Genomic DNA, 115,343 nt, shown 5'->3' on the forward strand with positions numbered 1-115,343 from the left:
TGACATGACCCCTAGCGTTCCTCCAGCTGGGATTAGAGTCGATCGGGTTTGTTGCGCATGGGTGCGGTTGAAGCAATGAGCTGCGTGGCGGAGCCCGTCGGGCGTAGCGACGCAGCTCATTGCTTATTCAGTTTGGCGACGAACGCCGCCGGGGTTGCGTAGCCAAGCGCTGAGTGTGGTCTCTCACGGTTGTAACCCTCGATTCAGGCCGCGATCTCGCGCCGGACATGAGCAAGGGTGAGGAAGAGCGTCTCATTCAGCAGTTCATCGCGCATGCGGCCATTGAAGTTCTCGCAGAAGCCGTTCTGCACAGACTTCCCTCGCGCGATGTAATGCCATTCCACGCTGATCTTCCGCACCATGCCAGCACCGCGTTGCTGGTCAGCTCGATACCGTTATCGCTGACGATCATCCCAGGCTTGCCGCGCCCGGCGATCAGATCCGCCAGCTCGCGCACGACGCTGCGATTAGAGACCCTATGTATCCGGCACCGCTCGCAGGCACTTTCTAGGCATATCATCGGCGATACTGGGCACGCGGAACCGGCGCCCAGACGCCATCTGATCATGCACAAAGTCCAGGTTCCAGCGCCGGTTCGGCAGAGCCAGGATCGGAGCCGGCGCTTTGGTCCCGACAGCGCGTTTGCGACTGCGTCGCCAGCCCTTCCTCCTGATGATGCACTGGGTCTTCTTGCGGTTGACCATCACGCCCTCCCGGCGCAGCAGGATGTGCAGACGGCGATAGCCGAACCGACAACGCTGGTTGACCAGTTCGCGCAGCTTCTCACGAAGCGCGGCGTCATTCTCCGGCGTGGAACGGTAGCACATGCTCTTGCAATCAGCGCCAATGATCCGGCACGCCCGCCGCTCGCTCATCTCATGGCGGTCCTGAAGATGAACCATAGTTTCCCGCTTCCCGCCGAGCACTAGAATTGCTTTGCCACCAAGTCCTTTGAGGCAAACCAATCGAGCATCGCATCCGCCAACAACCGCTTCAGCTTCGCGTTCTCGCTCTCAAGCGCTCACACACGTCGACACTCGGTAACCTCTAGCCCGCCATACTTCGACTTCCAAATGTAGATAGTCACTTCCGACATCCCGTGTCGATGAGCCAGGTCAGCTCGCTCCCAATCGCAGGAAAATCAAAGGGACACGTCAGAAGCGATGCACAGTTGGCAAGAAGGCACCGCGCGTGTTGCCGGAATTGGGCCACTGCAGTGGCTGCATTCAAGCCTAAAGACGCAGTCAAGCTTTAGGTAACGCCGCGGCCTTTTCTCGTACATCCTGCTACTGACGTTTCCTTTACCAGCCAGATAGCGCCGAGAGCTAGCAAAGCCATCATAAATGGGGTGTGTGCTGGATAATCAGTCATACTTGCAATGAAAATGAGAGTAATGATGATTGATCCTGCTGCGGATAGCAATCTACCAGTTTTTGCTTCGGTGAGCAACGTCCAAGCTTGAAAGCTTCGCAGACAAAGCCAGACTACCGTGGCACCGGAAAAACCGATACCGAGAAGTCCGGCCTCGAGGAATATCTGGAGCCAATCATTATGCGCCATATTTATATATTTTGGATTCAAAATGCCATCGGGTTCGCTTATGCGGAAGGCCGCGTCGAAAGTCCCTAATCCTGTCCCAACTGGGGAGTAGCTTAACGCCATCGTCCGTACGACGGGCCAAATCTGCCAACGTAGATCTGCCTCGTGGGCCGCTGCTGTTACCCGATCAATTGAGAAAGCACGGTCGAGGCCCACGCTCAACCAAATGGTGCCAATCAAAACCGCGATTCCGAGGGTAAAGATCGCTCCAGCAAACCCGCGCGGAATGACCATGGATCGTGGCGATACGTACTTCCGGAGCATAAAAAAAGTTAATGCAATCGCCAAAAGTCCCAATATTAAACCACTGCGCGATCCTGTCGCAAGAATCAATAATATAAAGATCAAAATGACGGCAAACGCCACTGCGGCCTTCCAAGGTCGTGTCTCCTCGCAAAAAGCCCATGCAAGCGCAAGAACGCAGCCGATTGCCAATGACAAGGCGAAGTGGTTGCGGTTCGCTAGATTGCCAGCCACCGCGCTGGGCACTGTGTTGATCAGCGCGTTATCGAAATGTATGCCCGAGAACTGCAGCACACCGAGCACAGCGCCAGCAGCCACCAATCCGAGAATAAAGATCGCAATGCGCCAGTGCTGCTCACGCGTCAGGTTGGCTGCTAGCATCAGGACCACCGCTGGAACGATCAGGGAGCCCAATGCATTGGTCGTACCGCTCGGCGAAATCGAAATTGGTCGCCAAGGTTGTTCATTTCCTGTCAGAATTCCCGCTTCGGTAAAGATCGCGCGACCGGGCAGCTGGCTCCAGATCGTCGGCGGCAGCGGAACGAGTTGCAGGGCTACGAGCAGCGCGGCGGCGCCCAGAATGATCGCCGGCTCTTTGACCGCTCGCCAGTCAACCCTTGGCAGCGCGAGGATCGCCACCATGATAATGGACCAGGCGGAAAAACGGATGAACGGCTGGCCGAGAACATCGGCGCGAGAAGCGCCGCCAGCTGCCCATAGGATCGCAAGAAAGGCAATTAGCAACCAAAAGGACAGATTCGATGGACGATCGGGGACGGCAGAATGACGAGACATGCGCAGCCGAATAGCCAATTCCCATCTCCGAGCAAACCGAATAGCTCAAGCCGACAGCGTTATTCGAGGTCTGCGAGGTCGGGGCCATCAGCGCGAACGCATCTCGGGTCCAGCGCGGTAGTCGTTCGCACTCCAACGAAATTCTCGCGCATCGCGATCAGATCATCGCATTTCATTTCATTTGCTCGAGCAGTCTGCGGACGCGGTCCGGCGAGTAATTACCGTAGGTAGGGCCGGGCCCATCCGACTTCGCGGACAGACACATCGACTCGTTGCTTGGCGAAAACCATCCGTGCCCCCGCGTTTGGCGACCATATCGAGAACTTGCGCTAGCCTATGGCCGACATCTGCGGACAACGGAGAGATGGCCTGATACGCTTTGGGGTTCACCAAAGCCAACGTCATTTGATCTCAGTTATCTGGACGCAACCAAATGACTCATTACGATCGCAACTTCCTCTTCCAAACCGGTGCGAAAGATCGCTTGGAAATTGGCCACCATGACCCTGCCTCTGGAGGCTCTTTGACCCTCGACCCTCGCAATCTTATCCCAGCGGCGAGGCGCCGCGCCGGGCAGCGCACATTGGGAGGATCGACGGTATGGAGCGAAAGAGTTAGTGCCCCGCTATTACAGTTGGTTGCGCGTAAGCGACCGCAGAAAGGTGCCGAGCGCCTTTTCCAATCAGATAAGGCTGCCTACGCATAGTTTGAAGCCCTACACCCGTGAGCCATGTGCAAGACGCCCGATCGGCCCTTTACTGAACGCTATGTGTACCAGTAAGGGGTAGAAATACGACATAACCGCCTCCTACGTGACAGCTTTCAGCAAATAATGGATTAACGGGGCGAGTAAAATTAAAAGGCCAGACCTATACTATTCATCAACGACCCAATAAATTTACATTATATCTATCATGTCTCCGGCGAGACCGTGATTTTCGTTATAACGAGTAACGATGATCCTTCGCGTTATCCACTTTCGTCAGCGAATTCTCAGCTATCACAGCGGTTCGACCGCTTCGCCCTCGGCGCTGGTGAAAGGGAAGGAGTCGACGCCTATCTTCTTCAGTTCGTTGACCATTTCCCGAGCCTCGGCGGCGCTGTCGTAGGGGCCGGACAGCAGGCGGTTGGCTTCGACCCACGGGGTCACGAAGGGTCCGGTGCCGTCGAGCTTGCCCTCGGCGCTGCGGGTTATGCGGCGCCAGTCGAACTTGAGTGCGGCGCGGTCCTTGCCGGTGGCCACCTGAACCCAGTGGCGCGCGGGATGCGCGGGGGGCGGTGGCGGCTTGGGCCTGACCTTTTCGCGCGGGATGGCGATGCGCGTGATGTCGACCGCGCCGGTGGCAGACGGAGGCGGAGCCGGCGGCGCGAGCGTGAAGCCGTCGAAGGCATCCTCGAGCGATCTGCCCGCCGCTGCGCCCGCGCTGGCGGTGCCCGAAGCCGGTGACGCTGAGGCGGTTGCCGTGTCCACCGGCTGCGCGGATGCCGACGGATCGACGCGCGCGATGACAGTGGGCTCGGGCCGGTCGGATCGTGCGGGTACGGGGTCGTCCGGCACGGCAGCGACTATCCGGGGGCCTGCTGGCGGGTCGGCCGGCTCCGGCGCGGCCGCCTCCCGTGCGGGAGGCGCTGCGAGCGACGGCGCGGGCGTCCCTGGGGCCGGAACAGGGTTCGATGTCGGGGCCGGGGTCGCGGCGGACGCTTCTGCAGGAGCGGCGACGTCCGTGTCCTGCGGCAGCCGATCGGCCGGCTCGGGAGGCATACTGCCCGCACCCGGTCGCGCCGGTTGACCGCGTGCCGGAGCCGGAGTTTCGGCCCCTGCACTTGCAGGAGTACCCGGTGCCTGCGGCGCAGCCGCCGTCGCCGCCTGGGCCAGCTGCGCCGGGCGGGGTGCATAGGCGGCGATCGCCGCTTCGTCGGTGCCGATGCTGGAGGTGCGCGGAAACACGCCGAGATTGCCCGCGGCGGCCTGCTGCGCGCGGGTCAGGCGGGGCATGTAATCGAGATAGGCAGCCATCCGCGCGCCAAGCCCTGCAGGCAGCACGGTGTTGGCAATATCCTTCGCCTCTTCCGCATTGCCGAGCACCGCAAGGCCGAAAGCGCGCGTGCGGAACGCGGGGACATCGCCGTCGCGAAGCAGCGGCAAAAGCGTGGCTTCGAACGCTTCACGGTCGCCCGAGATCGCCTGGCTGAGCGCCAGCCGCCGCACTGTTTCCGCGCCCGCACCATTGTCCAGTGCCAGACGGTAAAGCTGCTGCGCGCTGGCCGCATCGCCGACGAGATCGAAGGCCAGGCCGCGATCCTGCGCCATCCGCGTATCGGGCACCCCTGCCCGCTCGGCCTCGGCAAACAGGCGCAGCGCTTCGATCGGGCGGTGCGAGCGCGTATAGGCGCGCGCCAGACCGACGCTGGTGCGCGGATTGCCGGGCGACAATTCGTTCGCACGGCCGAAAAAGCCGATCGCCGCATCGATGTCGTCGAGTTCAAGCGCGGCTTCGCCAGCGTCGAGCAGCGCGGTCACGTCCTGCGAGTTGCGCGCCAGCCGCGACAGCGCATCGCTCAGCTTTTGCTCCCCCGCACCCGGCAGGGGCTGCACGATCTCGCGCTGGGCCGACGCAGGTGCGCCCTGCACCGCCATGGCAAGCAGTACAGTGGCAGCAGCAAGACGCCGGGTCGAAATCATGTCCTATCCTTTGCAGCGCGGGCGTTAACCCGCGCTGAAACGGCCGCTTACTGGTTGTTCTGGCGTCCGAGGAAACGCGGGATGTTCAACCCGCCGCCATTGCCGCTGTCGGCATCGTCGTCCTCGTCTTCCTCTTCGCTGGTGCTGGCACCGCGCGAGAGATTGGCCATGCGCTCGAACAGCGTGTTCCCGGGCAGCGATCCCGACCCTGCGCTCGCGCCGCTGGCGGGAGCACTCGGCGCGGCCGGTGCCGGGCTGTCACCCGGCACGATCGGCTGGCGGCGGACCGGCTTGCTCGCCAGCGGGCTGGCGCCCTGATCGTCGCCCAGTTCGAATTCGTCCTGCGACGCAGACGGCTCGCGCATGTCGCCCGACAGGTCGAGCGGAGCGCGGCCAGCGGACTCACCCGCCTGGCCCTGCTCAGCGTCCGAACCATGTCCGCCTGCAGCGGGCGCGCCGGTGTCATCGTCGCTGTCGAAACGTTCGGTCTGTTCGTTGCGCAGCCCGGCCAGCGGGTCGACGATATCGTCGACGTCGTCATAGCCATCTTCGTCGCGCTCCGCCGAGGAACCAGACGTCGCGGGCGACAGCCCGAACGGGCGCGGCGCGTCGTCCTCTTCGGCTTCGTCGGTCAGGTCGAGCGCATCGGCATCGTCCGCATCGGCATGCGGAGACGCCTGCGACGGTGCCGGCGACTGCGATTGCGAGGCCCGGTCGAAACCGCGCGGTGCCTCCGGTTCGGGATCGGCGGAAAGACCTTCGTTGAGTTCGAACGGCTCGTCTTCGGCTTCGCTTTCGCTTGGCAGGTCGAGCACCGGACGCCGCGGCGCGCTGCTTTCGCGCGGCGCGAAGCTGCTCATGGGGGCAGCGGCAACCGAACCGTCGGGCTCGATGCCGGTGGCGACGACCGACACACGGATCTTGCCCTCGAGATCGGGATTGAACGCCGAACCCCAGATGATGTTGGCGTCTTCGTCGACCAGTTCGCGAATATGGTTGGCCGCCTCGTCGACTTCGAGCAGCTTCATGTCCTCGCCGCCGATGATCGAGATGATGACGCCCTTGGCCCCGGCCATGCTCACGCCGTCGAGCAGCGGGTTGGCGATCGCGTGCTCGGCGGCTTCGAGCGCGCGGTTGTCGCCCTCGCCTTCGCCGGTGCCCATCATCGCCTTGCCCATCTCGCTCATCACCGAACGCACGTCGGCGAAGTCGAGATTGATCAGGCCTGGCATGACCATCAGGTCGGTGATCGAGCGCACGCCCTGCTGCAGCACTTCGTCGGCGAGCTGGAACGCTTCTTTGAAGGTGGTTTCCGCCTTGGCGACCAGGAACAGGTTTTGGTTGGGAATGACGATCAGCGTGTCGACATGCTTCTGCAGCTCGTCGATGCCCGCTTCGGCCGCGCGCATGCGGCGCGTTCCTTCGAACAGGAACGGCTTGGTCACCACGCCCACCGTGAGCACGCCGCGCTTGCGCGCGGCCTCGGCGATGACCGGGGCCGCACCGGTGCCGGTGCCGCCGCCCATGCCCGCCGCGATGAACACCATGTTCACCCCGTCGAGCGCGTCCTCAATATCCTGCACGGTTTCCTCGGCCGCGGCCTTGCCCACTTCGGGGCGGGCGCCTGCGCCGAGCCCGCCGGTGATATCCGGACCGAGCTGGATGCGCTTTTCGGAAGGGGAAGTGCTGAGCGCCTGCGCATCGGTGTTGGCGACGATGAAATCGACGCCTTCGATCTTCGCTTCCATCATGTTGGCGATGGCGTTGCCGCCCGCACCGCCGACGCCGACGACCATGATCTTGGGACGAAGATCGTCGTCCGATGCCGGTCCGATATTGATACTCATCAAGAGTCCCCTGGGTATTCGAAAGTCACGTGCTGGCTTTATGTCACAACACTGGCACAAAGCGAATCGCAGATCGAAGCCGCGCCAGCCTTATCCACAAGGCCTAAAGGCGGAATCCGGCTCCGCATCAAGCCTCAGAAGTACTCACGCACCGCTTGAAAAACACGGTTGACCAGACCCATGCCCCGATAACGCTTGGTCGGCTGGTAGCGCGGCCCGACCGAACGGATATCGACGGGATCGTCGGCGGCGTAGAGGCACAGCCCCGCGAGCGTGGCAAAACCCGGCGTCGCGTGCGCTTCGGGGAGGCCCTGCAGGACGGGCGGCTTGCCGATCCGCACCGGCCGGCCAAGCGCGCCCTGCATGAATTCGGCGACCCCGTGCAGTTCGGCCCCGCCGCCGGTCAGCACGACCTGCCCGCCCTGCGCGCCGGTGAAGCCCATGCTCTTGAGCGCCTTGCCGATCTCGGCGGTGGCGATGCCCAGCCGGTCGGTGACGATCGCCACCAGTTCGGCGCGCGCGATGCGATTGTGTTCGTCCGCCCCGCGCGCCAGCGGTCCGCCCGGTTCTTCGCCCGGGCCATTGACCGGGATCATCTCGCGGTGGTCGGTCGGTGTGGCGATCGCCGAGCCCGAAACGCATTTGAGCCGTTCGGCCTGGCTGCGGCGAATGCCGAGCGAGGACGCGATGGCATCGGTGATGTCGTTCGACCCGATGGGGATCGACTTGAGCCCCAGCAGCATGCCCGCCGCATGCACCGAGACATTGGTGACCTGCGCGCCGATTTCGACCAGCGCGACGCCGAGGTCGCGTTCTTCGCCGGTCAGGCACGCATGCGCGGCGGCCAGCGGACTTGCGACGACGCCTTCGACATCGAGATGCGCGGTCTGCACCGCCTCGATCAGATTGCGCACCGGCGCGCCTTCGGCCAGCGTCACATGGACGTCGACGCCCAGCGCCTCGGCGTGCAGCCCCTTGGGATTGGCGACGCCGTGCGCACCGTCGAGCGTGTAATGCGCCGGCTGCGCATGCAGCACCATCCGCCCGTCGGGGTGCAGATGATCGCGCGCGGCGTAGAGGAGGTGTTCGATATCGTCCTCTTCGATCCGGCGTCCGCCGATGGCGATCTCGACGCTGGAAATCCTGCTCGACAGCCCGGCGCCCGCGCAGCCGATCCACACGCTCTGGATCGAGGTGTTGGCGTTGGCCTCGGCCTTTTCCACCGCGGTGCGGATGGCGTGGCTCGCCGTGCGCATGTCGGTGACATAGCCGCGCTTGATCCCGTCGCTCGCCCGGTGGCTCGAACCCAGCACGATCATGGCTCCGTCTTCGGCCTGCCCCATGATCATCGCGGAAACGCGGAAGGACCCGATATTCACCGCGCCGAAGACGCGGGTGATGCGGGGCTGCTGGGTCGCCATCAGTCGCTCCTGCCGTTAAGCGACATCTGCTTCGGGCACGGCCCGTCGTCGCAGCGCAGATAGGCGCGGTCGGGCACGCGCATGTCGATGGCAATGGGCTTGCCGCCGATCAGCCGGTGCATCCCGTCGAGCTGGGCGAACTTGACCAGTGCGGGGGCGCCGAGGTCACCTTCGGGCAGCGCCAGGAGCTGGCCCGAATTGAAGGTCAGGTTCCAGCGGCGATTGCCGACCCATTCGGCCGAGGCGATCTGCGGCTTTAGCGCGGGCGCCGCATCGAGCAGGCGGCCCAACTCCTGGACCTGGCGTGCGGCTCCGGGCCCTTCGATCAGCAGCTTGCCTTCGGCCTCCTTCGCGCTCACCGGTTCAAGCTCGTGCCCCTGCGGGTCGATCAGCATCAGCCGATCGGGCTTGCGCAGCACAGCGTGCGGGACGCGCTCGACGATATTGATCTTGAGCGTATCGGGTAGCTGGCGCGAGACGCGCGCATCGGCGACCCACGGCAGTTCGAGCAGCCGTTCGCGTACCTGGGCGAGGTCGACCAGCGGCATCGGGCGGTCCTGCTCCGCCAGCACGCGTTCGTAGACGAGTTGCTCGTTCATCCGCTCGACGCCCGATACCTGCACGCGGCTGACCTCGAAGCCCGACCGCGAAGCCGATTTCGCCAGTTCGGTCCGCGCCAGTTCGGGAACGCCCGCGAAGCTGGCAATGGTCCAGGCGATGCCCAGCCCCGCCGCCACGATGACGGTCAGGAAAAACCTGTGCCACTGCTCTTCGGAAAAGGGCAGCGCCGCCATCACCCGGTCGAGCAGGCCGCTGGTGTGCTTGCGCGCGGCATGCGCCTTCTGGCTGCGATTGCGCGCCGCGGCGGACCGTCGCACGCCGGTGGGCTTGCGCCTGACCTTAGCCATCGCCGCCGCCCGCCGTACCGGCATGGTCGCGCAGCGCGGCGGCCACGATCAGTTCGCACAATTCGCCATATTCGATGCCCGCGAAGCGCGCCTGTTCGGGCACCAGGCTGAGCGGGGTCATCCCCGGCTGGGTGTTGGTTTCGAGGATGAACAGCCCGTCCTCGCCCTGTTCCTCGTCCCAGCGGAAATCGGTCCGGCTGGTGCCCTTGCAGCCCAGCACCCGGTGCGCCTTCAGCGCGTATTCGAGGCACAGGTCGGTGATCGCCTGCGGGATATCGGCGGGGCACATGTGATCGGTCCGCCCGTCGGTGTATTTGGCGTCGAAATCGTAGAACCCGCTCTTGGGTTTCAGCTCGGTCACTGCGAGCGCGCGCGGACCATCGGCGAAATCGACGACCGCACTGGTCATCTCGCGGCCCTTGATGAAGGGCTCGGCAAGCAGCTGCGGAAAGTCCTGCCACGGCCCCTTGGCGGTGCGCGCGATGGGATTGCCGTAATCGCCATCATCGGTGACGATCGCCACCCCGACCGAGCTGCCTTCGTTGACGGGCTTCAGCACATAGGGCCGCGGCAGCGGATCGCGCTCGTGCAGATCGGCGCTCCTGACGATCCGCCCGCCGGGCATCGGGATCCCCTGCGGCACCAGCGCCTGCTTGGTCAGCTGCTTGTCGATCGCGATCACCGACGTGGCGAGGCCCGAATGCGTATAGGGTACGCCCATCAGGTCGAGCATGCCCTGCACCGTGCCGTCTTCGCCGGGCACGCCGTGCAATGCGTTGAACACGACATCGGGCGCGGCCTCGGCGATGCGTGCCGCGACCTGCCGGTCCATGTCGATGCGCGTGACCCGGTGGCCGCGCTCCTCGAGCGCCTTGGCGATGCCCTCGCCCGACATCAGGCTGACGGAGCGTTCATTGGCCCAGCCGCCCATCAGCACGGCGATATGGAGCTTGGGTAGTTCGGTCATGACCTGTCCTGCTGCCGCCCGACGCGCTGGATCTCCCATTCGAGTTCGACCCCCGAATGCGCGTGGACACGGCGCTTCACTTCTTCACCCAGCGCTTCGATATCGGCGCTGGTCGCATCATCGACATTGATGAGGAAATTGGTGTGCTTTTCGCTGACCTGCGCGCCGCCCAGGCGCAAGCCGCGGCAGCCGGCGGCATCGACCAGTTCCCACGCCTTCTGGTCGGGAGGGTTCTTGAAGGTCGAGCCCCCCGTCCTGGTGCGCAGCGGCTGCGAATTCTCGCGCGCATCGCCGATTGCGTCCATCTTCGCGCCGATTTCGGCCGGGTCGCCCGGCTGCCCCTGGAAACGTGCGCCGACCACCACGGCGTCTTCGGGCAGCTGCGAATGGCGATAGCTGTAACGCAGGTCAGCCGCAGCCAGGGTGACCAGCGCGCCATCGGGCATCACGACATCGCAATCGATCAGCACATCGGCAACCTCGCGGCCGTAGGCGCCGCCGTTCATCCGCACGAAGCCGCCCACCGTCCCGGGAATGCCGCGCATGAATTCGACCCCGGCAATGCCCGCATCGCGGGCAGTCGATGCCACCAATATGCCATGCGCGCCCGCACCGCAGGAAAGCACGTGCCCGTCCTCGACGTCGATCCCGGCGAAGGGCTTGCCCAGCTTGATCACCACGCCTGCGACCCCGCCATCGCGCACGATGAGATTGGACCCCAGCCCGAGCGGCATCAGCGGCAGGCGCCCGCCCAGCCGCTGGAGGAACAGCTCGAGATCCGCGCGATCGGCCGGCTCGAACAGCCAGTCGGCCGCGCCGCCGGCCTTGAACCACACCAGTTTCGCCAGCGGCGCATCGGGAGTCAGCTTGCCGCGCAGGCCCTGCGTGTCGATCGGGGCAGCCCCTGCGCTCATGCCGAACTGGCCTTGGCAATCCCGTTGGCGAGCCCCGCCGCCCAATAGGTGATATCGCCCGCGCCCAGGCAGACGACGAAATCGCCCGCCGCGAGATCGTCCGCCAGCTTCGCGGCCAGATCGTCCTCATCCTCAACGCTCTGCACCGCGCGGTGGCCGCGCGCCTTGAGCCCGGCGACCAGCGCCTCGGCGTCGGCGCCCTCGATCGGATCCTCGCCCGCCGCATAGACCGGGGTCACATAGACCTGGTCGGCCTCGTTGAAGCAGCTCTGGAATTCATCCATTAGGTCGCGCAGGCGGGTGTAGCGATGCGGCTGGACGACGGCGATGACGCGCCCCGTCCCGGCGCTTTCGCGCGCCGCCCCCAGCACCGCGCGGATTTCGACCGGGTGATGGCCGTAATCGTCGATGATCGTCGCCACGCCCGCACCGCTGGGCACTTCGCCAACCTTGGTGAAGCGGCGCCGGACACCGCCAAAGGCCGAAAAGCCGTTGCAGATGACCTCGTCGGGGCAGCCCATCTCGATCGCCACCGCAATCGCGGCGAGCGCGTTCTGGACATTGTGGCGTCCCGGCATCGGCAGGCGCACGCCTTCGATCCGGCGATCCTCCTGCCCGCGGCGGCGCACGATCACGTCGAACACATTGCCGCCCGCATCGGGGCGGATGTTCACCCCGCAGATATCCGCCTGCAGGTTGAAGCCGTAGGTCACGACATTGCGGTCGCGCACCTTGCCGATCACGGCCTGTACTTCGGGGTGATCGATGCACAGGATCGCCGCGCCATAGAACGGGACGTTATGGATGAACTCGACGAATGCGTCCTTCACCCCGTCGAAATCGCCGTAGTGGTCGAGGTGCTCGGGATCGATATTGGTGACCACCGCGATGGTCCCGTCGAGCCGCAGGAAGCTGCCGTCGCTCTCGTCGGCCTCCACCACCATCCATTCGCTGTCGCCCAGCCGTGCGTTCGAACCATATTGTTCGATGATCCCGCCATTGATCACGGTGGGATCGATCTTGCCGGCATCGAGCAGCGCGGCGATCATGCTGGTGGTGGTGGTCTTGCCGTGCGTCCCGGCGACCGCGACAGTGGATTTCAGCCGCATCAGTTCGGCCAGCATCTCCGCGCGGCGGACCACGGGAATGCGGTTTTCCAGCGCATAGGCGACTTCGGGATTGGTCCGCTTGACCGCGGTCGAGGTCACGACGACCGCCGCGCTTGCGACGTTTTCGGGGGCGTGGCCGATCACCACTTCGATCCCGCGCTGGCGCAACCGTTCCACGGTCGCGCTTTCCTTCATGTCGGAACCCTGCACGGTGTAGCCGAGATTGTTCATCACCTCGGCAATCCCGGACATGCCGATGCCGCCGATGCCGACGAAATGAACGGTCCCGATATCGGTTGGAACGCCCCTCATTCCGCACTCTCCCGCACTGCACCCTGTCCGGCCGGCAGGCCCTGCGAAGCGCCCCGGGCGTTGTTGCCGCCGACGCGAATTACATCCATCATATCTGCTCCGCCGAAGCTTTCGACGAGATCGGCGAGATCCTCGACCGCGCGCGGACGGCCGCAATTCCAGGCGGCATGCGCCGCGCGGCCGAGCCCTTGCGGGTTGTCCGCCAGCGCCTTGATCTGCTTGGCCAGTTCCTTGGCATTGAAGCGTTCCTGGCGGATCACGCGCGCGCCGCCGGCTTTCGCCAGTTCGCGGGCGTTGGCGGCCTGGTGATCATCGGTCGCGATCGGCAACGGAATGAGGATCGCCGGCCGCCCGACGGCAGTAAGTTCGGCAATGGTCGATGCCCCGGCGCGGCCGATGAACAAATGCGCATCGGCCAGCCGCGCCGACATGTCCTCGAAATAGGTCGCCAGTTCGGCGGGTATGGCATGGTTGCGATACCGCTCGCGCACGGCGTCGAGATCTTCGGGGCGACATTGCTGGGTGACCTGCAACCGCTGGCGCAGCGCGGGGGGAAGCATCGACAGCCCGTCGGGCACCACTTCGGACAAGACGCGGGCGCCCTGGCTGCCGCCGGTCACCAGCACCCGCAGCAGGCCTTCCTCGCCCAGCGGCGGGAAGGGTTCGTCGCGCAGCGACAATACGCCCGCGCGTACCGGATTGCCGACCAGATGCACTTTCCGGGAATGTTTGGGATCGAGCCGTTCGACTTCGGGATAGGCAGTGGCGATCGCATCGACGTGCCGCGCGAACAACCGGTTCACCCGGCCCAGCACCGCGTTCTGTTCATGCACCACGGTGGGCACGCCCGCGCTCTTCGCCGCCAGCACGGTCGGCAGCGACGGGTAACCGCCGAACCCGACCACCGCGCTGGGCTGGAAACTGTCGAACAGGCGCAGCGCCATGCGCCGGCCCTGCAGCACCGCGCGGATGCCCTTGATCCAGCTCAGCGGGTTCTTGCCGAACCGGCCCGCGGGAATGACATGGGCAGGCAGAAAATCGGGTTTGCCCGGGATTTGCGCGCCGCGCGTGTCGGTGATCAGCGCGACGTGATGGCCGCGCCGTTCGAGTTCGGTGGCCAGCGCGAAGGCGGGCAACAGATGTCCGCCCGTCCCCCCGGCGGCAAGGACATAATGGCGGCTGGCACCGGTCATGGGTGGATCTCGCGGTGCGGGGAAGGCGCGGTGTCTTTCATCGGGGCCGTCTGCCCGAAGCCGAGCCTGTCGCCAAGCCCAATGGTCCGGCTTTTCAGGAACGGATTGCGCCGCGTTATCGCCAGCAGCAGACCGACATTGAGGCAGATCGCAATGGTCGACGATCCGCCATAGCTGACCAGCGGCAAGGTCATCCCCTTCGACGGGAAAAGCTGCAGGTTGACCAGGATATTGATGAACGCCTGTCCGCCGAGCAGCGCGATCAGGCCGGCCCCGGCCAGCAGCGCGAACAGGTCTTCTTCGTCGAGCAGGCGCATCAGCACGCGCCCGACAATGGCGAGATAGACCAGCACGATCAGCGCGCAGGCAATCAGGCCGAATTCCTCGCCGATGACGCTGAAAATGTAGTCGGTATGCGCTTCGGGCAGGCTCATCTTGCGGATGCCGAGGCCGTAACCCGCGCCCGTCCAGCCGCCCGCCGTCAGCGTGCGTGCCCCCAGATCCACCTGGTCGTAGGCGGTCCCCCCGCCGATGAAGCTGTCGATGCGGTGGCGGGCGTTGTCATAGAGGAAATAGGTCGCGGTCAGCGCAACGATCACGCCGCCGATCACTGCCCCCATCCGCTTCATGTCGATGCCCGACAGGATCATCGCGACGAACCACACGCCCGCAAACAGGATCGTGCCGCCGAAATCGGGCTGCATCATCATCAGCGCGGCGATCAGCGCGACATAGGCGGTGGCGATGCCCGCCACCGGCATGTTGGGATCGCGCATCCGCCACGACAGGATCCAGGCCGTGGCGATGGCGAAGCCGGGCTTGAGGAATTCCGACGGCTGGAACTGCATCCCCAGATTGATCCACCGCCGTGCGCCGTTGATTTCCGCGCCCACCAGCGGGACGAGGAACAGCAGCCCGGTCATGCCCGCGGCCAGCAGCAGCCCGAACCGCCGCGCGCTGTCGCGGGTCAGCATCGACACGCCGAACAGCGTGCCCAGCGCAAGCATCTGCCAGGCAAGGTGGCGGTAAAAGAAATACAGCGGATCGAGCGTCTGGCTGGAAGTGGAGAGACGATCGGCGCTGGCCGGGCTGGCGGCAGCCACCGCGATCGTGCCGAAGCTCATCAGCAGCAGCACGAGCAGCAGCAGCACGCGGTCGATCTCGCGCCACCAGATCTTGAGCTCGGACCAGCGCGACAGCTTGCCCTTGGGCATATGCGCGGGCTGGCGCTTGCCGGGAACGTAGGGCTGCATCGTGTTCACGCCAGCCGCTCCACCAGCGCGCGGAAATGGTCGCCGCGCTTCTCGAAGTCGGCATATTGGTCGAAGCTGGCGCAGGCGGGGCTGAGCAGGACCGTATCGCCCGCCGCGGCCTTCGCAGCGGCACTGGCCACCGCGCGGTCGAGCGTTTCGCACTGCTCGACCGGGACGCGGCCTTCGAGCAGTGCGGCGAAGTCGGGTCCGGCCCTGCCAATGGTATAGGCCGCCTTGACGCGGCCGAGCTCGGCTTCGCACTCGCCCAGCCCCGGCTCCTTGCCGAGCCCGCCGACGATCCAGTGAATGTTCTCGAACGCGGCCAGCGCGGGCGCCGAAGCGGCGGTGTTGGTGCCCTTGCTGTCATTGACATAGGCAACGCCGGAGATTTTCGCGACGCGCTCCATGCGGTGCGGCAGGCCGGGATAGCTCTTGAGCGCAGCGCGGATCTGCGCGGTCGGGATGCCCAGGATATCGCAGGCTTCGATGGCCGCTGCGGCATTTTCGCGGTTGTGCGGACCTTGCAGCGACGGCCACTCGGCCTGCTCGCCCGGCGCGATGCCCCGGTTCTGCAGGACATCCTCGAGAATGCTTGCGATCGAACCTTCGGCGAACTGCCCCAGCACCCGCGCATCGGTGAACCGGGCGATCGCATTCTGGCCGCGCGTCTGCATTGCCAGGAGGCGCGACTTGCTGGCAGCGTATTTGGCGAAATCGCCGTCATAGCGGTCGAGATGGTCGGGGGTAATGTTGAGCAGCACCGCCACGTCGCAAGCGAGCGAATGGGTCAGGTCGATCTGGTAACTCGACAGTTCGAGCACATAGACCCCGCCTTCGGGCAGCGGCTCCTGCTCGAGGATCGGCAGGCCGATATTGCCGCCCATGGTGGCCGGCACGCCCGCCTCTTTAAGCATGTGATGGACCAGTGCGGTGGTGGTCGACTTGCCATTGGTGCCGGTGATGCCGACGACCTTGTGCCGCGGCAGCGCGGCGCGTGCCTGCGCGAAGAGTTCGATATCGCCGATCACCGGCACGCCGGAACTGTCGGCATGCGGCTTGATCGGATGGGTGTTGAGCGGAACGCCGGGACTGACCACCATTCCCGCATAGCCGGCAAGGTCCGCTTCCAGCGGGTCGGCGACCGTGCAGCGCCCGGCGAAGGCCGCGCGCGCTTCGGCGCGGTCGTCCCACACCAGCACGTCGGCACCCGCCGCCAGCAGCGCTTCGGCCGTGGCCCGGCCGGACCGCGCCAGTCCGAGAACGGCGTATTTCTTGTCCTTCCAGGCGGGCGAAGTGATCATCGTAGCTTGAGCGTCGCGAGCCCCATGAGTGCGAGCACGATGGCGACGATCCAGAAGCGGATCACGACCTTGCTCTCCGACCAGCCAAGCTGTTCGAAATGGTGGTGGATGGGGGCCATGCGGAAGACCCTTTTCCCCGTACGCTTGAACCAGAACACCTGAATGATGACCGACAACGCCTCGAAGACGAACAATCCCCCCACTATTGCCAGTACGACCTCGTGGTGCGTGGCGACGGCGATCGCGCCCAGCGCGCCGCCGAGCGCGAGCGAGCCGGTGTCGCCCATGAACACCGCAGCGGGCGGTGCGTTGAACCACAGGAAGGCGAGCCCCGCGCCCATGATCGCGGCGCAGAAGATCGCCAGTTCCCCCGCGCCCGCCACGTGCGGGATGCCGAGATATTCGGAATAGTCCACGCGGCCGACCAGATAGGCGATCAGCGCAAAGGTGCCTGCCGCGATGATCACCGGCATGGTCGCAAGCCCGTCGAGCCCATCGGTCAGATTGACTGCATTGCCCGCCCCAACGATCACGAAAGCCGCGAAGACGAAGTAGAAATAGCCCAGCTCGATCCCGAAATCGTTGACGAAGGGGACGTAGAGGAAAGTGTTGATCTGGCCGACGATCAGATAGCTGGCGACGCCCGCGATCGCGAATTCCAGCAGCAACCGGACCTTGCCCGAAACGCCCTTGTGGCTGGCCTTGGAAACCTTGTCGTAATCGTCGAGAAACCCGATCAGCCCGAAGCCCAGCGTGACCGCCAGGCAGGCCCAGATGAACGGATTGCTCAGATCCATCCAGATCAGCACCGCCAGGCTGAGGCTGATCAGGATCATCAGCCCGCCCATGGTCGGCGTGCCGCGCTTGGCGAGGTGGCTCTGCGGGCCATCCTCGCGGATCGGCTGCCCCTTGCCCTGCCGCACACGCAGCATGTCGATGAACCGCGGACCGATGACGAGACCGATGAACAGCGCGGTCATCAGCGTCGCGCCGGCGCGGAATGTCTGGTACCGCACGAGGTTGAAGACGCCTTCGAAATTCAACCATTCGGCGAGCAAATAAAGCAATCGAGCCTCTCGTCGCGCCTAGCTGGCGCGGGTGAAATGATCCACGAGCCGGCCAAGTCCGACCGAGTTGGAGCCCTTGACCAGCACGGCGTCGCCCGCGACTACGCCGAAGTCCTCGAGCAACCCGATCGCCTCGTCGGCGGTCTGGCAATGCGCCCAGGCGAACGGCTTGCCAAGAACGGGGCTTTGCGGTTTCCCCAGTTCCTGCGCCAGCGCGGCCATCTCGTCGCCGACGAGCAAGGCGTAGTCGACATCGGCCGCCAGTACGGGCTCGGCCAGCGCGGCATGGAACTGCGGACCGAAATCGCCCAGTTCCTTCATCGACCCGAGCACGGCGATCCGGCGTCCGGAGGGCGTCTGCCCTAGTTGGGCGAGCGTCGCGCGCATGCTGGCGGGATTGGCGTTGTAGCTTTCGTCGATCAGCAGCGCCTTGCCGCCGGGCACCGCGATGCCGTGCCGGGCGCCGCGGCCCTTGAGCCCACCCATTTCCGCCAGCGCCAGTCCGGCAGCGGCCATGTCGCCGCCCGCGGCCCGGACTGCAGCCATCACCGCGAGCGAGTTGATCACCCAGTGATCGCCGGGTTCGGCCACGGTGTAGCACAGGCGGCCTTCGGGAAATTCGCAGGTTACCAGGCTGCCGCCATTGGCGCTGGGGATCGCGTCCAGCAGGCGGACATCGGCAGAGCGGGCACGGCCGAAGCTGACCACGCGCGCGCCGACATCCCTGGCGGCGCGTTCGAGCGCCGCGCTATGTTCGCTGTCGGCGGGGATGACTGCCGTTCCGCCCGGCTCGAGCCCGGCGAAGATTTCCGCCTTGGCCGCAGCAATGGCATCCATGCTGCCGAGGTTCTCGATATGCGCGGGTGCGATCGTCGTGATGACAGCGACATGCGGTCGGACCTGCGTGGTGAGACCCGCGATTTCGCCTGCGTGGTTCATGCCCATTTCGAAAATGGCGAACCGGCTGCGCGCGGGCATGCGCGCCAGGCTGAGCGGAACCCCGACATGGTTGTTGTAGCTACGCGTCGACCGATGCGCCGCGCCGCGGCTGGCACGTTCGAGGCTCGCGAAGATCGCTTCCTTGACCCCGGTTTTGCCGACCGAACCGGTCACCCCGATAATCGTCGCCTCGACGCGGCTGCGCGCGGCACGCGCCAGCGCTTCGAGCGCGGCAGTGGTATCCTCGACGAGAATGTGCGGCCAATCGACAGCGCGATCGACGATCGCTCCCGCTGCGCCATTGGCGAAGGCCTTGTCGAGGAAACGGTGGCCGTCCATCGCCTCCCCCTTCAGGGCAATGAATAGATCGCCATTGATGACATCGCGGCTGTCCATCTCGACGCCCGCGACCTGGAAATCATGGCTGGCGATGCCGCCCACCGCTTCGGCGATGCTGCGCGCATCCCACAGGGTCAGCGGCAGCCGGTCACGCGGGTCGGCGGGCCATTCGATATAGGCCGGATGGCGCAGGATGGCGGCGCTCATGCGGCACCCCTGGCAATTTCCGCGACGCATTCGCGCGCGACATCGACATCGTCGAAGGGCAGCACTCGCATGTTATCTCCCGATCCGATGATCTGACCCGTTTCATGTCCTTTGCCGGCGACGAGGACGATGTCCTCCGCGCCCGCTTCGGCGATGGCTGCGAGAATGGCTTCGCGACGCCCGCCTATCTCGCGCGCTTGCGGCGCACCCTCAAGCACCTGCCTGCGGATATCCGCAGGATCTTCGCCGCGCGGATTGTCATCGGTGACGATGACGACATCGCTCGCCTTGGCCGCAGCAGCACCCATCGGTGCACGCTTGCCGTGATCGCGGTCGCCGCCCGCACCGAAAACGGTAATCAGCCTGCCCGACACATGTGGGCGCAGCGCGGCAACCGCCGCCGCGATCGCATCGGGCGTATGCGCGTAATCGACATAGATCGGTGCGCCCGAAGGCGCGATGGCTGCACGCTCGAGCCGTCCGCGAACCGGCTGGAGCCGCGCGACCGCATCCCAGACCCGGCTGGCTTCGGTCCCGGTGGCAAGCGCAAGGCCCGCCGCCGTCAGCGCATTGGACACCTGATAGGCACCGATCAGCGGCAGATCGATTGTCCGCTCCTGCCCGGCATGTTCGACGGTCAGCGACTGCCCGAGCTGGGTCGGCTCGCGATTGACGAGGCGGATCGCTTCGCCCTGTTCGCCGACGGTCATCACGGCGAGCCCGCGGGTGCCCGCATGCTCGACCACGCGGGCATTCCAGCCACTGTCGCCCGACCCCATCCAGATCACTGCCGCTGCACCATCGGTTACGACTTCATCGAACAGCCGCATCTTGGCCGCGAAATAGTCTTCCATGTCGGCATGGTAATCGAGGTGATCGCGGCTGAAGTTCGTGAAGCCGGCGGCCATCACGGGCACGCCTTCATTGCGGAATTGCGCCAGTCCGTGGCTCGACGCTTCATAGGCGACATGCGTAACGCCCTCGCGCGCCAGGCCGCTGAGGTTGGACAGGAAGGTCACGATATCGGGCGTGGTCAGTCCGGTCGAAACGCTTTCGTCGGGCGTGGTGACGCCGAGCGTGCCGATGCTTGCCGCGCGTTCGCCCGCCATGCGCCAGATCTGACGGGTCATCTCGACGGTGGAGGTCTTGCCGTTGGTGCCGGTCACCGCGACGATATGGTCGGGCACGGGGGTGAAGAACTGCGCTGCGAGGGCCGCGAAAGCGCGGCGTGGCTCCGGATCGGCGATATGGACCGCGCCTTCGACTGTCGCTTCGGGCCGCGCCACCACCGCGATGGCTCCGCTTTCGATCGCCGCGGGAATGAAGTCCTCGCCGTTTACCTGCGTACCCTGGAACGCACCGAAGACGGTGCCGGGTGCGACCTTGCGATTGTCGATTGCGAAGCCGGTCACGTTGGCATCGCCATCGCAGGCAAATCCCGCCGCGGCGCAGAGTTTGGCAAGCTTCACTTGTTCGCCTCCGGGATGAGCGGCTTGAGATCGGAAATATCGACATCGCGCGTATCGTCGGGGCGCACGCCGATCAGCGGGCCGATGCGCGGCACCAGGCGCTTGACGATCGGGGCGGCATTCCACGCGGCAGTACGCTGGTAGGAGCTGGCCAGCGTGCCGCGGGGTTCGTCCAGCATGGCAATCACGACATAGCGGGGACGGTCCATCGGGAAGGCGGCGGCGAAGGTCGAAACCAGCGCGGTCTTGCGATAGCCGGCACTGCCGCCGGGCTTTTCGGCCGAGCCAGTCTTGCCGCCCACGCGGTAACCCGGCGCATCGGCGTTCTTGCCCGTGCCGTATACGGCGATCGCGCGCAGCAGCTGGCGCATCCGGCTGGAAGTCGACGCCTTGAACACGCGGCGACCCTTGGGCGCCTCGCCCGGCCCCAGCTTCCTGAGCGTCGCGGGGCGCCAGATGCCGCCATTGACCATTGCCGCATAGGCGCTTGCGAGATGCAGCGGGGTAACGGCGATACCGTGGCCATAGCCGACCGTCATCGAACGCAGGCGCGGCCACTTCTTGCCCGGCCAGATCGGGAAGCCCTTGGCGGGCAGTTCGATATAGGGCCGCTCGTTCATGCCGAGATCGATCATCGTGCGGCGCATGCGTTCGGGGCCAAGCTCGTCCGCCAGCCGCGCGGTCACGGTGTTCGACGAATGGATCAGCGCCTCGACCACGTTGAGATCGGGCCCCATCGGGTGGCTGTCCTTGATCGCGAAGCGGCCGACCTTGACCGGGCTCGCATCCCACCGGCGGCCGAGATTGCGTACCACACCGGCATCGATCGCGGCCGCGACCGACAGCGGCTTGAAGGTCGAACCGAGTTCGTAGACCTGGTTGGTCACGCGGTTGAACATCAGTTTCTGGCCGCGCGCATCGATCTTGTTGGGATCGAATTCGGGCAGGGAAGCCAGCGCCAGCACTTCGCCCGTGTCGACATCGAGCACGATGCCCGCACCGCCCTGCGCCTGCACCAGTTTCATCCCGCGGCGCAGCTCATCTTCGAGCGCGCCCTGGACACGGGAATCGATCGACAGGGCGATCGGGGTGCCGCGCGTCGCCGGATCGGACAGATGCGCGTCGAGCACCTGCTCCATCCCCACGCGGCCCGTTCCATCCGCCGCGACATAGCCGAGCACATGCGCCGCCATCGAGCCTTGCGGATAGTGGCGGTCGTTCTCCATCGGCATCTCGAGTGCGAGTTCGCCGATGTCCTGCACCCGGTTGGCATCCTCGGGCAGCACCCGCCGTCGGATATAGCCCTGCTTGCCCGCTGCCAGTTGCGCGGTGACCGCGGCTTGATCGAGATCCGGGAAAATATCCTTCAGCTTGCCCGCGACCACCGCCGGATCACGGACCAAAGGCGCACCGTCTTCACCCAGCGCAGTGGGATTGAACCACAGCGCATAGGCGGGGAAGGCCCGCGCCAGCGGCACGCCGTTGCGATCGGATATCTCGCCGCGAGGCGGCAGCAACGCTTCTTCAAGCGAAGTGCCGCGCGCGCCATTGTCCGACGCCCCGAGATAGCCGATGCGCACCAGCGCAAGCAGCGTCACGAAGACGAAGCCGAGCGCGACCCACAACAGGCGCCAGCGTGCCAGCGAGAGCGATTCCTGCCGGATGGTAACCAGCTGCACGCGGCCCGAGGCCACGGCCATGCTCACCGCACCATATCCGCTTCTGCCCGCGGCGATTGCAGGGCCGAAGCCGGAAAAGGCGTTCATTGGCCCGCCTCGGCGACGCTGGCCATTCCGGCCACGGGGCTCGCCAGCCGTTCGGCAAGCCCGCCGGCGGCGATCAGGTCATGCCGTTCGGAGCGCTCCGCCCGTTCGGGCGCGGCATCGCCTTCTTCACCCGTGATCCATTCGGCCAGCAGGCCGTCGCTTTCGGGAGCGGGCCGGTTGAGCGCCACCCGCACCGGCTCTGGCGCATCGATCCCGCGCGGCGAACCCAGCGCGGCAAGCTGGCGCTCGCTTTCGAGATACTGATCCGCGCGCGGCGCGGCATAGCCGAACTCAACCGCATTCCAGTCGGACAATTGCTGCTGGCTGGCGCGGGTTTCGAACTCGGTTTCGAGCATCAGCTTGGCGCGCTGCGCCGCGATGATCTGCCTCTCGGCAAGCCGCACGTCGCTCTTCACCGCGTTGACCTTGAAGGTCAGCGCGAGCAGCAGCGCGAAACACACGGCCAGCACCAGCGCCCAGCCGATCTGGCGAATGCGCGAACCGCCGACCATCACGCGGCCTCCCGCGCGGGCAAGGCGGTGCGCGTGGCGTGGCGCAGCACCGATGAACGGGCGCGGGGATTGCGCTCGATCTCGGCCTCGCCCGGCTTGATTGCCTTGCTGACCTGCAAAAAGACCGGATCGTCCTGCGCCGCCAATGGGACGTGCCGCGAGGCGCTCGGGGTTGAGGATGCCTCGCGCAGGAAGCGCTTGACGATCCGGTCTTCGAGGCTGTGGAAGCTGACCACCGCAAGGCGGCCTCCTTCACACAACAAGCGTTCGGCGGCCGACAGTCCGTGCGACAGTTCGTCGAGCTCGCCGTTGATGTGAATGCGCACCGCCTGGAAGGTCCGGGTGGCCGGATCCTTCTTGTCGTGCGGCTTGTACCCCAGCGCTTTGCGCACGATGCGCGCGAGTTCGCCGGTCGTCTCCAGCGGACGCGCGGCCACTATGGCGCGGGCCACGCGGCGCGACTGGCGCTCTTCGCCGTAGAGGTAGAGCACATCGGCAATGGACTTTTCGTCGGCCGTGTTGAGGAAATCGGCCGCGCTCTCGCCATCCTGGCTCATCCGCATGTCGAGCGGGCCGTCGGATGAAAAGGCAAAGCCGCGATGCGCCTGGTCGAGCTGCATGGACGAGACACCGATATCCATGACGATCCCGTCGACCCGAGCGACGCCGGCAGCCGTCATGACTTCCGCCATTTCCGAAAAGCGGTGCGGGTGCAGCACCAGCCGCGGCGGATCGACCTTCGTCTCGGGCCATGCCTCGCCCGCCGCGATCGCATCGGGATCGCGGTCGAAAGCATGAACCGTCGCGCCGCGTTCGAGCAGCGCACGCGTATAACCGCCGGCGCCGAAGGTGGCGTCGATCACGACATCGCCGGGCTGCGGATCGAGCGCGGCGATCACTTCGTCCAGCAGGACGGGAATGTGCGGGGCACCGGTCATTTGCCCTTGGCCTTCGCATCGGCAAGGAAGCTGGCGCAGGCAGCCTTCGCGCCCGCCCAATCGTCGCCCATCTGGGCCAGTTCCACGGGGTTCCACAGCGTGAAGAACCGTCCGCCGCCCTGGAAATAGAGCCCGTCTTCGATCTTGCCGAGGATGCGCAGGTGATCGGGCATGACGAAGCGGCCGCTGTCGTCGAAGGGCAGCTCCTGGAAACCGAACAGCTGGCTCGAGCGGGTATCGCGATCGAATTCACGGCCCAGGCGGACGGCAAGCTCTTCCTCGCGGTCGAGCTGCGCTTCCAGTTCGGGTTTGCGCGAAAGGCCGAAGCCGACGAGGCAATTCCAGCTGGCATGCTTGGAGAGGCACAGGACGCGACCGTCGCTGCTGTCCTTCACGGCCTTGCGGAAAAGGGGAGGAAGCACAAAGCGGCCCTTGTCGCCCGCGGGCGAATAAGCCTGACCGCTATACCCTCCGAATGACACTTTCCCCGAACCTCGATTGCGGTTTCGCTTACCTCCTCATCGGACAAAACTTTCCCGGCCCGCCCGAACGCATGGGCGAGACGCATCGCCTGCCGGCGAAACGCGCAGTGACAGTGGTGTCCGATGTGATTGCGGTTTATCGCGGGTGCAGCGGGGATGGAAGGGAAATTTGCGGGATTTTACGGGATAAGACGATAAGCACCTGTTTTATCGTGCTATTTTCGCCGACCCGAAGGCTCGAATTCGTTACCAAATCGCTAACGAACACGCTATAAGCGCACGCATTTCCGGCGAGAATGAGCATCATCCCCGTCTTTCCCCGCAGTTTTCCCGTGAAATCCCGCTCAATCGCGCGGCAGCGATTCCCGCGCGCCGAACCCGCCGAGCAGCGCCTGCAGCGCGTCCTTCCGCCGATCGGGAACGGGTGCGCTGCCGTCCCAGTCGAGCAGCGCCGCATCGGCCAGCACCAATGCCGTGCCCTGCCCCACGGCGCAGCGCGCGACCAAGCCCTCGTCATGCGTGGTGCATGTGCGCTCTTCCGCGCCGCTATCGTTGCGCACGAAGCGGCCATGCAGCCGCACGGGTACGGGCAGGCCAGCGACTGGCAGCACCCGCTCCTCGCCCGGTTGCGTTTCGTCGAAAGTCAGCTCCAGCCCCCAATGGTCGAACAGCGGCGAGAGCAGCACCACGTCCTGCGGCCGGCGGCGATCGCCGATGGGGTATTCCGAATGGCGGGTCAGCATGGGATCGGCGAATATGAGCGCCTCCCCGCCAGCGGTCAGCCACTGGTCGAACGAGACGTTCTCCGACGGCGCCAGAGCGCGCGGCTGCGCCAGGATCACCCGGTCTATCCCTGCCAGTGCGTCGGGTTCGAGCGTGTCGAGCGGCACCAGATCGTAGCGCGATTCCAGTTCGACTCGCACCCAGTCCGGCTCCGCCCCGGAATCGATGAGCGCGGCGACATCGCCTTCGCCCCAATAGATCGGCAGTGTCGAGAACAGGCCGAGGCGCGGCTTGGCCGGGGCCGTCTCCTCCGCCGGCCCCGCCGAGCAGGCGGCAACCAGCAGCGCCAGCGCTGCCGACAGGCTAGTTCGCCGGCGGAAGCGCATCGCTGGGCATCGGGGGGTCGAGTGTCGGTGATGCGCTGGGCGTCGCCGAGGGCTGGGCGGGCAGGTCCGGCACGACACCGGCTTCGACCAGCGGGTCGTTGCGGGCCGGGGCGGAGGTCGGTTCGGTCGTCGACGCGGCCGCGGGTACGGTCGTCGCGTCGGTTTCGGCCGCGCGGTTCTGGATGACGCTGGCGAGGCCCACCAGCAGGATCATCATGACGATACCGGTCGTGCCGATCTGCAGGCGCTGCATCGACCGTTCACGCCGGGCATCCTTGCCCGGAACGTCGGGCAACTCGCCCATTGGCGGCTTGCGGCTCATATCGAAGAATTGGTGCACGCCCCGAACCTAGGCACGCCCGGGCAACAGTCAATCGCCGCTTTGCAACCAATCGAACACCGGCAGGCCCTTCGCGGCCAGCCATTCGGCGCTATAAAGCGTCGAGAGATAGCGGAAGCCGGTGTCGCACAGGATGGTGGCAACGCGCGGATTCTGGCGCCCTTCGGCCACCAAATGCTTGCCCAACGCAATCGCCCCGGCGACATTGATGCCCGAGGACAGGCCAAGGCACAGACCTTCTTCGCGCAGCAGGCGGGCCACCCATGTCAGGCCTTCCTCGTCCGAAATGCGGAACTGCGTATCGATCGGCGCGCCTTCAAGATTGCCGGTGATGCGCCCCTGCCCGATGCCTTCGGCAACCGAAGACCCTTCGGCCTTCAGCTCGCCACTGGCGAAGTAGTTGTACAGCGCCGCGCCATGCGGGTCGGTCAGCGCGATGGTGACGGTTTCGTCCAGTTCCTTCAGCCCCATTCCGACACCCGCGATCGTGCCGCCGGTGCCCGCCGCGCAGGTAAAGCCGTCGATCCGGCCCTCGAGCTGGTCCCACAGTTCCCTGGCGGTGGTTTCGATATGGGCCTTGCGATTGGCGGTGTTGTCGAACTGGCCGGCCCAGACCGCGCCGTCGAGTTCTTCCGCCATGCGGCGCGAGACGTGCTGGAAATGGTTGGAGTCGGCATACTTGGTCGGCGGAACGGTGACCAGTTCCGCACCCAGCGCGCGGAGCGTGTCCATCTTTTCCTTCGACTGGTTGTCGGGCATCACGATAATCGTGCGATAGCCCAACGCATTGGCCACCAGCGCGATGCCGATTCCGGTATTCCCTGCAGTCCCTTCGACCACCGTACCGCCGGGCTTGAGTTCGCCGCGCTCTTCCGCATCGCGTATGATGTAGAGCGCCGCGCGGTCCTTCACGCTGGCGCCCGGATTGGCAAACTCACACTTGCCGAAGATGTCGCAGCCGGCTTCGGCGCTCGGTCCCTCGAGGCGGACCAGCGGCGTGTTGCCGATAAGATCGAGCGTATGCTCGCGTACGGGGATTGCAGTCATGAGACCCGAATTAGGCTTGCCGACCCGACGCTGCAAACAACATCAGTCTTCAGGCGCGATAGTAACCTTCAGCCCATCGAGTTCGGCGGTGAAGGGAATCTGGCACGACAGGCGCGAGGTCGGCTGGCGGTGATCGGTGGATTCGAGCAGATCGTCCTCGTCCTCGCTCATTTCGGGGAGCTTGTCGGTGAACGCCCGATCGATATGCACATGGCAGGTCGCGCAGGAACAGCACCCGCCGCACAGCGCCAGCAGCTCGTCGAAGCCATTGTCGCGGATCGCTTCCATCACGGTCAGGCCGTCGGCGACGTCGATCTCGCTGGTTTCGCCTTCGCGGGTGGTCACGGTCAGTTTCGGCATTGCGTGTTTCCTCGGTTGCAAAGGGCCACTGGTCGACCCTATGCGTCGCGCTGCTATTCAATCGCGACGGGGAAGGCAAGCGCACTCGCCATGGGGCTGACCAACGCACAATTGCGCGCTGACCTCGATCGGGTGGCGGCGGCCGACCCCGTGGTTGCCGGCGCGTTGGAGCGTTGCGGTTATCCCGAGGAACGCATGCGCCCCACCGGTTACCGCACGCTGCTGCGGACGATCGTCGGCCAGCAGGTCAGCGTCGCATCGGCGGATGCGGTGTGGGCCAAGCTCGAAGCAGAACTGGGCGAAGCCATGCCCGCGCACGAATTGCTGGCGCGCGATTTCGATACGCTGCGGGCCTGCGGCCTGTCGCGGCAGAAACAGGGCTATGCGCGTAGCCTGTGCGAACTGGTGGCCAGCGGCGAACTGGACCTTGCCGACCTTCCGCGCGACGACGAGGAAGCCATCGCCGAACTCACCCGGATCAAGGGGATCGGGCGCTGGTCGGCGGAAATCTACCTGCTTTTCGCCGAGGGGCGCGGCGACATCTGGCCGGCCGGCGACCTGGCGGTCCAGGAAGCGGTCGGACGCATGCTCGAACTGGCAGAGCGGCCGAGCGAAAAGGAAACCCGTACCATCGGCGAAGCTTGGCGGCCGCATCGCGGCGCAATGGCCATCTTCACCTGGCACGCATACACCAATGCCGCGCTCTAGCGCGCACCGAGGGAGACAGAGCATGGGCGATCGCAAGGCGATCTTCATTACCGGGGGCGGTTCGGGCATCGGACGCGCGGTCGCATTGCATTTCGCCGAACGCGGGTGGTTCGTCGGGCTCGGTGATATCGACAAGTCCGGCCTGCACGAGACGGCCGAATTGATCGGCAACGGCTTCGTCTATTCGCATGTCTTCGACGTGCGCGACCGTGCTGCCTGGGACGAGGCGCTCGAGGCCTTCTCGGTGGCGAGCGGCGGACGGATCGACGTGGTGTTCAACAATGCCGGCATCCCGCTGGGCGGATCGCTGATCGAGAACAGCGCCGAGGAAATCGAACGCTGTCTCGACATCAATCTGAAAGGCGTTCTGTTCGGCGCTCAGGCGGCCCATCCCCATCTGAAGGAAACCGCCCCGGGATCCTGCCTGCTCAACACCGCAAGCGCTGCCGGGATCTACGGCACGCCGGGCGCAAGCGTGTATTCGGCAACGAAATTCGGGGTGCGGGCGGTCACCGAAAGCCTCGACGGTGAATGGTCGGCCGATGGGATCAAGGTGGCTTCGCTGATGCCCAGCTTTATCGAAACGCCGCTGCTCGACCATACCCCGCACGCCGGCGCGAACGAGGGTATTCGTCAGCGCGTCACCGATGCCGGGCTCGAGATAACCCCCGTGGCGGACGTGGCCGCGGCGGCCTGGGAGGCCGTGCACGGCGACCGGCTGCACACGACGGTCGGAAAGACGGCGAAAACCATGGCCTTTGCCGCACGCTGGCTTCCCGGCAGGGTGCGCAAGCAGACGCGCTCATCGATCCGGCCGATGGGCAAATAATCCGCCGGGCGCAGATATCTGCGCCCGTGCCCGGAATGTCAGGCAGACAGCGCGTCGATCTTGCGCGCCATCTTAACGTCGCGCAGCGACAGACCGCCGGCGTCATGCGTGGTCAGGGTGATTTCCACCCGGTTGTAGACATTGAACCATTCGGGATGGTGATCGCGCTTTTCCGCAATCAGCGCGACGCGCGTCATGAAGGCGAAGGCCGCGGAGAAATCGCCGAATTCGAACGTGCGCTCGATCGCGTTCCCGTCGCGGCACAGCGACCACTCGGGCAAGGCGCTGAGCCAGGTCTTGCGCTCTTCTTCGCTTAGCTGCTCGACGGTCATGGCGTGCGAATCTCCTCCGGCTTGTCGCTGGCGCGGCTTTTGCCTATCGCCCTCGCCCATGCAAGCTCGCCTCGTCGCAAAGGATATCGCCTGCCGTCGCGGCGAGCGGTTGCTGTTCCGGCGCCTCTCCTTCGCATGCGAAGCCGGGGAAGCAATCCACGTGGTGGGCGCCAACGGTGTGGGAAAATCGAGCCTGATCCGTATCCTGGCAGGCCTGCTGCGTCCCTTCGCAGGAGCGGTCGAACGGACCGGCGCTGCGGGTCTGGTCGACGAACGCCTGGCACTCGACACCAATCTCGCGCTGGGCCAGGCACTCGCATTCTGGGAACGGATCGACGGATGCCGCGATCCTGGCCGCGCGCTCGAACTGTTGCAGCTCGAACCGCTGATGGATGTCCCGGTGCGCTATCTTTCGACCGGCCAGAAGAAACGTGCGGCGCTGGCACGGCTGCTCAATCGTGATTGCCCGATCTGGTTGCTCGACGAACCCCTCAACGGGCTCGACAGTCAGGCGCAGACGGCCTTCGAAACGCTTATCGCCCGGCATTGCGCGGCTGGCGGCGTAGCTATTGCCGCGTCGCACCAGCCGATTGCGCTGCCTGCGCCCGCGATCATCGATCTCGCCGAGTATGCGGCATGATAGCGGCGCTGCTCAGACGCGACCTCGGATTGCTGGTGCCGGGCGGCCGCGACGGCGGGGGCATCCTGCCGCTGCTGTTCTTCCTCGCCGTGGCGATGCTTTATCCCTTCGCGGTCGGCCCCGACGCCCAGCTGCTTGCACGGACCGGCGGCGGTGTCATCTGGGTCGCGGCGCTGCTGGCCGCGATCCTCCCGCTCGAAAAGCTGGTGGCGGGCGATCTCGAAGCGGGGGTGTTCGACCAATTGCACTTGCGCGGGATCAGCGAGGAATGGGCTATGGCCTCGCGCCTGCTGGCGCACTGGCTGGCCTTCGCCCCGCTGCTGCTGCTGGCGACATTGCCCGCCGCCGCATTGCTCGGCTTGGACGCGGACACCACCCGGACCGTCCTGCTAGGCCTGCTCGCTGGTACGCCAGGGCTCGCCGCCGTGGGCCTCGCGGTGGCGGCGCTCACCGCCAGCCTGCGCGGCGGCGCGGCGCTTGCCGGGCTGATGGTGATCCCACTGGCAGTGCCGATCCTGATTTTCGGGGCCGGCGCGCTCGGCCGTCCCGACCCTGCGGCGCTGTTGCTCACCGCGGCGATCAGCCTCGGCCTGTGCGCGGTTACGCCCTTCATCGCTGGCGCCGCGCTGCGCGCAGCGCGCGAGGCCTAATACGGCGGCTTGTGCAGGCCCTTGGGGCTCTCGGTGAAGATTTCGACCCCGTCTTCGGTGATCCCGATCGAGTGTTCGAACTGCGCCGAAAGCGACTTGTCGCGCGTGACCGCCGTCCAGCCATCGCGCAGGATCTTGGCATGCGGGCGGCCGCCATTGATCATCGGTTCGATGGTGAAGAACATGCCCGGCTTCATTTCCGGACCGGTTCCGGCACGCGCCGCGTGGATCACCTCGGGCGCGTCGTGGAACAGCCGGCCCAGGCCGTGTCCGCAGAATTCCTGCACCACGCCGTAGCGATACTGGCGGGCATGCGCCTCGATCGCCGCGCCGATATCGCCCAGCCGCGCGCCGGGCCGTCCTGCCGCTTCGATGCCGAGCATCAGGCATTCATAGGTCACATCGACCAGCCGCCGCGCCTTGATCGACGGTTCACCGGCAAAGAACATGCGGCTGGTATCGCCGTGCCAGCCGTCGAGCAGCGGGGTCACGTCGATATTGACGATGTCGCCTTCCTTCAGCGCCTTGTCCGAGGGAATGCCGTGGCAGATGACATGGTTGATCGAGGTGCAGCAGCTGTGCGTATAGCCGCGATAGCCCATGGTTGCCGGGACTGCGCCCGCATCGAGCATCATGGTGCGCGCCTTGTCGTCGATCGCACCGGTGGTAACACCCGGCTGGACGAAGTCGGTCAGCTCGTCGAGGATTTCCGCGGCCAGCCGCCCGGCCTTGCGCATACCTTCGAAGCCGGCTTCGCCGTGCAGCTTGATCGTGCCGTCGCGATAGACGGTCTCATCCGCCTCGATTACCTGATATTCGGTCATGCGGCCCACATAGGCGGTTGTGGCCGGAATTGCGAGAGGACTAGCGCTTTACGCTGAAGGCGTCGGCGTAATGCGGCTTGACCGCGTCGAGCACCGAGGCGGTGACGGGGAAATCGAGCTCGTAATCGCCTTCGGCATAGGGGCCCGCGACATAGGGACCGAAATAGACACTCAACCGGTCGAACGTCTTGCCGTTGGACGATCCCAACAACACGCTGGCTTCGTCCAGCCCCGGGCAATCGTCGAACGTGTCGCCGCTGCCGGGTTCGACAGGGCTGCCGCGGCGCTTCGCCCGCTCGGCGTTGAGCGTATCGCACATTCGCTGGCCGAGACCCTGCTCCAGCGCAACGGGCGAATTGAACAGCACAATGCCTTTCATCGCCTGCTTCGCTTCGCGGTCCCACACCAGCGAACGCATGCCGTACATGCCATGGGCGCCGCCCGAATAGGTGGCCAGATGGCCCGACAGGCTGAGATAGCGCGGCAGGTCGGCGACCACTTTCCACTCCTCGGACAGGCTGTGCTGGCGCGGCGTCCAGTCGCCCTCGCCTGCCGCCTCCCAATCCTCGTCGGCGCGCGCGGCGACTTCGGCCTTCATGCCCTGTGCCCTGTCCCCGAGCACCTCGACCAGTCCTGCCTCGGCAGCAACCGCGGCCGGCCAGGAATACTCGAAAACATAACGCTCGGTTTCCTCTTCCTCCGCGTAATCCTCGGCTGGCACTGCAGCGCCGCCCGCACCCTCGGCGGCAGCCCCGCTTTCGTCCTGGCTCGCCGCGCTCTGTCCGGAATCGTCGGCGGTCCCGGAACAGGCCGCACTCGACAGCGCGAACGAAATCAGGAACAGGGGCGCACGCATCGCGGTTTCCTTATGCGAAGAACGAATTGATCTGGGGCACCAACAATATGGCCGACAAGCAACCGCTAATCCAGCCCGACCGGGGCCAGGACGCTATTTCCGTCCACCTCGTCAATCGCGATGGTTTCCCCGAATGGAAGAAGTCCCTGTCCGCCAGCCAGCGCGCGGCGCTGGATGCGCAGAAATTCGACGGTGGCGGCTATCAGGTCGGCATCGTCCCCGACGGCGATGGCTGGTTCGCAGTCGGCGGCGTTGCCAATCCGGACGAGTTGTCGAGCTGGTGCATGGCGAAACTGGCCGAAAGCCTTCCCGAAGGAACCTATCGCCGTGCCGGGGGCGAACCCGGCCCAGCGCTGCATGGCTGGCAGACCGGCCAATATGTGTTCGATCGCTACAAGAAACCCGAACGCCCCGTCGGTCCGCGGGTGCTGCTTACCAAGGACGTCAAGGCCATCGACGGCGCGCTGGCCGAGGCGCAGGCGGTGTGCCTGATCCGCGATCTGGTCAACACGCCCGCCGAGGACATGGGCCCGGCCGCGCTCGAAGAGCAATGCGAAGCGCTGGCCAAGACCCATGCGGCTAGGCTGGAGGTAACCAGGGGCGATACGCTGGAACAGGAATATCCCATGGTGCATGCGGTGGGCCGCGCCGCCGCGCGCCACCATGCGCCGCGGATCATGCACCTGACCTGGGGCAAGGAAAGCGACCCCGTTCTCGCGATCGTCGGCAAGGGTGTATGCTTCGACAGCGGGGGGCTCGATGTCAAAAGCAGCAGCGGCATGCTGTTGATGAAGAAGGACATGGGCGGCGCCGCACATGCGATCGCGCTGGCCGGACTGGTGATGGCCGCACATCTGCCCGTGCGTCTGCACCTGCTGGTACCTGCAGTGGAAAACGCGATCAGTTCCAACAGCTTCCGCCCCGGCGACGTGCTGCAAACCCGCAAGGGACTGACGGTCGAAATCGGCAACACCGATGCCGAAGGCCGGCTGATCCTCGGCGACGCCTTGCAGCGGGCCAGCGAAGAGAACCCCGAGTTGATGCTCGATTTCGCCACGCTGACCGGCGCAGCCCGGGTGGCGCTCGGCCCCGAATACCCGGCGCTGATGACGCGCCGCGACGAAACCGCCGCAGCGCTGATCGCAGCCGGCAAGGCGCATGACGACGAACCCTGGCGCCTACCCTTGCCCGATGTCTATCGCGAATGGCTCACCTCGGACATTGCCGACACCAACAACGCGCATGGCAATGCCTTTGCGGGTGCCAGCGTGGCGGGGCTGTTCCTCGACAAGTTCGTCGGCGAAGGGATCGACTGGGCGCATTTCGACACATTCGCCTGGCGCCCGCAGGCTAAACCGGGCCGGCCCAAGGGCGGCGAAGCCTACGGATTGCGCGCCGCGTGGCACATGCTGCAGGCCCGTTTCGGGGGAGGCTGAAGGCCGCCCGCTTGCGGGAAAGCGCGGGCGCGGCTAAGCGCCCGCAACGTTCACAACCGGAATTAGCACACAGCGTGACTGCCCCAGACCGTTATTCCCTTCCTGAAGGCGTCGTCGGATTGAACGGCCCGGTCGACAAGCCTGCGCCGGGCACGCTGCCCCTGCGCGGCGATCTGGCGCATATCGCGCTGGCGCAATCCTATCTCGCTGCACACTATGTCATCCCGCAGCCGCGCGCTGTCGGGGCGTCGCCCGCGACGCTCAAGCTGAACATGCGCGACGATGCCGAAGACGGCACGACCCTGCCCGCCGGACAGGCAATAGAATTGCTCGACTGCGCAGGCGACTGGGCGTGGATTACCTGCGGCCCCGAAGGCCCCAGCGGCTATGTCCGGCTCGGGCAGCTCGCACCGGTCATCGATGCATAAGGTTTTCATCGACGGGGCAGCCGGAACAACCGGGCTCGAAATCGCCGAACGGCTTGCCGGCCGGTCCGAATTCGAACTGTTGGCGCTCGACGATGCCAAGCGCAAGGATAGCGCGGCGCGGCGCGAGGCGCTCAACGAGGCCGATATCGCGATCCTCTGCCTGCCCGACGACGCCGCCCGCGAGGCAGTCGAGCTGATCGACAGTACCAGCGCCACGCGGGTTATCGACGCCTCCAGCGCGCACCGCACTGCGGAAGGCTGGTGCTACGGCCTGCCCGAGCTGGTCGGACGCGAACGCGTTTCCGAGGCGCGCCGGGTGAGCAATCCGGGCTGCTATCCCACCGGCTTCCTCGCCCTGGTAGCGCCATTGGTACGCGAAGGGCTGCTGCCCGCCGACTGGCCCTATACCGTCAATGCGGTGAGCGGGTATTCGGGAGGCGGAAAAGCCCTGATCGAGCGTTTCGAAACCGCCGGGGCACCCGCCTTCATGGCTTACGGCTATGGCATGGCGCACAAGCACCTGCCCGAAATGAAAGCCCACGCGGGACTTGCGCATCCGGTACTGTTCGCACCGTCGGTCGCGTCGACCTATCGCGGCATGATCGTGGAAGTCCCGCTGCATCTCGGAGCGATGGCCGACAATCCGCACGCCGACAGCCTGCGTGACTCGCTCAGTCGGTTTTACGAAAGCTCGGCCGTCTTTACGGTCCACGACAAGGCACCGGTCGCGGAACTCCTGCTCGGCAATGATGCACCCGCGTCGGACGCGCTCGAACTGTTCGTGTTCGGCAATGATGACGGATCGCACGCGCGGCTCGTCGCCCGGCTCGACAACCTCGGTAAAGGCGCCAGCGGCGCCGCCGTGCAGAATCTCAACCTGATGTGCGGCCTGCCCGAAACGGCAGGGCTGCGCCTGACACTTGCCTAAAAAACAGGCACCGCCTGTCTGTGCTTCGGGCACCGACAGCCACTTCCACCGCCCCGATTCACGCAAATACGCGTTTCGCACGTTTGGCACGGTTCTTGGAACACGTGCGGACGCGGCGCGTAAACCTCGTGAGCTACGGGCCAAAGAATTCTCGGGGGACACCACCAGGTGAAAAAGATCGAAGCGATCATCAAGCCGTTCAAGCTGGACGAGGTGAAGGAGGCGCTGCACGAAATCGGCGTGTCCGGCATCACCGTGACCGAAGCGAAGGGCTTCGGCCGGCAGAAGGGCCACACCGAACTCTACCGCGGGGCAGAATATGTCGTCGACTTCCTGCCCAAGGTAAAACTCGAAGTCGTGGTGCCCGCCGGCATCGCCGACCGCACGGTCGAAGCCATCGCCGCCGCCGCCCAGACGGGCCGGATCGGCGACGGCAAGATCTTCATCTCGTCGATCGAGGGTGCCTTGCGCATCCGCACCGGCGAGAAAGACGACGACGCGATCTGAAAAAACGGGGGCGCCAGTCCCGCATCAACCCAATCCTGTTCAATCGGAGGCAATACCAATGGCAAGTGCAAGCGACGTCCTGAAACAGATCAAGGACGAAGGCATCGAATGGGTCGATCTGCGCTTCACCGACCCCAAGGGCAAATGGCAGCACCTGACCATGGTCGCGGGCGTTCTGGGCGAAGACGAACTCGAAGACGGTCTGATGTTCGACGGTTCGTCGATCGCCGGCTGGAAGGTCATCAACGAAAGTGACATGATCCTGAAGCCCGACCTCGATCGCGTCTATACCGACCCCTTCAGCGCCGAACCGATGATGATCGTCTTCTGCGACATCGTCGAACCTTCGACCGGCGAGCTGTACGCACGCGACCCGCGGTCGACCGCCAAGCGCGCCGAAGCCTTCGTCAAGAGCACCGGCCTGGGCGACACGATCTACGTCGGCATGGAAGCCGAATTCTTCATGTTCGACGATGTCCGGTTCGAGGATGGCTATGCCGGTTCGGGCTATGCCATCGACGACATCGAGCTGCCGACCAACACCGGCAAGGAATATGAGAGCGGCAATCTGGCGCACCGTCCGCGCGCCAAGGGCGGGTATTTCCCCGTGGCCCCGGTCGACAGCGCAGTCGATATCCGCGGCGAAATGGTCTCGACCATGATCGAGATGGGCCTGCCCTGCGACAAGCATCACCACGAAGTCGCCGCCGCTCAGCACGAGCTGGGGGTGACCTTCGGAACGCTCGTCGAAACCGCCGACAATTTGCAGATCTACAAGTATGTCGTGCAGCAGGTCGCCCATATCTACGGCAAGACCGCGACCTTCATGCCCAAGCCGATCAAGGACGACAACGGGTCCGGCATGCACACGCACATGTCGATCTGGGACGGCGGCAAGCCGACCTTCGCGGGCAACCAGTATGGTGGCCTCAGCGAAAACTGCCTGTACTACATCGGCGGTGTCATCAAGCACGCCAAGGCGCTGAACGCCTTCACCAACCCGACCACCAACAGCTACAAGCGGCTGGTACCGGGCTTCGAGGCGCCCGTGCTGCTCGCCTATTCGGCGCGCAACCGTTCGGCCGCCTGCCGCATCCCCTATGGTGCGGGCGACAAGGCCAAGCGCGTGGAATTCCGCTTCCCCGATGCGATGGCCAACCCCTACCTCGCCTATTCGGCACTGCTCATGGCCGGACTCGACGGGATCCAGAACAAGATCCATCCGGGCGAAGCCATGGACAAGAACCTCTACGATCTGCCGCCCGCCGAACTGGCGGACGTGCCCACGGTCTGCGGCAGCCTGCGCGAAGCGCTCGAAGCGCTCGAGGCGGACCATGAATTCCTGCTCAAGGGCGATGTCTTCACCAAGGACCAGATCGACGCGTATTGCGAATTGAAGTGGGACGAAGTCCTGCGCGTGGAAACGACGCCCTGCCCCGCAGAATTCGACATGTACTACAGTGCCTGACGCCTAATCGGCGTTAGATAGCAAATGGATAGAAGAGGGGCGGCCGGAGCGATCCGGCCGCCCTTTCTTCATGCGCAATCAAAAGGTGGGTCCTTCGCGCAACACAGGCATACAAAATGGTTCAACCGAGGACGTTACCGGTCTTTCCTTTTCGTCCAACTGGGGTCAAACGTAACCATATGCGCGACTTGGGGCGCGCCACTATGCGAAATATTCCTGGAGGGACCTTCGTCATGAAATCCACGTTCAATCGTAACGGCAGCCGCCTGTTGGCCGGCGCCGCCACCATTGCCTTGTCGACCGTCGCGCTGAGCACCCCCGCTCACGCCATCGTACCGAACGACAACTATACTCCCGACGACATCGTCGATACCGACGAAGAGTTCAGCGGCGTCGGCATGTTCTTCCGCAACGACGGCTTCGTTTGCACCGGGACGCTTATCAATCCGCGTACCGTGCTGTTCGCTGCTCACTGCGTGAACGATCGTCCGGAAACCGATTACGACACGACGGTTCGCTCGGCTTTCTCCTTTAATGTCGATGCCCTCCCCGGCTTCCGCGACTGGATTGGCAATGGCTTCGCCAGCAATCCCGACCTTGCGGTCTTCGACGTCAATCGCATCTACTACGATGCGCGGTCGCTGCAGCGCCCCGAAGCAGTCGGCTTCCTCGAGGCTGATATTGCCGTCGCCAGCCTGTCCGATCCAGCCGCGAACCTGCCGACCTGGTCGCTGCTGTTCTCGCCGCTGCCGACGCCCGAGGCAATCGACGATGCGGACGGGACCGGGTATCACGTGAACATCACCGGCTACGGCGCGACCGGCTCGGGTTCCACCGGTTCGAACCTGGGGATCGATTGGCGACGCAAGTCGGCCGAGAACATGATCGGTGCGCTCACCTCATTCGATTCACGCAACACGTTCCTGTTTGGCGGTCCTGCCGACCTGCCGCAGAACCTCTATCGTCTCGACTTTGACGATCCGAACAAGACCAATCCGTTCGATTTCAACCTTTACAAGGATGAAGCGCGCGAGCGCGAAGGCACCACCGCTGGCGGCGATTCGGGTGGTCCGCTGATTCTCGACGCGGCCAACAATACGCTGAGCGACGAAGACCTCGTCATCGGTGTTCTTTCTGGTGGTTCGCGTTTCTTCGGACCGCAGGTCTTCTCCAGCTATGGCACCGAGAGCTTTTACCAGCCGCTGTATCTGTTTTGGGATTACATCGTTGCCACCAATCCCTACCGCTACGTCACGGCGAAGGATGGCGACGGCAACTGGGAAGACGCCTCGCACTGGGAAACCACGCTGGATCCCGTCTATCGCGTCATCAACGAAGATGGCGAGGTCGTTAACGGCCTGCCTACCTCGCCTGGGGCTGGCATCACCGGCGACTCGCCCGAGTGGGGCGAAGTCTGCTTCGACCCGCAAGGCGACGGTCCGGGTGAAGGCTGCCAGGATCTGGCGACCGGTGAAGATACGCCCCCGGTCCGCAACTCCGATGGTTCCATCTCGTCGGGCATCGGCCAAGCCGATGCCGACATGCTCGATGCACTCGGTGGTGGTGGCGCAAAGGGTGCCAATCCCGATGCCGTCGATGCTTCGGCGGTCGGCCGCGGCGGCCTGATCAATGCCAACGAGGCGCAGAACCAGGGCCCCGAGTTCGCCGAAAACGCCCCCCACGCGAGCGACGGCGGCACGCCCGAATTCTCGGACGCCGCGCTTCCCGACCCGACGCTGGACAACGGCCTGCCAGGTGCGACCGGCTTCGTACCCGACAACATCGATCCGGTGGTCAGCAGCGACGCCGACGTCAATGTCGACCCGCGCTATTTCGATGTGACGCTGGCTAATGCCGGCACGACCACGCTGAGCAGCGATGTGACGATCGACCGTCTGACGGTCCGCAGTTCTGCCGGCCTGAACATCACCGCGGACGGCAGCCTGACTGCACTGATCGACATCAGCCAGTTTGGCGGCACCATCACTGTCGATGGCGCACTGAACTCGGTCGGTGACTACACCATCTTCGGCGGCGCCCTGCAGGGCGGCGGAACGGTTACCGCGCCGTTCGTCACCAATGTCATGGGAGCCATCTCGCCCGGCACGGTCGGCGGGATCGATACGCTGACCATCGATGGTTCGGCCGTACTTTCGTCGGGCTCGACCCTGATGATCGATGTTGGGCCGGACAACACGTCCGACCTGCTTGCAATCACCGGCGAAGCGTCGCTTGGCGGCGTCGTGGCCGTGGGTGCAGGTGTCCTGGAACCGGGTGTCGGCCTGGGGCAGGAGTTCACCATCCTGACCGCCGATGGCGGACTGACGGGCACCTTCAACGCCGGTGATCTTTCCGCGATCCTGTACCAGAACTTCACCTACACCGACACTGCGGTGCTGATGGAAATCCTGGCTCGCAGCTATGGGTCGGTGGTCGATCGGAACGATGCCGTCCAGCGCGGCTATGCGCAGCTGCTCGATCAGAACCGCGGCAATGCGGCTCTGGCAGCGCTGTACAACGTGCTCGATTTCGCCGACCAGTCGGCGATCCAGAGCGCCTTCGAAAGCTGGGCACCGACGACTGAGACGGCCGCGCTGCAAATGGTCGCGCAGTCCTACAACCAGGTCCAGTCGTTCAACGCTTCTCGGCTGCGGGAATCGACGCTGGCGAGTTCGGGCGGCACCATCGCGACGCTGGGCAACCCGATCCGTACGGCCGGGCTCAGCGTCTCGCGGGGAAGTCAGCCGATCTCGGCAGTGGCTATGGGTCTCGACCAGGCCGACGAACCGACGCGTGTGCGTGAAAGCGGGCTTCGCGAAGATGTCGCCATCTATCTCGCGGGTGGCCTGATGCAGGGCAGCGGCGCGGCCATGCCCGGAACCGGAGGTGACACCGACGTCGATGGCTATTTCTTCGGCGGCGGTATCGAGTACTTCCCCGGCGAGAACTCGATGATCGGCATCTCGGCGCAGTATTCCGATCTCGATTCCGAAGTTTCGCTTGGTAATGAGACCGAGTCGACGACCCTCGCCCTGTCGCTCTACGGCAGCGTGAAGACCGTCGACGGCTTCGTGGTCGATGGCCAGCTGACGGTTACCGATGTCGATCTGGACACGACGCGCACCATCGCCTTCGGCGGCGGTACGCAGACGCTTACCAGCGACAGCGGCGATGGCGGCCTCGGCGCGGCGCTGGGGATTTCCTACGACATCGAGGGCGCGTTCGGCACGATCTCGCCCGGTATCGAAGTGCGCTATGTCGACCATTCGCTCGACGTGATCGAGGAAACCGGCGGCCCGCTTGCACTGCGCATCGACCGCGAGGACTTCGAAAGCCTCCAGGGCCGGATCGGTTTCGACTACCAGAAGGTCACCACCGGTCTCCAGCTCGATGCCAATGTCGACTTCGTGCATGAATACGAAGACGGACCGTTCGCCGTTTCGGCACAGTTCGCCAACGGCACCGGCCCCGGGGTGCTTTTCCCGGTAAACAGCCAGGACAAGTTCTGGGCCGAAGCGGGCATTTCCGCCAAGTTCAACAGCGGTCCCGCGCAGTTCGGTATCGGTGTGGACACGACGATCGCCCGCGACAATGCCAACGCGCAGACCTATCGCGCTTCGGCAACGTTCAAGTTCTGAGCCAATCCGTACCGGACCTTAGGGTTCGGCAAGAAAGGGCCGTCCGGGCAACCGGGCGGCCTTTTCGATGCGCGAAAGCATTTTCCTACTCTGCCGGTTGGTGCCTAGCAAAGCGGCCTCGTTTCCCCGGGAGGCCACACTATGAACCGCAAACCGCTCTTCGATACGATCCGCAAAATTTTGGGCCGCGGGTTCCGCCAGTCCGAGGTCGACCGGCTTGACGCGGCAATCGACGCTGTCAGCGCCGCAACCTCACCCTCGGGTGAATTGTTCCAAGGGCGCGGCGTCAGCGAGCGCGGGCTGCGGCTGATCCGCGATTTCGAAGGCTGCGCGCGAATCCGGCAGGATGGCCTGGTCGAGGCCTATCCCGACCCGGGCACCGGAGCCGATCCATGGACGATTGGCTGGGGCGCTACCGGGCCAGGCATCGGTCCCGGAACGGTCTGGACGCAGGAGCAATGCGACAACCGGCTGGAGGAGGATGTCGCCCGTCACGCGCGCGATGTCGCAACCGCGCTGGGCGATGCGCAAACGACGCAGGCGCAATTCGATGCCCTCGTCAGCTTTCATTACAACACGGGCGCGATTGCCCGTTCGACTTTGCTGCGCCTTCACCGGGCAGGGAAATATGGTGAAGCCGCTGCCGAATTTGCGCGGTGGAATCGCGCCGGCGGCCGCATCCTCATGGGTCTGGTCCGCCGCCGCAAGGCCGAGGCTGCGCTCTACCGCTCGCAGTGAACGCCGCAGAACTCCTCCCATTCCACTCGTCGAACGGCATGGAACCGTAGGGCCCGCGCCGCCGTTGCAGGGACGAAGGAGTATTCTTAATGCGTAGGGTGGTCGCAGCCGCGGCAGTCATGGCGCTCGTATCGATCGGCGCACGCGCCGCACCGGCTACGAATGCCGCCAATGGGTCCGAAATGGCCGCTTTTGCCGGCGAAGCGGTATCGGGGGCGGAATGCTTGCCCGGATCTGCGGTGGGCAATGCTGCGTGCCTGCAAACCGATCGCACCGCCCGGATGGAACAGTGGCTCGACGGCTATCGCACAAGGGCAGGCCTTCTCGGCGGCGCCCTTGCCCTAGGCAAGACTTGGCCCGAACGGATCGAGAGTGCGGCCGCTCCGGCCTATTATGTCGACTATTTCGATCTCGGTTCCGCAGCGTCCTATCGCTTTGCCGAAAATGTTCTCTACCGGGTAGATCCGGAAGACGCTTCGATCACCGGAGTGGCCGCGCTGCTGACAGGTGACGAATTCGTCATCGGGCAGGAAATGCCCGCGGGCTACGACGTCTACAACGTCCCCTATTCCTATCGCACGCGTTACCAGGATACGCCCACGGTCTGGTACCGCTATGTAGATGGCTATGTGTACCGGGTCGATCCGCGGACCCGGCGGGTCACCGCAGCGATCGATCTCTTGGTATGACACCCCCCTCGTCCCTCGCCCGGCGCGCAGGGCATGCCGTGCTGCCGTTGTTTGCGTTGGCGCTGCTATCCTCCTGCGGCAGCGAACCTCAGCCCGACGACAACGATCCCGTCCTTACCGAGGATGCCGGCGCGCTTACGGTCGCTGCTGCACTTGGCTCCGACCCGGATCTCAGCGCGGCGCAGGACGCCATCGAGAAATCGCAGCTCACTACCGTGCTCGACGGCCCGGCCAGCTACACGCTTCTCGCCCCGACCAACGCAGCGTTCGAAGCGGTGAACGATCGCGCCATGCCATTGCTCGAACCGGAGCACCGTCCCGTCCTGATCGCGATCCTGCGCAACCACCTCCTGCCGGGGCACCTCACACCCGAAGCCATCGACGCCGCGATCGACCGCGAAGGCGGGCCCGTCGCGATGACGACGCTCGGCCGAACGCTGGTCTATTTTTCGAGATCGGAAGGGAAGCTGTATGTTTCGTTAGGGGACACCCGCGCCGCGCTGGTCGATAGCGCCACCGCGGTGAACAACGGGGTCGTCATTCCGATCGACACGATCCTGGCACCCGATCCGCGCAACGCCGCGGATCAGTAGTCGCGGCTGATTTCAGCCACCAGGCTTTCGCGTCCGACAGTGGACACCGCAGCAAGCAGAGACAGCCAGCTCGTCACCCGGAATTCCAGCTCGGTCGCGCTGTATCCGCGGCCATCGGTGATGATTTCGGCGTAGAAGCGCCGTCCGAAATTCTTACCCAAGGCCACACCCGTGCCGCGCCCCAGCGCTGGATCCGCGCTTACGATCCGCAGCCGGTCGAGGCCGATTGCGCTGCGTAGCTGGTTGATCGGGTCGAGCCCGCCGCCGCCGCGCAGGCTGGCAACCGCAGCGCCAAGCTGCAACGCGTCGGTGGCCGACAGGCTGGTGACCGACCCGCCAAACAGCAGTCGGGCCAGCAGTTCTTCCTCGGGCAACGAGGGATTCGAGTTGAAGGCGATTTCCGGCTGGGTCGCGCTGCCCTGTACCGTCGCTTCGACAGTCAGTCCGTCGCGCTCGGTTTCGGCCCGGATGTCGAGCCGCGGGTCGACCGGAAGATTTGCGTCGAATTCGATTTCGCCGCGGGTGAGTTCGAACCGCGTTCCGGCGAAGGTGTAATCGCCGCGCACGACTTCGGCGCTGCCGCCGATCCGCGGGTCATCGGTGGTTCCGCGCAGGATGACATCGGCGGACCATTCGCTGTCGAGGCCCATCCCGTCGACATCGATGCGGCTGGTTGCCCGTGCGTCGATCAGATAACGCCAGGGGCGCGACGGGGCTGCCTGCGGGCCCCGGTTGGCCGGGGCATTGATCTCGCGCGTGGCGATTTGCGGAATTCGCAGATCATCCGATGCAGTTCCCAGCGTCCAGCTGGCGCGGTTGACGCGTACGCGGCCCGCAATGGTGCCGCCAAGGCCGTTGGATACGATGCGCAAGGGTCCGGTGACCGTGGCACTCAAGCCGCCCGTATCAAGCAATTGGGCATTATCGGCTGCGATGCGCAGATCGATCGTCGGGCCGCGAATCTCGAGTATGCGGCCTTCCACCGCCTCGCCGAGGGTCCGCAGGTCGACGATCCCGCTTCCCGTCACGCTTCCGCCATTGACCGGGGTGCCGGCAAACCGCGTCAGTTGCAGCCGCGAACCGCGGAACTGTCCGCGCAGCGCAATATCGCGGATATTGGTACCCGACAGAGAACTGCGCAGCTGGAGCGCTTCGCCGGAAATCGAGCCGCGCACGGTCGGGTCGCGCAGGCTTCCGCTGGCATCGGCGGCGATCGCGATCGGACCGGTGATATCGAACGTATCGAGCGCGGCCAGCCGCCACAGGCTTTCTGCCGCCCCGCGGTAGCGCAATTGCGCGAACAGGCTGCCTTCGCGCAGCCGGTCGAGCAGCATGCCCTGAGCGGGCAAACCCGTGATCCGGGCCTGGATCCGGCCACGCTGGATATCCGCATTCGCTAGCTGGGCCCGCGCGGCAAGTTCGGTATCGGTCAGCTGCGCTACCAGTGCGACATCGACGGGCCGCGAGGTCAGCACCAGGCCCGAGCGGGTCAATTGCTCGATCTTCACCTTGGCTTCGCCCGATGGCAGGCCATTGGCACCGGCGCGGTAATCGACCGTACCCGAAACCGTCCCGCCCAGCCCCGTATCGGGGCGCACCACATCGATCAGCGACAATGGCATGCGCGCCAGCTTGAAATCGAAATCGAGATTGCCGCCGCCGAAGCTGCCGGCAGCGACCATCGCGCCGTCGCCATAGGACAGCTGTGTCGGTGCCAGTTGCCAGCCACCATTGTCGAGGCTGGTCAGCACGGCGCGGCGCGGCATCGATATCGACCGCCCGGCGAATTCCCCCTGCGCTGCGACTGCGATCCGTTCGGGGCGGATCGCCGCGTTGAGGTCGAGTACGAAGCGCCCGCTTCTCCGCCCGGAAAGCGAGGCATCGACCCGTCCCACCCCATTGTCCAGTTCGCCCTCGGCGGCCAGGCGCCCGATAAACAGGGTGCCATAGGACAGGCCTGCCGCCGTGGCCGAACCGGTGAAGGTGGTCCGTCCCTCGGCCAGCAATCCGCTTGCTTCGACATCGGCGCGCGCGACACGCAGGACGGTGTCCCCGCCGAACCGGGCGTTGCGTGCCTGCAGATCGACATCGACGCCCTGCCCCGCGCCGCGCGGCGCGAGCGCTACTGTGCCATCGAGGCCGCCGCCTGCCAGAGCGATCGTGCCATCGACGCCGCCATCGATCAGGGTCAGCGCGCCAGTCAACTGCGTATCTGACAGCTGCATGGTTTCGATGGAGATCCGCGTGGGGCCGTCTTCCGGGGCGACCAGTGCCAACTGGCCGGCGAAGGGCCCCAGCACCGATTCGCCATCGGTGTCGATCGCAAATCCATCCTCGGTAGGCGCTATGGCCAGGCGAACATTCTCGAGCCCCGTCACCGGCTGGGCGAACACCAGCGCGGCGCTGGGCCCGGCATCGGTGACGCTCGCCTCGACCGTGAAGGGACCGTAATCGACATGCCTGCCGCTGCCCGCGACCTGCGTGGTGCCCGCCCGGATGCTGCCATCGACCGAGAGAGCGAGCTTGTTCGAGTTGACGCGCAGGCGATTGAAATCGAGCGGTGCGTTTCCGCCCACCGCAACTCCGCCGCGTACACGGATCGGCGTGCCGGCAAGATTGGCCAGGGTGGCGTTGGTGACCGGTGCGATACGCGCGTCGAGCTCGGCCGAAAGACGCCAGGGGGCGCCCGGGGCAAGCGCGAAATCGATCACGGCCGTGCCGCCCGCGGTCCCGATATCGTCCAGCGCCAGTCCCTGCGCGCGCACTGGCCCGCGGATCCGGTAGCTTCCACGGGCGAGATCGCCACGCAGCGCGAGGTTGGCTGCGGCGCTGGGGAAGGACAGCCGCAAATCGTCCGCCAGCAATGTCGAACCCGTCAGTACCAAGGTGCCGCGGCCGGTGCCGTCGACAAGTCTTGGATCGACCATCGCATTGCCGCTGGCAATCCGGGCGACAGTCAGGTTCAGCGGCAGGGTCCAGCGCGTGCCATCGTAGCGCGCGGTGCCTTGCTGCTTCAGGCGGGTGAGCACGGTTCCGCCGATGTCCAGTTCGCCTACGCGCGCCTCATGAGCAATGGCGAGATCGTCGAACGATCCGTCGAGCGTGGCGGTCAGCCGCGTATCGCGCAGCGCAATACCATCGCCCAGCACCGCCGGATCGCGCAACCGCACCACCATTTCGAGGTCGTCTGCCCGATTGTCGGCCAGATCGACCAGCCCTTCGGCCGAAAGGCTGACTTTGCGGCCAGCCACTATGGCCGTCCCGTCGAACACCCGGTTGTCGATGGCGATATCGCCCTTGAGCGCCACCTTGTCGCCAAGTGCTTCAGCTGGCAGGCCGGTCAGGAATACGGTAGGGTCGACCGTTCCCAGTAAGCCGAACCGGCCAGCGCGGTTGGTCAGTTGCAGGGCGGCGACCCGTTCGTCTTCGCTGCGGACGAGCAATGCGCCGTCCCATTGAGTCCAGGTGCCAGCGCCGCGCACGCGCATGTCGAGCGGGGCATCGAGCCCGGCGAGCGCGGCAATCGGGCCGTCGGCCGCGGCGGAGGCATCCAGCGCAAGATCGAAATCGTCGCCATCGGGTTCGGCGTCGACCAACAGCGCCACCCGGTCACGCGCGCCCAAACGCCCGTCAAGATCGAGCAACAGCCTGCGGTCATCGACCTCCGCGCTCCCGGTGATGTTGACCCGCTGCGCGTTTTCTCCGGCGATGCCGCCGGCCAGCGTGAGATCGTCGATCACCAGTTCCTCGACCGAAATGTCGAAGCCCGGTAATATCGGCCCCTCCTCCTCGCTCGGCAGAAACTCGGGCAGGCGCGACAATTGTCCCCTGCGCGCCGCGAAGCTGTCGATCTCGAGCCGGTTGGACAGCCATGCACCCGGGTTCCAGTCCACTTCCGCGCGGGGAATCGTCAGGAACACGCCCTGCGGATCGGAGACACGAACATCGTGCAACACTGCCGCGCCGTAGAGATTGCCCTCGATCCGGCCGATCTGGATGTTGAGCCCGTTGGGGAAGGTGCGTTCGGCAATCCGATTGGCGAGGAAACGCTCGCCAATCGGTGTGTTCAACAGCGCCAGCGCACCGACCACCAGCAGCACGAGGCCCGCGGCCAGGCCCAGCAGCCATTTGCGGCCCCCGCGCCCGGATGCGCTGCGGCTCGAAACCGATGCCTCGGGGGCGGTCGCGCTGTCTTCGGGCATCAGAAAGCCTGCCCCAGCGAGATGTAGACCGCGACCGGGGAATCTTCGGGTTCGGGGTTGAGCGGCACGCCTACATCAACGCGGATCGGGCCGAAGCCGGTCGCATAGCGCAGGCCCACACCGGCCCCCATCTTGATCTCGTCGAAATCGGGCGTGGTCGATGTCGACACGCTGCCCAGGTCGAAGAACGGCACGACCGATACCGCCCCGTCGAAGAAGCCGGTCCCGATGCGCGCTTCGAGCGAGGCTTCGACGAGGCTGCGCCCGCCGATCGGTTCCATGAACTGGTTCTTCGGACCGATCGACTGGTAGCCATAGCCGCGCACCGATCCGCCGCCACCCGCATAAAGCCGCCGCGAAGGCGCGATGCCGACGAGATTGGCGCCCTGAATGCTGGCGAAAGCCGCGCGCGCCGCGATCACCGTGCGTTCGCCCACCGACTGGTAATAGGCCGCATCGACGCGGTTCCGCAGGTAATAGTACTGCTCGCCCTCGGTGCGCGAGGTTTCGGGGGCAAGGAACCCGGTGACGCGGAAACCGCGGGTCGGATCAAGCAGCGAGTCGCTGGTGTCGATCGTCGCACGGCCGAACAGCGAAGCAATGAAATAGGTCTGGCGCGGGCGGGCCACCCCATCGACGATGCGATTGCGCTCGTCGGTGGCGAGGATCTCGCCGCCCAGCGCCCAGGCCAGCGGCTTCTGGAACAGCAATGTCGAGGTGCGTTCATACGTGCCCGTCAGCGCAACCGTGCGCGCATCATAGGCGCTGGTGTCGATGCTCGAGGCATAGGCATCGACGGTGAGCACCTTGTCGCGGCCGCCGAAATTGTTCTTGCGGAAGGTGACACCCGCCAATTGTTCGCGCGTGCCGAGGATGCCGCGCAGCCGCAACGCGCCTTCGGGCGGGAAGAGGTTGCGATGCTCCCAGCTCGCCTGGATGCGAACGCCTTCTTCCGAACCGTAACCGATCGCCCCGGCGATCGTGCGCAGCTCGGCGCGTTCCATGCTCACGTCCATGGCCACCACGCCCGGCTCGTCGCCCTGAGGGGCCTCGATTTCGCGGGCTTCGACGCTGGCGCTGGAGACCAGCCCCGTCGCGGTTATCGCGCGGCGCAGGTCGAACTCGAGGCTGCGCTGGTAGACATCGCCCGGTTCGAAACGGGCGATACGCTCGAGATGGCGGCTTGAAAGAAACGCCTCGTCGTCGCTTACGACGCCGCCAAAGACATATTTGCCATTCGGGCGCACCGGCATCGTCAGATCGCCCTCGACCCGATCGTGATCGATGAGCAATTCGGGTTCGTCGATTTCGGCGAAGGCATAGCCGGTTTCGCCCAGCGCACGGTCGAGGTCGAACTGTTCGGCCAGGATCGTGTCGGACTGCAAATATTCGCCCGGCTGGATGTCGAAGGAATCGCGCAGCTCTGCCGCATCGGTCGCCGTGTCGAGCTCGCCCAGGTCTATCGCGCCATAGGTATAGCGCGGCCCGGGAATGACATCGAAACGGACGCGGGGATTCTGGTCGGCGCTATCCTCGCCGGCGTCACGCGTGGCGATCGTGCGGACGATTTCGCCATCGTAATAGCCATAGACCCGCAGCAGCGTCGCCAGCAGTTCCTCGTCCTCGCGCGCGCGCGCCGCCAGCTGGGCGACGTTCTCATCGCCATTGTCGAGTTCTTCGATCGTCGAGAGCGCTTCGAACCGGTCGACGAAGTCGCCGCGCTCGGTGAAAGGCGGCTCCTTCTGCGGAAAGCCGAGCACCAGCGAATCGGACAGCGTCTCGATTTCCGCGTCTTCGAAAGCGATTTGCGGCGCATCCTCGAGCAGGTCCGCAAACTGGATATCGCCTTCCGGTTCGAGCGGCTCGAGCGGTTCGATCTCAACATCGTCGGGCCATGCGACGGGCATGGCGGGCAGATCGGCGATCGGCGTTTCGGCGGCCAGCACGGGTTCGGCGCTGGTCACACCTTCGTCGGTGCCCTGTTGCGCCCAGGCTTCGGGATTGTCGACCGCGCTGTCGGGGATCAGGTCCTCAAGAGACGCCGGCGCGGATGTGTCCTGCGCAACTGCTGGCTGCGCACCCGCAAACGCCGCGAGGGCAAGACAGGTCGCAAGCGCGCCGCGCGCGACCTCAGTCGTCGACCTTATACTCTGCAGCAAGCCCGTCTTTCGCAGGGAGCGGATCGTCGCGGCGCTTGGCTCGCGGCGCGGTTGCAGCGGCGATAAGCTGCTTCTGTTCCGCATCGGGCATGCGCTCCCACCCACCGCGGGTGAGCCGTTCGAGCGGCCGGTAGCGGACCTTGTACTGCATTCGCTCGGCCCCTTCGACCCAATAGCCGAGGTAGACGAAAGGCAGCCCATTGTCGGCCGCACGGCGAATGTGGTCGAGAATGATGTAGTTCCCAAGACCGGCGCGATCCCCATGTTCAGGGTCATAGAAGCTGTAGATCATCGACAGCCCGTCACCCTGATAGTCAGTTAGGCACGCCCCCACGAGACGCCCCGGTTCGGTGCCGATGCCCGGCTCCCGATATTCAATCACATAGCTGGTAACACTGGTGTGTTCCACCATATCTGCAAAGTCGCTTTCCTCCATCTGCGTCATGCCCCCACCGGGGTGCCGTGCAGCGAGGTACTTCTGCAGCAGTTCGAACTGTTCTGCCGTCGCCCAGGGGCGGCATTCGGTCGCGATCAGATCGTCATTCGCCTTGAGCGTGCGCTTCTGCGACGAGGACGGGCGGAATTCCTTCGCCACGACCCGCACCGATACGCAGGCATGGCAATCGAGGCACGAGGGGCGGTAGGCCACGGTCTGGCTGCGGCGAAACCCGATCCGGCCGAGCGCTTCGTTCAATTCGTCGGCATTGTCGCCGCGCAGTTCGGTGAACACCTTCCGCTCGCTCTTGCCCGGCAGGTACGGACACGGCGCGGGGCTGGTCACGAAAAAGCGGGGGAAGCGTATCGGTGCGGTCACTTTCGGCGACGTCCTTTTGGCGGCGGGGACAATTACCTGCTGCGCCTATCAATGCCAGAGCGGGTCCTTTGTTAAAACCCTCTTTACCATGAAAAGCCACCACCCCTCGCCAAACGGCCCCGTTCTTCCGTCGGGCGGCGTCATCGAGGCCTCGGTTCAGGCCAGTTCGGCCAGTTCGACGACATAGCCCTTGGCGCGCAGGTTTTCGACCAGCCGATCGATCTGGCCGCCATCGCGGGCTTCGCACTCGATCTCGGCGGTCAGGCCCTTGGCCGGAAGCGTGGTAAAGATCCGCTGGTGGTAGATTTCGATGATGTTGACGTCATGCGCGTTGAATTCGCGCATGACCTTGAACAGCGCGCCGGGGCGGTCCTGCAACACCACCTGCAACCGTGCGAGGCGGCCCGAACGCGCCAGGTCACGCAGCAGCACGTTGGCCAGCAGGCGGGTGTCGATATTGCCGCCGCACAGCACCAGTCCCACGGTCTTGCCGGCGAACCTTTCGGGATTGGACAGCACCGCGGCGAGCCCGGCAGCGCCTGCCCCTTCGACCACGGTCTTCTCGATCTGCAACAGCAGCGAGACCGAATGTTCGAGCGTCGATTCCTTGACCAGCAGCACTTCGTCGACCAGCTCAGCAATGATCTGGCGCGTGAATTGGCCCGGGGCCTTCACGGCAATGCCTTCGGCCAGCGTATCGCCCCCGCAGGGGCGCTCGTCCCCGGTCACGGCCGAGTACATCGAAGGGAAAAGTTCAGCCTGCACACCGACCATTTCGATTTCGGGTTTGAGCGCCCGGGCCACGGTGGCCATGCCGCTCATCAGCCCGCCGCCGCCGATCGGCACGACCAGGCAATCGAAATCGTCCTTCTCCTCCAGCATCTCGAGCGCGACGGTGCCCTGCCCTGCCGCGACCTGCGGATCATCGAAGGGATGGACGAAGGTAAGCCCGCGTTCGCGCTCGAGCTCGCGCGCATGAGCATAGGCTTCATCGAAGGTCTCGCCCACCAGCTCGACCTGGCCGCCGACGCTTTCGGTCTGCATCACCTTAACACTCGGCGTGGTCTGCGGCATGACGATGGTCACCGGCACGCCCAGCCGGCGTCCGTGGTAGCTCAGACCCTGCGAGTGGTTGCCCGCCGAAGCCGCGATGACGCCGCGCGCGCGCTGTTCGTCGCTCAGCTGCAGCAGCGCATTCAGTGCGCCGCGTTCCTTGTAGGCGGCAGTGAACTGGTGGTTTTCGAATTTCAGCCAGATATCCGCACCGGCGATGTCCGACAGCGTCTGCGAACGCAGCATCGGTGTACGGACAACCGCACCAGCGATGCGTGCGGCGGCCGCGCGGACATCGGCGAGGGTCAGCTGGTCGGTCGCCTTGGGGGCGTCGGCATGCGCGGAGGATGCTTGGGTCATGGTCTGCGCCCCTACGGCGCGCTGGGGCGCGGCGCAATCGCCGAAAGGGTTTGCCTCTACCAAGCTATGCCTTATCGCTGGGCGCGCTTAACCGAGACGGGACTGCCTGACATGTCATTCAAATTCCTCGTATCCACCCTGGCTCTTGCGCTCGCCACGCCCGCCGCGGCGGACGTGCTGGTCGACAATGTCGAGGGTCTTACGATCGGCGAGGATGGCAAGCTCAAGCGGTTCACCGCGCTGGTGATCGACGACGAGGGCAAGGTCGCGCAGATCCTGACCGCGCGGGACGAAGTGCCGCAGACCGACTTCCGCGAAGACGGCGATGGTGCAGTCATGATCCCCGGGCTGATCGATGCGCACGCGCATGTCATGGGCATCGGCATCGGCGCGCTCACGCTCGACCTGTCCGATACGAATTCGCTCGAGGAAGCGCTCGACAAGATCCGCCGCTTCGCTGCCGAAAACGAGGCCCGGCCCTGGATTCTCGGCCGCGGCTGGAACCAGGAAAAATGGGGCCTCGGCAGGTTCCCCACCGCGGCCGAGCTCGACAGCGCGGTCGCCGATCGTCCGGTGTACCTGCAGCGCGTCGACGGCCACGCCGGCTGGGCCAATACGATGGCAATGGAAGCCGCAGGGATCACCGCGACGACAGAAAGCCCTGCCGGGGGGCGGGTCGAACGCATGCCCGGTTCGCAGGCCCCGTCGGGGGTCTTCGTCGATGCCGCCGAAAGCCTGATGACCCGCGCCATTCCCGCCCCGCGCCCGACCGAGCGCGACCTTGCCTTCGCCAAGGCACAGGAGGTCCTTCACCGCAACGGCATTACCGCCGTGGCCGACATGGGCACGACGATCGAGGATTGGCAGACCTTCCGCCGCGCGGGCGACAAGGATGCTCTGACACTGCGGATCATGGCCTATGCCGCTGGTCCGGACGAGATGGAACTGATCGCCGGCGCCCGTCCCACGCCGTGGCTGTATGACGACAAGCTGCGCATGAACGGGATCAAGATCTACCTCGACGGCGCGCTGGGCAGCCGCGGCGCATGGCTCAAGCAGCCCTATGCGGACGATCCCGGCAACACCGGCCTGCCGCTGACCGGCCCGGCCAAGCTGCGCAACATCCTGGTCCGCGCCGCGCAGGGCAATTTCCAGCCCGCGATCCACGCGATCGGGACTGCCGCCAATGCCGACGCGCTGGCCGCGATCGCCGAGCTGAGCGAAAGCTTCCCCGGCGACCGGCGCTGGCGGATCGAACACGCGCAGATCATCGATCCGGCGGACCTGTCCGGTTTCGGCCAGAACGGCGTCATCGCCTCGATGCAGCCGGTTCACCAGACCAGCGACCGCTCGATGGCCGAAGCGCGGCTGGGGCCGGATCGGCTCGACGGCGCCTATGCCTGGAACAGCATCCTGCAGCTTGGCGGGCGACTGGCCTTCGGCTCGGACGCGCCGGTCGAATCGCCCGATCCCTTCGCCGGCCTCGCCGCAGCGACCACGCGGATGGATGCGAATGGCGAACCGTTCGGCGGCTGGCGACCCGAGGAACGCGTCAATCGCGAACAGGCGCTGGCTGGCTTTACCAGCGCAGCGGCCTATGCCGGGTTCGCCGAAGGCCGGTTCGGCCGGCTGCTGCCCGGTGAACGCGCGGATTTCGTGTTGATCGACCGCGATCCGCTGCTGGCCTCGCCTGCCGAACTGCGGGCTACCAAGGTGCTGGAAACCTGGGTCGGCGGGCGCAAGGTCTACGAAGCGGACTGAGCCTCGTCGGCACCGTCGTTGTCGGTACGGCGGCGCCGATCGGTCAGCCGCATCAGCACCAGCGAACCTTCGAACAGCAGCAGCAGCGGAACCGCGAGCAGCAGTTGCGAACCGGGGTCTGGCGGCGTGATGATCGCTGCGAGCGCCACGATCAGCACGATCACATAGCGCCGGGCGGACACCAGCTGGTCGCGCGTGACGAGACCCGCGCGATGCAGCAACAGCAGCAGCACAGGCAGCAGGAAGCTCATCCCGAAAGCGAGGATGAACTGCATGACCAAGCCGAGGTATTCGTTGGCGGTCGGCAGCGCCTGGATCTCCATCCCGCCCGCGGTTCCCTCGAAGCCGAGAAACCAGCGGAAGGCGGTGGGCATGACGACGTAATACGCCAGCGCCGCACCCATCCCGAACAGGATCGGCGTTGCCAGCAGGAACGGCAGGAAGGCCCGCTTTTCCTTGGCGTAGAGCCCCGGCGCGATAAACGCCCACAACTGGTTGGCGATGATCGGGAAGCTCAGGCAGAAGCCGGCGAACAGGGCGACTTTCAGCTCGACGAAGAAGACCTCGTAGAGCTTGGTGAAGATCAGCTGGCCTTCGCCCACGGGAAAGGCATTCTTGAGCGGCTGGATGAGGAAGCCGAGGATTGGATCGGCGAAGTAGAGGCACACGCCGAAGGCAAGCGCCAGCGCCAGCACGCAGCGCACCAGCCGTCCGCGCAGTTCGATCAGGTGATCGAGCAGCGGGGCCTGGCTTTCGTCGATGTCCTTGATCACTGCCATGTCAGCTATCCTTGCCCGGGGGCGGAGGGTCGAGCGACAGGGTGGGTTCGTCCGAATGTTCGGCCGCCTTGACCGGGGCGGCACGCTTGATCGCGGCTTCCGCCGCGGCATCGGCATCGGGCACCTCGCCTGCCGCAGCCAGCGGTTCCATCGGCTGGTCGGGCAGGAGGTTCTCCGGCGCGCCCCCTTCCGGCGAGGAACCGTCGGGATACTTGGCCATGATTTCCTTGTTCCGCGCGGCCCACTTGTCTTCCATTTCCTCGATCTCGGCCTGGCGGACGACTTCGTCGAGCCCGGCGCGGAAATGGTTGGACATGCGGCGCAGCTTGCCGATCCAGCGGCCCGCGTGGCGCAGCGCCTTGGGCATGTCCTTGGGGCCGATCACGAGGATCGCCACAATGACGATCACCAGCAATTCGCTGGCGCCGATATCGAACATGGCCTGCCTCCGCCCGCTAGCGGATCACTTGGTGTCGGTGGTCTGTTTGACCTGGTCGGGCTTGAGTGATTCGTCGGCGGGCTTGGCTTCATGGCCGAGCTGCTTGGCGGGCGCGTCGTCTTCGTTCATGCCCTGTTTGAAGCTTTTGATGCCCTTGCCGAAATCGCCCATCATTTCGGAAATCCGCCCGCGACCGAACAGGACGAGCACGACGACGGCGATAATGGCGAGCTGCCAGACACTGAGACCCATGGGACCTTCTCTTTCACATTGCTTGGATGCGAATATAGGCGTTGCGCGGGCTTAGCGCCAGTCAGCTCTCTTCGGGATCGTCGCTTCGCTCGGTATCGTCCGCCCCATCCTCGCCTGTGGCCTCTCCCATCAACTCGTCATAGGCATCGTCGACCGGGTCGAGCAGGCCGGTGGCGCGCAATTCCGCGATTCCGGGCAGGTCGCGGCGGCTCGACAGGCCGAAATGCTCGAGGAATTCGGGCGTCGTCGCATAGATCGTCGGCCTACCCGGCACCTCTCGGCGGCCCGCGATCCTGATCCATCCCGCTTCCATCAACACGTCGAGCGTCCCGCCGCTCGTCTGCACCCCGCGGATCGATTCGATTTCCGCACGGCTGACCGGTTCGTGATAGGCAATGATCGCCAGCACTTCGGTAGCCGCGCGGCTCAGCCGCCTGATCTGCTCTTGCTCGCGGCGCAGGAGGTGCGCGAGATCGGGCGCGGTTTCGAAATGCCAGCGTTTGCTTCGCTCGACCAGATGGATGCCGCGCGGTTCGTAATCCTGCGCCACGCTGCGCAGCGCCTGGCGCACGTCGCCGACCGCCGCGTCGCCCAGGAAACCGGCGAGCGCTTCGGCAGTCATCGGCTCTTCCGCTGCAAACAGCGCGGCTTCGACGGCGCGGGCGAGATCGTCCATCAGCCGGTGACCCGCCGCAACCGGAGCGGTCCGAACGTATCGTCCTGCTGCAATTCGGCCTTGCCCAGCCGCGCCAGTTCCAGCGCGGCGACGAAGCTCGAGGCGAGCGCCGACTTGCGCAGGCGGGGCTCCGCGTGCGGGGGCAGGAAATCGCGCAATTCGATCCAGTCGAGCGTCACGCCGAGCATGTTGGATACCCGGTCGAGCGCAGATTCGAGCGTCATCACCGGTCGTTCGCGCACCATGTGGATCGCCGGGGCGGTCCGCGCCTTAACGCGCCCATAGGCCTCGATCAGCGCGAACTGGTCGCAGCGCCAACGCGTCTTGCGTTCGATCTCGAGCCCTTCGGGCGCGCCGCGCAGGAAAACATCGCGGCCGATCCGGTTGCCGCCCATCAGCCGGGCCGCCGCATCGCGCATCGCGCCAAGCCGCTGCAGGCGCAGTTGCAGCCTGAGGGCGAGTTCTTCGGGCCCGGGGGCTTCTTCCTCGTCCTTCGGAAGCAGCATGGCCGATTTGAGATAGGCGAGCCAGGCGGCCATCACGAGATAATCGGCCGCCAGTTCGAGCTTCAGCGCCTCGGCATGGTCGATGTAGTCGAGATATTGGTCGACCAGAGCGAGGATCGAGATCGACCGCAGATCGACCTTCTGCCGCCGCGCGAGGTCGAGCAGCAGGTCGAGCGGACCCTCCCAGCCATCAAGCTCGAGATAAAGCGCGTTCTCATCGACTGCCGCCTCTGCCGCAATGCCGTCCCAATCCTCCTGCGGCGCGGTATCGTCCTCGGGGAACAGCAGGCCGCTGTCGGTCACGCCGCGCGCTTTTCCGCCAGCGCGAGCAATGCATCGCGCTTGGCCAGCAGCTCATCCGTATCGGGGCCATCGGAAGGCGGATGCATCGCCGCATGCACCCTTTCAAGTCGGCGCGCCGACTGGTCGGACATCGTCTTCCCCAAATCGGCGATCGCCTGCTGGTCCTGCATCCTGGCCCAGCAATTGAGCACGATGTCGCATCCCGCCGCGAGTGCACGGCGCGAGCGTTCGGCAATGGTGCCGTCGAGCGCCTGCATGTCGATATCGTCGGTCAGCAACAGCCCGTCGAACCCGATCCGACCACGGATTATGTCCCGTACGACCGTCTCGGAAAGCGTTGCCGGTACCGTGGCATCCCAGGCTTCGAAAACGATATGCGCGCTCATCCCCAGCGGATGCGCAGCGAGCGTGCGGAACGGCTCGATATCCACTTCGAGTTCGGCATCGCTGGCGGCGACATGCGGCAGCTCCTTGTGCGAATCGCAAGTGGCGCGGCCATGGCCCGGCATATGCTTGAGACAGCCAACGACCCCCGCCCGGCCCAGCCCGTCGAGCACCGCCCGGCCGAGCGCGGCGACCTGCAACGGGTCGCTGCCCAGCGCACGATCCCCGATGACATCGTCGGTTTCGGGGCGCCGGACATCGAATGGCGCATGGAAATCGACGGTGACCCCCATGGTGGCCAGTTCGCGGCCCATGGCTTCGGCATTGGCGCGGGCGGCCTCGATCGCCGAAGCGGGGGCGACGTCCCACAGGGCAGCGAATGCGTCACCCGCGGGATAGGCCTGCCACACGGGCGGTTTCATCCGGGCGACCCGTCCGCCTTCCTGATCGATCGATATGACCAGCCGATCGCGTCCGTGGATCGCGCGCAGTTCGTCGGTCAGCGCGCGCAGCTGGTCCTTGCTCTCGCAATTGCGCGCAAAGAGGATGTAGCCCGCCGGGTCGGCGTCCTTGAAGAAGGCGCGCTCGTCGGCGCCCAGTGCGGTCCCGGCGATGCCGAAAATGGCGGGTGTCATCGGCTGAAAATGCGCCGCGGCGCGCGTTCCCGCAAGTTCGCGGCGCGCAGCAGGTGTGGATACCGGATGCGAGGCCGCTCTATTTGACGAAGCAGGCGAGGCCGTCGGCCTTCAGCGCCGCACAGAGCCGATTGGCGGAGGCCCGGTCGCCCGCGAGCGCCTGCAGGCGGTAGACCTGTCCGATATCGACCTGTGCCTCGACCACCCGGTGGCGGACGCCGTTGAGCGCTTCGGTCTGCCGCATCAGGTTGGACCATGCGGCCTCGGCATCTTCGCGCCGCGGATAAGCACCGACCTGGACCGCCGTACCCGAAGGCGTGGCCGGCGCCGCAGCATTGCCCGCGTCCGAACCATCGCTGGCGTCAGCCGCGGCGGCCGGGGTCGTGGTCGGTTCGGCCAGCCGGCCTTCACGCGTCTGCCCCTCACCCACGGCGAAACTGGTATCGCCCGTGCCGGCAAAGGTCTTGCCTCCCGGGTCTTCGGGCTTGCTCTTGTAGGGCTCGTCCGGGGCGGCGATCACGCTGCCATCGGCTTCGGGCTCGTCGGACGTCTGGTTGGCCACGAACCAGATCGCCCCGACCACAAGGGCCAGCACGATCAGCGCCAGTACGCCCAGCAGGATCAACCGCGAGGTGTCGAAACCCGCGGCCTGCTCCTCGTCCTCGCCCGCCTCGAGCCAGGGAAGGCTCTCGTCATCGGCGAGGTCGAGCTGGTCCTCGTTCTCCCACTCGCCGCCACTGCCGTAAGCGCTCGCCCCCGTCATGCTCACATCTCCTCCACTGCCTCGACCCCAAGAATGGCGAGCCCGTTGCGGATCACCTGCGCGACCTGCGATGCCAGGAACAGCCGCGCCGCCGTAAGCTCGGGGTCGCTTTCCTGGATGATCCGCATTGCGGGATCATCGTTACCCGCGTTCCAGAAACTGTGGAAGGCAGCGGCGAGGTCGCCGAGGAAGAAAGCGATCCGGTGCGGTTCGCGCGCCTTGGCGGCCGCTTCGACCACGCGCGGGAACTGGGCCGCCTCGCGGATCAGCGCCAGCTCGTCCGCGCCCAGGCGGTCGAGATTGTCGCTGCCGGGCTTAACGCCCGCCTTGCGCAGCGTGGAATGGATGCGCGCATGGGCATACTGGAGATAGAAGACCGGGTTGTCCTTCGATGCTTCGACCACCTTGGCGAAGTCGAATTCCATCTGCGCATCGGGTTTGCGCGTGAGCATGGTAAAGCGCACGACGTCCTTGCCGACCTCTTCGACGACCTCGGCCAAGGTCACGAAGGTGCCCGAACGCTTGGACATCTTAACCGGTTCGCCGTCGCGCAGCAGCTTGACCATCTGCACCAGCTTGACGTCGAAGGGCACATCGCGCCCGGCACCCTTGGTCAGCGCGGCGACCGCGGCCCTGATCCGCTTGACCGTACCGGCATGGTCCGCACCCCAGATGTCGATCAGCGCATCGGCATTCTCGGCCTTCTGGAAGTGGTAGGCGAGATCGGCACCGAAATAAGTCCACGCCCCGTTAGACTTCTTGATCGGACGGTCCTGGTCGTCGCCGAATTCGGTCGACCGGAACAGCGGCAGTTCGACCGGCTCCCAGTCCTCGGGCGGTGCCTTGCCCTTGGGCGCCTCGAGCACGCCGTCGTAGACCAGGCCCTTTTCGCGCAGCCACACCTCGGCGGCTTCGGGCTTCTTTGCTGCCTGTAGCTCGGCTTCGGAGGAGAACAGGTCGTGATGAATACCCAGCAGCGCGAGATCGGCGCGGATCATTTCCATCATCGCGGCGACCGAGCGGTGCCGGAACAGCTCGAGCCATTCGCTTTCGTCGGCGTCCTTGTAGGCAGCGCCGAATTCCTGCGCGAGCCGCTCGCCCACCGGCTTGAGGTAGTCGCCCGGATACAGCCCTTCGGGAATGGCGCCGATATCCTCGCCCAGCGCCTCGCGATAACGCATATGCGCCGAGCGCGCGAGCACGTCGACCTGCCCGCCGGCATCGTTGACGTAATATTCGCGCACGACCCGGTACCCCGCCCATTCGAGCAGACCGCACAGCGCATCGCCCACCACCGCGCCGCGGCAGTGGCCCATGTGCATCGGACCGGTCGGGTTGGCGGAGACATATTCGACATTGACCGTCTGACCGTCACCCAGGGCGGAACGGCCATAGTCGTCGCCCAGCTCGGCGATCGCCAGCAGCTCGCGGCGCCAAGCGTCGGGCGAAAGACGCAGGTTGATGAAGCCGGGTCCGGCAATATCGGCAGCGTCGATGTCGGGTTCGCGCTGCAGATGCTCGACGATCTTTTCCGCCAGCGCGCGCGGATTGGTCTTGGCCGGCTTGGCCAGCACCATCGCGGCATTCGTCGCCAGGTCCCCGTGCGAGGGATCGCGCGGCGGCTCGACCGCGACGTTGCCGCGGGGCGTATCGGCAGGCAGCACGCCCTCCATCTCGAGAGCGTTCAAAACCGCGTCGATCCGGGCGGCGAAAGCCGCGTGAAGAGTGTGCAAATCAGCCATGGCGCGCGCCTAGCGTATCGGCGCGAAATGGCAAGATGCGAGGCGTGCCCCGCAGCGCCCTAGCGGGTGGCGTTGTAGCGCAGCTGCGCTTCGGTCAGCTGGAAACCCACCAGCAGTTCGAAGGTGGCGCGCTGCACTGCGGCCCGCACCGTGGGATCGGCCAGCGGATCGAGCGCAGCGTCGGGATCGCCCGGTTCGCGCTTGCGGGTGATCTGCTCGCGGATGTCCTCGGGCAGCGTCGCGGCAGCGCGATCGACATAGGCGGCCGCCGTGCCGCTGGCCTGCGCGCGTTCCTGCCCGTCGGCGAACTGCAGAGTGACATTGCCGACCCGCTTGCTGACCACCGAGGAACCGCCGCGCAGCACGGTGGAGAAATAGGGCAGCGTGACCGTGCGGCTGCCAGCGGTGTCGCTGCGGCGGGCAACGACGTCGAAACTGGCTTCGGTATAGACCCGGTCGCCCGCTTCTTCGTTGCAGTCCGAACGTAGGTTGGTGATTGCCGCCGTGACATCGAGATCCGCCTGCGTCGTCGCACCCGGGGCACGGAAGGTGGTGATATCGCCGGTGTAGTCGGGAATACCGACCGCCGGGCAGGTCGAGCGGACCGCCGAAATGCCGACCCCTTGGTTGAGAACCAGATCGCCTTCCGTAGAACAGCCGGCAAGCGCAAGACCGGCAGCGAGTGCGGGCAGCAGACGGGTGCGGATGGTCATGCGGCTAATTTCCCTTTTGCGGTCATTCGAATTCGTAGCCCTCAGGCTGCGGGACGCCCTAGCTTGGCCTGCGCGAAAGCGCTAGAGGGCGGGACATGAATGCCCCCTTTCCATCCACGCCCGGCACCAGCGGAAACGATCCGCGCCTGCCCCTCAAGCTCCTAATCGCCGCGCCGCGCGGCTTCTGTGCAGGGGTCGACCGCGCCATCGAGATCGTCGAACGTGCGCTGCAGAAATACGGTGCCCCGGTCTATGTCCGGCATGAAATCGTGCACAATCGCTATGTCGTCGACAGCCTGAAGGCGAAGGGCGCGATCTTCGTCGAGGAACTCGACGAGGTGCCCGACGACGCGCCGGTCGTGTTCAGCGCGCATGGAGTGCCCAAAGCGATCCCGGCAGAAGCCGAACGGCGCAAGATGCTGTATGTCGACGCCACCTGCCCATTGGTGAGCAAGGTTCACCGGCAGGCCGAACGGCAGATCGAAAAAGGCCAGCACATCCTGTTCATCGGTCATGCGGGTCACCCCGAAGTGATTGGCACGATGGGCCAAGTGCCCGAGGGGAGGATCACGCTGGTCGAGACGATCGACGATGTCGCTGAGCTCGACTTCGGTCCCGATGACGATCTCTCCTACCTCTCGCAGACCACGCTCTCGGTCGACGATACGCGCGACATCATCGCGGCGCTCGAAGCGCGTTTCCCGCAGATCGTTGCGCCCAAGGCGGAAGACATCTGCTATGCCACCAGCAACCGGCAGGCGGCGGTCAAGCAGATTGCGGCGAGCTGCGACCTGGTGCTGGTGATCGGTGCGCCCAATTCCTCCAACTCGCTGCGGCTGGTGGAAGTGGCCGAACGGCTGGGCACCACCGCCTATCTCATCCAGCGTGCCGACGAAATGGATCCGGCCTGGCTCGAGGGCATAGGCACGATCGGGCTGACGGCAGGGGCTTCGGCACCCGAAGAGCTCGTCCGCGAAGTGGTCGACCGGCTCTCCGACTGGCGGCTGGTCGAGGAAGAGGTGATCGCCGCCACCGAAGAGAACATGATCTTCAAGCTGCCGCGCCAACTCACCGACTGACGTGGCGGTCTATACCCATCTCGGGGCCGAAGATCTCGCTCGGCTGATGGAGCATTACGACGTCGGCCGGCTGGTTTCCTTCAAGGGCATCGCCGAAGGCGTCTCGAATTCCAACTGGCTGCTGGAAACCACGCAGGGCCGGTTTATCCTGACGATGTACGAAAGGCGCATCGAGACCGCCGACCTGCCCTTCTTCCTCGGGCTGCTCGATCACCTTTCGGCAGGCGGCTGTCCCGTGCCGCGCACCATTCACGACCGCGACGGCGCGGCGTGGCGGATGGTGGACGGCAAGGCCGTGGCATTGATCGAATTCCTTCCCGGTCTTTCGCCCAGCGCCCCGACGCCCGGGCAGGCCCGAGCGGTGGGCAGCGCGCTGGCGCAGATCCATCTCGCCGCGCGCGACTTCCCGCAATCGCGCACCAGCACGCTCGAGCCGGGCGACACTCTGGATATCCTCAAGCAATGCGGCGCGGCAGCGCTGGGCACGATCGATCCGGATCTGCCCCCGATCCTAGAGACGGGCGAGGCGATCGTGCACGAATGGCCCCGCGCCCTGCCCCGGTCGATCATCCATTCGGACCTGTTTCCCGACAACGTCCTGATGCTTGGCGACCGCGTAACCGGAATGATCGATTTCTATTTCGCCTGCACCGGGTCGATGGCGTACGATCTCGCCGTGACCCATGCCGCCTGGTGCTTCGACGGGACCGGCGCCCGCTGCGATCGTGCGCTCGGCCGGGCGCTGATCGAGGGATATGAAACTTTGCGCCCGCTCGGCCATGACGAACGGGCCGCGCTGCCGCTGCTGGCCGAGGGCGCGTGCCTGCGGTTCATCGCCAGCCGCGCGCAGGACTGGCTCGACACGCCCGACGACGCGCTTGTCCACCGCAAGGACCCGATGGATTTCGTCAGGCGGCTGGAATTCTACCGCGCCAGCGGCCAGAGCGCCTTCGCATGAAGCAAGTCGAAATATTCACCGACGGGGCCTGCAAGGGCAATCCCGGTCCCGGCGGCTGGGGCGCGCTGCTGCGCATGGGGCCGCATGAAAAGGAGCTGGTTGGCGGCGATCCCGACACCACCAACAACCGCATGGAGATGATCGCCGCGATCAAGGCGCTGGGTGCATTGATCGAACCCTGCGAGGTCGATCTCTATACCGACAGCAAGTACCTGATCGACGGGATCACCAAGTGGGTCCACGGCTGGAAGAAACGCGGTTGGGTCAATGCCAGCAAGAAGCCGGTCCGCAACGCCGATCTATGGCACGACCTGATCGAGCTGACCGCGCATCACCGCGTCGCATGGCACTGGGTCAAGGGCCACGCGGGCCATCCCGAGAACGAGCGGGTGGACCGCCTCGCCAGCGACGAGGCGGAACGGATCGCGCGCACCGCCTAATCAGCTGTTGTCGACGATCTCCGCGTCGGGTCCGTTCTTCTTGATCGAATCGATGGCGTTCTGCGCGCTCGCCTTCGAAGCATAGCCTTCGGTCGAGAACATCACCTCCGAATTGTACTTGAACCGCACGCGGTATTCATCGGCCTTGTCGCGGTAGATTTCGAAGTGATGAGCCATGTTTTCCCTTCCTGAATAGCTGGCGTGATCCGGCGCATCCTAGCGCCCGGCGCATTTTTGGCTAGGCGAAGCGCGCCGGTGAATAAAGCTCGGCGTCGAGCGTTTCGGTCAGGGCGTCGCGTGCCTCGCCCAGCAGCAATTGGCGGCCGAGGCGCGCGGCAGCCGGCGATGTCTGGATACCGAAGCCGCCCTGCCCCGCGAACCAGGCGAAGCCTTCGACTGCGGGATCGTAACCGTAGACCGGTCGGCGGTCCTTGGCGAAGCTGCGCAGCCCGGCCCACTTGTGCTCGACCGCTTCCACCCGCCAGTCGACCACTTCCTCGAGCCGCGCGATCGCCTCGGCGACAGCCATCTCTTCGGGCGCCGCATCGCACGCTTCGCTCGGCACTTCGTCGTGCGGGCTGACCCACAGACGCCCGGATTCGGGCTTGAAATAGAACCGGCCGCGAATGTCGAGCACCAGCGGAAGATCGTTCGACACGGGCGGATCGATCCGCAGCTGTGCCACCGTGCGCCGATAGGGTTCGATCCCGGCGGGCTGCGCACCTGCCATCGCCGCCAGCTCATCGGCCCAGGCGCCGGCAGCGTTGACGATGGTCGCTGCATGGTGGGCGGCGCCGCGGTCAGTCGCGATCTCCCAGCGTCCGCCGTCGCGTTTGAGCCCCGACACCCGCGCACGGCATTCCAGCTGCGCCCCGGCGGCACGCATGCGCGCCAGATAATGCGCGTGCAGTGCGGCCACGTCGATATCGGCGCAGACCGGCTCCCAGATCGCATCGGACCATTCGTGACGGACTCCGGGAAGCCGCTTCTGCAGGTCGGCGCGTCCCAGGTGCTGGATCGTCGCACCAGTCGGGACGAAACGCTGCATGAAGTCGGTCACCAGTTCCTCGTCGCCCTCGCGCGCGATATAGAGGGCGCCGCGCTGACGCAGGAAACCGCCGTCGCGCAGGAACGGGCCCGATGCCAGCGTCAGCGGCACGATCTCGGGCCCGCCATAGCATTCCTCCCAGAATGCGGCGGATCGTCCGGTCGCGTGGTAGCCGGGTTCATCCTCCGCCTCGAGCACCAGCACGCTGGCGCCGCCCTCGGCCAGTTCGGCGGCCAGGCTGGCACCCGCAATGCCGGCGCCGACGATCGCGAAATCGGCGGTCATGGCCTTGCTCCCGCCGGCGCGACGCGGTCGAGGAATTCGGCGATCCCGGCCAGCGCCCGCGCCCGCACCGGATCAACCTCGCGCAGGATCTCATGGCGCGCCTCGTCGCCGAAGGCGATAAGTTCGCCCTGCGGCAAGCGCTCGGCCGCGCGGACCGCGGCGGCATGGCTCACCAGCCGGTCCGCTGCAGTGCTCAGCACCAGCACCGGCACGCGGACCGTTTCGAGCATGCCCTTGCGGGCAAGGTGCCGCACCGAGGCATAGGCCCGTTCGACCCAGCCCCAACTGCCGGGCCCCATGACCAGTTCGGGGCGCTGCTCGCGCCACCATAGCTCGTCGGCATAGCGCCCGCCGTCATGGGTCAGCAGCGCGTTGCGGTCAGCCGGCATTTCGCCCGGCTTCTCGCTCCATTTCCAGGCCTGGCGCCGGGGGTCGCCGATCCGCGTCATCAAGCGCGCCACCATGTGCAGCAGGCCCAGCGGCAGCGGGGGCCCCGCCATGCCGATCATCGGTGCGCTGAGCACCGCCGCATCGGGATCGACCTGGCCGTCGACCAATGCGCGCATCACCAGGTGCCCGCCCATCGAATGGCCGGCCAGGACATGCGGCCCGGGGGTGTCTTCCTTCCACGCACGCCACAGCTGCGCGAGATCGGCGGTCCAGTCGGTGAAATCTGCGACGTGGCCGGTCACCTCGTCGCCGCCGAGCCGCCCCGAGCCGGCTTGGCCGCGCCAGTCGGCGGCGGTCACGCGCCAGCCTTCGCCATGCCAGTGGTCGAGCGTTTCGAGATATTTTTCGTAGAAGTCGCCGCGCCCGGGAAGGAACAGGATCGATCCCCGTTTGCCGCCGCCCGATCCCGGCCAGTCGATCCGCCTGATCGCATGCCCATCGGGCAGGACGAAACGCGATTCGGTCGCGGACGCGGGAATGGCGCGGCGGTCGAAGGTTTCCTGTGGCGCTGGCATGCCGGTGTCCGCGGCCTCCTCTATGGTTACTTTTTGGTAAGCACGCTGCGCTATCACTGCCGTCCGAAGCAGAGCTTGCGGAGCGTCATGCAAAACCAGATTTTCACCTACGTATTGCTTGCCGGATTGGCAATCGCACTGCTCTGGGTAATCGTGACCGACCTCAGGCACCGGACGATCAGCAACCGGCTGACGCTGACCGTTGCGCTTGGTGCGCCGCTGTACTGGCTGTCGATCGGATTGCCGCTCTGGCCCGGCATCGGCTTCCAGATCGGACTGGCCCTGCTGGTCTTCGCAACCTGCTGTGTGCTGTTCGCCATTCGCCAGATGGGCGGCGGCGACGTCAAGCTGCTGACCGCGCTGGCGCTGTGGATCCCGCCCTCGCAATTTACCTTGCTGCTGATCGCGATGGCTATGCTCGGCTGGGTGCTGACGATGGGGATTGCTGCGTGGCGGGTGGCGCATTCGACCACGATCAGGACCCGTCCGGCGCGCGATACCGCAATGCTATTGGTGGGAACGCTCATCGCGGCCCTCTTCGCGAGCGCGGTCCTGGGCGGGCCGCAATTGCCAGTGCCCGAAGCGCTGATCGCGGCTGCGGCGAGCAGCGCATCAGCCGCCATCGCGCTCGTTGCAGCACCGTTCGCAGTCCTGCTGATCGTCACGTTCGGATCGATCCGGATCATTCGCCGGCACGAACGGGACCTGTGGGTCCCCTACGGCCCGGCGATCTCGCTCGCGGGCATCTGGATCGTCGCCAGCGGACAGTTGCTGGCGCAGGCGGGGCCCGTCGCAGGCGGTTGAGAACCCGTTCTTAACCAATTCGCCCGTAAGGCACGAAACCATACTTGCCCGCACCTTTGACCGGCGGGCCGAATTAGGGGGCTAGACAGCCATGGATAGGAAGAAGCTGGTTCTGCTGATCGCCGCGCTGGTAATCGCGGTTGGTACGGCGCTGATTGCGCGCAGCATGTTCGCCGGCGCCAGCGCACCGCAGGCCGATGCCGCGGCGCGGGTCGAAGCGCAGGGCCCCAAGGTCCTGGTTGCCCAGCGCGCGCTGCCGGTCGGCACGATCATAACGGCCGATGCAATCGGCTTCCAGCTGTGGCCCGAAGAGCTGGTCCAGGACGCCTATTTCCTCGACGGCGAAGCCGATATGAGCAAGCTGCTGGGCACGGTGGTACGCCACCCGATCACGGCCGGCGAACCCGTCACGCAGGGCACGCTGGTCGCGCCGGGCGATCGCGGCTTCCTCGCCGCCGCTCTGGCACCGGGCATGCGCGCCATCACCGTTCCCGTGACCGCCCAGTCGGGCGTGGCCGGCTTCGTCTTCCCGGGTGACCGCGTCGACATGGTCCTGACGCAGGAGGTCGATGGCACCGAGGGTGCGAATCTGAAGGCGTCGGAAACCATCCTTCGTAACCTTCGCGTTCTGGCCACCGATCAGTCCACCGTGTCTGAAAAGAACGAGGACGGCTCGACCGTGGTGAAGGAGTTCCGCACGGTGACGCTCGAAGTCACTCCGGTGATCGCCGAAAAGGTCGCCGTCGCGCAGACCATCGGCGTGCTCAGCCTGTCGCTGCGCTCGCTGGCCGACAACCAGACCGAACTCGAACGCGCGATCGCTTCGGGTGATGTGACGATCCCCGATGACGCCACGCCCGAAGAAGAAGAACGCATCCTGCGCCAGGCGATGTCGCGCCCGATCGACGGCAAGGCAAGTTTTGTCACGGGCGGCGACGTCTCGCGCTTCCAGCGCCGGACGGTTCCGCCGCAGGGCTCGACCGCCCCGCAGCAGGCCGCAATGCCTACCGCCGGTCCCGAAGCGCTCACCTATTCGGGCCCCACGGTCCGCGTCACGCGCGGCAAGGAAACCACGCAGGTACCGGTGGGCGGTCGATGAGCGGAAAACAGAACAAGGTACGCCATTCAGGGGGCCAAGCCATGAAACGTCGTCTTACATCCAAACTGCTGCTGGCCAGCCTGGCGATCGCGCCGCTGGCAGCTGCACCGACAAGCGTCGCGACGGCGCAGTCGGTCGTGCGCCCGACATCGGAAGTCGTCCTGTCGATCGGCCGCGGCGAACTGGTCAATGTGCCCGGCACCATGGCCGACGTCTTCGTCGCCAACGAAGAGATCGCCGACGTGCAGATCAAGTCGCAGCGCCAGCTGTTCGTGATGGGCAAGTCCGGCGGCGAAACCACGATCTACGCCAGCAATGCGGCGGGCGACATCATCTGGTCCGCCAATATCCGCGTGGGCTCGAACATCGGCAGCATCGACCAGTTGCTCGCCATGGCCATGCCGCAGGCGAAGATATCGGTCGCCACCATGGGGTCAAATGTCATCCTGCTGACCGGCACGGTCGCAGCGCCCGAAGACGCCGCCGAAGCACAGCGCCTCGTCGAGGCCTATGTCGGTACGGACGCGAATGTCATCAGCCGCCTGCGCATGGCGACACCGCTACAGGTCAACCTGCAGGTTCGCATTGCCGAGGTCAGCCGCAGCGTGGTGCGTGCGCTGGGTGTCAATCTCACCAGCGTGGATGCGACCGGCGGCTTCAAGTTCGGGATCGGCCAGGGCCGCTCCCCCTTCACGCAGGTTTCGCCGGGCGGACCGGTCGCGGTGGGGAGCGACCTCGAGGGCGATCTCTACAACATTGTCAATCAGGGTTCCTCCGGCAGCACGCTGGGCGCGTTCGGCAAGTTCCTCGGTCTCGATATCGGTGCCGCGCTGGATCTTGCGGAGACGCAGGGGCTCGTCACCACGCTGTCGCAGCCCAATCTGACCGCCCTGTCGGGCGAGACTGCCGAATTCCTCGCGGGCGGAGAGTTTCCGATTCCCCTCGCCCAGGGCCTTGGCACGACCACGATCGAATACAAGAACTACGGGGTGAGCCTGGCCTATACGCCGACGGTTCTCGCCAATGGCCGCATCTCGATGCGCGTCCGTCCCGAAGTATCGGAGCTATCGAGCCAGGCGGCGATCACGCTCAACGGGTTCGAGGTCCCCGCGCTTACCACTCGCCGCGCCGAAACCACGATCGAACTCGGGTCGGGGCAAAGCTTCATGATCGCGGGGCTGCTGTCGAACTCGGCCACCAACACGATCGACAAGGCACCCGGCCTCGGTGACATACCGATCCTCGGCAACCTGTTCCGCTCGACCACCTACCGCAAGGGAGAGACCGAGCTGGTAATCGTGGTGACGCCGTACCTGGTGAAGCCGGTGGACGGCAACGATATCAAGCTGCCGACCGACGGCTTCCGCAAGCCGTCCGAGTTCCAGCGCCTGCTGGGTTTCCAGCAGAGCGATGGCGTCACTGGCGCCGAGCGGCCCAAGCCGCGTGCTGTCGAGAGTACGCCCGCCGCGCCGTCGGTATCGCAGGGCCTGCCCGCCGATGACGGCGAACAGCAACCCAGGCGCGAGAGCGAGGCACGCCGCGCTTCGGCGCAGCCCGGCTTCAGCTTCGAATAAGGGGAAGAGTAGAATGGCCAAGGCAATCAAACGCAAGTTCGCCGGCTCGCTCGCACTATCGCTCGGCCTCGCGCTGGGCGCATGCGGCGGCTTCCCGACCGAGAACAAGTCGCTTTACAGCGCCCGCCAGCCGGTCGTCGAACGCACCAATTTCACGCTCGATGTCCAGACCGGCGGCCAGGGCCTGCCGGTGGCTGAACAGCAGCGGATCGCAGGATGGTTCGACGCGATGGGCCTCGGGTATGGCGATCGCATTTCGCTCGACGACCCCACGGCCAACCCGGCGGTTTCGGAAGACCTCGCCGCATTGGCAGAGCGGCACGGCTTGCTGGTCAGCGATGGATCGCCAGTGACTGCCGGTTACGTCGCCCCGGGACAGGCGCGGATCGTCATCACCCGGTCGACGGCCAGCGTTCCCGACTGTCCCAATTGGTCGGCCAATGCCGAGGGCAACGAATATAACGCGACCTACCCGGGATACGGATGTGCCGTGAACGGCAATCTGGCAGCCATGGTTGCCAATCCCGAAGACCTGATCAGCGGGCAGGCGGGCACTGGCGAGACGATCGTCACGACCTCGACCAAGGCCATCAAGGCCTACCGCGACAAGGAACCGACCGGCACTGGCGATCTTGCCGAAGTCAGCAGCACAGAAGGAGGCTAAGCAGCCATGAGCGCTTCACTCAAATCGGGCCTGCCCGGCAACCGCGATGCCTTTGCAGCCTATATCTGCGACGAGAACGCCCTCGACGTGCTGCGCCCGGTCGTGATCGAGCTCGGCTGGCCCCCCGAGAAATGCAACAAGGGCGGTCTGCGCAACGCGATCCAGTCGCTATCGGTCTCGGCAAGCCCGAACATCCTGATGGTCGACCTGTCCGAAAGCGGCGATCCGCTCAACGACATCAACGCACTGGCCGAAGTCTGCGAACCCGGCACGGTGGTCATCGCGATCGGCCAGGTCAACGACGTGCGGCTCTATCGCGACCTGCTGGCCAGCGGGATCCACGATTACCTGCTCAAGCCGCTGTCCACCAACATGCTGCGCGATTCGCTGACCCAGGCGCAGGCAGTGTTCATGGCCCCCAAGGCGGGCGATGACGAAGGCGTCAAACGCCATATTTCGACTGCCGTGATCGGCACGCGCGGCGGAGTTGGTGCCTCGACGCTGGTCACTTCGCTCGCATGGCTGTTCTCGGCCGAGAAGCGTATGCCGACCGCACTGCTCGATCTCGATGTGCATTTCGGCACCGGCGCGCTGACGCTCGACCTGGAACCGGGCCGCGGTCTTACCGACGCGATCGACAATCCCGGCCGCATCGACGGGCTGTTCATCGAACGCGCGATGATCCGTGCGAACGAGAACCTCGCCATCCTGTCGGCCGAAGCACCGATCAACCAGCCGCTGATGACCGATGGCGCCGCATTCCTGCAGCTGCAGGAAGAGTTCAAGCACCAGTTCGAAATGACCGTGCTCGACATGCCGCGCAACATGCTGATCAATTTCCCGCATCTGCTCAATGAAGTGAATGCGATCGTGCTGGCGGCTGAGATGTCGCTTGCCTCGGCACGGGACACGATCCGGATCCTGTCCTGGCTGAAAACGAACGCCCCGCATTCGCAGGTCATCGTCGTCGCCAACAAGGTGCAGCCAGGCATGGCGGAAATCAGCAAGACCGATTTCGAGGCCTCGATCGAACGCAAGATCGATATCTCCATCCCGTTCGACCAGAAGGCGGCGACCAATGCGGCCAAGCTGGGCAAGACCTTCGTCGACGCGAATGGCGGATCGAAAGCCAGTGCCGCGATCAACCAGCTTGCCTCGCTGGTTATCGGGGCGGCCGAAGGCGACCTCGACGAAAGCGATGGCGGCGGGGCGAAGAAATCGCTGCTCGGCGCACTCGATTTCAAGCAGCTGCTCGCGAAGAAAAAGACCGACCCGGTGGCAGAACCCGCGCAATAACGCCGCCCGGGGGCCAACCCGGTTCTGCCAGCAGGCAAACGGAGACCAAGCATGAACATTACCCAGCTCGCGCTGCTGACCATCGGGGTTTTTGCCCTACTGGCGATCGGGTACATGCTGCTGTCCGGACCGAATGCGAGCAAGGCCAGCCAGCGGCGGCTCGAACAGCTTCGCTATCGCCATTCGCAGAGCACCGATGCCAAGGTCGAATCGCAATTCAAGAAGGCCATCGCGGCCCGGCGCCCCAAGATGCACCGGGTTGCCGGATCGACGTCACGCGTCGAGGCCCTCGCCAACCGGCTTGACCGCACGGGCAAGGGTTGGACGCTGAGCCAGTATGCCTACGCCTCGATCGGCCTCGGGATCGGCGCTGCCATCCTGCTGTATCTGCGCAGCGGCTCTGTCGGTCTGGCGCTGGCCATCGGTGTCTTTGTCGGCGCGGGCCTGCCGCATTTCATTGTCTCGCGTGCGATCAAGAAACGCACGGCCCAGTTCAATGCCAAATTTCCCGATGCCATCGAACTGCTGGTGCGCGGCCTGCGTTCCGGCCTTCCCGTCACCGAAACGCTTGCCGTGGTGGCGCAGGAGGTACCCGGCCCGGTCGGCGAGGAATTCAAGGGCGTGGTCGAGCGCATCAAGATCGGGCGGACGATGGAGGAAGCACTCCAGCAAACCGCCGATCGGCTCGACATTCCCGAGTTCAACTTTTTCTGCATCACGCTGGCAATCCAGCGTGAGACGGGGGGCAATCTTGCCGAAACGCTGTCGAACCTGTCCGACGTGCTGCGCAAGCGCGCGCAGATGAAGCTCAAGATCAAGGCGATGAGCTCGGAATCCAAAGCTTCCGCCTATATCGTCGGAGCGCTTCCCTTCATCGTTTTCGGCATGATCCTGTGGATCAATCCGTCCTACATCGGCGGGTTCTTCGAAGACGACCGGTTGATTGTCACCGGGCTCGGCGGCTTGGTGTGGATGAGCATCGGCGCCTTCATCATGGCCAAAATGGTCAACTTCGAAATCTGATCGGGGAAGGATAAGCGCAATGGATCCCGCAACCGGCCCCACACTGCTTGGTTTCGACGTTTACATCGTCGGCTCGATCATGGCAGGCATCGCCGCCTTGGCCGTCGTTTTCGCCATTTATACGGCGCTGACGATCAAGGATCCGATGAGCAAGCGCGTCAAGGCGCTCGAAGGCCGCCGCGAAGAGCTCAAGATGGGGCTCGTCACGGCAGGCACGAAGAAGCGCCAGAGCCTCGTCCGCAAGACCGACACCACAGACCGGATCAAGGACACGCTCGGCAGCATGAAAGTGCTGCAGCAAAGCCAGGTCGAAGTCGTTCAGCAAAAGCTGGCGCAGGCCGGTTTCCGCAACAAGGAACTGGCCATCGTCATCATCGGCCTGCGCGCCGTGCTGCCGATCCTCCTGGGCGGTTTCGCCTTCGTCATGCTGTATCTGGTCGAAGTCTACCCCGACTGGCAGATGAAGCGCGTCGGAGCGCTCGCCCTCGCCCTGTTCATCGGCTACAAGGGCCCCGAACTCTATATCAGCAACATCGCCAAGAAGCGTTCGGATGCGATCCGGAAGGGGCTGCCCGACGCGCTCGACCTGCTGGTCATCTGCGCCGAAGCCGGCCTGACCGTCGACGCCGCCTTCAATCGCGTGGCCAAGGAACTCGGCCGCGCCTATCCCGAACTGGGTGACGAATTCGCGCTGACCGCGATCGAATTGTCGTTTCTCAACGAACGCAAGAAGGCATTCAACAACCTCGCCTACCGTGTCGATCTCGACGCGGTGAAAGGCGTGGTCACGACCATGATCCAGACCGAGCGCTACGGTACGCCGCTGGCATCGGCGCTGCGTGTCCTGTCGGCAGAATTCCGCAACGAACGCATGATGCGCGCCGAAGAGAAGGCAGCACGGCTTCCGGCCATCATGACCGTGCCGCTCATCCTGTTCATCCTGCCGGTGCTGTTCATCGTCATTCTCGGCCCGGCGGCCTGTTCGATCGCCGACGCTTTCAGCGGCGGGATCGGCTAGACCGCACGCTCCCGCGGCAGATGCGACCCGAAAGCCTGGCCGACGCCTAGTCGGCCAGGCTTTCCGCGTCGAAGTCTCCGGCCTGGTCGCGCACGCGGACGAGCATGTCCAGCAGGCTGGCGCGTTCCTCTTCGCTCAGGACCGAGAACAACTGGCCTTCGATCTTGAGCGCCAGCGGCATGATACCCGCGTGGACCGCGCGCCCTTCCGAGGTCAGTTCGAGCAGGTGCGACCGCCCGTCGCTGGCATTGGGCGATCGCTGCACCAGACCGCGGTCTTCCAGCCGCTTGCAGGCCCGGTTCACGGGTACCTTGTCCATCAGCGTCTGCTGCGAAAGCTGGCGCTGCGTCAGCGCACCGTGATCACCCAGCACGGCCATGATCCGCCATTCGGTGGTCTTCAGCGCGAAGCGCTTGCGATATTGTTCCGCAATCCGCGTCGAAACCGCGTTCGATGCGATCGACAGCTGGTAGGGCAGGAACTCTGCAAGGCGTTGGGCGGGCTGGTGTTTCGGCATGGTGCTACGTTTATAGGACGGCCCTCGCATGGCAAGGCCGTTGCCGATGTAACCTTCACTTCCGGCGCGGCGGCTCAGCGATATTCGGGCTGGTCCCACCAGGGGTAGAAATCGGGCATGTCGCTGCCGACCGTGTCGGGATAGGCCGGCGCGCGCTTCTCGAGGAAGCTGGCGATGCCTTCCTTGGCATCCTCGCTACGGCTGAGCCGGTATATCGCGCGGCTGTCGATCCGGTGCGCATCCATCGGATGTCCGCCCGCGCCCAGCCGCCACAGCATCGCGCGGGTCATCGCCACCGACACGGCCGAGGTGTTGTCGGCAATCTCGCGCGCGATCCCCATCGCGGCATCGAGCAATTCGCCCTGCGGATGGAGCGACCGGACGAGGCCGCGATCGAGCGCCTCCTGCGCATCGAATATGCGCCCGGTCATGCACCATTCGAGCGCGGTCTGCATGCCCACCAGCCGCGGCAGGAACCAGCTCGAGGCGGCTTCGGGCGTGATTCCCCGCCGCGCGAAGACGAAGCCGAAGCGCGCCGTGTCGCTCGCCAGCCGGATGTCGAACGGCAATTGCATCGTCGCGCCGACGCCCACCGCCACCCCGTTGCACGCGCCAATCAAGGGTTTTTTGGAATCGAACAGGCGCAGGGTCAGCCGTCCGCCCCCGTCGCGCACGCGCTCGTCGGACAGGTCGTCGACCGGATTGGGATCGGAGAAGACATGCCCCCCGTCATCGGGCGTGAGATCCGCTCCGGCGCAGAACGCCCTGTCGCCATGTCCGGTCACCACGACCGCGCGCACGCTGTCATCGGCGTCGGTCGTGTCGATCGCATCGATGAATTCGGCCATCATCGTGCGGGTAAAGGCGTTCATCTTGTCGGGCCGGTGCAGCGTCACGGTCGCGATGCCGTCGGCGATGTCGAGCTTGATCTGGCTGTAGGACATGGGTTGGTTTTCCTCTCCGGTCATCCCGTCAGGATGGAACGCATGGAACGCGGTCCCGAGGGTCAAATGCAAAGCGCCCCCGCCCGCGCCGTTTTCGGCATGCGGACGGGGGCGCTGGAATAAATCATGCAGGCAAGGCTAGGTCTCCCGCCTGCAATGGGAAAGCCGTCTGGCGATCACCGCGGCGCCATGCGGATGGCACCGTCGAGGCGCACATCCTCGCCGTTGAAGTAGCCGGTCTCGATCATGCACATGGCAAGCTTGGCGTATTCGCCCGGCAGGCCGAGACGCTTGGGGAACGGGACGCTGGCTGCGAGCGCTTCCTTCACCTGCGGCGGCGCGGCATTCATCAGCGGGGTTTCGAAAATGCCCGGCAGGATGGTGTTCACGCGGATGCCTTCCTTCATCAGGTCGCGCGCGATCGGCAGGGTCATGCCGACGACCCCGCCCTTCGATGCCGAATAGGCCGCTTGGCCCATCTGGCCGTCCTCGGCCGCGACCGAGGCGGTGTTGACGATCGCACCGCGATTGCCTTCCTCGGTCAGCGGGTCGAGCGTCATCATGCCGGCGGCCGACTTGGCGATGCAGCGGAAGGTGCCGATCAGATTGACCTGGATGACGAAATCGAAGGCCGACAGCGGGAAGTGCTTGATCTCGCCGCTCTGCTTGTCGCGGCTGGCGGTCTTGATCGCATTGCCGATGCCTGCGCAATTGACGAGGATGCGTTCCTGGCCATGCGCTTCACGTGCCTTGGCGAAACCGGCATCGACGTCCTCGTCGCTGGTCACGTTCACCTTGCAGAAGATGCCGCCGATGTCCTTGGCAACGGCTTCGCCCTTTTCCTCGTTCATGTCGAAGATGGCGACCTTGGCGCCCTTGGCGGCCAGCGCACGCGCAGTCGCTTCGCCGAGACCCGATGCACCGCCGGTGACGACGGCGGGGGTTTTGCTACTTACTTCCATGGATTGTCCTCTCAGATTTCAAGTGAATTAGAGCGCCTCGACGATGGTGACGTTGGCGACGCCGCCGCCTTCGCACATCGTCTGCAGGCCGTATTTCTTGCCGCGCGCCTTGAGCGCGTGGACCAGCGTGGCCATCAGCTTGGTGCCCGACGCACCGAGCGGGTGGCCCAGCGCGATCGCGCCGCCGTTGACATTGAGCTTGGCGGGATCGGCATCGAGGTGCTTGAGCCATGCCAGCGGGACCGGGGCAAAGGCTTCGTTCACCTCGTACAGGTCGATGTCGTTGATCGACATGCCCGCGCGCTGGAGCGCACGCTCGGTGGCGAACAGCGGTTCTTCGAGCATGATTACCGGATCCCCGGCCGTGACGGTCAGATTGTGAATCCGCGCCAGCGGGGTGAGGCCGTAGTCCTTCAGCGCCTGCTCGCTGACCACCAGCACCGCGCTCGACCCGTCGCAGATCTGGCTGCTGCTGGCCGCGGTGATCTTGCCTTCGGGGCTGAGCAGCTTGACGCCGGCGATACCTTCCAGCGTCGCGTCGAAGCGAATGCCTTCATCGACCGTGTGGCATTCCTCGCCTTCGGCGGTTTCGATCTCCACGCCGACGATTTCGGCCTCGAAGGCGCCCGACTTGGTCGCCTCGATCGCCTTCTGGTGGCTCGACAGCGCAAAGCGGTCGAGGTCGTCCTTCGAGAAGCCGTGCTTCTGCGCGATCATTTCCGCGCCCATGAACTGGCTCCACTGGATGCCGGGATATTTCTCCTCCAGCCCGGGCGATTTATAATTGCCCAGACCTTCCTTCATGTGGAACATCGCGGTCGAGCCCATGGGCACGCGGCTCATGCTCTCGACACCCGCGGCGATGACGACGTCCTGCGTGCCGCTCATCACCGCCTGCGCGGCGAACTGGATTGCCTGCTGGCTGGAGCCGCACTGGCGGTCGATCGTGACCGCGGGGACGCCCTCGCCCAGATGCTTGCTCGCCAGCACGGCATTGCGGCCGACCTGCATGGCCTGCTCGCCGCCCTGGCTGACGCAGCCCATCACCACGTCATCGACAGCCTTGGCCTCGAGACCGCTGCGCTCCATGACCGCATCGAGCGATGTGGCGGCGAGATCGACCGGGTGCACCCCGGCAAGACGGCCCCCGCGGCGCCCCCCGGCGGTACGGACGGCTTCGACGATATAGGCTTCGGGCATCGACATCCTCATTATAGGTTTTCAAATGGGACCAATTGGGTAAGCCGGGGTTACGTAAACGTCAAGCAGCGCGGGACCGAATGTTTCCGCGATTGCTCCGCCTGCCCGGACGCATGAAAACCGGGCGGGCCGGCGGGTGTGACATCGGCGTCACACCCGCTACGCCAAACCGGCCAAAATGTAACAAAAGCTTTGCATTCACCGCGTCCCTAAAGGCACATGCGACGTTCCACTGGAGGGATCCTGCATCTGCATGGGCGTTAAGTTCGTGCATTTTCTCTATTCCTCCCAGGGGTTCCTTGGAGATCCGACCTCAGGGGTCGGTCGATCAATAGAGGGATTATCAGAGTGAAACTCCAAACCTACCTCAAAGCCAGCGCGGCACCCGCCGCTCTCGGTCTTGCGCTTCTCGCGCAGCCGGCGATGGCACAGGTTGCAACGGAAGCGGAAGAAACTGCCGCTCCCGTCGTGCCTTCGGAAGCAATCGTCGTTACCGGTTCGCGTATCTCGAACCCCAACCTCGAACTGGCCAGCCCGGTCAGCGTCGTCAGCAGCGACGACCTCGAACTCGCCCAGACCAACGTTGCAGAAGAATTCCTGCGCGAACTGCCCTCGGCAGTTCCGAGCGTCGGTTCGGCCGTCAACAACGGCAACGGCGGCTCGAGCTTCGTCAACCTGCGCGGCATCGGCTCCACGCGTAACCTCGTCCTGCTTGACGGCCGCCGCTTCACGCCGGCTGACACCACCGGCCGCGTCGACCTCAACAACATTCCGCTGGCAGTGATCGAGCGCACGGAAATCCTGACCGGCGGCGCAAGCACCACCTACGGTGCCGACGCAATCGGCGGTGTTGTCAACTTCGTCACCAAGACCGACTTCGAAGGCCTCGAGGCAACCGCTTCGCAGCAGATCACCGAAGAAGGCGACGGCAGCGTTTTCCGTGCCGACGTCACCATTGGTGCCAACTTCGACGACGGCCGCGGTAACGCAGTTCTGAGCATCGGCTACCAGAACCAGGACGCCGTCTATCAGGGTGATCGTGGCTTCTCGCTGTTCAACATCGGTTCGTTCTCGGGCAACCCGAGCGGTTCCTCGAACGCCATTCCCGCCGTTATCGTCGGCCCGACGCCGGAAGGCTTCGGTCAGCTGACCGACGATGGCCAGGGTTACGTTGACGGCGTGTTCGATCGTCCGTTCAACTTCAACCCGTTCAACATCTTCCTGACGCCGTTCGAACGTTTCAACGTCTATGGTTCGGCGAACTACGAAGTGTCGGACGCTGTCGAAGTGTTCACGCAGGCGGCGTTCTCGAAGAATACCGTTTCGACGATCATCGCTCCGGGCGGTTCGTTCTTCAACACCTACCAGGTCAACCTGAACAACCCGTTCATGCCCGACCAGCTGGCACAGGCCTTCTGTGACGGCCTCGAGCTCACCGCAGCAGAATGCACTGCCGGCCGCAACACCCAGTTCGGTGCGACGCTGGCCGACGGCACTGCCAACCCCGACTATGTCGAAATCAGCACCTCGGTCCGTCGTCGTACGCCCGAAGCTGGTTCGCGTACTTCGGACTTCACCACCACGCTGTTCAACCTCGTGGGCGGTCTTCGCGGCGACATCACCGATTCGATCGGCTGGGAAGTCTCCGGCGGATACGGTGAAAGCGAGCGCATCCAGCGCCAGGGCGGCTTCGCTCGTTTTGATCGCCTTCAGCAGTCGCTGATCGCGATTCCCGACGGTGCCGGTGGCGTCCAGTGTTCCGATCCCTCGGGCGGTTGCGCTCCGATCAACCTGTTCGGTCCGCTCGGCGATCTCGGTTCGCAGGAAGCTATCGACTACGTCTTCAACCTGACGCAGCAGGTCATCACCCAGGCCAGCCTCACGCAGGCCCAGGCGATCATCGACGGCGACCTCGGCTTCGGCATTTCGGCTAGCCCGATCTCGTTCGCGCTCGGCGCCGAATACCGCAAGTACACCGCAACCCGCCTGTCGGACGAAGCTTCGCAGACCCCGGGTGCAGTTGTCGGCGGCGGCGGTGCCGCTCCGGACATCAACGGTTCGTACAACGTCAAGGACTTCTTCGCCGAAGTCGCAATCCCCGTCATCGAAGATTCGTTCGTTCGCGATCTGACCCTCGAAGCCGGTGGCCGTTATTCGGACTACTCGACTGCAGGCGGTGAGTTCACCTGGAAGGTCGGCGGTACGCTGACCCCCATCGATGGCATCACCTATCGCGGTAACTACCAGCGTTCGTCGCGTGCACCGAACATCGGTGAACTCTTCACGCCGGTCGTCACCCAGCTGTCGAACCTTGCGGTCGATCCCTGTGCAGGGACCAACCCGGTTGGCAATGCTGCCCTGACGGCGGCCTGCGTTTCGCAGATCGTTGCAGGCGGCGCCACCCAGGCCTTCGCACAGAGCCGTATCGGCAACATCCTCCAGCCGGCTGCTGGCCAGATCAACATCACCACGGGCGGCAACCCCGATGTTGGCGTTGAAACGGCCACCACCTGGACGGTGGGTGCAGTGTTCGAACCGATGTACAACCTCTCGTTCACGATCGACTACTTCAACATCAAGGTTGAAGACGCGATCACGACTCCGACGGTCAACGACCTTGTCGGCGGTTGTTACGACGCACCGAGCGCGGACAATCCGTTCTGCTCGCTGATCGTTCGTAGTGCTGCGACCGGTGGTCTCGACGGTTCGCCGAACGAAGTTCCCGGGCTGCTGCTCAGCCTGTCGAACCTCGGCACGATCAAGACGGATGGTATCGACGTCAGCCTGCGCTATCGCACGAGCCTGACCGACGATATCGGCTTCCGCTTCTCGACCGACGGCACCTGGACGAACCGCAACGAATTCCAGGCAACCCCGACTTCGGTCAACCGCGAGTGCGTAAGCTACTACTCGGTGAACTGTAGCTCGATCCAGCCTGAGTTCGTGTTCAACACCCGCGCGACCTTCTCGTTCTACGACGAGCTGGATGTCTCGCTGCTGTGGCGCTACCTCGACGGCGTCGAGTTCGAACCCCTGCAGCGTGCGGAAAGCGGCGACGCTTTCGTCGGCACCCTGCCGGAAGGCACTGGTCCGGTGGCTGGCCAGGAAGTGGACTTCAACACCATTCCGGCTGAAAGCTACTTCGACCTGAGCCTGCGTTGGTTGGCGACCGAAAACTTCGAGTTCGTCTTCACCGTGCAGAACCTGCTCGACAACAAGCCGACCATCGTCGGTTCGGACATCGGCTCGACCGCGTACAACTCGGGTAACATCTACCCGTCGACCTACGACGCCCTCGGCCGTCGTTATGCTGCAGCGGTAAAGCTTCGCTTCTAGTCGCAGATCAGCTGAACAAGAGAGGGGCGGTGTTTTCACCGCCCCTTTTTTTATTTGAAATCGGTGCTATCATGAACGCGGATCGGAATAGAATGGGTAGGACAAATTCCTTTTTGACGACTTGAACAAAGGCATTTGGATTCCCGATTCAGCTGTGCACTTCTTTGTGAAGGCACTAGCAGATGGACCGAGAACTTACCGGGTTCACACGCGAACACGAAGGAATCAAAAAATGCGCAGAAAGTTTCTTGGAGTCTTGTACTGTGCAGCGATCATTGTTTCGCCTGCTCCTCTCTCCGCCGGCGACGAGGGAGCCGAGCCCGCTCGCGATGAGCAAGGCAAGATCACTGACAGGCGTCATCCCGACTATGTGAAGTGTCGCACCGAATCGGTAGCCGGATCACGAGCCAAGAAGCGCCGTATCTGCCTCACGAATGAACAATGGGCCGAAGTGGCACGACAAGGCCGGAGCATGGCAACCGCGATTGTCGAAGGCGGTCGAGCAGGGATCGACTGGGAAGCGGTCCAGCAGAACAAGCGCGGCTCACCCTGCCAGCAATTCGTGTGCTGATCGGATTGGACAGGCCGGGTGTTGCCGAGCGACGCGCCTGACGGCGCGCTCTACGATCCGGCCCGGGAGAGTGGGGGCGGATAGGCACACCCGGGGCTGCGGTCGGCGACGGCGAGACGCCGCGTCGTATATCGTTCGCTCCCCCCATGGAAAATCGGTTCTTCGCTCGAACAAGATGTGCAATGCATCATCGTAGATGAGGAGGTGAAGATGAAGAAGATTTGTGCTTTGGCCTGTACTGCGCTCATGTTTGCGGGAGTGCCGGCATCTGCTCAGCAGGGCACTGGAGAGCCTGCGCGCGATGCGGAGGGGAAAATTACCGATGAGAAGCATCCGGACTACATTCTTTGTCGGACCGAGTCTGTCATCGGCTCGCGAGCCAAGAAGCGCCGTGTCTGCCTGACCAATCGGGAATGGGCGCGTGTCGCACGCGAAGGCCGCGGCCTTGCGAGCGCGATGGCGGAGAAGAATTCCTCCGGGCTGATTACGAACTGACGACGTTCGGCGTTCACGCCGTCCGAGGCCGACCGGGGGTTCCGAGGTCCAATTAGGGCCACGCCATGCTCGGCCGGCAGGATACAAAGCCAGATTCCGGTCTTTGACAAGGCGGCCGTTGCAAAAGGCGACCATGGTGCTCGAGCACTTGTACTGCCCTTTGGTGCTGGCCTCGCGGCCCAGGGAGGCGAGACGCAGGATCAGTCCCCCGAAGCGGAAGCGGTGACCGAACAGAAAGCCAAGACCAGCGACAGGATGATCTGCAAGACCGTCCGCAGCGTTCGTTCGCGTGCAATCAAGAACGAAGTTTGCATGACGAAGAAGCAGTGGCTGGCCGCAGCCCGACAGGGCAATGGTCTTGCACGCTCGATCGTGAGGGGTGCGGCGAGTGGCCAGTGGGACGTCCTGGACCGCGACGACGGCGCCACCTGAGCCCTGCGTCTCAGCGCAAGGCGGAAGACACTGGCGCGACATCGAGTCCGATGCCGTCCGCCACCACCCTGACCCATTCGGCGACCTTGGCGATCTCGTCGCTGTTGGCCTCGCGCGTCGCGGCGATTTGCCGCTCGCGGTCGCTGCGGGAATAGGACGTCGATTCCTTCGAGTTTCGCGTGAAAGCCGGTCCGGCTGCGATCGCCGCGCTATCTTCTGGGCCGGGGTGTAATTCGAAGCGGGCGAAGAATTTCGCAACCGTCTCGGCCGGTTCCGCCAACAGGCTGCGGCTGTCGCAGATCCCGAGACGCCCGGCGCCGAACCGGTCCTGCATTTTCCGGTAAATTGAATGGTGCGAAAGCCACCCCAGGCCGGCGACCTGCAGATCGGTCAGTTCGAACATCTCATCGGGCGCAAATTGCTGCGCCAGAACGCCATCCTGCATCTGGCCGATCATTGCCTGTCGCACCCAGCGGCGTCCCCACAGGCCCTTTACCGCGATCGACGCGAGGAAATCTTCGATCGGCGCATAGAGCAGGATCGCATGTGCATCCGCGCGCAGACCCATGATGGCAGGCGCGAGCGAGTTCACGATATTAGAGGGTTTGACCACGACCGCGCGGTCATCGCCGAACGGCCGCGCGAGCAGCGCAAGCGCCACATCGAGTACCGCGGCGATCTTTTCCGGCTGAGCCCCTCGCCGCCGCCAACCGACGACGTCGTTGAGCACCACCGGCTCGACCAGCCCCATCGAATAGCCGGGGGCATCGAACATGCGTGCCACCAGGGTCGAACAGCAATAGGCCGAATGGAACACGAAGTGGATCGGAGCTGCGGGCAGGGCCCGCCGGTCGAACCGTTCAAGCGGTATCACGCGTTCCGCTCCGGTATCGGGCAGATGCTCGTCGGTCAGGAACGCGGCCTCGCGTTGCACGTCGCGCGGGACATGCCGAAAGCGGAAGCTGCCGTTCGTCTCGTCATAACGATGCGGCAGCCATTCCGCATCCTGCAGGATATCCTGATCTGTGATCATGGTGCGGTGGGCCTGCCCTCAGCGGATGCGGGTCACGCCCTTGAACCCCGTCTTGTCCGCAATTCGCACGCGATATCCGCCGGTAGCGCTTTCGCTGATCGTCACCTCCAACCCGACGCGGAAGCGCGCCCGCAGACCGCCGCTCGAGAGCACCTGCCAGACCTGTCCGTTGTCGAGCGCGATCGTCGTTTGCCCGGTCCGCAGGTTCGCATCCACCGCCGCGATCGTCGCGGTGAGTTCGGCCATCCGGGACCCCGAGGAATCCACCGGAAGGCCGAACCGTTCGCGCCGGTATTGCCGGCGCTTTTCCTGCAACTCCTCGTCCACCCCGTACTGCGTGTCGAGCGCCTGGTCGTAGCACGCCAGCCGCTCGTCATCGCTGCCGATGGCACGGCAGTCGAGCAGTGCCTCGGAGGGCGCGTCCTGCGCCGACGTCACTGCCGGGAACGCCAGGGTGCATATCGCTGCAAGCCCGGCGGAAGCCGCGCCCATGCACCAGGAGCGATTGCCCATCGTGCGCGAACCTGCGCGTGATGAGGCCAGACGATCAGGACGAAGCAGCATGCAGTGATTTCCTAGAAAGCGTGGGCGTCAGAACCGCCGCGAGACTATCAGATCGCAGCCCGCCGACAAGCCGCGGCGCACGGTCGGGACCGGTGATTGTCGCGCAGATGGATGTCTCTGTAGCAAATGATGTGTCATTTTCATTGCAGTTCGGGGCAAACCTCATGCGAGTTTTCCCTTACGGAAGCTAAAGCATTGCCACGTTCGGAAGTTTTGGTTCTCATGCACGCGTGCAATCATGCACGGTCGCAATCAGGGAACCACAACATGATCTCCACCCCCCCGTTCGCACGGGGCCGGCGGCTTGCGCTCTTCACGAGCGCGGGTATCGCCGCCCTGGCCGTTTCGACACCTGCCTTCGCGCAGGATGCCGACGACACCATCGTCGACGAACAGGCCGCAGCCGCTCCCGAGGCCGATAATGCCATCGTCGTGACGGGTTCGCGTATCCGCCGCCCCAACCGCGACACGCTCGAGCCCTCGATCGTCGTCAACGCCGACCAGATCGAAGAACGCGGTCTGACCAATGTCGGCGAAGTGCTCAACGAACAGCCCGCTTTCGGTCCGCCCGCCAGCAGCGCGGTCGGCGGCCAGTCGGGTTCCTTCGGTTCGGGCCAGAGCTTCATCAACTTCTTCGGTCTGGGCTCGCAGCGTACGCTGACGCTGGTCAACAGCCGCCGCTACGTCAGCTCGAACACCGCTTCGATCTTCGGCCCCGTGGCAGCCGGTTCGCAGGTCGATCTCAACACGATCCCCACGCTGATGGTCGACCGTCTTGAAACCATCGCCGTCGGCGGCGCACCGATTTACGGTGCCGACGCCATCGCCGGCACCGTGAACATCATCCTCAAGGACCGCTTCGAAGGCGTCCGCTTCGACGCGCAGATGGGCATTGCCGAAGAAGGCGATGCGCAAGAATACCGTCTGGGTGCAATGGTTGGAACCAGCTTCGCCGATGGTCGCGGCAACGTGGTTGCAGCGGTCGAGTACAACAACACCGAAGGCCTGCTGTACACCGATCGTGAACGCACGGCACAGGGGCTGTTCTACGCTGCTCCCAATGATCCGAACTCGCCGTTCGACAACGTCGTCATCAGCGATCGCCGTATCCCGATCCTCAGCGAATTCGGCGCTCCGACGACTGCCGATATCGTGCCCGGCTTCGGCTTCGACATCACCGACGGCAGCGGCAACACGCTCGTATTCGATGCCAATGGCAACCTTACCCCGCTGGACTTCGGCGAACGCTACGGTGTGGTGAACTCCGCCGGCGGCAACGGTTTCAGCCTTCTCCCGGTCTCGAACCTGCTCTCGCCGGTCGAGCGCTATCTCGGCGCGCTCACCGCTACCTACGACGTAACCGATTCGATCACGGCCTTCCTCGAAGGACAGTACGCCAATTCGAAGGGTACCGAACTGCGCTCGCAGCCGGTTTACAACACCTGGCTGTTCGACGATGCGGGCACGCCCGACGGCAATCTGATCGTGCCGTTGAGCAACCCGTTCCTGTCGGACGAAGCCCGTGCAACCATTGGCGCGCAGCTTCCCGCGGGCCAGGACTTCTTCTACCTCGGCCGCGCCAACACCGACCTGATCGCCGGTGAAGGCTCGTCGGAAGTCGAAGTCTATCGTGTTGTCGCCGGTCTGCGTGGCGATTTCTACCTCGGTTCGCGCAATCTGAACTGGGAAGTCTCGGGCCTCTACGGTCGTTCGCGTACCGAGGGTCGCAGCCGCGAACTGGTGCAGCAGAACTTCGAGAACGCCCTGGCTGGCTGCCCGGCCGGAGCAGACAGTTCGCCGATCGCGACGATCAGCGACATCTGCGCCCCGTTCAACCCGTTCGGCAACCAGAACACGCAGGCCGTGGCGGATTACGTCACGACTATCGCCAACCCGACCGCGACCAACGAACAGTATGATTTCATCGCCACCATCGGCGGCGACCTGTTCAATATCTGGAGCGGCCCGGTCGGTTTCTCGATCGGTTACGAGCACCGTGACGAATCGGCGGACTTCGATCCGGGTGCGTTCTTCTTCGGCCAGCCCGACCCGGCCGACCCGGATGCACCGCGCACCCAGTTCGGTCGCTCGATCCCGATCGATCCGGTCTCAGGTTCGTACAACACCGACGAAGTGTTCGGCGAACTCCAGATCCCGCTTGTTTCGCCGACGATGGACGTTCCGTTCGTCAACCTGCTCGAAGCCAAGGGCGCCATTCGTTACGTCGATAACTCGCTCACCGGCGGGGATATCACCTGGACGGCCGGCGGTCGCTGGAAGCCGGTTGAAGATTTCGCGATCCGCGGCAACTTCACCCGTTCGATCCGCGCACCTGCGATCACCGAACTGTTCAACCCGAACAGCGCGATCTTCACAACCGCGGACGATCCGTGCGATGCACGTTTCATCAACGCTGGACCGAACCCGGCCCAGCGTGCGGCGAACTGTGCTGCGGACGGACTGCCGGCCAATTTCACCTCGAACATCGTCGACTTCACGACGCGCGGTTCGCTTTCGGGCAACACCGAACTCGAGAATGAAACGGCCGACAGCTGGACTATCGGTGCGGTTTTCACACCGACCTTCGCTCCGGGCCTGACCCTGTCGGTCGACTGGGTCGATATCGCTCTTGAAGGTGCGATCCAGAGTGTGGACGCCGAAGGCACGCTGGAAGCATGCTACGATGCCAACGACTTCCCCAACTCGGCTTGCGATCGCATCGATCGCGACGGGGCGGGCCAGGTCGAATTCATCCGCACCGGCTACCTCAATGTCGCATCCTATGACTACCAGGGTGTGATTGCGGACCTGCGCTGGACCGAGGCAACGCCGTTCCTCGGCGCTGACAGCCGCATCAGCCTGCGTGGTTCGTACCAGTACATCGACAAGCTCGAGCAGCAGGTCGGGACGGGCGATCTCTCGACGTTCCGTGGAAGCCCGGGCTATTCGAAGCACCAGGCTACCGTCGGCGTGACTTACGAGAACAACGGTTTCGGCGCATTCACGCAGATCCAGTACATCGGCGAAAACGTCGTTGATCCGGATGCGGCACCGACCTCGTACCAGCTCTTCGAGCGCGACGAGATCGTTTACATGGACGCTGGCATCAGCTTCCGCACCGAAAACGACTTCACCTTCCGCTTCATCGTCGAGAACCTGTTCGACCGTAGCGCGCCCTACCCGGCGCCGACCGGTGGTGGCCTGACCACCTATTTCGACGGGATCATGGGTCGCTACTTCAAGGTAGCCGCAACATTCGGCTTCTGATCCAAATCGGAATCCTAAAAGAAAGGGCCCCGGGAAACCGGGGCCCTTTTTCGTTTCCGCATCGGGTCCGACGCGGTCAGGTGATCGTCATCGCCAGTTCGCCGTCGCCTTCGTCGATCGCGACCTTTGCGCCGTCTGGCACCTTGCCGGCGAGGATCATGTCCGCCAGCGGGTCCTGCACGTAGCGCTGCACCGCGCGCTTGAGCGGGCGCGCGCCATAGACCGGGTCGTAACCCACGCGGCCGAGCCATTTCTTCGCCGCCTCGGTCAGGTCGAGCACGATCTTGCGATCCTTCAGGAGCTTCTGCACCCGCGCGACCTGGATATCGACGATCGGCGCCATGTGCTCATGCGCAAGGCGGTGGAACAGGATGATCTCGTCCAGCCGGTTGAGGAACTCGGGGCGGAAATGCCCGCGCACCACGTCCATCACCTGCGGTTCGACATCCTCGACCTTCTGGCCGTCGTCCATATTGGCGAGATACTGGCTGCCGAGGTTCGAGGTCAGGATGATCAGCGTGTTGCTGAAATCGACCACGCGGCCCTGCCCGTCGGTCAGCCGCCCGTCGTCGAGCACCTGCAGCAGCACGTTGAAGACGTCGCTATGCGCCTTCTCGACTTCGTCGAACAGCACCACCTGGTAGGGGCGCCGGCGCACCGCTTCGGTCAGCACGCCGCCTTCCTCGTAACCGACATAGCCTGGAGGCGCGCCGATCAGCCGGGCAACCGCGTGCTTCTCCATGAACTCGCTCATGTCGATGCGCACCATCGCGCTGTCGTCGTCGAACAGGAAGCCGGCAAGCGCCTTGGTCAGTTCGGTCTTGCCCACGCCGGTCGGCCCGAGGAACAGGAAGCTGCCCAGCGGGCGCCCCGGATCCTGGAGGCCCGCGCGCGCGCGGCGCACGGCCTTGGACACCGCGTCGATCGCCTGGCTCTGGCCGATCACCCGCTTGGCGAGGATGTTCTCCATGTCGAGCAGCTTCTCGCGTTCGCCCTCCATCATCCGGTCGACGGGAATGCCCGTCCAGCGGCTGACGACACCGGCGATATCGTCTTCGGTAACTTCTTCCTTGAGCAGCGCATTATCGGTGTGGCCAGACGCTTCGGCGAGCTTCTTCTCCAGCTCGGGGATCCGCCCGTATTGCAGCTCGCCCGCCTTCTGCAGGTCGCCGCCGCGCTGCGCCTGTTCGAGTTCGATCCGCGCCTGGTCGAGGTCTTCCTTGATCCGCGCCTCGGCGTGGATTTTGTCGCGCTCGTTCTGCCAGCGCGTGGTCAGCTCGCTCGACTGCTGTTCGAGCTCGGACAGTTCCTTGCGCAGGTTTTCGAGCCGGTCCTTCGACGCGGTGTCGGTTTCCTTCTGCAGCGCCTGTTCCTCTATCCGCAGCTGGATGATGCGGCGGTCGAGGTTCTCGATTTCCTCGGGCTTGCTTTCAACTTCCATGCGGATGCGGCTGGCGGCCTCGTCCATCAGGTCGATCGCCTTGTCGGGCAGGAAGCGGTTCTGGATATAGCGGTTGGACAGCTGCGCCGCAGCGACGATCGCGCCATCGGTGATGCGCACACCGTGGTGCAGTTCGTACTTGTCCTTGATCCCGCGCAGGATCGATACCGTGTCCTCGACGCTGGGCTCGTCGATGAAAACCGGCTGGAAGCGCCGCTGCAGCGCGGGGTCCTTCTCGACATATTTCTGGTATTCGTCGAGCGTGGTCGCGCCGATGCAATGCAGTTCGCCGCGGCTGAGCGCGGGCTTGAGCAGATTGCCCGCATCCATGCTGCCCTCGCTCGCGCCCGCACCGATCAGCGTGTGCATTTCGTCGATGAACAGGATGATCTGCCCTTCGGCGCCCTTCACTTCGTCGAGCACCGCCTTGAGCCGTTCCTCGAACTCGCCGCGGTACTTCGCGCCGGCGATGAGCGAGCCCATGTCGAGCGCCATCAGCGTGCGGCCCTTGAGGCTGTCGGGCACGTCGCCATTGGCGATGCGCAGCGCGAGGCCTTCGGCGATCGCGGTCTTGCCGGTGCCGGGTTCGCCGATGAGCGCGGGATTGTTCTTGGTCCGGCGCGCGAGAATCTGCACGGTGCGACGGATTTCCTCGTCGCGGCCGATCACCGGGTCGAGCTTGCCGTCGCGTGCCGCCTGCGTCAGGTCGCGGGCGTATTTCTTCATCGCGTCGTAGCTTTCTTCCGCGCCCGCGCTGTCGGCGGTGCGGCCGCCGGTCACTTCCTGGATCGCGGCCTCGAGCGCCTTGGCGTCGATCCCCGCCGCTTTCAGTGCCTTACCGGCGTCATTGTCGGCCAGCGCGAGCGCCTGCAACAGGCGCTGGACGGGCACGAAGCTGTCGCCCGCCTTTTCGGCAAGCTGTTCGGCTTGGTCGAGCGTGCGCACGGCGTCATTGTCGAGCCCCGGCGTCGCTTGCGCTCCACCGCCCGAAACCGCCGGCACCTTGGCCAGCGCATTATCGACTTCGGTAATCGCTACGCCCGGATTTCCGCCGGCACGCTGGATCAGCTGCGCGGCCATGCCCTGTTCGTCGTCGAGCAGCGCCTTGAGCAGGTGCGACGGCGAAATCCGCTGGTGGTTCAAGCGGATGGCAACGGTCTGCGCGGCCTGCAGGAAACCCTTGGCGCGGTCGGTGAACTTTTCGAGATTCATGCAAACACCCCAATCACAAATTACCGTCCGAATATGGTGTTGCGATTATGCAACACAAGACCTCGCCGCAAATAAACGAGGTGTGTTAGTCGGATATAGGGGTGCCGCGCAGCTTGTGAAGCCGCCGGGCGACAAATTCAGGCCAGCCGGGCGCCGTCGGGAATGCCAGCTCCGGGCTGCGCCAGCACGATCGCCCCGTCGGCGTCGGGAAAGCCCAGCACGAGGATCTCGGACATCACCGGACCGATCTGGCGCGGCGCGAAGTTGACCACTGCCATCACCCGCTGCCCGACGAGGCCTTCGGGGGTGTAATGTTCGGTAATCTGCGCGGAGCTCTTGCGTTCGCCGATGTCGGGGCCGCAATCGACCCACAGCTTGATTGCCGGGCGGCGGGCTTCGGGGAAGGGTTCGGCGCGGGTCACGGTGCCCGCACGGATGTCGAGCGCGGCGAAATGTGCGAAATCGGCATAGTCCATCGTCCCGGTCTATGCAGACCGCGGCGCGGCATCAACCGTCGGCAAGCGGTTCCAGCCCGGGGACCATGATCGTGCGGTCGCCGCCGAAATCCTCGCGCACCACCACCAGGCCCTGCCGCTCGAGATGATCGAGCAGGCGCCGGATACGGCCGGGCGAGCTGGTGCCATAGGCGCGCGCGAGCGCCGCTTCGTCAACCTGCGTCTCGCCCGCATGCGCGGCCTTGGCGATCACGAGGAACGGGCCGAGCAGGTCTTCTTCCACCGCACCGGCCAGCTGCATGATGCGCGCCTGCAGCGCTTCGTCGAGCTCGGCCAGCTCGGCGCAGGCCACGGCGAACCGGCGGCGGAAGGCGCGCATGTCGGGCATCGGCCCGATCAGCCGCTCGCGGCGGCAGCGGGTGAGGAAGGTCTGGTATTGCGCGCTGGCCGACTGGAAGGCGATCCCTTCCTCGCGCGCCAGCTCGGCGATGATCTCGGCGATCCGCGTCGCCACCGCCGTGGTATCAACCGGCTCGCCGCGCGGAGCGACCTGGCGTTCCTCCGCCGCGGCGATGCTGGTTTCGATCTCGTCCACCGGCGGGGCCGGCGGCGGCGCGGGCGGCGGCGGCGCCTTGGCGACATCGCTGGCGAGGTCGGTGGTAAGCAGCGCCGCCATGTCTTCGGGCGCGGTGTCGGGCAGCGCCATCAGCCCTTCGCTGCGCGCCTGCTGGCCGGTCTGCACCGGACCGATCTTCACTGCCAGCGGAACGCGCGTGATGGCCGGCCCCAGCGCAAGGAAATGCCCGCGCTCGAGCTCGCGGATCCGTTCCGCCTGGCGCCGTTCCATCCCCAGCAGGTCGGCGGCGCGGATCATGTCGATGTCGAGAAAGGTCCGCCCCATCAGGAAGTTCGAGGCCTCGGCCGCCACGTTCTTGGCGAGCTTCGCCAGCCGCTGGGTGGCGACGATCCCGGCCAGCCCGCGCTTGCGCCCGCGGCACATCAGGTTGGTCATCGCGGTCATGGTCATCCGCCGCGTGTCTTCCGCCACCTCGCCCGCCGCGGCAGGGGCGAACATCTGCGCTTCGTCGACCACCACCAGCGCGGGATACCAGTGTTCGCGCGGGGCATCGAACAGCGCAGTGAGGAATTGCGCGGCGCAGCGGATCTGCTGCTCGACCTCGAGCCCGTCTAGATCGAGCACCACGCTGGCGCGGTGTTCGCGGATACGGCGGGCAAGCGCCTCGATCTCACCCGGCGAATAGGCCGCCCCGTCGATCACCACATGGCCGAACTTGTCCGCCAGCGAGGGGAAATCGCCTTCCGGGTCGATCACCACCTGCTGCACCATGCCCGCGCTCTCTTCGAGCAGGCGCCGTAGCAGGTGCGACTTGCCGCTGCCCGAATTGCCCTGGACGAGCAGACGGGTGGCGAGGAGTTCCTCGATATCGAATTCGGCCGGCTTGCCGGAAGAATCGTGTCCGATGGTGATCTGTGCTGTCACTGCGCGCTGGTTAGCGGGCCGAATCTGGAACGGGGAACAGCCGCGGGAAGGTTTTGCCCAATCGCATTGCGTCCGCCCGTCCCGCTCGCTAACCGAGTTGCAAGAGAGGACGCATTTCTATGAAAAAATGGCTGGGGCGCACGGGCATTGCGCTGCTCGTGCTGGTGCTTGCAATATTCATCGCGCTGGCGACGTGGGAGCCCTTCTGGGCCAAGCGCGACGCCCTGGTGCTGGCCGACCGCACCTATACCGCAGAAATCATCCGCGACGAATTCGGCGTTCCGCACATCTACGGAGATACCGACGCGGATGTCGCCTATGGCGTGGCCATCGCGCATTCGGAAGACGATTTCTCCACCCTGCAGGACGTCATCGCGATGAGCCGCGGGCGCTATGGCGCGATCGCCGGGCAGGACGGGGCGGCGTTCGACTATGCCTATCACCTGCTCGATGCGCGCGGCCTCGCGGAGCGCGACTATCCACAGTTGCCCGAAGACACGCGCGCGCTGTTCGACGCCTATGCTGCGGGCCTCAACGATTTCGCCGCCGCGCATCCGGGCGAGCGCAAGCTGGCCAATCTCTTCCCCGTAGACGGCGTCGACGTGGCGGCCGGCTTCGCCCTGCGCCAGCCGTTCTTCTTCGGCCTCGGCAATGTCATCGAACCGCTGGTTTCGGGCACGCCGCTGAAGCGCGAACAGGGGCCGGCGATACCCGGTGCCGGGCAGCCCGCGCCCGGCGAGGATGCCGCGCCGATTGTTCGCACCAGCCATACGCCGCGCACCCGCAACCCCGCCCCGCTGCCCTACGCCGACGAGGCCGCGTTCTCGGGATCGAACGCCTTTGCCGTGACGCCCGAGAAATCGGGCGGCCCCACGACGCTGATTTCCAATTCGCACCAGCCCTGGCGCGGCGGCGTCGCATGGTACGAACTGGTCGTCGAAAGCGGCGAGGGCTGGCATTTCGCCGGAGCGAACTTCCCCGGCAGCCCCTTCCCCTTCTTGGGGCACAATGCCGACCTCGGGTGGACCAACACCGTCAACACGCCCGACATGGTCGATGTCTATCAGTTGGTGCTGGACGACAGCGGCACGCGCTACCGCCTCGACGGCGAATGGCGCGAGCTGGAACAGCGCACGGTAACGCTGCCGGTGCGTCTCGGCCCCGTGGTGCTGCCGATCCGCCGCGACATCTACCGCAGCGCGCACGGCCCGGTGATCAAGAACGACAAGGGCGCTTTCGCCATCCGCTACGGCGGGATGGGCAATCTCGGCCAGCTGGATGCCTATTACCGGCTGAACAAGGCGGCATCGCTCGACGAATGGCAGGGCATCCTCGCGCGGATGGACATCCCCTCGACCAATTTCATCTATGCCGACAAGGCGGGCAATATCGCCAATATCTACAATGCCGCGATCCCCGCCCGCTCGGCCACCGTCGGCGGCGAACGGATCGACTGGCGCGGCATCCTGCCGGGCGACCGCAGCGACCTCATCACCCGCGGATCGGTCAGCTACGACCAGTTGCCGCGCTATGTGAACCCCGCCAGCGGCTGGTTGGTGGAAGCCAACAACAACCCCTTCCTCGATGCGGGAGCGGGCAGCAATCTGTCGCCCGGGGACTTCCCGCCCGAACTCGGGATCGAGCTCAAAGACACCAATCGCGGTACGCGCGGGGCGAAGTTGATGGCCGAGGCCGAGGTGCTCGACCGCGCCGCGCTGGAGCGGATCAAATACGACACCGCCTATGAGAACAGCGGCTATATCGCCCAAATGCTGCGCGACGTCGCGGCGATACGGACCGATGATCCGGACCTGCTGGCTGCCCAGCGCCTGCTCGGCGAATGGGACCTGAACGCGGACAACATCGGCCGGGGCGACAGCCTCGCGCTGCTGATGATCCGCCCCTTCATGGGGTCGAGCTACAGCAACGACCCCTGGCCCGATGCCGAAACGGAGCTGCAGCGCTCGGTGGACCACCTGCTGCGCCACTTCGGCCGCATCGACCCGCCGATGGGCGAGCTGCTGCGCCTGCGCCAGGGCGACGTCGACCTGCCTCTCGACGGCGGATCCGACACGCTGCGCGCCTCGACGCTGTGGGACATCGACGACGATGGACGCCTTTCGGTGCGGCATGGCGACAGCTTCATCCAGTGGGTCGAATGGATGCCCGGCGAGCGGGTCTCCTCGCGTTCGATCCAGCCGTTCGGTTCGGCCACCACCCGGCCAGCTTCCCCGCATTATGCCGATCAGTCTACGCTGTTCGTCCAGCATCGCTTGAAGCCCGTCCACTTCTGGCGCGAGGACGTCCTGGCCAATGCGGCGTCGCGGAAAACCGTGACCAATCGCCGCTGACCCGTTAGCCTGCTCGCATTGACGAGATTTAAAAACCCGATCGAGGTACCATGCAAATCAAGCCCCTCCTCACTGTAAGCGCCCTCGCCCTCGCGCTGGGCACCGCGGCCCCAGCGATTGCCGCCACCGCGCAGGCCAATGCCCCCATTGCCGCAGCCGATACCGCCGCGCCCGCCGAACTGACCGCGCTGGTCGACCAGGTCGACATCCCGTTCGAGAAGTTCACGCTCGACAACGGGCTCGACGTCATCGTCCACACCGACCGCAAGGCTCCCATCGTGGCCGTCGCGGTGTGGTACAATGTCGGATCGAAGGACGAACCCGAAGGCAAGTCCGGCTTCGCGCACCTGTTCGAACATCTGATGTTCAACGGCAGCGAGAACGCACCGCAGGACTATTTCCAGTACCTGCAGGAAATGGGCGCGACCGATTACAACGGCACGACCAATTTCGACCGCACCAATTATTTCCAGACCGTGCCCCGCCCCGCGCTCGAACGCGCGCTGTGGCTGGAAAGCGATCGCATGGGCTATCTGCTCGGCGCGGTCACGCAGCAGAAGCTCGAGAACCAGCGCGGCGTCGTGCAGAACGAGAAACGCCAGGGTGACAACCAGCCCGGCGGCCTCGTGTTCTACGAGATCGTCAAGGCGCTGTTCCCCGCGCCGCATCCCTACGACCACACGCCGATCGGCTCGATGGCCGACCTCGACAGCGCCAGCATGGACGACGTCCGCAGCTGGTTCCGCGACAAATACGGTCCCAACAACGCCACCGTGGTGCTGGCGGGCGACGTGTCGGCTGAAGAAGCGCGGCCGCTGGTCGAGAAATATTTCGGCCCGATCGCGCGCGGCCCGGTCAACGACCCGGCCGACGCCGCCATCCCCGAGCTTGCCGAAGACGTCCGCACGGTAATGCGCGACCAGGTCGCAGCGGTCAGCATCGACAAGTACTGGACCGCACCGGGCATCACCGACCGCGAACTGACGGCGCTGACCGTGGGCGCGCAGATCCTTGGCGGGCTGTCGTCGAGCCGGCTCGACAACACGCTGGTGCGCGACGAGCAGCTGGCGGTGAGCGTTTCGGCCGGCAACTACGCCTGGCAGCGCGTCGGCATCCTCAACGTCTCCGCGACCGCGCGTCCCGGCGTCGAGGAAGCCGAGGTCGAACGCCGGCTCAACGAACTGGTTGCCCAGTTCATCGCCGAAGGCCCGACCGAAGACGAAGTGCGCCGTGCGGCGACCAGCACGGTTGCCGACACGATCCGCGGGCTCGAACAGGTCGGCGGCTTCGGCGGCAAGGCCGTGACGCTGGCATCGGGCGAAGTGCTGGCCGACGATCCTGCCTTCTACGCCCGCCAGTTCGAAATCCTCGCCACGCTGACGCCCGCCGAAGTGCAGGCGGCCATGCAGCGCTGGCTGACGCGGCCGTCCTTCACGCTGGTGCTCGAACCGGGCGAGCGCGACGGGTCCTACGAAGAAGCGGCGAGCGTCGCCGAAACCGAGGCCGACGTGGAAGCTGGCGCGCCGGATGCCCTGACCGTGACCGAAGTCCGCCCCGCGCCGCCGATCGAATCGGTTGCCGAGCTCGACTTCCCCGAGGTGCAGCACACCGCGCTGGCGAACGGCATGACGCTGCACTACGCGCAGCGCGACGCCATTCCCGCCACCTATGTCACGCTGTCCTTCGATGCCGGCAGCAGCGCCGATCCGGCGGACATGCGCGGGCTCGAAGGCCTCTCGCTCAGCCTGTTCGAGGAAGGCACCACCAGCATGAGCTCGCGCGAGATCGCCGAGACCAGCGAACGGCTGGGCGCGAACATCTCGCTCGGTGGTGGCGCCGACCGGTCCAGCTTCACGCTGTCCGCATTGTCGGCCAATCTCGTCCCCTCGCTCGAACTGCTGTCCGACATGGTGCGCAACCCGGCGTTCGACCCGGCCGAAATCGACCGGGTCCGCGCGCAGCGCATCACCAGCGTCGAACAGGAACTGCGCACGCCCGCGGCCATTGCCGCGCGCACTGCGGCACCGCTGATCTACGGCGCCGACAGCCCCTATGCCGGCCCCGACAGCGGGACCGTCGCATCGCTGACCGCGATCACGCGCGAGGACATTACCGCCTTCAAGGACCGCTGGATTCGCCCCGACAATGGCGAAATCTTCGTGGTGTCGGACCGGCCGCTGGCTGAAATCGTGGGTGCGCTGAACGGCGTGTTCGGCGACTGGGAAGCCCCCGCCGCGGCCAAGGGCACCAAGAGCTTCGCCGACGCGCCCGAGGCAGCCACCGAAAGCCGGATCGTGCTGGTCCACCGGCCCAATTCGCCGCAGAGCTATATCTATGGCGGGCAGCTGACCCCGGTCGATCCGCGCGGCGAGACCTATGTCGATTTCCTCAACGCCAACAATGCGCTGGGCGGCAACTTCCTCGCCCGGCTCAACATGAACCTGCGCGAGACCAAGGGCTGGAGCTACGGTGTGCGCGGCGCCCCGCTGACCAATGAGAACGCGGTCGCCTATACCGTGCGCGCGCCCGTCCAGGCCGACCGCACCGGCGATGCGCTGGCCGAACTGATCCGCGAAACCGGCGAATTCCTCGATACGCGCGGCGTCACCGACGAGGAGCTGACCCGGATCGTCACGGCCGAGATCGGCGAACTGCCCGGCCAGTTCGAAACCTCGGGCGCGATCCTCGGCGCGATGCAGTCCAATGCGCTCTACGGGCGGCCCGACGATTACTACGAAGTGATCGCCGATCGTTTCCGCGCGCAAACCACCGACAGCCTCGATGCCGCAGCCCGCGCAGCGATCGACCCCGACCGTTTCGTCTGGGTCGTGGTGGGCGATGCAACGGTCGTCGAACCGCAACTCGAACAGCTCGGCCTGGCAGTCGAACGCATCGAAATGGCGGGAACCGACTAATTGACATTCGTGTCAGCAGGCCCGATTGAAATGGGACTTTGAACCCCCAAGCGAAGAGAGGAATTTCCATGTCCGTAGCAGGTACCTACGATACCGTCGTGAAGAGCCCGATGGGCGACCAGAAGGGCACGCTGACGGTCGTGCCGAGCGACGACGGCAACAGCTTCACCGGCTCGATGGCCGGTGGCATGGGCTCGATGGACATCACTGACGGCACGATCGAAGGCGATACGCTCAAGTGGAAGATGGACATGACCGTCCCCATGCCGATGACGCTCAACTGCACCGCCACCGTCAATGGCGACCAGATGACCGGCACCGTCAATGCGGGTGCTTTCGGCGACATGCCGCTGACCGGCGAACGCCAGGGCTGATCGGCCCGGTCCGTGACGCGAGGGGCGTCGGGAGCGATCCCGGCGCCCTTTTCTTTGGCATGCTTGAGCCAGTGGACGGAACTTCCACCCGGACCGGGGCTTGGAAGAAGGACAGCATGGACGACAGCGACCCTCCCAAGCCGCGGCACCGCGCGATTCCCAGCAGCCGCGCGGCGCGGCTGGGCACCTTCGGGCGGCTCGCCGGCGGGGTTGCCGGGGGCATGCTGGGCGAAGGCGCCCGGCGGCTGGCCCGCGGCGAGCGCCCGCGGATGCGCGACCTGCTGCTGACCCCGGGCAATGTCGGCCGCCTGGCCGATCGCCTGTCGCACCTGCGCGGTGCGGCGATGAAGCTCGGCCAGATGATCTCGATGGATGCGGGCGACATGCTGCCCGCCGAACTCACTGCCATTCTCGCGCAATTGCGTTCGCAGGCCTATCGCATGCCGCCGCAGCAATTGCGCAGCGTGCTCGACGCGGAATGGGGGCCCGACTGGCGGCGCCGCTTCGCGCGCTTCAACGCCACCCCGATTGCCGCGGCATCGATCGGGCAGGTGCACCGCGCGGCACTGTCCGACGGGCGCGAAGTGGCAATCAAGGTCCAGTATCCCGGCATTCGCGAAAGCATCGATTCCGATGTCGACAATGTCGCGACCCTGCTGCGCGTATCGGGCGTCCTCCCGCGCGAGCTCGACCTTGCGCCGTTGCTGGGCGAAGCCAAGCGGCAGTTGCACGAGGAAGCCGATTACGAACGCGAAGCGGCGCAGATGACGCGCTTTGCCGACTGGCTGGACGGACACCCCGACTACATCGTCCCGCGCCCGCTGCACGAACTGACCACCGCACGCGTGCTGGCGATGGATTTCATCGACGGCCAGCCGATCGAGGCGCTGGGCGAAGCGCCGCAGGAGACGCGCGATGCGGCGATGCGCGACCTGATCGCGCTGGTGCTGCGCGAGTTGTTCGAATTCGGCGCGATGCAGACCGATCCCAATTTCGCCAACTACCGCTTCCAGCCCGACACCGGGCGCTTGGTGTTGCTCGATTTCGGGGCGACGCGCGATGTCGATCCCGCGACCGCCGAAGGCTATCGCACGCTGCTTGCCGCCGGGCTCGCAGGCGACCGCGACGCGGTGCGCGAAGCTGCGCAGGCAGCGGGCTTCCTGGGCGAGGCAGCCATTGCCCGTCACCGCCCGCTGGTCGACCGGATGATCGACATCGTGGTGACCGAGATGAACCGGCCCGGCCCGTTCGACTTCGGCGATCGCGGCTTCATCGAGGTGCTGCGCGAACAGGGGATGGAAATGGCCGCCGACCGGTCGACCTGGCACATCCCCCCGGTCGAGACGCTGTTCGTCCAGCGCAAGATCAGCGGCACCGCGCTGCTCGCGGCGCGGCTCGCAGCGCGGGTCGACGTGCGCGAACTGGTACGCCCCTACCTTGCAGGTGGCAGCGCCTGACGAAATTGGGCTGCCGGATCGCTCCGACAGCCCGTGTTCGTGACTGCGGCCCGGCCTAGCGGACCCCGGGCATTGCCTTGGTCAGGCGCCGGGACGGTTCAGCCAAGCTTGTCCTTGAGGATCTGGTTGACCACCGCGGGATTGGCCTTGCCCTGCATCGCCTTCATCGTCTGGCCGACGAAGAAACCGAACAGCTTGTCCTTGCCGCCTCGATATTGTTCGACCTTGTCCTCATTGTTGGCGAGGATCTCCTCGATGGCGGCCTCGATCGCCCCCGTATCGGAGACCTGCTTGAGGCCCTTTTCATCGGCGATCGTCTCGGGCTCGCCGCCGTCCTTGAGGACGATTTCGTAGATTTCCTTGGCCTGTCCGCCGGAAATCTCGCCCTTGTCCTGCATCGCCAGGATGCTGGCCTGCGCTGCGGCAGTGGCATTGGCCATGTCGGCTTCATCGCCCAGCGACTTGACCACGCCCGGCGCGACCGAAAGCGCCCAGTTGGCGACCTGCGTGGCGACCTTGGCTTCGCTCTTGCCGATCTTGGCAGCGGTCGCCGCAAGCAGCGTTTCGAACCGTGCGAAGGTTTCCACCTCGGCTGTGAGTTCGCGCGCATTGTAAGGCGTCAGGCCCAGTTCGCTTTCGTACCGCTTGCGCTTGGCGTCGGGCAGTTCGGGCAGCGAGGCGCGGCATTCCTCGAGGAAGCTGTCCTCCAGTTCGAGCGGGAGCAGGTCCGGATCGGGGAAATAGCGGTAGTCATGCGCATCTTCCTTGCTGCGCATGGTCCGGGTGGTGCCGGTGCCGGGATCGAACAGCCGCGTTTCCTGGTCCACGCTGCCGCCATTCTCGATCACGTCGACCTGGCGGTTGGCTTCATATTCGATGACCTGCATCACGAAGCGCACCGAGTTGACGTTCTTCGTCTCGGTCCGGGTGCCCAGCTCGCCGCCGGGCTTGCGCACGCTGACATTGACGTCGGCGCGCATCGAGCCCTCTTCCATATTGCCGTCGCACGAGCCGACATAGCGCAGGATCGAACGCAGCTTGCGGACATAGGCGCCCGCTTCGGCGGGGCTGCGCATGTCGGGCATCGAGACGATTTCCATCAGCGCCACGCCGCTGCGGTTGAGATCGACATAGGACATGGTCGGATGCTGGTCGTGCATCAGCTTGCCCGCATCCTGTTCGACATGGATCCGTTCGATCCCGATGACCTTGTCCTCGGGAATGCCGGCCTTCTCGTCGGCATCGATCAGCAGCTGCCCTTCACCCACCAGCGGGTGGTAGAGCTGGCTGATCTGGTAGCCCTGCGGCAAATCGGCATAGAAGTAGTTCTTGCGGTCGAACCGCGACCACCGGTTGATCTGCGCCTCGATCGCCATGCCGGTGCGCACCGCCTGGCGGATGCACTCGCGATTGGGCACGGGCAGCATGCCGGGCATTGCCGCATCGACGAGGCTGACCTGCGTATTGGGCTCGGCACCGAAGGCAGTCGACGCGCCGCTGAACAGCTTGGCGTTGGAGGTGACCTGCGCATGGACCTCGAGGCCGATCACGACCTCCCATTCGCCCGTTGCGCCCTGGATGCGGTAGTTACTCATCGTCTTTCGGCTTTCCATTGTCACTCTTGAACCGCGCCTCGCCGTGGTTGATCCGCTTGGACAGGATCGCGGGCAGCGCCATCACGCCCAGCACCGCCACCGCGGCGACCAGCGTGAAGATGGCCTCGTTCACCACCATTTGTCCGGCTGCGCGTCGAACCCGGCGCGCTGCTGGATCGCGAGGCCGGTGTTGAGCACACCCTGTTCGTCGAAGGGCTTGCCCACGATCTGCAGCCCGAGCGGCAGACCGTCGTCATTGACCATGGCGGGTACGCTCATCGCGGGCAGGCCGGCCAGCGATGCCGGCACGGCGAAGACATCGTTGAGATACATCGTCAGCGGGTCTTCATTGAGCGAACCCAGCGGGAAGCTGGCGGTCGGCGTGGTCGGCGCGAGGATCGCGTCGCACTGGCCGAACGCCTGCTCGAAGTCCTGACTCACCAGCGTGCGGATCTTCTGCGCCTGCGTGTAATAGGCATCGTAGAAGCCGGCGCTCAGCACATAGGTGCCGATCAGGATACGGCGCTTGACCTCGTCGCCGAACCCGGCGGCGCGGGTGGCGGCATACATGTCCTGCAGGCCCGCCCCGTCAGGCAGGTCGCGCAGGCCGTAGCGCACGCCGTCATAGCGCGCGAGATTGCTCGAGGCCTCGGCAGGCGCGACAATGTAATATGCGGGCAGCGCGTATTTGGTATGCGGCAGCGAGATATCGACGATCTCGGCGCCCGCATCGCGCAGCCATTCCTTGCCCTGTTCCCAGCTCTTGAGAATGGCCTCGTCGGTGCCGTCCATCCGGTATTCCTTCGGGATACCGATCTTCTTGCCCTTGAGGTCTGCCGACAGGCCCGCTTCCCACTGCGGCACGTCCAGCTTGAGGCTGGTCGCGTCCTTGGGATCGAAACCGGCCATGGCCTCGAGCATGATCGCGCAGTCTTCGACACTGCGTGCCATCGGGCCCGCCTGGTCGAGACTGGAGGCGAAGGCGACGACGCCCCAGCGGCTGCAGCGGCCATAGGTCGGCTTGATCCCGCAGATACCGGTGAAGGCGGCGGGCTGGCGGATCGAACCGCCGGTATCGGTGCCGGTGGCAGCGGGCGCGATCCGCGCGGCGACCGCGCTGGACGAACCGCCCGACGAACCGCCCGGGCTCATTGCGGCATTGGTGCCGTTCTTCTTCCACGGCGAGGAGACATTGCCGAAATAGCTGGTCTCGTTCGAGGAACCCATCGCGAACTGGTCGAGATTGAGCTTGCCCAGCATGCCCGCACCCGCATCCCACAGCTTCTGGCTGACAGTGCTTTCGTACTGCGGCGTGAAGCCTTCGAGAATATGGCTCGCAGCGGTGGTCTGCACGCCCCTCGTGGCGAACAGGTCCTTCATGCCGATCGGCACGCCGCCCATGATGCCCAGATCCTCGCCCCTGGCGCGCTTGGCATCGGCGGCATCAGCCGCCGCCAGCGCATGGTCCGGCGTGGTCACGATGAAGGCATTGAGGTCGGCCGCTTCGGCCACGGCGGCGTTGAAGGCTTCCGCCACTTCGCGCGCGGTGAAGCTGCCGCCCGCCACGCCATCGCGGATCGCCTTGACGCCGAGATCGGTCAATTCGCTCATGCCTCGTCACCCTGAACTTGTTTCAGGGTCCATTTCGCCACAATCACGGTGTCGTCCCCTAAAGAGCTGCGTTCCTGTTCCTGGATCCTGAAACACGCGCGGCTTAGCCGCTGTTCAGGATGATCGAATGAAAATGCGTGGCTTTTCATTCGATCACCTTGGGCACGCCGAAGAAGCCGTGTTCGGCGGCGGGGGCATTGGCCAGCACATCCTCGCGCCGTCCGCCAGCGGTCAGCGGGTCGGCGTCGACGACATCGTCGCGCAGGCGCAGCGAGTTGGGAATGACCGCGGTCATCGGCTCGACGCCGCTGGTATCGACCTCGCCCAGCTGTTCGACCCAGTTGAGGATATTGTTAAGTTCGGGGACCATCGTATCGAGTTCGTCATCGCCCATCTTGATGCGGGCGAGCGAGGCGATCTTGGCCACTTCTTCGCGTGTGACTGACATGCTCGCGCGTTAGCCGCGCGCGCGGCCCGCTTCAAGCAGCGATGCTGCAGCGCAATGCTATTCGAAGGGATCGCCTGCGGGCTGGCCGTCGATATAGACCCGCCGCCCGGTCCATTCGCGGATTTCCACCTGCGATCCCGCGCGCTGATTGGGCGCGTCGAACTCCGCCCTGATCGCGGCTTCGCGGGCTGCCGTTACAGCTGGTTGATCGGCGGGCCCGGCAAGATCGAACTCTTCCCAAGCGATGCGCCCGTCCTCGACCAGGGCGACCCTGCGCCGCCCATTGTCGCCGGCCCCGGCATCCAGCGCCACGCAAGGGTTGTCGCAGCGCCACGGCGAGGCGCGCACATGGTTCTCGACGTGGCGACGCAGCGTCTCGTCCTCGAACTGCATCCGCAAATTCGCGAGCCGCTCGTTGCGCTCGGTGCCTCTCTCGACATCCCGATAGGTGCGGGCTTCCTGCGCGAGGGCACCGGCAGCGAGTTCTGCCACCTCGGCATCACTGCCCTTCGCCAGCCGCGCCAGTCCTTCGCGCCCGGCCTCGCCGAATTCCCAGCGCAGCGCGTCAAAGTCGAAGTCGTCCACCGCAACCCTGCCGCTTTCGAGCCGGGCGATCTGGTTCCTCGCCGATATCGCACCGAAATCGAACAGCGGCAGCGCGAGCACGAAGGCCAGCCCGCAGGTCGCCACCGCGAGATGCATGTTCGCGGTGCGGACGCGGTCCATCCAGCCAGTCAGTCGTCCGCGGATCGGTGCAATGAAATAGGCCATGCCGTAAGCGACCGCGACCGCCACCGCGACGATGCCCCAGAGCCGTTCGGGGCTGAGCCCGTATTCGGCGACCCGCGTTCCGGTCGAGACTGCCGCCAGCAGCGCCAGCGGGAAGATCGCCAGCGCCAGCACCAAAGCGGCCCAGCGCAAGACGCGATTTGCGCTGACTTCGTGATCGGCGTTGCGAATCACCGCATTGACCAGGACGAAGCCCGCCACCGCCACCGCCACCGACAGCAGCAGCGGCGTGGGGCTTTCGGTCGCATTCCACAGCACCGCTATGCCGCTCGCCAGCACGGCGAGCAGGAAGATCGCCAGCGCGGCCGCCAGCGGCACGGCGATAATCGAGAACACCAGCATCACCACCGATTGCAGCGTGCCGATGATCTTCAACTGGTTGCGCAGCACGCCCAGAGCGGCGCCGAATGCCGCACCCGAGAAGATCCAGCCGAACCAGGCCTCGTCGACCACGTTCTCGACCACGTCGATATCGATGGCGGAGAAGAGCGCGGCGAGCAGCACGGCCAGCAGCCAGGATACACCGGTGAAGGCGAGCGCCCCGGCGCCGCTGATGGCATCGGTCCATACGTGGAAGTGGGTCTGGTCGTAGGCCGTCCGCCAGCGCAGCCGGTGGAACCCCGCCTGGAACAGCGGCAGGGCCAGCGTTATCGCGACCAGCCCGGCGGCGACCCAGAAAGGCTCGTCGGCATAGCGGTCGCCCGCGCTCGTCACCCGCCAGGCGATCCCCGCCATGACCAGCGCGACCAGCCCGGCGAAGACCAGCGGCTCCTGCCAGCGGATACGCTCGACGGTGAAGGCCAGCGCCAGCGGACCGAAGACGAAAGCGGCGGCGAGCGCGGCCCGCCACGGCGGCATGTCGGCCGCGTTCCAGTCGGACAACAGGTGGACGGCGAGCCCGGCGACGCCCAGCAGGACGGCGAGCGCCCAGGGCCGCAGCGGCCAGTCGGCATGGGCTGCGGGCGCGTGAACGGCGATTGCCTCGGTCATGCGCCCTCCCCCGGCGGCCGGCCTATTGCGCCGGCGGGGGTCCCGCCTGGCCGTCGGCGCCCTGCTGCCCCATCATCTGCTGGAGGGCAGCGGCGCGCGCCTGGAAGTCGTCGCGGCTCATGAAGTCGACCACTTCCACTTCAAACACCAGATCGGCATTGGCAGGGATCGGTGAGCCCGGCGGCGGTTCGGCGCCATAGGCCTGATCGGCGGGGATCGTCAGCACGTAGCTGCCGCCCTTCTGCATCTGCTGCAGCCCCTCGATGAAGCCGTCGATGATCGCGCCTTCCTCGAGCAGCAGCGGATTGCCTTCGGGGAACAGGCCCGGCGGCACCGGCAGCGGCTGCGACCGGTCGAATTCGGTCCCGTCGACCAGCGTGCCGACATAATTGACGAACACGACATCGCCGAGCTGCGGCGAATCGCCCGAGCCCGCGGTTACCGTTTCGACATCGAGCCCGCGCGGCATGGCGGCCCAGGCAAGACCCGCGGCGACGAGGACGGCAAGCAGCACGCCGAGCCACAATTTGGTGAGCGAGCCCTTCTTGATGGGCTGGAGGGGAACGCGGGTGATCTCGGTCATGAAAGTCTCTTCCGGATTCGCAACGGCGGATACGCAAAGGGCGCGGATTGCTCCGCGCCCTCATGGCTTAGCTTGGTAGCAGTCGCAATAGCGACTTACTTGGCGCCGTCGCGCTCCAGCCGCTTGCGCTCGAGCTTGCGCGCGCGGCGGACCGCAGCCGCCTTTTCGCGGGCGCGCTTTTCGCTGGGCTTCTCGTAGTGGCGGCGCAGCTTCATTTCGCGATACACGCCTTCACGCTGCAGCTTCTTCTTGAGCGCGCGGAGGGCCTGGTCGACATTGTTATCGCGAACCATGATCTGCATAAACTTCAATACCTCGACTTTGCGGGCCAGAGCCCGCGCAAAAGCGGGGTATGCCTCCTGAATTGGGGTTTCGCTTGTTCAACGAAAAGCGCGCCGAATCCGTTCCGGACCGGCTCGAACGGGTGCGCACATACGGATTCTCGCAGCCGAAGGCAAGTCTTTGTCGCATGCTGCAGCATCGGGATGACGCAGGGGCAATTGGCGGCTAAGGGCAGCGGCGATGTCCACCTTCTCTCCTTTCGTTGCCGCGCTGCACGTCTTTATCGGCGGCGGGTTCGGCGCGGTGCTGCGCTGGCAGCTCGGCCGCGCGATGACCGGCTGGCTCGGCGCGCCGGTCGTGACCGCCTTTCCCTTCGCCACGCTGGCGGCCAACGCCGCGGGCAGTCTCGCGATGGGATTGCTGGCCGGCTGGCTGGCACGCCACGGCAGCGGGGAAGGCGAGCAATTGCGGTTGCTGCTGGGTGTAGGGCTGCTGGGCGGCTTCACCACATTCAGCGCGTTCAGCCTTGAAATGGTGCTGCTGATCGAACGCGGACAATATCTTTTCGCCCTGCTCTATGCAGTGCTGTCGATTGCATTGGGCATCACCGGGCTGATGGTCGGTCTCGGCGTGATGAGGATGGCAGGATGAATACCTCCGACGAAGTACGCAATTTCACCGTCGAGGCGGATGACGACGGCATCCGGGTGGACCGGTGGTTCAAGCGGCACCTGCCGCAGGTCGGCTTCGGCACGGTCAGCAAATGGGCGCGCACCGGCCAGGTCCGGGTCGACGGCAAGCGGGTCAAGCCCGACGACCGGCTGGCCGAGGGGCAGCAGATTCGCGTGCCCCCGGGGGGCGATGCGCCGCACAAGCAGCCCAAGGCGAAGCGCGAGCTCAAGCCCGCCGAGATCGAGCAGGCGCAGGCCATGCTGATCGAGCGGACCAAGGGCGCGCTGGTGCTGAACAAGCCGCCGGGCCTTGCGACGCAGGGCGGGACGAACACGTTCAACCATGTCGACGGCCTGCTCGACGCCTATGTCGAAGGCGAGGACGATCCGCGCCCGCGGCTGGTTCACCGGCTCGACAAGGACACCAGCGGCGTGTTGCTGGTGGCGCGCACGCCCGGCAGCGCGGCCTATTTCTCTAGGCGTTTCTCGGGCCGGTCGGCGAAGAAGATTTACTGGGCGCTGGTAATCGGCGTGCCCGATGTGAAGGAAGGCGTGATCGAGGCGCCGCTTGCCAAGCAGCCCGGATCGGGCGGCGAGAAAATGCATGTCGACCACGAGGGCGGCCAGCCGGCCAAGACCAAGTACCGGGTCGTCGACGCGGTGGGCAAGAAAGCCGCCTGGCTCGAACTGCAGCCGCTGACCGGCCGCACGCACCAGCTCCGCGTGCATTGCGCGGCGATGGACCACCCGATCGTGGGCGACGGCAAATATGGCGGCAAGGAAGCCTTCCTGACCGGCTCGATCAGCCGCAAGATGCACCTCCATGCGCGGCGCCTGATCATCGACAGCCCCGACGGCGGCAAGCTCGACGTGACCGCCGATCTGCCCGAACACTTCGCCGCCTCGATGGAGCAGCTCGGGTTCGACGTGAACCTGTCCGATGCCACCCCGATGCGCGACGATCCGCCGCCCAAGACGCGCGAGGAGAAGAAGCAGCAGGCCCGCCAGCATGCGAAGAACTTCCGCAAGTCGCAGCGCTCGCCGCGCCGGGCGCGGGGTGCGATGGCGAAAGGCAAGCCGAAGGGCCCGCGCAAGTGAGCCGGCTGGTCGTCTTTGATTGCGACGGCACGCTGGTCGATGGGCAGGCGGCGATCTGCGAGACGATGGAACTGGCCTTCCGTAACACCGGCCTGGCCGCGCCCGAACGCAACAAGGTTCGCCGGATCGTCGGGTTGAGCCTGCCCTTTGCGCTGCGCGAACTGGCCCCCGATGCCACCGACGACGAACGCCATGCCGTGGTCGAGGCCTATAAGGCGGGTTACCGCGAGCTCCGCCTCTCGGGCGCGCTGCGCGAACCGCTGTATGCAGGCATCGCCGCACTGATCGACGAACTCGATGCCGAAGGCCGCCTGCTGGGCGTCGCCACCGGCAAGAGCGACCGCGGGCTCCACGCGTGCCTCGACACGCATGGCATCAAGCATCGCTTCGTGTCGCTGCAGACCGCCGACCGCCATCCCTCCAAGCCGCATCCCGCCATGCTCGAAGCCGCGCTGGGCGATGCCGGCGTGGCGCCTGCCGACGCCGTGATGATCGGCGATACCAGTTTCGACATGGAAATGGCGCAGGCAGCCGGCGTCCGCGCGATCGGCGTGGCGTGGGGCTATCACGAACCGCGGGAGTTGCTCGACGCCGGGGCCAGCGCGGTGGCCGAAACCGCACAGCAATTGGGAGACCTGATCCGTGGGAGAAACTGACCATGACCCGGCCAAGGCGCGGTTCCTGACGATCCAGGCAGTGCGATTGTCGGGGGTCGTGACGGCGGTGCTGGGCGCGCTGGTGCTGGGCGGCATCCTGCCCCTGCCCGAGATTGCCGGCTATATCCTCGTCGCAATGGGCGTGGCCGAGATATTCATCCTCCCGATCGTCCTCGCCAAGCGCTGGAGAAGCGGCCAGTGAAGCGGTTCTATACGCGCGTCCATGTCGAACGCGCAGCTTCCGGCCATCAGGTGTTCCTCGACGGGCGGCCGCTGAAAACGCAGGGCGGGCGGCAGCAGGTCGTCGATTCGCTTGCGCTGGCAGAAGCGCTCGCAAGCGAATGGGATGGACAGGGCGAGACGATCGATCCGGCACGCTTTGCCTATCGCGACATGGCCGATTACGCGCTCGACACACTGCCCGAAGGTCGCACCGCGGCGATCGCCAAGCTGCTGCGCTATGCCGAAACCGACACGCTTTGCTATCGCGCCGATCCGGACGAGCCGCTGTGGCATCGCCAGCGCGACATGTGGGACCCGCTGGTCGAAACGCTCGAGGCCCGCGAAGGCATCGTGCTGGAACGCGTCAGCGGGGTGGTGGCGAAACCGCACGCCCCGGCCACGATGGACCGGCTGAAAGCCCGGCTGGAAAGCCTGGATGATTTCACCCTCGCTGCGCTCGAACAGCTGACTGCGCTATCCGCATCCTTGTGCGTCGGCTTGGCCGCGCTCGACCACGATGCCGATGGCGAAGCGCTGTGGGCAGCGGCCAATCTCGAGGAAGACTGGCAGATCGAACAATGGGGCGCGGACGAGGAAGCCGCCGCGCGCCGCGCGAAGCGGTTGGAGGCATTCCTCAAGGCGATGGCCTTCGTACGGCTGCTCTAGTTCCGGCCCGCCTGCCTGCGCCGCAGGCGCTCGATGATGGCGGCATCCATCCAGAAGATGTCGTTGTCCCCTTCGCCGACGGTGCGATGGAAGAACAGATATTTGCCATCGGGGGTCACCGTGGCCGACGCTTCCCAGCGTGCGGTGTTCACGGTTTCGCCCAGATTGATGGCTTCCCCCCAGCTCCCGTCGGCCTGCCGGAAGCTGACGTATATGTCGGAATCGCCATAGCCGCCCTCCCTGCGCCCATCGAACAGAAGGTAGGATTCGTCCGGCGCGATGAAGGGATGGGCCAGCCATGTGCCGGTATTGATCGCCGCGCTGGCAAGCTCGGGCGCCTGGCGTTCGCCATCGACAATGCGTGAATAGCGGATGCGGCCATCGCCGGCCGATCCGACCTCGTCGAAATAGTAAGTGTTCCGCGCCGATGCGGTAAGGCGCATGATCCTGAACGGTTCGAAAGCCTCACCGAGCCGCTTCGTTTCTGACCAGCCATCGGCATCGCGGACCTTGTACGCGCGCCCGAGATGCATGTTCTGCCCATCGGGGGCGATGAACGGGGTGCCCTGTCGTTCCCACAACACCTCATCGTGCCACTCGCCTTCCCGGTAGCGGTAGACGTGCTGCCAAGTGGTCTCGTTTTCGTCGCGCTTGAGGACGTAGAATTCGCGCATGTCGGGCGAGAAAACGCCGCCGTATTCCCAGCCCCTGGTGGTGATGATCCCGGGCGCGAAGGGTTCGGGCGCCGATCCGGGCGGTTCCTGGCCCAGATAGGGGCGTTCGATATGCCCCTCGCCTTCCCCTGCCAGAGCGTACGCGCTCGCTGCGCCCAGCGTCAGCAGGATGATCCCGGCAAGTTTCGAGTTCATAATCACCCTCCCCGAGTGAACATGATCTCATATCTGCACGGCGAAGTCACGACTGGCCAAGTCGTCCCCGACGACGGTCGCCCCTCCTTCGACTGGCGACACGGCGGGAGCCGCAGCGCCCCGCTCAGTTCAGCCAGTCGGCGATTTCACCGGCGACCTGGTTGGCCGCCTGGTTGAGCGCCGGACCGACGAACTCGGTCTCGGGTGCGGCGACGGGCACGCGCGCCTCGAAGCGGCGGCTGATTGCGCTTGCGCCCGCGCCATTGCGCACCGCGTCAAACACCACCACCACTTCGCGCGTCCGCGCATCGTAGCCGAACGCGCGCAGCGAACCGTGAAGGCGGTCCGCCGCGTTCAGGCCGGGATCGTCGCCATCGACCACCACGCGGCCATTTTGCGAGCGGATCGTCTCGGCCACCAGCTGGCCGAACAGGCGGGCGGGCCGGTCGACCCAGAACGCATCCTGCAGATAGGCCAGCTCGGTGTCGGTGACCTGCACCGGGACCCGCGTGACATCGAGCGCCTTGGTCGCCTCGAACGGGACGATCGCCAAGGCCGTGCCCCGGTCGCTCGCGGCGCTTTCGCCGGCGGGGGCGGTGGCAGCGGGGGTCAGGGTCAGCAGGCTGTCGGGTGCCTCGCCGCCAAAGCTCAGGCAGCCGCCCAGCAGCAGGGCGGGAGCCAGCGCAGCAAGTTTGGTCATGCGTGTCATGCTGGTGCCCCTTACGGCTTGTAATCGGGCAGCGGCTGGCTGGAAAGCAGCGCGCCGGCACCCTTTTCGTCGATCGTTTCGGTCACGTCGCGCAGCGCCTTGCTGGTCGCGCGCAGGTCGCGCAGCGTGGCTTCGGCGGCGGGCAGCGTGCTTTCGGTCAGCTGCTTGGTCGCAGGCCGCGCCTCGTTGAGCGTGTCTTCGAGCGCGCGCGCGGCGCCGCTGGCCGATTTCAGCGTCGAGCGCAGGTCCTTGGCAATCGCCTCGCCTTCCTGGTTGATAATGCGATCGGTCGAGGCGGTGACCTGTTCGAACTGGTCGAGCGCCTCGCTGGCTTCGCGCAGCGTCACCTGCAGTTCGGCCATCGTGCGTTCGAGCTGCGGCGCGGCAGCGGCGAAGCCCGCGCTGGCGGCATTGGTGTTGGCGAGGATCTGCGAGATTTCTTCCTGGTTGCGATCGCTCAGCAGGACGGTCAGCCGCTCGGTCAGCGTGGCCAGCCGCTCGAGCAGGAGCGGGGCGCTGGCCAGCACCGCGCCGAACCCGCCGCCAGTGGTGGGCGGAATGATCGGCACGCCTTCGGTGCAGGCCGTGGTCTCGCACGATATCGGCGGCGCACCGCTGCGCGCGCCGTCGAGCGTGATCGTCGACACGCCGGTGAAACTGCCCTGGATCGTCGCGGTGGTGCCGACGAGGATGGGCACGCTTTCCTTGACCTTGATCCGCACGCGGACGAATTCGGGGTCCTTGTCCCACAATTCGATCTGGTTGACCTGCCCCACCGGCACGCCGGCGAAATCGACCGAGCTGCCATTGGCAAGACCGGCGACCGACTGCTTGAAGAAGATGTCGTATTCGTTCTGGTCCCCGCCGCCGAGCCGCGCGAGCCACACGATGAACAGCGCGAGCGCGCCAAGGATCAGCAGCGTAACCGCCCCTACCCAAACGTGATTTGCCCGCGTTTCCATTGGTTCGCCCTATGCCTTGCCCGCAGGCGGTTTGTCCAACGCTTTGACCGCATGCGCAGCGACCGGTTCGTCCATGTGCCGGCGCAATTCGTCGAGCGCCTGCGCGGTCAGCGCCGCGCGCCCGCGCGGACCGTTGAAATATTGCTGGATCCACTCATGATCGAGATCGAGCAGGTTCGGCACCGTGTCGACCGCGATGACCTTCTTGTCCGCGATCACGGCGACGCGGTCGCAGATCTCGTGCAGCGTATCGAGATCGTGGGTGATGAGGAACACGGTCAGCCCGAGCGTTTCCTTCAGTTCCAGCGTCAGCTGGTCGAACGCGGCCGCGCCGATCGGATCGAGCCCCGCGGTGGGTTCGTCGAGGAACAGCAGCTCGGGATCGAGCGCCAGCGCGCGCGCCAGCCCGGCCCGCTTCTTCATGCCGCCCGACAGTTCGGAAGGGTATTTGCCCACCGCTTCTTCGGGCAGGCCCGACAGCACGACCTTGTAGCGGGCGATCTCGTGGCGCAGTTCGGGCTCGATATCGGGGTAGAACTGCTTGAGCGGGACCTCGACATTCTCGCCCACGGTCAGGGTCGAGAACAGCGCCCCGCCCTGGAACAGCACGCCCCAGCGGTTGCGCACGCCGATATCGACCTCGGGATCGCTGTCGATGGTCGAGCGGCCGAACACGCTGATGTCGCCCGCGGTGGGATGCTGCAGCCCGATGATCGAGCGCATCAGCACGCTTTTGCCAGTGCCCGAACCGCCGACCACGCCGAGGATTTCGCCGCGCCGGACCTTGAGATCGAGATCCTGGTGGACGACCTGGTCGCCAAAGGCATTGGTCAGCCCTTCGACGACGATCGGGTAATCGCCGCGATAGCGTTCGTGGCGACCCAGTTCGCGCCCGGCTTCGTCCTGCGCCATCAGCCCCACCCGATCTTGGTGAAGAAGACCGCGAAGAAGGCGTCGATGACGATCACTGCGAAGATCCCCGTGACCACGGCCATGGTGGTGCGCCGGCCGACTTCTTCCGAATTACCCTTGACCTGCATGCCGTGATAGCATCCCGCCAGCGCCACGATCAGCCCGAAGACCGGCGCCTTCAGCAGTCCGACCCACAAATCGTAGATCGGGACCACGTCCTGGATCCGGGTGAGGAAGGTCCAGAACGGAATGCCTAGCATGAACTGCCCGACGACCGCGCCGCCGACGATGGCGACACCCGCGGCATAGAAGCCCAGCAGCGGCATCATCAGCACGGCGGCCATGACGCGGGGAATGACCAGCGCTTCCATCGGCGATATGCCGATGGTCTGCATCGCATCGACTTCCTCGGTCAGCCGCATCGTGCCGATCTGCGCAGCGAAAGCACTGCCCGACCGGCCGGCGACCATGATCGCGGTCATCAGCACGCCCAGCTCGCGCAAGGTGATCCGCCCGACCAGATTGACGGTCAGCGTCTCCGCCCCGAACTGCGCCAGCTGGACTGCGCCCTGCTGCGCGATGACCACGCCGATAAGGAAGCTCATCAAGCCGATGATCGGCAGCGCCGAGACGCCCACCAGCTCGAGCTGGCGGACCAGCGCCAGCCAGCGGAACCGCCGGGGGTGGCGGATCAGGCTGCCCATCGACAGCAACAGCGCGCCGAGGAAGCCGACCACACCGTAGATCCCGCGGCGCGCGGCGTATATCTTCTCGCCCATCACCGTGGGCACGCGTTCCCATACGGGCAGGCGCGGAGCGGCGATCTGCTCTTCCGACCCGGTCCCTTTCAGCGCGCCCATCAGGCGTTCGGCGCGCTCGCTCGCGCCCGAAATCTCGGCCTCGTGTTCGCGCGCCAGGCTGCAGGCGATCCAGGCACCAACGGTGTCGATCTCGGTCACATCGGCCAGATCGATCCGGGCGATCGGACCGTCCAGTGCACGCAGATCCTGATCGATCGCGCCGACGGTGGACACGAGATAGGGCCCCGACAGGGCAAGCACATTGCCCCCATCGCCATCTTCGCTCAGATCGTATTCGGCGAAACCACCCATTGCCGCGCGGTATGCGAGCAAATCCGCCGCTTGCCAAGCGGCGATCGCCGGGTGTCACCTGCAACGTTGCATCGCAACAAGCGCGCTGGCAAAGGCGGTGCTCACCATTTGGCTGCGACTTCCCCGGGGGCGTACGGGCAGGCGCGGGACGAGAGCGTCTACGAACAGGAAACCATGAGCACCGAGCTACCCACGACCTTCGACCCGGCCGCAATCGAGGCGCGCTGGTACGCGCATTGGGAACAGGAAGGCCTCTTCCGCCCCGAACGCCCCGATGCGCAGCCGTACACGATCGTCAATCCGCCGCCCAACGTCACCGGCAGCCTGCATATCGGCCATGCGCTCGACAATACGCTGCAGGACATCATGATCCGTTACGAGCGGCTGCGCGGCAAGGATGCGTTGTGGGTGGTGGGCACCGACCATGCGGGCATTGCCACGCAGATGGTCGTCGAACGCCAGCTGGAGGCGAAGCAGGACAAGCGCACCAATTACAGCCGCGAGGATTTCGTGGCCAAGGTGTGGGAGTGGAAAGAGGAAAGCGGCGGCACGATCACGCGCCAGCTGCGCCGCCTCGGCTGCTCGATGGACTGGAGCCGCGAACAGTTCACCATGGACCCGCATTTCAGCGCGGCGGTGACCAAGACCTTCGTCGATCTTTATAACGACGGGCTGATCTACCGCGACAAGCGGCTGGTCAACTGGGACCCCAAGCTCAAGACCGCGATCAGCGATCTCGAGGTCGAAACGCAGGATGTGAAGGGTTCGTTCTGGCACTTCCGCTATCCGCTTGAAGACGGCGTCACGCTGGCCGACGGGCGCGACTATATCGAGGTTGCAACCACGCGCCCCGAAACCATGCTGGCCGACATGGCGGTGGCGGTGCATCCCGAGGACGAGCGCTATGCCAGCGTGGTCGGCAAGCATGTCGTGCTGCCGATCACCGGCCGCCGCGTGCCGATCGTCGCCGACGAACATGCCGATCCCGAACTGGGCAGCGGCGCGGTGAAGATTACCCCGGGGCACGATTTCAACGATTTCGAAGTCGGCAAGCGCGCCGGGTTCAAGCCCGCCGAGATGCTCAACATGCTCGATGGGGAAGCCAACGTTTGCCAGACCGCCGACGATCTGGTGCCCGAGGAATTCCTCGGCCTGCACCGGTTCAAGCGTGACGGGGTCGACGGAGCGCGCGAACTGGTCGTGCAGCGACTCAAGGACAGCGGCCACCTCATCCCGCATATCGCCAAGACAAAAAAGGGCGAGGAACAGGAACTCGATGCCGAACCGCGCACCATCGCGACGCCTTTCGGCGACCGCGGCGGCGTGGTGATCGAACCCTGGCTGACCGACCAGTGGTATGTCGATGCCGAGAAGCTGGCGGTGAAGCCGATCGAGGCAGTGAAGAACGGCGCCGTCGAGATCGTCCCGAAGAGCTGGGAGAAGACCTTCTTCAACTGGATGGAAAACATCCAGCCATGGTGCGTCAGCCGCCAGCTGTGGTGGGGGCACCGGATCCCGGCGTGGTACGATGCTGAAGGCAAGGCCTATGTCGCACTGACCGAGGAGGAAGCGCAGGCGCAGGCAGGCGAAGGCGCCGCACTGACCCGCGACGAAGACGTGCTCGACACGTGGTTCTCCTCTGCGCTGTGGCCCTTCGCCACGCTCGGCTGGCCCGAGCAGACCGACCTTGTCGCCAAGCACTATCCCAACGACCTTTTGGTCAGCGGCTTCGACATCCTGTTCTTCTGGGATGCCCGCATGATGATGATGGGGCAGTACACCACCGGGCAGAACCCGTGGCCCAAGCTGTATCTGCACGGTCTTGTCCGCGCGGCGGATGGGCAGAAGATGTCCAAGTCGAAGGGCAATGTCGTCGACCCGTTAGGGCTGATCGACCAATACGGCGCCGATGCGCTGCGCTTCTTCATGGCGGCGATGGAAAGCCAGGGCCGCGACATCAAGATGGATGACAAGCGGATCGAAGGCTATCGCAACTTCGCCACCAAGCTGTGGAACGCGACGCGCTTCTGCCAGTCGAACGGCATCAGCGCGAGCACCAGCATTGCCGCACCCAAGGCCATCCATGCGGTCAACCGCTGGATCATCGGCGAGGTTGTCCAGACCAAACAGGCGCTCGACACTGCGCTGGCCGATCTGCGTTTCGATGCGGCGGCAAACACGATCTATCATTTCGTGTGGGACCGGTTCTGCGACTGGTATATCGAACTGGTCAAAGGCAATTTCGACGAGGAAACCAAGGCGGTCGCCGGCTGGGCGCTCGACCAGATCCTCGTGATGCTGCACCCCTTCATGCCCTTCATCACCGAAGAACTGTGGTCCAAGCAGGGCGACCGTGCCGATTATCCGCTGATCACTGCAAGCTGGGTCGATCCGCAGGCCGAGGTTGATGCCGAGGCCAAGGCGGAAATCGACTGGCTGATTGCGCTGACCAGCGCGATCCGCACCGCCAAGAACGAGCTTGGCATTGCGCCCGGCGCCAAGCTGGAAGCCTTTTGCCCCGCGCCCAGCGCGCTGGCGAAATCGGTGGTCGAGGCCAATGCCGGGGCCATCGAACGGCTGGCGCGCCTGACCGCGATCCATTTTGCCGAAGCGCCCGCTGGCGCGGCGATGCAGATTGCAGCGGGCGAGGATGCGCTTGTCATTCCGCTCGAAGGCGTGATCGACATCGAGGCGGAGAAGACCCGCCTGTCGAAGGCGCTGGAGGCATCCGCCAAGGAAGCCAAGTCGCTCGAAGGCCGGCTGTCGAACGCGAACTTCGTCGAACGCGCCAAGCCCGAAGCGGTCGAAAAGGCACGCGCCGACCATGCGCACCACGTGGCCGAAGTCGCGCGGCTCGAAGCCGCCCTGGCGCGGCTCGGCTGACAAAACACGCCTAACTCTCTCGTCACCCCGGACTTGATCCGGGGTCAGGCTTCTTCGCTCGGCCTTGTGCCCGCAACGAGGAACAGCCCGACCCCGGCTCGGAGGCCGGGGTGGCGGATAGGGTGAACGAGGGCGGCGATTTCCTACGCGGCCCGATTGTGTCATGAACGCGGCAATGGCCTACGACCCTACCCCCGCTTGCGAAGCGCAAATTCAATCGAGTGCGTCGATCAAAACCCGCTTGACTGATCGGTTCGATTTTTGCGCCTGGACCGTGGTCCATGCGGTCCATGTGTGCGCCGCGCACGACGAACCGAGTGAGCCTGCCCGATGCCGCTAGTCCTCGCCACGCAGGCTCCGGGTGAGCCGGAGATCTTCGCCAGCGTGCAGGGCGAAGGGCCGAGTGCAGGCATGCCCTGCACCTTCCTGCGGCTGTCGCGCTGCAATCTCGCCTGCGTGTGGTGCGACACCGCCTATACCTGGCACTTCGCGGGCGACGAGCGGCCGCACCGCGACGGGGTTGAATTCGACCGCACGGCCAACCAGCTCACGCTGGACGAGGAAGAGGTTGCCGCGCGTATCACCGCGCTGGGCCAGAAGCGCCTGGTCATCACCGGCGGCGAACCGCTGCTGCAGGCGCCCGCGCTGGCGCGGCTGCTGGGCCACCTGCCTGACGTCACGGTGGAGATCGAGACCAACGGCACGACCAGGGCCCCGCCAGCGCTCGACATCCGCATCGACCAGTTCAACGTCAGCCCCAAGCTGGCGCATAGCGGCAATCCTGCGGAACTGGCGCTCATCCCCGAGCGGCTCGACGCCTATGCCACCGACCCGCGCGCCTGGTTCAAATTCGTGATCGCTGCGCCGGCGGACCTCGACGAGGTGCTGGCGCTGCGCGATCGCTACCGCTTCAAGCCCGACCACGTCTTCCTGATGCCCGAGGGCACCGACAGCGCAACGCTGCGCGAACGCGAGCAGTGGCTCGCGCCGCTATGCGTCGAACACGGCTTCAGGATGAGCGACCGGCTGCATATCCATTTGTTCGGCGATACGCGCGGGACCTAGCCCTGCGAGCGCCAG

At 65.3% G+C, this 115,343-nt stretch carries 104 protein-coding genes and 1 pseudogene (1 of these 105 running past the window's edge); 40 read left to right on the forward strand and 65 right to left on the reverse strand.

All coding sequences use genetic code 11. The annotated features are described in order from the left end of the window. Positions 1-32: 32 nt before the first annotated feature. From GRI55_RS00010 to GRI55_RS00120, 23 genes and pseudogenes are all read right to left on the reverse strand, one after another. Positions 33-1,120, reverse strand: a pseudogene (locus GRI55_RS00010) (IS3 family transposase); the annotation flags it as partial. Between the two features lie 131 nt (positions 1,121-1,251). Further along, entirely contained in the window at positions 1,252-2,655 is a 1,404-nt protein-coding gene (locus GRI55_RS00015) for an O-antigen ligase family protein (RefSeq protein ID WP_160765789.1), read from the reverse strand. A gap of 982 nt (positions 2,656-3,637) precedes the next feature. Beyond that, on the reverse strand, positions 3,638-5,320 hold the full coding sequence (locus GRI55_RS00020; RefSeq protein ID WP_160765790.1) for an SPOR domain-containing protein: 1,683 nt from the start codon (positions 5,318-5,320) through the stop codon (positions 3,638-3,640). Positions 5,321-5,367: 47 nt separating this feature from the next. Further along, a complete protein-coding gene (ftsZ, locus tag GRI55_RS00025; protein WP_160765791.1) occupies positions 5,368-7,167 on the reverse strand; it encodes a cell division protein FtsZ in 1,800 nt (599 codons plus the stop codon). 134 nt (positions 7,168-7,301) lie between these two features. After that, positions 7,302-8,588: a cell division protein FtsA gene (gene ftsA, locus GRI55_RS00030; protein WP_050600734.1), complete on the reverse strand. Its 1,287-nt coding sequence runs from the start codon at positions 8,586-8,588 to the stop codon at positions 7,302-7,304. Next, on the reverse strand, positions 8,588-9,496 hold the full coding sequence (locus GRI55_RS00035; RefSeq protein WP_050600992.1) for a cell division protein FtsQ/DivIB: 909 nt from the start codon (positions 9,494-9,496) through the stop codon (positions 8,588-8,590). The genes ftsA and GRI55_RS00035 overlap by 1 nt, the downstream gene beginning before the upstream one ends. Continuing rightward, positions 9,489-10,463, reverse strand: a complete 975-nt coding sequence (locus GRI55_RS00040; protein ID WP_160765792.1) for a D-alanine--D-alanine ligase — start codon at positions 10,461-10,463, stop codon at positions 9,489-9,491. The genes GRI55_RS00035 and GRI55_RS00040 overlap by 8 nt, the downstream gene beginning before the upstream one ends. Further along, positions 10,460-11,377: a UDP-N-acetylmuramate dehydrogenase gene (gene murB, locus GRI55_RS00045; RefSeq protein WP_160765793.1), complete on the reverse strand. Its 918-nt coding sequence runs from the start codon at positions 11,375-11,377 to the stop codon at positions 10,460-10,462. Before murB ends, GRI55_RS00040 begins: the two co-directional genes overlap by 4 nt. After that, positions 11,374-12,798: a UDP-N-acetylmuramate--L-alanine ligase gene (gene murC / locus GRI55_RS00050; protein ID WP_050600737.1), complete on the reverse strand. Its 1,425-nt coding sequence runs from the start codon at positions 12,796-12,798 to the stop codon at positions 11,374-11,376. Before murC ends, murB begins: the two co-directional genes overlap by 4 nt. Then, positions 12,795-13,991: an undecaprenyldiphospho-muramoylpentapeptide beta-N-acetylglucosaminyltransferase gene (gene murG / locus GRI55_RS00055; protein WP_050600738.1), complete on the reverse strand. Its 1,197-nt coding sequence runs from the start codon at positions 13,989-13,991 to the stop codon at positions 12,795-12,797. The genes murC and murG overlap by 4 nt, the downstream gene beginning before the upstream one ends. Beyond that, positions 13,988-15,244: an FtsW/RodA/SpoVE family cell cycle protein gene (locus tag GRI55_RS00060; protein WP_197462443.1), complete on the reverse strand. Its 1,257-nt coding sequence runs from the start codon at positions 15,242-15,244 to the stop codon at positions 13,988-13,990. Before GRI55_RS00060 ends, murG begins: the two co-directional genes overlap by 4 nt. A gap of 5 nt (positions 15,245-15,249) precedes the next feature. Beyond that, positions 15,250-16,545, reverse strand: coding sequence for a UDP-N-acetylmuramoyl-L-alanine--D-glutamate ligase (gene murD, locus GRI55_RS00065; RefSeq protein WP_160765794.1), 1,296 nt, complete (start codon positions 16,543-16,545; stop codon positions 15,250-15,252). Continuing rightward, positions 16,542-17,612, reverse strand: a complete 1,071-nt coding sequence (gene mraY / locus GRI55_RS00070; protein WP_050600740.1) for a phospho-N-acetylmuramoyl-pentapeptide-transferase — start codon at positions 17,610-17,612, stop codon at positions 16,542-16,544. The genes murD and mraY overlap by 4 nt, the downstream gene beginning before the upstream one ends. A gap of 18 nt (positions 17,613-17,630) precedes the next feature. Continuing rightward, the gene (locus tag GRI55_RS00075; RefSeq protein ID WP_160765795.1) at positions 17,631-19,097 is read right to left on the reverse strand and encodes a UDP-N-acetylmuramoyl-tripeptide--D-alanyl-D-alanine ligase; all 1,467 of its coding nucleotides are present in this window, start codon (positions 19,095-19,097) and stop codon (positions 17,631-17,633) included. Further along, positions 19,094-20,566, reverse strand: a complete 1,473-nt coding sequence (locus tag GRI55_RS00080) for a UDP-N-acetylmuramoyl-L-alanyl-D-glutamate--2,6-diaminopimelate ligase (protein WP_160765796.1) — start codon at positions 20,564-20,566, stop codon at positions 19,094-19,096. The genes GRI55_RS00075 and GRI55_RS00080 overlap by 4 nt, the downstream gene beginning before the upstream one ends. After that, entirely contained in the window at positions 20,563-22,332 is a 1,770-nt protein-coding gene (locus tag GRI55_RS00085; RefSeq protein WP_050600743.1) for a peptidoglycan D,D-transpeptidase FtsI family protein, read from the reverse strand. Before GRI55_RS00085 ends, GRI55_RS00080 begins: the two co-directional genes overlap by 4 nt. Continuing rightward, positions 22,329-22,844 (reverse strand): hypothetical protein, encoded by a 516-nt coding sequence (locus GRI55_RS00090; RefSeq protein WP_063512221.1) that lies wholly within the window; start codon positions 22,842-22,844, stop codon positions 22,329-22,331. Before GRI55_RS00090 ends, GRI55_RS00085 begins: the two co-directional genes overlap by 4 nt. Further along, complete coding sequence (rsmH, locus tag GRI55_RS00095; RefSeq protein WP_160765797.1) at positions 22,844-23,782, reverse strand: 16S rRNA (cytosine(1402)-N(4))-methyltransferase RsmH; 939 nt, start codon at positions 23,780-23,782, stop codon at positions 22,844-22,846. The genes GRI55_RS00090 and rsmH overlap by 1 nt, the downstream gene beginning before the upstream one ends. After that, positions 23,779-24,204 carry a division/cell wall cluster transcriptional repressor MraZ gene (locus GRI55_RS00100; RefSeq protein ID WP_228135272.1) on the reverse strand — a complete coding sequence of 142 codons (426 nt, stop codon included), beginning with the start codon at positions 24,202-24,204 and terminating at the stop codon, positions 23,779-23,781. Before GRI55_RS00100 ends, rsmH begins: the two co-directional genes overlap by 4 nt. Before the next feature lie 404 nt (positions 24,205-24,608). Continuing rightward, a complete protein-coding gene (locus tag GRI55_RS00105; RefSeq protein WP_160765798.1) occupies positions 24,609-25,373 on the reverse strand; it encodes a Gldg family protein in 765 nt (254 codons plus the stop codon). Beyond that, positions 25,351-25,713, reverse strand: coding sequence for a hypothetical protein (locus GRI55_RS00110; protein ID WP_156488941.1), 363 nt, complete (start codon positions 25,711-25,713; stop codon positions 25,351-25,353). The genes GRI55_RS00105 and GRI55_RS00110 overlap by 23 nt, the downstream gene beginning before the upstream one ends. A 30-nt stretch (positions 25,714-25,743) precedes the next feature. Next, positions 25,744-26,760 carry a cysteine synthase A gene (locus GRI55_RS00115; RefSeq protein ID WP_160765799.1) on the reverse strand — a complete coding sequence of 339 codons (1,017 nt, stop codon included), beginning with the start codon at positions 26,758-26,760 and terminating at the stop codon, positions 25,744-25,746. A 42-nt stretch (positions 26,761-26,802) separates the two neighbouring features. After that, complete coding sequence (locus GRI55_RS00120) at positions 26,803-27,120, reverse strand: 2Fe-2S iron-sulfur cluster-binding protein (protein WP_160765800.1); 318 nt, start codon at positions 27,118-27,120, stop codon at positions 26,803-26,805. Positions 27,121-27,210: 90 nt separating this feature from the next. Here GRI55_RS00120 and GRI55_RS00125 point away from each other — a divergent pair, with 90 nt between their 5' ends. Both GRI55_RS00125 and GRI55_RS00130 read left to right on the forward strand, forming a co-directional pair. Then, positions 27,211-27,828 carry a DNA-3-methyladenine glycosylase family protein gene (locus GRI55_RS00125; RefSeq protein ID WP_160765801.1) on the forward strand — a complete coding sequence of 206 codons (618 nt, stop codon included), beginning with the start codon at positions 27,211-27,213 and terminating at the stop codon, positions 27,826-27,828. Positions 27,829-27,850: 22 nt separating this feature from the next. Beyond that, positions 27,851-28,657: an SDR family oxidoreductase gene (locus GRI55_RS00130; protein ID WP_160765802.1), complete on the forward strand. Its 807-nt coding sequence runs from the start codon at positions 27,851-27,853 to the stop codon at positions 28,655-28,657. A gap of 38 nt (positions 28,658-28,695) precedes the next feature. On the opposite strand, the gene GRI55_RS00135 is transcribed toward GRI55_RS00130, so the two are convergent. After that, on the reverse strand, positions 28,696-28,989 hold the full coding sequence (locus tag GRI55_RS00135; RefSeq protein WP_050600752.1) for a 4a-hydroxytetrahydrobiopterin dehydratase: 294 nt from the start codon (positions 28,987-28,989) through the stop codon (positions 28,696-28,698). Between the two features lie 58 nt (positions 28,990-29,047). Here GRI55_RS00135 and ccmA point away from each other — a divergent pair, with 58 nt between their 5' ends. Further along, on the forward strand, positions 29,048-29,629 hold the full coding sequence (ccmA, locus tag GRI55_RS00140) for a heme ABC exporter ATP-binding protein CcmA (protein ID WP_160765803.1): 582 nt from the start codon (positions 29,048-29,050) through the stop codon (positions 29,627-29,629). Next, positions 29,626-30,279, forward strand: a complete 654-nt coding sequence (locus GRI55_RS00145; protein ID WP_160765804.1) for a heme exporter protein CcmB — start codon at positions 29,626-29,628, stop codon at positions 30,277-30,279. Before ccmA ends, GRI55_RS00145 begins: the two co-directional genes overlap by 4 nt. Here GRI55_RS00145 and map read toward each other — a convergent pair. Both map and GRI55_RS00155 read right to left on the reverse strand, forming a co-directional pair. Further along, positions 30,276-31,103 carry a type I methionyl aminopeptidase gene (map, locus tag GRI55_RS00150; RefSeq protein WP_063512227.1) on the reverse strand — a complete coding sequence of 276 codons (828 nt, stop codon included), beginning with the start codon at positions 31,101-31,103 and terminating at the stop codon, positions 30,276-30,278. The genes GRI55_RS00145 and map overlap by 4 nt on opposite strands. Positions 31,104-31,143: 40 nt before the next feature. Next, entirely contained in the window at positions 31,144-31,959 is an 816-nt protein-coding gene (locus GRI55_RS00155; RefSeq protein WP_160765805.1) for a PdaC/SigV domain-containing protein, read from the reverse strand. A 47-nt stretch (positions 31,960-32,006) separates the two neighbouring features. Between GRI55_RS00155 and GRI55_RS00160 the strand changes: the two genes are divergently transcribed. The 9 genes from GRI55_RS00160 to GRI55_RS00200 all read left to right on the forward strand — a co-directional run bounded on the left by GRI55_RS00160 (position 32,007) and on the right by GRI55_RS00200 (position 42,384). Then, positions 32,007-33,395: a leucyl aminopeptidase family protein gene (locus GRI55_RS00160; protein ID WP_160765806.1), complete on the forward strand. Its 1,389-nt coding sequence runs from the start codon at positions 32,007-32,009 to the stop codon at positions 33,393-33,395. 74 nt (positions 33,396-33,469) lie between these two features. Beyond that, positions 33,470-33,823 carry an SH3 domain-containing protein gene (locus GRI55_RS00165; protein WP_160765807.1) on the forward strand — a complete coding sequence of 118 codons (354 nt, stop codon included), beginning with the start codon at positions 33,470-33,472 and terminating at the stop codon, positions 33,821-33,823. Then, entirely contained in the window at positions 33,816-34,751 is a 936-nt protein-coding gene (gene argC / locus GRI55_RS00170) for an N-acetyl-gamma-glutamyl-phosphate reductase (protein ID WP_160765808.1), read from the forward strand. The genes GRI55_RS00165 and argC overlap by 8 nt, the downstream gene beginning before the upstream one ends. A gap of 168 nt (positions 34,752-34,919) precedes the next feature. Next, positions 34,920-35,258, forward strand: a complete 339-nt coding sequence (locus GRI55_RS00175; RefSeq protein ID WP_050600760.1) for a P-II family nitrogen regulator — start codon at positions 34,920-34,922, stop codon at positions 35,256-35,258. 58 nt (positions 35,259-35,316) lie between these two features. After that, the gene (glnA, locus tag GRI55_RS00180) at positions 35,317-36,726 is read left to right on the forward strand and encodes a type I glutamate--ammonia ligase (protein ID WP_050600761.1); all 1,410 of its coding nucleotides are present in this window, start codon (positions 35,317-35,319) and stop codon (positions 36,724-36,726) included. Between the two features lie 233 nt (positions 36,727-36,959). After that, positions 36,960-40,364, forward strand: a complete 3,405-nt coding sequence (locus tag GRI55_RS00185; RefSeq protein ID WP_050600762.1) for an autotransporter domain-containing protein — start codon at positions 36,960-36,962, stop codon at positions 40,362-40,364. Positions 40,365-40,505: 141 nt separating this feature from the next. Beyond that, positions 40,506-41,102, forward strand: a complete 597-nt coding sequence (locus tag GRI55_RS00190; RefSeq protein ID WP_160765809.1) for a lysozyme — start codon at positions 40,506-40,508, stop codon at positions 41,100-41,102. 89 nt (positions 41,103-41,191) lie between these two features. Then, entirely contained in the window at positions 41,192-41,791 is a 600-nt protein-coding gene (locus tag GRI55_RS00195) for a hypothetical protein (RefSeq protein WP_160765810.1), read from the forward strand. A 38-nt stretch (positions 41,792-41,829) separates the two neighbouring features. Further along, complete coding sequence (locus tag GRI55_RS00200) at positions 41,830-42,384, forward strand: fasciclin domain-containing protein (protein WP_331251260.1); 555 nt, start codon at positions 41,830-41,832, stop codon at positions 42,382-42,384. On the opposite strand, the gene GRI55_RS00205 is transcribed toward GRI55_RS00200, so the two are convergent. From GRI55_RS00205 to GRI55_RS00220, 4 genes are all read right to left on the reverse strand, one after another. Further along, entirely contained in the window at positions 42,378-46,586 is a 4,209-nt protein-coding gene (locus GRI55_RS00205; RefSeq protein WP_160765812.1) for a translocation/assembly module TamB domain-containing protein, read from the reverse strand. The two genes, GRI55_RS00200 and GRI55_RS00205, sit on opposite strands and share 7 nt — an antisense overlap. After that, complete coding sequence (locus GRI55_RS00210; protein ID WP_237452359.1) at positions 46,586-48,745, reverse strand: autotransporter assembly complex protein TamA; 2,160 nt, start codon at positions 48,743-48,745, stop codon at positions 46,586-46,588. The genes GRI55_RS00205 and GRI55_RS00210 overlap by 1 nt, the downstream gene beginning before the upstream one ends. After that, positions 48,717-49,559 carry an arginyltransferase gene (locus GRI55_RS00215; RefSeq protein WP_063506818.1) on the reverse strand — a complete coding sequence of 281 codons (843 nt, stop codon included), beginning with the start codon at positions 49,557-49,559 and terminating at the stop codon, positions 48,717-48,719. Before GRI55_RS00215 ends, GRI55_RS00210 begins: the two co-directional genes overlap by 29 nt. Before the next feature lie 156 nt (positions 49,560-49,715). Then, positions 49,716-50,972 (reverse strand): threonine ammonia-lyase, encoded by a 1,257-nt coding sequence (locus GRI55_RS00220; RefSeq protein ID WP_050600768.1) that lies wholly within the window; start codon positions 50,970-50,972, stop codon positions 49,716-49,718. A gap of 111 nt (positions 50,973-51,083) precedes the next feature. Here GRI55_RS00220 and GRI55_RS00225 point away from each other — a divergent pair, with 111 nt between their 5' ends. Continuing rightward, on the forward strand, positions 51,084-52,733 hold the full coding sequence (locus tag GRI55_RS00225) for an amidohydrolase (protein ID WP_160765814.1): 1,650 nt from the start codon (positions 51,084-51,086) through the stop codon (positions 52,731-52,733). Here the strand turns inward: GRI55_RS00225 and tatC are convergent. The 9 genes from tatC to GRI55_RS00270 all read right to left on the reverse strand — a co-directional run bounded on the left by tatC (position 52,718) and on the right by GRI55_RS00270 (position 59,925). Further along, entirely contained in the window at positions 52,718-53,512 is a 795-nt protein-coding gene (tatC, locus tag GRI55_RS00230) for a twin-arginine translocase subunit TatC (RefSeq protein WP_202392304.1), read from the reverse strand. The two genes, GRI55_RS00225 and tatC, sit on opposite strands and share 16 nt — an antisense overlap. 1 nt (position 53,513) lies before the next feature. Beyond that, positions 53,514-53,951, reverse strand: a complete 438-nt coding sequence (gene tatB / locus GRI55_RS00235; RefSeq protein WP_160765815.1) for a Sec-independent protein translocase protein TatB — start codon at positions 53,949-53,951, stop codon at positions 53,514-53,516. A 24-nt stretch (positions 53,952-53,975) separates the two neighbouring features. Then, positions 53,976-54,203: a twin-arginine translocase TatA/TatE family subunit gene (locus tag GRI55_RS00240; protein WP_160765816.1), complete on the reverse strand. Its 228-nt coding sequence runs from the start codon at positions 54,201-54,203 to the stop codon at positions 53,976-53,978. A gap of 61 nt (positions 54,204-54,264) precedes the next feature. Next, positions 54,265-54,879, reverse strand: coding sequence for an SMC-Scp complex subunit ScpB (gene scpB, locus GRI55_RS00245; protein ID WP_160765817.1), 615 nt, complete (start codon positions 54,877-54,879; stop codon positions 54,265-54,267). Continuing rightward, on the reverse strand, positions 54,879-55,688 hold the full coding sequence (locus tag GRI55_RS00250; RefSeq protein WP_063511324.1) for a segregation and condensation protein A: 810 nt from the start codon (positions 55,686-55,688) through the stop codon (positions 54,879-54,881). The genes scpB and GRI55_RS00250 overlap by 1 nt, the downstream gene beginning before the upstream one ends. Further along, positions 55,685-56,707: a beta-N-acetylhexosaminidase gene (gene nagZ / locus GRI55_RS00255; protein WP_160765818.1), complete on the reverse strand. Its 1,023-nt coding sequence runs from the start codon at positions 56,705-56,707 to the stop codon at positions 55,685-55,687. Before nagZ ends, GRI55_RS00250 begins: the two co-directional genes overlap by 4 nt. 79 nt (positions 56,708-56,786) lie before the next feature. Further along, positions 56,787-57,470 (reverse strand): SPOR domain-containing protein, encoded by a 684-nt coding sequence (locus GRI55_RS00260; protein WP_160765819.1) that lies wholly within the window; start codon positions 57,468-57,470, stop codon positions 56,787-56,789. 2 nt (positions 57,471-57,472) lie between these two features. Continuing rightward, complete coding sequence (gene argS / locus GRI55_RS00265) at positions 57,473-59,212, reverse strand: arginine--tRNA ligase (protein WP_160765820.1); 1,740 nt, start codon at positions 59,210-59,212, stop codon at positions 57,473-57,475. Between the two features lie 59 nt (positions 59,213-59,271). Further along, the gene (locus GRI55_RS00270; RefSeq protein ID WP_160765821.1) at positions 59,272-59,925 is read right to left on the reverse strand and encodes a hypothetical protein; all 654 of its coding nucleotides are present in this window, start codon (positions 59,923-59,925) and stop codon (positions 59,272-59,274) included. A 95-nt stretch (positions 59,926-60,020) separates the two neighbouring features. Between GRI55_RS00270 and ispH the strand changes: the two genes are divergently transcribed. From ispH to rnhA, 3 genes are read left to right on the forward strand one after another with little or no spacing between them, the layout of a single operon-like run. Next, positions 60,021-61,004: a 4-hydroxy-3-methylbut-2-enyl diphosphate reductase gene (gene ispH, locus GRI55_RS00275; protein ID WP_160765822.1), complete on the forward strand. Its 984-nt coding sequence runs from the start codon at positions 60,021-60,023 to the stop codon at positions 61,002-61,004. Position 61,005: 1 nt separating this feature from the next. Then, on the forward strand, positions 61,006-61,962 hold the full coding sequence (thrB, locus tag GRI55_RS00280) for a homoserine kinase (protein WP_160765823.1): 957 nt from the start codon (positions 61,006-61,008) through the stop codon (positions 61,960-61,962). Continuing rightward, complete coding sequence (rnhA, locus tag GRI55_RS00285) at positions 61,959-62,402, forward strand: ribonuclease HI (RefSeq protein ID WP_050600779.1); 444 nt, start codon at positions 61,959-61,961, stop codon at positions 62,400-62,402. The genes thrB and rnhA overlap by 4 nt, the downstream gene beginning before the upstream one ends. On the opposite strand, the gene GRI55_RS00290 is transcribed toward rnhA, so the two are convergent. From GRI55_RS00290 to GRI55_RS00300, 3 genes are all read right to left on the reverse strand, one after another. Continuing rightward, positions 62,403-62,579, reverse strand: a complete 177-nt coding sequence (locus GRI55_RS00290; RefSeq protein WP_082835446.1) for a YegP family protein — start codon at positions 62,577-62,579, stop codon at positions 62,403-62,405. It lies immediately after the preceding gene. 61 nt (positions 62,580-62,640) lie between these two features. Further along, positions 62,641-63,735 (reverse strand): NAD(P)/FAD-dependent oxidoreductase, encoded by a 1,095-nt coding sequence (locus GRI55_RS00295; protein WP_050600780.1) that lies wholly within the window; start codon positions 63,733-63,735, stop codon positions 62,641-62,643. Continuing rightward, positions 63,732-64,700, reverse strand: coding sequence for an alpha/beta fold hydrolase (locus GRI55_RS00300; RefSeq protein WP_160765824.1), 969 nt, complete (start codon positions 64,698-64,700; stop codon positions 63,732-63,734). The genes GRI55_RS00295 and GRI55_RS00300 overlap by 4 nt, the downstream gene beginning before the upstream one ends. A gap of 87 nt (positions 64,701-64,787) precedes the next feature. Here GRI55_RS00300 and GRI55_RS00305 point away from each other — a divergent pair, with 87 nt between their 5' ends. From GRI55_RS00305 to GRI55_RS00335, 7 genes are all read left to right on the forward strand, one after another. Further along, entirely contained in the window at positions 64,788-65,504 is a 717-nt protein-coding gene (locus GRI55_RS00305) for an A24 family peptidase (RefSeq protein WP_160765825.1), read from the forward strand. A gap of 91 nt (positions 65,505-65,595) precedes the next feature. After that, a complete protein-coding gene (gene cpaB, locus GRI55_RS00310; protein ID WP_050600783.1) occupies positions 65,596-66,603 on the forward strand; it encodes a Flp pilus assembly protein CpaB in 1,008 nt (335 codons plus the stop codon). 41 nt (positions 66,604-66,644) lie between these two features. Continuing rightward, on the forward strand, positions 66,645-68,177 hold the full coding sequence (locus GRI55_RS00315) for a type II and III secretion system protein family protein (protein WP_160765826.1): 1,533 nt from the start codon (positions 66,645-66,647) through the stop codon (positions 68,175-68,177). 13 nt (positions 68,178-68,190) lie between these two features. Then, positions 68,191-68,841, forward strand: a complete 651-nt coding sequence (locus GRI55_RS00320; RefSeq protein ID WP_063505429.1) for a CpaD family pilus assembly protein — start codon at positions 68,191-68,193, stop codon at positions 68,839-68,841. Between the two features lie 6 nt (positions 68,842-68,847). Further along, positions 68,848-70,137, forward strand: coding sequence for a pilus assembly protein CpaE (locus tag GRI55_RS00325; RefSeq protein WP_160765827.1), 1,290 nt, complete (start codon positions 68,848-68,850; stop codon positions 70,135-70,137). A 51-nt stretch (positions 70,138-70,188) separates the two neighbouring features. Beyond that, positions 70,189-71,160 (forward strand): type II secretion system F family protein, encoded by a 972-nt coding sequence (locus GRI55_RS00330; protein WP_050600787.1) that lies wholly within the window; start codon positions 70,189-70,191, stop codon positions 71,158-71,160. Positions 71,161-71,179: 19 nt separating this feature from the next. Beyond that, on the forward strand, positions 71,180-72,178 hold the full coding sequence (locus GRI55_RS00335) for a type II secretion system F family protein (protein WP_050600788.1): 999 nt from the start codon (positions 71,180-71,182) through the stop codon (positions 72,176-72,178). Between the two features lie 46 nt (positions 72,179-72,224). On the opposite strand, the gene GRI55_RS00340 is transcribed toward GRI55_RS00335, so the two are convergent. From GRI55_RS00340 to GRI55_RS00355, 4 genes are all read right to left on the reverse strand, one after another. Next, positions 72,225-72,695, reverse strand: a complete 471-nt coding sequence (locus GRI55_RS00340; RefSeq protein ID WP_050600789.1) for a MarR family winged helix-turn-helix transcriptional regulator — start codon at positions 72,693-72,695, stop codon at positions 72,225-72,227. 74 nt (positions 72,696-72,769) lie between these two features. After that, complete coding sequence (locus GRI55_RS00345; protein WP_050600997.1) at positions 72,770-73,639, reverse strand: crotonase/enoyl-CoA hydratase family protein; 870 nt, start codon at positions 73,637-73,639, stop codon at positions 72,770-72,772. Between the two features lie 176 nt (positions 73,640-73,815). After that, on the reverse strand, positions 73,816-74,601 hold the full coding sequence (locus tag GRI55_RS00350; RefSeq protein WP_050600790.1) for an SDR family NAD(P)-dependent oxidoreductase: 786 nt from the start codon (positions 74,599-74,601) through the stop codon (positions 73,816-73,818). A gap of 27 nt (positions 74,602-74,628) precedes the next feature. Then, positions 74,629-75,801: an acetyl-CoA C-acetyltransferase gene (locus GRI55_RS00355; protein WP_050600998.1), complete on the reverse strand. Its 1,173-nt coding sequence runs from the start codon at positions 75,799-75,801 to the stop codon at positions 74,629-74,631. A gap of 348 nt (positions 75,802-76,149) precedes the next feature. Between GRI55_RS00355 and GRI55_RS00360 the strand changes: the two genes are divergently transcribed. From GRI55_RS00360 to GRI55_RS00375, 4 genes are all read left to right on the forward strand, one after another. Next, positions 76,150-79,137, forward strand: coding sequence for a TonB-dependent receptor domain-containing protein (locus tag GRI55_RS00360; protein ID WP_331251261.1), 2,988 nt, complete (start codon positions 76,150-76,152; stop codon positions 79,135-79,137). A 232-nt stretch (positions 79,138-79,369) separates the two neighbouring features. Beyond that, on the forward strand, positions 79,370-79,708 hold the full coding sequence (locus GRI55_RS00365) for a hypothetical protein (protein WP_160765828.1): 339 nt from the start codon (positions 79,370-79,372) through the stop codon (positions 79,706-79,708). Positions 79,709-79,918: 210 nt separating this feature from the next. Then, positions 79,919-80,203, forward strand: a complete 285-nt coding sequence (locus tag GRI55_RS00370; RefSeq protein ID WP_156488962.1) for a hypothetical protein — start codon at positions 79,919-79,921, stop codon at positions 80,201-80,203. A 222-nt stretch (positions 80,204-80,425) separates the two neighbouring features. Then, positions 80,426-80,635, forward strand: a complete 210-nt coding sequence (locus GRI55_RS00375) for a hypothetical protein (protein ID WP_160765829.1) — start codon at positions 80,426-80,428, stop codon at positions 80,633-80,635. 10 nt (positions 80,636-80,645) lie between these two features. Here GRI55_RS00375 and GRI55_RS00380 read toward each other — a convergent pair whose 3' ends face one another. Further along, positions 80,646-81,668, reverse strand: a complete 1,023-nt coding sequence (locus tag GRI55_RS00380; protein ID WP_160765830.1) for a hypothetical protein — start codon at positions 81,666-81,668, stop codon at positions 80,646-80,648. 18 nt (positions 81,669-81,686) lie between these two features. Next, on the reverse strand, positions 81,687-82,232 hold the full coding sequence (locus tag GRI55_RS00385) for a hypothetical protein (protein ID WP_160765831.1): 546 nt from the start codon (positions 82,230-82,232) through the stop codon (positions 81,687-81,689). Between the two features lie 267 nt (positions 82,233-82,499). Here GRI55_RS00385 and GRI55_RS00390 point away from each other — a divergent pair, with 267 nt between their 5' ends. Next, entirely contained in the window at positions 82,500-85,499 is a 3,000-nt protein-coding gene (locus GRI55_RS00390) for a TonB-dependent receptor domain-containing protein (RefSeq protein ID WP_160765832.1), read from the forward strand. A 76-nt stretch (positions 85,500-85,575) separates the two neighbouring features. Here the strand turns inward: GRI55_RS00390 and clpB are convergent, their stop codons facing one another. From clpB to GRI55_RS00405, 3 genes are all read right to left on the reverse strand, one after another. Further along, positions 85,576-88,152, reverse strand: a complete 2,577-nt coding sequence (gene clpB, locus GRI55_RS00395) for an ATP-dependent chaperone ClpB (RefSeq protein ID WP_160765833.1) — start codon at positions 88,150-88,152, stop codon at positions 85,576-85,578. Between the two features lie 137 nt (positions 88,153-88,289). After that, complete coding sequence (locus tag GRI55_RS00400) at positions 88,290-88,628, reverse strand: tRNA-binding protein (protein ID WP_063511129.1); 339 nt, start codon at positions 88,626-88,628, stop codon at positions 88,290-88,292. Between the two features lie 31 nt (positions 88,629-88,659). Then, positions 88,660-90,108 (reverse strand): helicase HerA domain-containing protein, encoded by a 1,449-nt coding sequence (locus GRI55_RS00405; RefSeq protein WP_160765834.1) that lies wholly within the window; start codon positions 90,106-90,108, stop codon positions 88,660-88,662. A gap of 119 nt (positions 90,109-90,227) precedes the next feature. Here GRI55_RS00405 and GRI55_RS00410 point away from each other — a divergent pair, with 119 nt between their 5' ends. The 4 genes from GRI55_RS00410 (at position 90,228) to GRI55_RS00425 (ending at position 97,205) form a co-directional block, all read left to right on the forward strand. Then, positions 90,228-92,459, forward strand: a complete 2,232-nt coding sequence (locus tag GRI55_RS00410; protein ID WP_160765835.1) for an acylase — start codon at positions 90,228-90,230, stop codon at positions 92,457-92,459. Between the two features lie 50 nt (positions 92,460-92,509). Beyond that, a complete protein-coding gene (locus GRI55_RS00415; RefSeq protein ID WP_160765836.1) occupies positions 92,510-95,374 on the forward strand; it encodes a M16 family metallopeptidase in 2,865 nt (954 codons plus the stop codon). A 68-nt stretch (positions 95,375-95,442) separates the two neighbouring features. After that, positions 95,443-95,748, forward strand: a complete 306-nt coding sequence (locus GRI55_RS00420; RefSeq protein ID WP_050600802.1) for a hypothetical protein — start codon at positions 95,443-95,445, stop codon at positions 95,746-95,748. A 116-nt stretch (positions 95,749-95,864) separates the two neighbouring features. Next, positions 95,865-97,205, forward strand: coding sequence for an ABC1 kinase family protein (locus tag GRI55_RS00425; RefSeq protein WP_160765837.1), 1,341 nt, complete (start codon positions 95,865-95,867; stop codon positions 97,203-97,205). 98 nt (positions 97,206-97,303) lie between these two features. Here GRI55_RS00425 and gatB read toward each other — a convergent pair whose 3' ends face one another. The 8 genes from gatB to rpsU form a co-directional block, all read right to left on the reverse strand. Further along, positions 97,304-98,800 (reverse strand): Asp-tRNA(Asn)/Glu-tRNA(Gln) amidotransferase subunit GatB, encoded by a 1,497-nt coding sequence (gene gatB / locus GRI55_RS00430; RefSeq protein ID WP_160765838.1) that lies wholly within the window; start codon positions 98,798-98,800, stop codon positions 97,304-97,306. Then, positions 98,793-98,933 (reverse strand): hypothetical protein, encoded by a 141-nt coding sequence (locus GRI55_RS00435; protein ID WP_156488953.1) that lies wholly within the window; start codon positions 98,931-98,933, stop codon positions 98,793-98,795. The genes gatB and GRI55_RS00435 overlap by 8 nt, the downstream gene beginning before the upstream one ends. Then, complete coding sequence (gene gatA, locus GRI55_RS00440) at positions 98,930-100,411, reverse strand: Asp-tRNA(Asn)/Glu-tRNA(Gln) amidotransferase subunit GatA (RefSeq protein WP_160765839.1); 1,482 nt, start codon at positions 100,409-100,411, stop codon at positions 98,930-98,932. Before gatA ends, GRI55_RS00435 begins: the two co-directional genes overlap by 4 nt. Continuing rightward, positions 100,408-100,560: a hypothetical protein gene (locus tag GRI55_RS00445; RefSeq protein ID WP_157052141.1), complete on the reverse strand. Its 153-nt coding sequence runs from the start codon at positions 100,558-100,560 to the stop codon at positions 100,408-100,410. The genes gatA and GRI55_RS00445 overlap by 4 nt, the downstream gene beginning before the upstream one ends. After that, positions 100,557-100,859 carry an Asp-tRNA(Asn)/Glu-tRNA(Gln) amidotransferase subunit GatC gene (gatC, locus tag GRI55_RS00450; RefSeq protein ID WP_050600806.1) on the reverse strand — a complete coding sequence of 101 codons (303 nt, stop codon included), beginning with the start codon at positions 100,857-100,859 and terminating at the stop codon, positions 100,557-100,559. The genes GRI55_RS00445 and gatC overlap by 4 nt, the downstream gene beginning before the upstream one ends. A gap of 57 nt (positions 100,860-100,916) precedes the next feature. Continuing rightward, complete coding sequence (locus GRI55_RS00455) at positions 100,917-102,638, reverse strand: DUF4153 domain-containing protein (protein ID WP_160765840.1); 1,722 nt, start codon at positions 102,636-102,638, stop codon at positions 100,917-100,919. A 22-nt stretch (positions 102,639-102,660) separates the two neighbouring features. Beyond that, complete coding sequence (locus GRI55_RS00460; protein WP_160765841.1) at positions 102,661-103,221, reverse strand: FKBP-type peptidyl-prolyl cis-trans isomerase; 561 nt, start codon at positions 103,219-103,221, stop codon at positions 102,661-102,663. A 95-nt stretch (positions 103,222-103,316) separates the two neighbouring features. Next, a complete protein-coding gene (gene rpsU, locus GRI55_RS00465; RefSeq protein ID WP_050600999.1) occupies positions 103,317-103,523 on the reverse strand; it encodes a 30S ribosomal protein S21 in 207 nt (68 codons plus the stop codon). Positions 103,524-103,743: 220 nt separating this feature from the next. Here rpsU and crcB point away from each other — a divergent pair, with 220 nt between their 5' ends. Genes crcB through GRI55_RS00490 form a run of 5 tightly spaced genes read left to right on the forward strand, consistent with a single transcriptional unit; the run spans position 103,744 to position 106,816 of the window. Continuing rightward, entirely contained in the window at positions 103,744-104,154 is a 411-nt protein-coding gene (crcB, locus tag GRI55_RS00470; RefSeq protein ID WP_063511588.1) for a fluoride efflux transporter CrcB, read from the forward strand. Beyond that, the gene (locus tag GRI55_RS00475; protein WP_160765842.1) at positions 104,151-105,272 is read left to right on the forward strand and encodes an RluA family pseudouridine synthase; all 1,122 of its coding nucleotides are present in this window, start codon (positions 104,151-104,153) and stop codon (positions 105,270-105,272) included. The genes crcB and GRI55_RS00475 overlap by 4 nt, the downstream gene beginning before the upstream one ends. Further along, a complete protein-coding gene (locus tag GRI55_RS00480; protein ID WP_160765843.1) occupies positions 105,269-105,928 on the forward strand; it encodes an HAD-IA family hydrolase in 660 nt (219 codons plus the stop codon). Before GRI55_RS00475 ends, GRI55_RS00480 begins: the two co-directional genes overlap by 4 nt. Next, complete coding sequence (locus GRI55_RS00485) at positions 105,915-106,130, forward strand: hypothetical protein (protein WP_160765844.1); 216 nt, start codon at positions 105,915-105,917, stop codon at positions 106,128-106,130. The genes GRI55_RS00480 and GRI55_RS00485 overlap by 14 nt, the downstream gene beginning before the upstream one ends. After that, positions 106,127-106,816, forward strand: a complete 690-nt coding sequence (locus tag GRI55_RS00490) for an ATP12 family chaperone protein (protein ID WP_160765845.1) — start codon at positions 106,127-106,129, stop codon at positions 106,814-106,816. The genes GRI55_RS00485 and GRI55_RS00490 overlap by 4 nt, the downstream gene beginning before the upstream one ends. Here the strand turns inward: GRI55_RS00490 and GRI55_RS00495 are convergent. From GRI55_RS00495 to GRI55_RS00515, 5 genes are all read right to left on the reverse strand, one after another. Then, positions 106,813-107,685, reverse strand: a complete 873-nt coding sequence (locus GRI55_RS00495) for a TolB family protein (RefSeq protein WP_160765846.1) — start codon at positions 107,683-107,685, stop codon at positions 106,813-106,815. The genes GRI55_RS00490 and GRI55_RS00495 overlap by 4 nt on opposite strands. Before the next feature lie 124 nt (positions 107,686-107,809). Next, the gene (locus GRI55_RS00500; protein WP_160765847.1) at positions 107,810-108,394 is read right to left on the reverse strand and encodes an ABC-type transport auxiliary lipoprotein family protein; all 585 of its coding nucleotides are present in this window, start codon (positions 108,392-108,394) and stop codon (positions 107,810-107,812) included. An 11-nt stretch (positions 108,395-108,405) separates the two neighbouring features. After that, complete coding sequence (locus GRI55_RS00505) at positions 108,406-109,356, reverse strand: MlaD family protein (protein WP_160765848.1); 951 nt, start codon at positions 109,354-109,356, stop codon at positions 108,406-108,408. A gap of 9 nt (positions 109,357-109,365) precedes the next feature. Beyond that, complete coding sequence (locus GRI55_RS00510; RefSeq protein WP_160765849.1) at positions 109,366-110,268, reverse strand: ABC transporter ATP-binding protein; 903 nt, start codon at positions 110,266-110,268, stop codon at positions 109,366-109,368. After that, complete coding sequence (locus GRI55_RS00515; RefSeq protein ID WP_050600817.1) at positions 110,268-111,380, reverse strand: ABC transporter permease; 1,113 nt, start codon at positions 111,378-111,380, stop codon at positions 110,268-110,270. Before GRI55_RS00515 ends, GRI55_RS00510 begins: the two co-directional genes overlap by 1 nt. A gap of 174 nt (positions 111,381-111,554) precedes the next feature. Between GRI55_RS00515 and GRI55_RS00520 the strand changes: the two genes are divergently transcribed. Both GRI55_RS00520 and GRI55_RS00525 read left to right on the forward strand, forming a co-directional pair. After that, positions 111,555-114,263 (forward strand): valine--tRNA ligase, encoded by a 2,709-nt coding sequence (locus GRI55_RS00520; RefSeq protein ID WP_160766420.1) that lies wholly within the window; start codon positions 111,555-111,557, stop codon positions 114,261-114,263. Positions 114,264-114,593: 330 nt separating this feature from the next. Beyond that, on the forward strand, positions 114,594-115,328 hold the full coding sequence (locus GRI55_RS00525) for a 7-carboxy-7-deazaguanine synthase QueE (protein ID WP_160765850.1): 735 nt from the start codon (positions 114,594-114,596) through the stop codon (positions 115,326-115,328). Here GRI55_RS00525 and GRI55_RS00530 read toward each other — a convergent pair. Beyond that, positions 115,325-115,343, reverse strand: the end of a protein-coding gene (locus GRI55_RS00530) for an ATP-binding protein (RefSeq protein ID WP_237452360.1). 1,946 nt of this gene lie beyond the right edge of the window; the window shows 19 of its 1,965 coding nt (coding positions 1,947-1,965); its start codon lies off the right edge, out of view — the gene reads right to left on this strand; it ends in the stop codon at positions 115,325-115,327. The genes GRI55_RS00525 and GRI55_RS00530 overlap by 4 nt on opposite strands.

Source organism: Qipengyuania citrea, assembly GCF_009828015.1.
GTDB lineage: Bacteria > Pseudomonadota > Alphaproteobacteria > Sphingomonadales > Sphingomonadaceae > Qipengyuania > Qipengyuania citrea.

Bases quoted from the DNA above. Each gene is read 5' to 3' on its own strand.
- GRI55_RS00290 (WP_082835446.1), bottom strand. From the start codon at position 62,579: ATGGCTCATCACTTCGAAATCTACCGCGACAAGGCCGATGAATACCGC.
- GRI55_RS00415 (WP_160765836.1), top strand. From the start codon at position 92,510: ATGCAAATCAAGCCCCTCCTCACTGTAAGCGCCCTCGCCCTCGCGCTG.
- GRI55_RS00365 (WP_160765828.1), top strand. From the start codon at position 79,370: ATGCGCAGAAAGTTTCTTGGAGTCTTGTACTGTGCAGCGATCATTGTT.
- GRI55_RS00225 (WP_160765814.1), top strand. From the start codon at position 51,084: ATGTCATTCAAATTCCTCGTATCCACCCTGGCTCTTGCGCTCGCCACG.
- GRI55_RS00505 (WP_160765848.1), bottom strand. From the start codon at position 109,356: ATGGAAACGCGGGCAAATCACGTTTGGGTAGGGGCGGTTACGCTGCTG.
- cpaB (WP_050600783.1), top strand. From the start codon at position 65,596: ATGGATAGGAAGAAGCTGGTTCTGCTGATCGCCGCGCTGGTAATCGCG.
- nagZ (WP_160765818.1), bottom strand. From the start codon at position 56,707: ATGACACCCGCCATTTTCGGCATCGCCGGGACCGCACTGGGCGCCGAC.
- ftsZ (WP_160765791.1), bottom strand. From the start codon at position 7,167: ATGAGTATCAATATCGGACCGGCATCGGACGACGATCTTCGTCCCAAG.
- GRI55_RS00335 (WP_050600788.1), top strand. From the start codon at position 71,180: ATGGATCCCGCAACCGGCCCCACACTGCTTGGTTTCGACGTTTACATC.
- GRI55_RS00510 (WP_160765849.1), bottom strand. From the start codon at position 110,268: ATGGCGCAGGACGAAGCCGGGCGCGAACTGGGTCGCCACGAACGCTAT.
- GRI55_RS00205 (WP_160765812.1), bottom strand. From the start codon at position 46,586: ATGCCCGAAGACAGCGCGACCGCCCCCGAGGCATCGGTTTCGAGCCGC.
- GRI55_RS00130 (WP_160765802.1), top strand. From the start codon at position 27,851: ATGGGCGATCGCAAGGCGATCTTCATTACCGGGGGCGGTTCGGGCATC.
- ftsA (WP_050600734.1), bottom strand. From the start codon at position 8,588: ATGGCGACCCAGCAGCCCCGCATCACCCGCGTCTTCGGCGCGGTGAAT.
- gatC (WP_050600806.1), bottom strand. From the start codon at position 100,859: ATGTCAGTCACACGCGAAGAAGTGGCCAAGATCGCCTCGCTCGCCCGC.
- GRI55_RS00145 (WP_160765804.1), top strand. From the start codon at position 29,626: ATGATAGCGGCGCTGCTCAGACGCGACCTCGGATTGCTGGTGCCGGGC.
- GRI55_RS00400 (WP_063511129.1), bottom strand. From the start codon at position 88,628: ATGGACTATGCCGATTTCGCACATTTCGCCGCGCTCGACATCCGTGCG.
- argS (WP_160765820.1), bottom strand. From the start codon at position 59,212: ATGGCTGATTTGCACACTCTTCACGCGGCTTTCGCCGCCCGGATCGAC.
- GRI55_RS00320 (WP_063505429.1), top strand. From the start codon at position 68,191: ATGGCCAAGGCAATCAAACGCAAGTTCGCCGGCTCGCTCGCACTATCG.
- murB (WP_160765793.1), bottom strand. From the start codon at position 11,377: ATGAGCGCAGGGGCTGCCCCGATCGACACGCAGGGCCTGCGCGGCAAG.
- GRI55_RS00075 (WP_160765795.1), bottom strand. From the start codon at position 19,097: ATGAGCGCCGCCATCCTGCGCCATCCGGCCTATATCGAATGGCCCGCC.
- rpsU (WP_050600999.1), bottom strand. From the start codon at position 103,523: ATGCAGATCATGGTTCGCGATAACAATGTCGACCAGGCCCTCCGCGCG.
- GRI55_RS00300 (WP_160765824.1), bottom strand. From the start codon at position 64,700: ATGCCAGCGCCACAGGAAACCTTCGACCGCCGCGCCATTCCCGCGTCC.
- GRI55_RS00500 (WP_160765847.1), bottom strand. From the start codon at position 108,394: ATGACACGCATGACCAAACTTGCTGCGCTGGCTCCCGCCCTGCTGCTG.
- GRI55_RS00330 (WP_050600787.1), top strand. From the start codon at position 70,189: ATGAACATTACCCAGCTCGCGCTGCTGACCATCGGGGTTTTTGCCCTA.
- GRI55_RS00125 (WP_160765801.1), top strand. From the start codon at position 27,211: ATGGGGCTGACCAACGCACAATTGCGCGCTGACCTCGATCGGGTGGCG.
- murC (WP_050600737.1), bottom strand. From the start codon at position 12,798: ATGAGGGGCGTTCCAACCGATATCGGGACCGTTCATTTCGTCGGCATC.
- GRI55_RS00455 (WP_160765840.1), bottom strand. From the start codon at position 102,638: ATGACCGAGGCAATCGCCGTTCACGCGCCCGCAGCCCATGCCGACTGG.
- GRI55_RS00525 (WP_160765850.1), top strand. From the start codon at position 114,594: ATGCCGCTAGTCCTCGCCACGCAGGCTCCGGGTGAGCCGGAGATCTTC.
- GRI55_RS00115 (WP_160765799.1), bottom strand. From the start codon at position 26,760: ATGACTGCAATCCCCGTACGCGAGCATACGCTCGATCTTATCGGCAAC.
- GRI55_RS00295 (WP_050600780.1), bottom strand. From the start codon at position 63,735: ATGACCGCCGATTTCGCGATCGTCGGCGCCGGCATTGCGGGTGCCAGC.
- rnhA (WP_050600779.1), top strand. From the start codon at position 61,959: ATGAAGCAAGTCGAAATATTCACCGACGGGGCCTGCAAGGGCAATCCC.
- GRI55_RS00410 (WP_160765835.1), top strand. From the start codon at position 90,228: ATGAAAAAATGGCTGGGGCGCACGGGCATTGCGCTGCTCGTGCTGGTG.
- GRI55_RS00240 (WP_160765816.1), bottom strand. From the start codon at position 54,203: ATGGGTCTCAGTGTCTGGCAGCTCGCCATTATCGCCGTCGTCGTGCTC.
- GRI55_RS00195 (WP_160765810.1), top strand. From the start codon at position 41,192: ATGCGTAGGGTGGTCGCAGCCGCGGCAGTCATGGCGCTCGTATCGATC.
- GRI55_RS00060 (WP_197462443.1), bottom strand. From the start codon at position 15,244: ATGCAGCCCTACGTTCCCGGCAAGCGCCAGCCCGCGCATATGCCCAAG.
- GRI55_RS00020 (WP_160765790.1), bottom strand. From the start codon at position 5,320: ATGATTTCGACCCGGCGTCTTGCTGCTGCCACTGTACTGCTTGCCATG.
- GRI55_RS00040 (WP_160765792.1), bottom strand. From the start codon at position 10,463: ATGACCGAACTACCCAAGCTCCATATCGCCGTGCTGATGGGCGGCTGG.
- GRI55_RS00155 (WP_160765805.1), bottom strand. From the start codon at position 31,959: ATGCGTGCGCCCCTGTTCCTGATTTCGTTCGCGCTGTCGAGTGCGGCC.
- GRI55_RS00355 (WP_050600998.1), bottom strand. From the start codon at position 75,801: ATGCCCGAAGCCTATATCGTCGAAGCCGTCCGTACCGCCGGGGGGCGC.
- murG (WP_050600738.1), bottom strand. From the start codon at position 13,991: ATGACCGGTGCCAGCCGCCATTATGTCCTTGCCGCCGGGGGGACGGGC.
- GRI55_RS00220 (WP_050600768.1), bottom strand. From the start codon at position 50,972: ATGACCCAAGCATCCTCCGCGCATGCCGACGCCCCCAAGGCGACCGAC.
- GRI55_RS00425 (WP_160765837.1), top strand. From the start codon at position 95,865: ATGGACGACAGCGACCCTCCCAAGCCGCGGCACCGCGCGATTCCCAGC.
- GRI55_RS00445 (WP_157052141.1), bottom strand. From the start codon at position 100,560: ATGAAAAGCCACGCATTTTCATTCGATCATCCTGAACAGCGGCTAAGC.
- GRI55_RS00325 (WP_160765827.1), top strand. From the start codon at position 68,848: ATGAGCGCTTCACTCAAATCGGGCCTGCCCGGCAACCGCGATGCCTTT.
- GRI55_RS00120 (WP_160765800.1), bottom strand. From the start codon at position 27,120: ATGCCGAAACTGACCGTGACCACCCGCGAAGGCGAAACCAGCGAGATC.
- GRI55_RS00260 (WP_160765819.1), bottom strand. From the start codon at position 57,470: ATGACGGGGGCGAGCGCTTACGGCAGTGGCGGCGAGTGGGAGAACGAG.
- GRI55_RS00105 (WP_160765798.1), bottom strand. From the start codon at position 25,373: ATGCGCTTCCGCCGGCGAACTAGCCTGTCGGCAGCGCTGGCGCTGCTG.
- ccmA (WP_160765803.1), top strand. From the start codon at position 29,048: ATGCAAGCTCGCCTCGTCGCAAAGGATATCGCCTGCCGTCGCGGCGAG.
- GRI55_RS00340 (WP_050600789.1), bottom strand. From the start codon at position 72,695: ATGCCGAAACACCAGCCCGCCCAACGCCTTGCAGAGTTCCTGCCCTAC.
- GRI55_RS00350 (WP_050600790.1), bottom strand. From the start codon at position 74,601: ATGGAAGTAAGTAGCAAAACCCCCGCCGTCGTCACCGGCGGTGCATCG.
- clpB (WP_160765833.1), bottom strand. From the start codon at position 88,152: ATGAATCTCGAAAAGTTCACCGACCGCGCCAAGGGTTTCCTGCAGGCC.
- scpB (WP_160765817.1), bottom strand. From the start codon at position 54,879: ATGGACGATCTCGCCCGCGCCGTCGAAGCCGCGCTGTTTGCAGCGGAA.
- map (WP_063512227.1), bottom strand. From the start codon at position 31,103: ATGACCGAATATCAGGTAATCGAGGCGGATGAGACCGTCTATCGCGAC.
- GRI55_RS00380 (WP_160765830.1), bottom strand. From the start codon at position 81,668: ATGATCACAGATCAGGATATCCTGCAGGATGCGGAATGGCTGCCGCAT.
- glnA (WP_050600761.1), top strand. From the start codon at position 35,317: ATGGCAAGTGCAAGCGACGTCCTGAAACAGATCAAGGACGAAGGCATC.
- GRI55_RS00305 (WP_160765825.1), top strand. From the start codon at position 64,788: ATGCAAAACCAGATTTTCACCTACGTATTGCTTGCCGGATTGGCAATC.
- murD (WP_160765794.1), bottom strand. From the start codon at position 16,545: ATGATCACTTCGCCCGCCTGGAAGGACAAGAAATACGCCGTTCTCGGA.
- GRI55_RS00460 (WP_160765841.1), bottom strand. From the start codon at position 103,221: ATGACCGAGATCACCCGCGTTCCCCTCCAGCCCATCAAGAAGGGCTCG.
- GRI55_RS00270 (WP_160765821.1), bottom strand. From the start codon at position 59,925: ATGACCATCCGCACCCGTCTGCTGCCCGCACTCGCTGCCGGTCTTGCG.
- gatA (WP_160765839.1), bottom strand. From the start codon at position 100,411: ATGAGCGAATTGACCGATCTCGGCGTCAAGGCGATCCGCGATGGCGTG.
- GRI55_RS00345 (WP_050600997.1), bottom strand. From the start codon at position 73,639: ATGTCCTACAGCCAGATCAAGCTCGACATCGCCGACGGCATCGCGACC.
- GRI55_RS00035 (WP_050600992.1), bottom strand. From the start codon at position 9,496: ATGGCTAAGGTCAGGCGCAAGCCCACCGGCGTGCGACGGTCCGCCGCG.
- GRI55_RS00390 (WP_160765832.1), top strand. From the start codon at position 82,500: ATGATCTCCACCCCCCCGTTCGCACGGGGCCGGCGGCTTGCGCTCTTC.
- GRI55_RS00385 (WP_160765831.1), bottom strand. From the start codon at position 82,232: ATGCTGCTTCGTCCTGATCGTCTGGCCTCATCACGCGCAGGTTCGCGC.
- GRI55_RS00420 (WP_050600802.1), top strand. From the start codon at position 95,443: ATGTCCGTAGCAGGTACCTACGATACCGTCGTGAAGAGCCCGATGGGC.
- GRI55_RS00185 (WP_050600762.1), top strand. From the start codon at position 36,960: ATGAAATCCACGTTCAATCGTAACGGCAGCCGCCTGTTGGCCGGCGCC.
- crcB (WP_063511588.1), top strand. From the start codon at position 103,744: ATGTCCACCTTCTCTCCTTTCGTTGCCGCGCTGCACGTCTTTATCGGC.
- argC (WP_160765808.1), top strand. From the start codon at position 33,816: ATGCATAAGGTTTTCATCGACGGGGCAGCCGGAACAACCGGGCTCGAA.
- GRI55_RS00160 (WP_160765806.1), top strand. From the start codon at position 32,007: ATGGCCGACAAGCAACCGCTAATCCAGCCCGACCGGGGCCAGGACGCT.
- ispH (WP_160765822.1), top strand. From the start codon at position 60,021: ATGAATGCCCCCTTTCCATCCACGCCCGGCACCAGCGGAAACGATCCG.
- tatB (WP_160765815.1), bottom strand. From the start codon at position 53,951: ATGTTCGATATCGGCGCCAGCGAATTGCTGGTGATCGTCATTGTGGCG.
- GRI55_RS00495 (WP_160765846.1), bottom strand. From the start codon at position 107,685: ATGAACTCGAAACTTGCCGGGATCATCCTGCTGACGCTGGGCGCAGCG.
- GRI55_RS00190 (WP_160765809.1), top strand. From the start codon at position 40,506: ATGAACCGCAAACCGCTCTTCGATACGATCCGCAAAATTTTGGGCCGC.
- gatB (WP_160765838.1), bottom strand. From the start codon at position 98,800: ATGAGTAACTACCGCATCCAGGGCGCAACGGGCGAATGGGAGGTCGTG.
- GRI55_RS00520 (WP_160766420.1), top strand. From the start codon at position 111,555: ATGAGCACCGAGCTACCCACGACCTTCGACCCGGCCGCAATCGAGGCG.
- GRI55_RS00085 (WP_050600743.1), bottom strand. From the start codon at position 22,332: ATGAACGCCTTTTCCGGCTTCGGCCCTGCAATCGCCGCGGGCAGAAGC.
- GRI55_RS00515 (WP_050600817.1), bottom strand. From the start codon at position 111,380: ATGGGTGGTTTCGCCGAATACGATCTGAGCGAAGATGGCGATGGGGGC.
- GRI55_RS00090 (WP_063512221.1), bottom strand. From the start codon at position 22,844: ATGGTCGGCGGTTCGCGCATTCGCCAGATCGGCTGGGCGCTGGTGCTG.
- GRI55_RS00475 (WP_160765842.1), top strand. From the start codon at position 104,151: ATGAATACCTCCGACGAAGTACGCAATTTCACCGTCGAGGCGGATGAC.
- rsmH (WP_160765797.1), bottom strand. From the start codon at position 23,782: ATGACCGGTGCCCCGCACATTCCCGTCCTGCTGGACGAAGTGATCGCC.
- GRI55_RS00315 (WP_160765826.1), top strand. From the start codon at position 66,645: ATGAAACGTCGTCTTACATCCAAACTGCTGCTGGCCAGCCTGGCGATC.
- GRI55_RS00135 (WP_050600752.1), bottom strand. From the start codon at position 28,989: ATGACCGTCGAGCAGCTAAGCGAAGAAGAGCGCAAGACCTGGCTCAGC.
- tatC (WP_202392304.1), bottom strand. From the start codon at position 53,512: ATGGCAGTGATCAAGGACATCGACGAAAGCCAGGCCCCGCTGCTCGAT.
- GRI55_RS00370 (WP_156488962.1), top strand. From the start codon at position 79,919: ATGAAGAAGATTTGTGCTTTGGCCTGTACTGCGCTCATGTTTGCGGGA.